Here is a 115,343-nt window from a genome sequence, read left to right on the forward strand (position 1 = left end):
GACGGGCGGTGTGTACAAGGCCCGGGAACGTATTCACCGCGGCATGCTGATCCGCGATTACTAGCGATTCCAGCTTCACGCAGTCGAGTTGCAGACTGCGATCCGAACTGAGAACAGATTTGTGGGATTGGCTAAACCTTGCGGTCTCGCAGCCCTTTGTTCTGTCCATTGTAGCACGTGTGTAGCCCAGGTCATAAGGGGCATGATGATTTGACGTCATCCCCACCTTCCTCCGGTTTGTCACCGGCAGTCACCTTAGAGTGCCCAACTGAATGCTGGCAACTAAGATCAAGGGTTGCGCTCGTTGCGGGACTTAACCCAACATCTCACGACACGAGCTGACGACAACCATGCACCACCTGTCACTCTGTCCCCGAAGGGAAAGCCCTATCTCTAGGGTTGTCAGAGGATGTCAAGACCTGGTAAGGTTCTTCGCGTTGCTTCGAATTAAACCACATGCTCCACCGCTTGTGCGGGCCCCCGTCAATTCCTTTGAGTTTCAGTCTTGCGACCGTACTCCCCAGGCGGAGTGCTTAATGCGTTAGCTGCAGCACTAAGGGGCGGAAACCCCCTAACACTTAGCACTCATCGTTTACGGCGTGGACTACCAGGGTATCTAATCCTGTTCGCTCCCCACGCTTTCGCTCCTCAGCGTCAGTTACAGACCAGAGAGTCGCCTTCGCCACTGGTGTTCCTCCACATCTCTACGCATTTCACCGCTACACGTGGAATTCCACTCTCCTCTTCTGCACTCAAGTTTCCCAGTTTCCAATGACCCTCCCCGGTTGAGCCGGGGGCTTTCACATCAGACTTAAGAAACCGCCTGCGAGCCCTTTACGCCCAATAATTCCGGACAACGCTTGCCACCTACGTATTACCGCGGCTGCTGGCACGTAGTTAGCCGTGGCTTTCTGGTTAGGTACCGTCAAGGTGCAAGCAGTTACTCTTGCACTTGTTCTTCCCTAACAACAGAGCTTTACGATCCGAAAACCTTCATCACTCACGCGGCGTTGCTCCGTCAGACTTTCGTCCATTGCGGAAGATTCCCTACTGCTGCCTCCCGTAGGAGTCTGGGCCGTGTCTCAGTCCCAGTGTGGCCGATCACCCTCTCAGGTCGGCTACGCATCGTCGCCTTGGTGAGCCGTTACCTCACCAACTAGCTAATGCGCCGCGGGTCCATCTGTAAGTGACAGCCGAAACCGTCTTTCATCCTTGAACCATGCGGTTCAAGGAACTATCCGGTATTAGCTCCGGTTTCCCGGAGTTATCCCAGTCTTACAGGCAGGTTACCCACGTGTTACTCACCCGTCCGCCGCTAACATCCGGGAGCAAGCTCCCTTCTGTCCGCTCGACTTGCATGTATTAGGCACGCCGCCAGCGTTCGTCCTGAGCCAGGATCAAACTCTCCGAAAAAGTACAAAACCGAAGTTTTGTTTTTCGTCAGCGTTTGACTGACTACCTATGATGTATCATAGGATTTTTTTATAAAAACTCGAATTAACAGGTACGTTTTGTCTTGTTTAGTTTTCAAAGATCATCTTCGTTATCGCTCAGAGGCGACTTTCTTAATATAACATTTGAGCATCGTGTGCGTCAAGTGTTTTTCTGAATTTCTTTTTGTCCGCTTTTCTTTAAAAGCAACTCAGTTGCTCATTAGCGACGTTTAATAATATACCATCATAATATTCATACGTCAATATCTTTTTTAACAAAATATCCTCGATGATAGATTTTTTGCCCCTTCGTCTCAATTGGCTCTACTAGCACAATTCCTTTTTCCACAAAGAAATCAATCATCACACTAAGATCAGGCGTGAAATGTTTGAGATCAGGATGTGCAAGAAGCTCGCCAAACAGCCAAATATCCTGCTGTTCCATGACATGACGCAAATGAGCCGCACCAATTTCTGCTTTTGAATGAATCAAGAAATCATTCGCTAGGAATAAAAGTTCTAACCGTTTATGAAGACTTTCGTGGCTTTCAATCAACTCTGAATAAAGTTTATATACTTCCGGTTCCATATGACGTACTTGGTTCCAAACGGTCACTTCTGGGTGGAAGCCTTTATCAATCACTTCAATACGCGCCAGATGATGCAGGGCATGCACAATGGAATTATATGCATCGAGGAATTGATTTGATTCAAAAAATGCTTTTCCTTCTATATATCTGCGAATGAGCTTGCCATATTCTAAACCAATTTTGAGCTTACGGTTAGAAAACGGGAATGTACTCAGTTCATCAATCAAGTTGAAAATATATTCATTTCGATCAAACAGGACTTTTCCGTTTAAAATCCAATCAATAATCCGCCTGTTGGTACCTAAGGTAATCCATTCCTTCAACTGATCATCTGTGACAACATTTAAAGAAGCTGTCTGGTGATCGGATTCATAGTGCTTAATAAATAACGGTTCTTCCGCATCCTTTACGATGACTAGAAGCGCTGCATCAAAGTTATCTGTCTCAGAAGATACTTTATGTCTTCTTTCTACTATAATCACAGCTAATGTATCTGGATGACTTGCTCTCTCTTGATAAATAGGACGGAGAAGATTTTCCATAGTGATTCCTCCAATACTCGGGTGTAAGGTTCTTCTCTAATGCTATGTATTTCTCCTCATAGAATCAAAATTCCTTCAATACATGAAAAAAGATCGTTGAATCATTATAAGCAATTTATTCACAAAACTCTATAACTAATTCAAACAGAAAGGTAAAATGTGCTATATTGGAGATAAGGGGGACTAGGGATGGCGAAATACTCCAGTAAGATTAATAAAATCAGAACATTTGCACTTAGTTTGGTTTTTGTTGGTTTTTTGATCATGTATATCGGTGTGTTCTTCAAGGAATCGGTCTGGCTGTCGACCTTCTTTATGCTACTCGGCGTGTTATCGATTGGATTGAGTACAGCCGTTTACTTTTGGATCGGTATGCTTTCTACGAAGGCAGTCCGTGTCGTATGTCCAGGCTGTGAGAAGGAAACAAAAGTGCTTGGGCGGGTGGACATGTGCATGCATTGCAGAGAGCCACTTACACTCGATCCAGCATTAGAAGGAAAAGAGTTTGATGAATCCTACAATCGAAAAAAGTCATAAAAATAAGCTGACCATTCAACTGGTCAGCTTTTTCATTAATGATTTTCTTTTTTTGCACATTCTTGACAAGTGCCATAGATCTCCAAGCGATGATGACTTACTGTAAAACCTGTCACATGGGATGCAAGCTGTTCTACTTCATCAAGGCCAGGATAGTGAAAGTCAACAATCTTTCCGCAGTTTTCACAAATCGCATGGTAATGGTCAGATGTCGCAAAATCAAATCGGCTTGAGGAATCCCCATACGTTAATTCTTTTACTAATCCAGATTCCCGGAAGACTCGTAAATTGTTGTAAACCGTTGCTACACTCATATTAGGAAATTTCCCTTCAAGTGCCTTATATATATCGTCCGCGGTTGGGTGTGTCATAGAATTTACGAGAAACTCCAAGATGGCATGGCGCTGCGGAGTAATTCGAACACCGGTTTCTTTTAGAGCGTCTAAAGCATCTTTTAGTTCGTGAGCAGCCATTTCATCATGCACCTCTCTTTTCAAAAATATTCTTATATTATAATCTTTATAAATAGTGTACCCCCAGAGCCGAAACTTTGTCAATTACAATCCTCTTTTTTACCTATTCTTCTATACAAAAAAGACCGGCACGACTGCCGATCTCATCTCGTCAACATATTAAGCGTGAGCTTTCAGTTCCTCAAGCGCTTCTTCTACATGATCTTTCACCTTTACTTTACGCCACTCTTTCACAAGCTTTCCTTCTTTATTAATAAGAAACGTTGAGCGTTCAATTCCCATGTATTCCTTACCAAAGTTCTTTTTCAGCTTCCATACACCGAAAGCTTCAGACAATTTTTGTTCGTCATCTACAAGAAGCAGGAAAGGTAAGTCATGTTTTTCTTTAAACTTTTGGTGCTTGTCTTGACCGTCTGGGCTTACGCCGATAATCACAGCATCTAATTCCGCAAAGCTTTGATGGCGGTCACGAAAATCACAGGCTTCCGTTGTGCAGCCCGGCGTCATATCTTTTGGATAAAAATAAAGGACAATGTGTTTCCCTTTAAAATCAGAGAGCTTTACTTTCTCTCCATTATCACCAAGTAATTCAATATCAGGTACTTGCTGCCCCACTTCGATTGTCATGATACAATCCCTCCAACCTATTTTTTCATTAGCCTATCCAATTTCGAGAAGATATTCAACTAAGGACGCTTGCATCGGCATGTTAAAATAATGATAGACGACGTGATACGTTGAGATAGGAGGCTATTTATGAAATTCACCGAATCAGAAAAATTACATCAAGAGGCGCTGGAGCATATTGTTGGAGGGGTTAACAGCCCATCTCGTTCATATAAAGCAGTGGGCGGCGGGTCACCTGTTGCAATGGAAAAAGGCGAAGGCGCTTATTTTTGGGATGTTGACGGAAACCGTTATATCGACTATTTAGCAGCATACGGCCCAATTATTACGGGACATGCTCATCCTCATATTACAAAAGCCATCACGAAAGCAGCCGAGACGGGTGTCCTTTACGGAACACCAACGAAGCATGAAGTCACTTTTGCTAAGATGCTGAAGGAAGCGATGCCTGCTTTGGACAAAGTTCGTTTTGTCAATTCAGGTACAGAAGCTGTGATGACGACAATCCGTGTCGCTCGCGCTTATACAGGCAGAACAAAGATCATTAAGTTTGCCGGATGTTACCACGGCCATTCTGATCTTGTGCTAGTTGCGGCCGGCTCTGGACCTTCCACTTTAGGAACACCAGATTCAGCGGGCGTGCCTAAAAGTATTGCTAATGAAGTCATTACCGTTCCATTCAACGATATAGACAGCTACAAAGAAGCATTAGACCGCTGGGGTGATGAAGTAGCAGCTGTTCTTGTTGAGCCAATTGTCGGGAACTTTGGCATCGTAGAGCCTAAAGACGGTTTCCTGCAGCAGGTTAATGACCTGACTCATGAAAAAGGGGCTCTAGTCATCTATGATGAAGTCATTACAGCTTTCCGCTTTATGTATGGTGGTGCACAGGACTTGCTTCAAGTAAAACCTGACCTCACTGCATTAGGTAAAATTATCGGCGGCGGTCTTCCAATCGGCGCTTACGGCGGCAAAAAAGAAATTATGGAGCAAGTCGCCCCGCTTGGACCAGCCTACCAAGCTGGTACGATGGCAGGTAATCCCGCCTCCATCCTTTCTGGTATTGCATGCTTGGAAGTGTTAAAAGAAGACGGGGTGTACGAACGTCTTGATCAGCTCGGGGCCATGTTAGAAGAGGGAATTTTAGCCCACGCAAAAAAACATCAAGTAGATATTACAGTGAATCGTTTAAAAGGTGCTCTCACCATTTATTTTACAAAAGAAACGATTGTGAACTACGAGCAGGCTGAAAATACGGATGGTGAAATGTTCGCCCGTTTCTTTAAATTCATGCTCGCACAAGGTATTAACCTCGCGCCTTCTAAATATGAAGCATGGTTCTTAACCATTGCACATACTGAAAATGATATTTCTGAAACGCTCAAAGCAGTAGATCATGCGTTTGAACAACTGAAACAATCATAATGAGGAGAAAAACAGACGTAAATTCATGCGTCTGTTTTTTTATTTACCAGCTCTTGATTGTCAAAAGCGAGTGAATCTGTTACATTTTTTCTCAATACCTTCTTTTGATGTTTTCATGAACTTTCAAAAATCACTTGAATATTTCGGAAGACCGCTGTATATTACTTAGTTGTTTCATCAAAATATTTATGATATATGACAAGTGGTCATCTATTATCGAAAAGAAAGGAATGCAGGGACAAAACCAATGAAACTTGGAGCCCGTATTTTAAAAACTGGTATTGCCATTGTACTCGCGCTTTACCTGGCAACATGGCTTGGGTTGCCGACACCCGTCTTCGCGGGAATTGCAGCTGTATTTGCTATCCAGCCATCTATTTATCGATCATTTTTAACGATTGTTGATCAAGTGCAAGCCAATATTATTGGAGCAGCACTTGCCATTACGTTCGGTCTGCTTTTTGGCACAGGACCAGTCATCATCGGCTTAACTGCCGTCATGGTCATTGCAATTAATTTAAAGCTGAAGATTGAACACACGATTCCGATTGCACTCGTAACCGTCATCGCGATTTTAGAAAGTGCAGGGGATCATTTCCTTTCCTTTGCCTTAATTCGAACAGCAACTGTGGTGTTAGGCGTACTTTCTTCATTTTTAGTGAATTTGATTTTCCTGCCGCCAAAGTATGAAACAAAGCTTGTTCATCACATTATGGAAAATACGGAGGAGATTTTAAAATGGATCCGTCTAAGCTCCAGACAGTCAACTGATCATTCCACTTTAAAGGATGACATCGATCAAATAAAAGAACGTATGATCAAATTAGATCACATTTACTTGTTATACAAAGAAGAACGAAGCTATTTAAAGAAAACGACCTATGTCAAATCTAGAAAGCTTGTTTTATTCAGACAGGCAATCATGACGTCTAATCGAGCACTGTACTTGCTGAAAAAGCTTCATAAGTTAGAAAATGAAATTCATTTGATGCCAGAGCATTTCAGAGAGAGCTTAACAGATGAGATTGATTATTTGCTTTATTGGCATGAACGTACCTTGATGAAGTTTGTTGGAAAAATGAAACCGCAGGACGATGATTTTCAGAATGAATGCTCTCTTCGTCTTGAAGCATTAACGAAATCATTTATTCAGCACCAGCAAAATCAAGAAAACGACTTGCTGGATTACAATATGCTGAATGTGATGTCGAGTATTATTGAATACCGTGATGAATTGGAGCATCTAGATACTTTGATTACAAGCTTCCAAACATATCACCCAAAAGATAGTGAGATTGAGACAGAAGAAAAAGAAGCTTAAATAGAAAAGCCCGATTCTAAGAATCGGGCTTATTTTATTTTCTTCATTTTAGGATCAAGGGTGTCTCTTAATCCATCTCCCATCAAGTTAAAGCCAAGAACCGTCAGCATGATCGCAATCCCCGGGAAAAATAAAGTCCATGGCGCTTGTACGAGATAAGGTCTCGCATCTGCAAGCATTTTCCCCCACTCTGGGCTTGGCGCTTGTGCACCTAATCCTAAAAACCCCAAGGCGGCCGCTTCGATAATGGCTGTACCAATCGCAAGCGTTGCCTGAACGATCACCGGCACCATACTATTTGGTAGAATGTGTCGAAGAACAATACGGCGGTGTGACATCCCGACTGCCTTTGCTGCTAAAACATATTCTTCTTGCTTAATGCTCAGCACCTTTGAACGAACGAGCCGGCCAAATGTGGGGACGTTAATAATCGCTATGGCAATAAGGGCATTTTGTAAGGAAGGGCCTAAGATGGAAACGATCGCAATCGCTAATAGAATGCTAGGAAAAGCGAGTAAAATATCAAATAGTCTTGAGATGACAGCATCCAGTAATCTACCGCCGTAACCTGCCATCAATCCAAGCAATGTCCCTAAAATAACCGACCCGAGAACGGAGAAGAAACCCACCCATAATGAAATCCGAGCTCCATGCACGACTCTAGAAAATATGTCTCTCCCGAAATCATCCGTACCAAACCAATGCGCAGCTGAAGGGGCACTAAATCGTTCGCCTAGCGACTGCTCGTTGATTCCATAAGGAGCAATGAGCGGTGCAAAGATTGCTAGGATCAGAAATAAAAAGACAATCACAGTGCCAATGACCGCCAGCTTGTGCTGAAAGAACAGTTTCATCGATTCAAGAATCAGTGATTGAGAGCGTTCTTCCTTTTGTTTAGGTGCTTGAAGCTCTTTTTGCGCTTCCATGTCGTCACTCTCCCTTCTCTAGTATTTAATCCTCGGATCAATGACTGCATACAAGATATCCACAATGAAATTGATCAGCACAAATATGAGCGCAACAACAAGAATGCCAGTTTGAATAACAGGATAATCACGATAGCTAATTGCATCGTAAATATACCGCCCAATTCCCGGCCAAGCAAAGATCGTTTCTGTTAAAATGGCTCCGCCTAGCAAGAGACCTGTTTGAAGACCAATAATCGTTAAAATCGGAATGAGCGCATTTTTCAGCCCATGCTGATAAATGATGAAAAATGAACGTACCCCTTTTGCTTTTGCTGTTCGAATAAAATCTGAATGAAGAACTTCCAGCATACTTGCCCTCGTAATCCTTGCAATAATCGCAGCAGGAATCGTTGCGAGAGCGGTACTTGGTAAAATTAAATGCTTGATGCTGTCAAAGAATTGATCAAATCGTCCTTGCAAAAGCGTGTCCAGCGTATGAATATAGGTGATCGACTCTACCGGATTTCTTACGTTTTCTCGTCCTGTAGTCGGCAAAATACCTAATTCAATCGAGAATAGCCACTGTCCCATTAAGCCTAACCAGAAAATCGGCATGGACACCCCAATGAGCGCAATAAACATGGCCACATAATCAAAGAAAGAATGTTTAAACCACGCACTAATGATTCCGGCATTCACACCGACAATAATCGCCAGCAACATAGCGAAGAAAGTCAATTCTAATGTAGCGAATAAGTAAGGCTTCATTTCCTGGGCAATAGCCGCTCCTGTTCGTATGGAAGTCCCTAGATCACCTTTTAAAAGACCCAGCATGTAGTGGCCATATTGTACGTACCACGGCTGGTCTAAACCGAGCTGAATCGTCAATTGCTCTACCGCTTCCTTCGTTGCCCGCTGTCCTAAGATGACCTGCGCCGGATTTCCAGGGATAAACCGAATAATAGAAAATACAACTAAGGTCATTCCGATCAGTACTGGAATGAGCATTCCTGCTCGCTTCATACAATAAGCAAACAAACAGCTTTCACCGCCTTTTCATTGTTTGGATAAGGGAGATCGAACGATCTCCCTTATTTGCTTATTCGAAATATACGTCAGTCAATGCTTCGGAACCAGTCGGATGCGGCTGGTAGCCTTTTAAATCTTTAGATGCGGCAAGCATTGGAATTGAATGGACTAATGGGATCCAAGGCGCTTCATCATGAATGATTTCTTGAGCTTCTTGATATAATTCATTTCGCTTCTTTTGATCTGTATCGGTCTGCGCTTCAATGAGGATGTCATGCATTTTATCGTTTTGGAAGAATGTATAGTTGTTACCGCCAATACTGTCTTTATCTAATAATGTATAGATGAAATTATCAGGATCGCCATTGTCCCCTGTCCATCCTAATAAGAACACATCTGCTTCGCCTTTACTTGCTTTATCTAAATAAGTCGCCCAATCATATGTGACGATTTCGGCTTTGACACCAACTTTTTCAAAGTTTGACTGAATGACTTCAGCTACCTTCATCCCGTCTGGCATATATGGACGCGGCACAGGCATTGCCCAAAGCTTGATGCGAAAACCGTCAGGGAAGCCTGCCTCTTTCAATAGTTCTTTTGCTTTTTCCGGATCATATGGATATGGCTCAATCTCGTCATTGTAGCCTTCTAATGACGGAGGAAGTGGATTTTTTGCTGGTTCAGCAAGTCCTCCATAAAACGACTCGATGATTGATTCTTTATCAACTGCATAATTGAGTGCCTGACGAACCAACTTGTTATCAAGCGGCTTTCTAGTCACTGTCAGCCCGATATAACCTACGTTCATGGATGGTCTTTCAATCAGCTGGAGCGCTTTGTCTGTTTTAATGCCATCTAAATCGGACGGATTGACGCCATCCATTAAGTCGATTTCGCCTGTTTTAAGCGCATTTAAACGAGCAGAGTTTTCAGGAATAGAGCGGAAGATGATTTGTTTCAGTTTTGGTTTATCTTTTTGCCAGTAATCTTCGTTCTTTTCTAAGACAATACGGTCGTTTTGCTTCCATTCTTTAAACTTAAATGGTCCTGTGCCCACTGGGTTTTCTCTAAATGAATCACCGCTTTTTTCAACTGCTGCAGGACTAGCGATACCAAATGGTGACATGGCGATGTTTTTCAGAAATGTTGCTTGCGGGCGTTTGAGTTGAAATTCAATTTCATGCTCTCCTTTGACGATGATGTCTTTAATGACATGCCCTTTATCTTTTTTATAGCCGCCAAACATGCCGTAGTAAGGAAATTTTTCGGCATCTCCATTCATCCAGCGGTCAAAGTTGAATTTCACTGCTTCTGCATTAAAATCTGTGCCATCGTGAAATTTCACACCTTCTCTTAAGTAGAACGTGTACGATTTTCCGTCCTTTGCAACATCCCATTCTGTTGCGAGGCCCTGATGGATGGTCGTGTCTTTTTCACCGTAATTCAAAAGCTTTTCAAACATATTCTCTGTGACCTTGAAGGTTTCGCCTTCTGTTGTTGTAATCGGATCAAGTGACGTAGAGTCCCCTCCTCTGCCAAATACGAGAGTGTCTTTTGTGGCTTTTTCTTCTGATGTTGATGAAGATGAACAGCCCCCTAAAAATAACGCAAGTGCCAGCACAAAAATGAAACTACTGAATAACCATGTCTTCTTCATTGTGTTCCTCCTTTTGATATAAATAGCACGCAGCTGCATGACCTGTTTCCTCCTCATACAAAGGCGGAACAGCTTGCAAGCATTGCGCCCACCTTTTTGGACATCTTTTATAGAAAGGACAGCCATCTTCTGACACCAGGGTGGATTCTTCCGCTGACACATCCTGCGTTTCCAGCACGTGATCCATATGTGGAATGGATTTCAGAAGAAGCGATGTATAAGGATGAAGCGGATTGTGAAATACGTCCTCCGCAGGACCCATTTCTACAATACGGCCAGCGTACATCACTGCAATTCGGTCGCTCATATACTTGACAACGCCTAGATCGTGAGAAATAAACAAGTACGTCAGAGAAAGCGTCTTTTGCAATTCGAGCATTAAATTCAATATTTGTGCTTGAACCGATACATCTAAAGCGGAAACTGGCTCATCGGCAATCACAAGACTTGGATGAGTAATGAGCGCCCTAGCAATTCCAATACGCTGCCTCTGACCGCCGCTGAATTGGTGCGCATAACGGTCTCCATAGGATGGGTCAAACCCAACAATGTGCAGCATCTCTTTTACCCGCTTTTGTCTTTCTGCTTTTGTTCCATGTTTATGAACAATGAGCGGTTCTTCTAAAATGTCTTTGATTTTCATTCGTGGATTTAGGGATGCGTATGGATCTTGGAAAATCATTTGAATGTCTTTTCTGAAGGAACGCATGTCTCGTTCTTTCAGAAGCGTCACTTCTTTTCCTTTCATTTGGATTGAGCCAGAAGTCGGTTCGATTAATCTCATTAAGCTTTTGCCAAGGGTTGATTTCCCGCAGCCAGATTCGCCCACAATGCCGAGCGTCTCCCCTTCTTTCACGTGAAAGGACACTTGATTTAAAGCCAAAGTCGTCTGTTTGTGTTTAGAAAAAAATGCCGATGTGTCATAACGCTTCGTCAGTTGATTCACTTGCAACAGTGGGTGATTCAGTGTCTTCTCCTCCTTCCATTAGAAAACATGCGACGCGGTGATTGTGTGAAATGGATTGTAAAGATGGGTCTTTTTCAAGACATTGCGTCATTTGATATGGACAGCGTGGTGCAAATTGACAGCCGGACCGAATAGCTCCTGGCTTAGGTACATGACCCGCAATAGACATGAGTTTTTCTTTTTTCTCTTTAAATGATGGAACAGAGGCGAAAAGACCTTTCGTGTAGGGATGGAGAGGTTTTTGGAAAATACGGTCAACGGTTCCTTCTTCTACGATTCGACCGGCATACATAATCATGACACGCTGGCATATTTGCCGCACGACGCCTAAATCATGAGTAATAAATAAAATAGCGGTGTCCATCTCTTCATTTAACTTTTTGAGCAAACGAAGAATTTGTGCTTGGATGGTGACATCAAGTGCAGTCGTTGGTTCATCTGCAATCATGAGCTTTGGGTGACACAGCATCGCCATCGCAATCATCACACGCTGACGCATGCCGCCCGATAGTTCATGTGGATATTTTTTGAGTAATGACGCTGCTTGTTTCAGGCCAACCGTTTGAAGCAAATCTACCGCCTTCACTTTTGCTTCTTTTTGGTTGATAGTCTGATGTGTGAAAAGGGCTTCTGTCATTTGCTTGCCGATGGTCATGAGTGGATTGAGAGAAGTCATGGGTTCCTGGAAAATCATTGAGATGTCATTCCCTCTGACCCCTCGCCATTGTTTCTCCGACAGTGACAGCAGGTTTTGACCTTCAAATTGTATGTGACCTGTTGTTTCTGTTTGGTGATTCAGCCCCATTAAAGACATCGATGTGATGCTTTTCCCGCAGCCAGATTCACCCACAATACCTAAGGTTTCTCCTTTTTGAATAGAGAATGAGATGTCATGGACGATCGGCACTCTCTGCTTTTTTTGCTGAAAAGCAATAGACAGCTGTTTGACATCTAGCAATACTTTTTGTTCTTTCACTTCTTCACCACCCCGTCATACTTTTTAAAATTGTATTGAGACAAGCTGGGAAATATGTCATGTTTTTGACAAGCATAAAAAAGCCTATCCGCTAGAATCGGATAGGCTTCTACTAATTTAATGTTTGAATGGTAAATAGATGGCGATAGTGGCTGTCTCGGTTCATTAATTCCTCATGTGTTCCTTTTTCCACAATCTCGCCTTGTTCCATGACCACAATGAGGTCTGCATGTGTGATCGTTGATAAACGGTGCGCAACAATAAAAGTTGTGCGATCTTTTGCCAGCTTTTGCATCGCTTCTTGAATGTAATGTTCACTTTCTAAATCAAGTGCAGACGTCGCCTCGTCTAAAATAAGAAGCGGTGGATTTTTAAGAAATACCCTCGCAATTGAAATTCGTTGTTTTTGACCGCCTGATAGCTTTACGCCACGTTCTCCTACCTTTGTGTCATATCCTTCAGGAAGAGACATGATGAACTCATGGGCATTAGCCGCTTTGGCCGCCGACACAATTTTCTCAAAGGATGCTTCTGGGTCTCCCACAGCGATATTTTCTTTAATGGTGTCACTGAATAAGAATGTATCTTGGAGCACCATCCCGACTTGATTCCGCAGGCTTCTTGCCTTGTACTCTTTAATATCAATGCCATCAATTTCGAGTGATCCGCTTGTGACATCATAAAATCTTGGAATTAAGCTGACGAGTGTCGACTTCCCTCCGCCGCTCATTCCTACAAGTGCAACGGTTTGACCTTTTTCTACTTTCAAGGAGATATTGTGTAAAATCTCTTCCTGTGTATGTTCGTAACGGAACGACACATCTTTAAATTCTACCTCACCTTTTAAGTGATTGGCTTCTTTTGCATTCGGCTTGTCTGTTACTTCATACGGTTCATCAATAAACTCAAAAATACGATCCATTGAGGCTACTGACTGAGTTAAAGTCGTCGATGAGTTAATGAGACGACGAATCGGGTTGTACATCCGGTCAATGTAGCCGACAAAGGCAATCATTGTCCCAATTGAAAGCGACCCGTTAATGACGGTATAGCCAGCAAAAGCAATAATGAGCAGCGGCGCAATGTCTGTGATCGTATTGACGACGGCGAATGTTTTGGCATTCCAATTCGTATGATTGATCGCTTTGTTTAAGAAATTTTTATTTTCATCGTGAAAATTCTCTTGTTCGTATTCTTCAATCGCAAAGCTGCGAATGACAGGCATTCCTTGTACTCGCTCATGCAGGTGCCCTTGTACCTCAGCGAGTGCCTGCGACCGCTCTTTTGTCAGCTTGCGAAGCCGTCCGTAAAAATACTTCACTGCTAACGCATACAGCGGAAAAATAATGACAGACACAATGGTGAGTTTAAGATCCAGTGTACACATAATGGCTATCACAATCAGGACGGTCATCAAATCAAGCCAAATGTTCATAAGCCCTGTGATGACAAATTCCTTTGTTTGCTCCACATCGTTGATGACCCTTGAAATAATTTCCCCTGTTCTCGTGTTGGCGTAATAACGAAGGCTCAACTTTTGAATGTGCGAGAAAAGCTTTTCCCGAATATCAAATAATACTTTACTGCCTGTCCACTGTGCATAGTATTGTCTGTAGTACTCAACAGGCGGTCTCATCACTAAAAATAATACAAGCATGATTCCCATAATAATAAAGAGAGTGGATGTTTTTTCTTCAGCCGATCCAGAGCCTTGAATCACATCATCTATGACATACTTTAAAAGCAGAGGCAATATTAAGGGAATCGAGAACTTAATCATTCCGATCACCATTGTCAATGCAATCTGTTTTTTATACGGTGTTACAAAAGCCATGTAACGTTTTATGACCCCCATGTAAATCTCCTTCCCAATCTATCAGTGCCTCTTATCCGTACGCAGTCAAAAACCTGTTGGCTTTGAAAAGCCAAACAGGTTTTAGCTGCTGTTACTTATTTTGTATAACGCAAAAAACGTTCATACCACATATCCACAAATTCTGGAGCAAACGGTCCCTTCCGCTGGTGAATCCAATGCAGTAATGTATTTAGATGCTCTCGTAAGATACTATCGATTTCTTTTGGATAATTCATCTGCCTCTTATGATCTGCATATTCATCCTCATCCAAAATATTATACGTCATGTCCGGAAAGACTTTGACATCTAAGTCGTAATCAATATACTTAATCGCCTCTTCATCTGTCGCAAAAGGAGAGCTGATGTTGCAGTAATAATACACCCCATCATCTCGAAGCATCCCAATGACATTAAACCATTGTTTTGCATGAAAATAGCAAATAGCCGGTTCTCTTGTCATCCATGTTCGGCCATCGGATTCAGTCACCATTGTTCGATCGTTTGCACCAATGATACACAATTCCGTTGCTTTCAGAATGGTGGTTTCATTCCAAATCCTGTGGATCAAGCCATTATGTTTATAGCTTTGAATTTGGATGGTTTCTCCTTCCTTGGGATAGCCCATATTTTCTCCCCTACTTTCTATAACAAACAAACCTAACAGTCCAAAGACCTAATTTCCCAACTAAACATGTCTCTATTATATTATACCGTTACATCATTAAAAAATGAAATGAAAAAGCCATTCAACCCAATTGAACGGCACACTCTTTTACATCACGGTTGAGCTCTTCTCCATTTGTTTATACGAATTGATGACTTGTTCAGTCTGTTTTGTAAATAGTGTTTGGACTTTTTGCAGTTCTTCTCGTTTCTGTTTGATTTGATCATGAAGCTTATGCCGCTCTTCCTTTTTTTCACCTTGCAGCAATCGTTTTTCTGTCTCTAAGTACAGATCAAGTTCTCCTTGTACATCGAGCAGCTGATCCATAAGCTGCATTTGTTCTTTGACAAGCTGGTCGAAATCAGACATCTAACTCCTCCCTTTCATTCGTATCGACTTTTTGTATCTATACCATTTCTTGAAAGAAGGAAGAAGTCCTTTGACTGTTTATGTAGAGGTTTTACAGGTTTTGTCGGATGGTGGGGAGAGGCAAAAAGAAAAGCACTTCATTCGTAGATGAAGTGCTTCCCTTTGTTTCAGTGATTAGCTGTTTTGTTGTTTGTTTTGCTCAGCTTTTTGGTTGTATTTTTTTACGTGCTGTGCGTCAGTCTCGCTAGCAAATTCAGTGCCATATTGACCGCCTTGTGCAGCAGCTTGGTTTTGTTTTTTCACTTGTTGTGCGTTTGTTTTGTTTTGTTGTTTATCCATCATTATCACCTCCACGCACATTAATTTGTGCAGAAGGTGTACATCTTATTCATGATTTTTTTAAACAAGCAAAGAACGTCCGCCATCGACGATAATCGTCTGTCCTCTAATCATATCTGCTTTGCCTGATACAAGGAATTCTACACTGTCGACCATGTCTTTAATTTCCACCATACGGCCTGCTGGTGTATTTTTCTTAGCATCTTCTAATAACTCTTCACGATTTGGGAAGTGCTTGAGTGCATCTGTATCGATGGCGCCGCCTGATACGGCATTTACGACGATATTTTTTTGTGACAGCTCAACGGATAGATAGCGTGTCAAAGCTTCTAGTGCTGCTTTAGATACACCGACCACCGTGTAGTTTTCAAGGTAGCGGATGGAGCCTAGTGAGCTAATGCTGACGATATGTCCGCCGCCGTTTTTCTCCATTAATTTGGCTGCTTCTTGTCCGCAAAATAACAAGGCTTTCGCATTGATATTCATGGTCCAGTCCCAATGATTTTCTTCAAGATCCATGATTGGGCGCTGAACGCCAGATGCCGCATTGTTCACAAATACGTCTAAACGGCCAAACGTTTCGTCAATTTGCTGGAACATGTCTTTGATTTTCTCTGGCTGACCAACGTTGGCTTTGACAACTAATGTTTTAACACCCATTGCTTCAATTTCTTCAGCTGTTTCAAGTGCTGCTTTTTTGCTTCTTGCATAGTTAATGACAATGTCATATCCTTTTTCAGCCAGGCGAAGGGCTACTTCTTTCCCGACACCTCTACTGCTGCCTGTAATTAGTGCACATTTACGCTTGTTCATTATGGTTCATCTCCTGATTTGAATAGTTTTCGTCCATTCGCTTCACACTAATAGGAAAGTTCCTATTAGGAGGTTATATTCATGTATGTCGGACGCGATTTAAGCCAGCTTGGCATGATGTCAAAGGATCAATGGAAAGATACTGAGCTTGCTTTTTTTCATCATGCTTTCCAACAAATTTTACCTTATTTAAACGAAGAAGGGCAATCTAAGTATCGAGAAATCATTTCTGAAATTGAAAACCGCGGGGGTCTGCACCGAAATGAAGCCGATTATACCCATGGTACAACGGTTAAATATGATTAGGCTGTTCAAGTGCCATCTTCCATATTTTTTGATGTGAGACTGGCAAAGCATATGCCTCAAATTCTTCTGTTGTGACTTTTTTCAGCATCGTGTCATCAGATACAGAGGTCACACGTCCAAAGAAAACAGAAATATTCCAGATGAGGTGGGTAAATACATGTTGAATGGTGCCTTCTAAATCACCAAGTTCTGCTTGTACACCCGCTTCCTCTTTTAAGAAATCAATCAGCTGCTCTTTTTCCGTTTTTCTTCCCTTCATTGTTTCCATGTTTGGGAACTCCCATAAATTCGCAAGCAGACCTGTACTTGGACGCTTATGAATATAGAGGTGGCCTGCATCGTCAAATAATACCGCTGCTGCCATTGATTTCGCAGTCGGCTTTTTCTTCTTACTTTTCACCGGCAACTCATGCTGAATGCCTTCCTCAAGTGCCGAGCAATGCATGTTTACAGGACAAATGAGGCATGCAGGAGAGGTTGGGGTGCAAATAAGTGCACCTAGCTCCATTAGCCCTTGATTGAATTCTGACGGCTTTTCCCGGGAAATGAGCTGATCAACCGCAAATTCGAAAATGTTTCTCGTTTTTGGTTTTGCAATATCATCCCATATGGACAAGATACGGGAAATGACCCTCATCACGTTGCCGTCTACCGCAGGGTATGGCTTGTTATAGGCGATACTCAACACTGCGCCGCTCGTATACGGGCCTACACCTTTCAGTTTTGAAAATTGTTCTTTCGTATCAGGGACAACGCCCCCGTAGGATTCATAGACTTCTTTCACAGCTGCCTGTAAATTACGCACTCGTGAGTAGTAGCCAAGACCTTCCCATGCTTTCATGACCTTTTCTTCATCAGCTAAAGCAAGATCCTTCACCGTCGGGAATTGCTCCATAAACCGATTGAAGTACGGAATGACCGTATCCACTCTCGTTTGCTGGAGCATCACTTCTGATACCCAGACGCGATATGGATCTTGATTTTCACGCCATGGAAGTGTTCGTTGTTCTTTTTCATACCAATCGATTAAATCATGCTGAAAGCCCGCAATATCTTTGCGGTCCAGCTTTTCTTGAAAGTCTTTCATCTCTATACTCCTTCTTATCGAACCGAGAGCTAACGTTCTGAAAAGAACCTTATTTGTTGTATACTGTTTGTAGATACGTTAACATGTTACATTAAATCGGGATAAAGCAAAAGTGATTTTGCACATAGTCTTGATGAGAGACGTATACTTTTTATGATTGTTCCTAAGCATGATAACTAGGAGGTAATCAATTGGACACTGGTACTCATGTAGTAATGGGCATTTCTCTTGGGGGACTTGCGCTTTTAGATCCAGCCGTCAGCGCAGATCCACACATGGCACACGCCGTGATGATCGCGACCATCGCCGGCTCCCAAGCACCAGACATTGATACTGTGCTAAAACTAAAAAATAATGCAGTTTATATAAGAAATCACCGGGGATTTACTCATTCCATTCCGGCTGTACTGTTTTGGTCATTGCTAATTCCGGCTGTGATTTTCCCATTTGTGCCGGGGGCGAATTTACTTCACCTCTGGCTATGGACACTATTAGCCGTTGTGCTTCATGTGTTTGTCGATATTTTCAATGCTTACGGCACGCAGGCCATTCGTCCATTTTCAAAGAAATGGGTAGCGCTTGGGATCATTAACACGTTTGATCCGTTTATCTTTTTTACACATCTTGTCGCCATTGTCGTATGGGCGATTGGCGGGCATCCCGGCTATACGTTCATTACGCTGTATGCCGTGATTTTCTGTTACTATATCGTCAGGGTCATCATGCAGCTTCAGATTAAACGTCAGCTTCGTGAACGATTCGATGAGATTGAGGAAATAATCATTTCGCCTACAATGAAGTTTAGACAATGGCGTATTGCTGTGAAATGTAAATCCTCTTTCCATGTTGGACGCAGTATGAATGGTGAGATCATCATTTTAGACACCTTTAACCGTGTGCCGGTCCCTGATACTGAGATTATGAAAATTGCCAAACAGGATGAAAACATTTCAGCCTTTCTCTCCTTCTCCCCTGTCTACCGGTGGGAAGTAGATAAATACAAGGATCATTATGAGGTACGGTTTATTGATTTGCGCTACCGCAGCAAAGGTCACTATCCTTTTGTTGCAATCTGCCATATCGACATGGACCACCAAATCAAAAATTCCTATACCGGTTGGATTTTCAGTGAAGAAAAACTGCAAAAAAAATTAAGACTCGGCTCTGTGTGAGCGAGTCTTTTTTTGTTGTGTAGGGCTTGAATTATTCATATGTGTAGATTTTGAACTGGATAGTACTTGAATTTGTATAAAACGCAGAAACTGTGATCTATGCACTCATGGAGAGTGCGACAAAATACAATGTGCTTGCGAGCCTTGTCATCGCTATTTCAATCCACGCACTCATGTAGAGTGCGACACATCAACTCCCTCACAAGCTACACAACCGAGAAATTTCAATCCACGCACTCATGTAGAGTGCGACTGCGATTTCTGCCCTAATTATAACATTTTTAGGTAATGATAGCCAAAACCCTCAATTTTCTATATGGAATTTTGTTTTCACCTCTAAATAATATACATTTTTTCTCATTTTTGTCGAATAAAAAGGTGCGAATGTCCCAGGAATTTTATGTTCACCTCACATTCGCACCGAATCTTTCTTAATCCTATTTTAAAAAAACTATTACTGATGATAATCATACTTATTTCGCTGTTTCATCAACAGCTTTGAATTCATTAATAAAAAGGCTGAGACAGAGTTATGTTTTTCACACCTATATCAAGCGCAATTGTCAATATATCTTTCAAGCTACCTTCTGATAAGAATTTTACTCCTCATACTCATATAGAGTGCGATTTGAAAAAAACATCAAGCTGAACCATCGGCTAATTTCAACCCACGCACTCATATAGAGTGCGACAACAAGAGTCACATAAACAATATTCACCACGCCATATTTCAATCCACGCACTCATGTAGAGTGCGACATGTATATGTCGATGATCGAGAAGTATCGTTTAATATTTCAATCCACGCACTCATGTAGAGTGCGACTGCGATTTTCGCCCTAATTATAACATTTTTTAGGGAATGATCGTCAAAACCCTTAAGTTTCTATATAGAACTTTGTTTTCACTACTAAAAAATATACATTTTTTCTCATTTTTGTCGAATGAAACGGTGCGAATGTTCCAGGGATTTTATGTTCACCTCACATTCGCACCGACTTTTTCTAGTCTGAAATCTATTTGAATCTTGATAATCATATTTATTATTTGAGCAACAACTTTGAATTTAATTAAATACATGACTACTGAGAGGCAGAGTTATGTATTTCGCAATTATTAATCTACACACTCATGTAAAGTGCGACGCCATTGAAATACCAGAACATAGAGAATCAATATTTCAATCCACGCACGCATGTAAAGTGCGACCAGTATCTAGAACAATTGGCTATTATGTTTGTAATTTCAATCCACGCACTCATATAGAGTGCGACAAGTTCAAAACACTTTCTAAATGCGTTTTTCTAAATTCAATCCACGCACTCATATAGAGTGCGACTGCGATTTTCGCCCTAATTATAACATTTTTTAGGGAATGATCATCAAAACCTTCAAGTTTCTATATAGAATTTTGTTTTCCCCTCCAAACAATATACATTTTTTCTTATTTTTGTCGAATGAATAGGTGCGAATGTTCCAAGGATTTTATGTTCACCTCACATTCGCACCGACTTTTTCTTAGTATGAAATCTATTGAAACTTGTTAATCATACTTATTTATATTTCAGCAACAATTGAATTCAATTAGATTCATGACTACTGAGGCAGGAGGCAGAGTTATGTTTTCGCAATTATTAATCCACTCACGTAGAGTGCGACCTATTTTGACCAAAAAAGTCAGCGACGCTTCAGATTTCAACCCACTCACTCATGTAGAGTGCGACCTCGCCTGGTTTTCACCTGATTGCAAGCATTTTTCATTTCAATCCACGCACTCATGTAGAGTGCGACGTAACTTTGAAAATTATGTAAGTCTTATTGATCATATTTCAATCCACACACTCATATAGAGTGCGACTGCGATTTTCGCCCTAATTATAACATTTTTTAGGGAATAATCGTCAAAACCCTTAAGTTTCTATATAGGAATTAAGTTTTCACCCCTAAAAGATATACATTTTTTCTCATTTTTGTCGAATGAACAGGTGCGAATGTTCCATGGATTTTATGTTCACCTCACATTCGCACTTAGTCTTAGATGACGTCGTCCATTTTAAGTCTTCCATAACCTGCATTTGTTTTAGCACCGATTCCTTCGTGTTCTAAAGCGCCTAGTAAGATGGTTTTGGCGAGTTCGAGCCATTCCGCATCTTCTGATAGATTCTTTTTTGTTTTCAATAGAAGTTGAAAGCGGCTGTTGACCACCGTTAAGAAATGAATCGGTGTTGGTGAGTCATCGTCTCGAGGGGCTGGAACACTTCCCCCTTTGTTCATCTTATCTAGCTTGACGCTGTTGTAGTCTGAATGATGTGGTGTCATCACATCCACTTTGAATGCTTCTCCTACCGTCTCAGGCATCATGAGCGCATCATGAAATTCGATGATGCCAGCACGTTCGTTTGTTCCAAACAATGTGTTGTAATCACTACCACCTTGTTTTAGTTCTGGAAAGTTTTCACCTAATACAGAGTGGGCATAATGAGAGGCTACGCCTTTTAAAGCGGTTCCTGGTAAATAAGGAACGCCGTATACCGGGTGTAATAATAATCCCGTTTCAAGTACACCCTCTCCTCCATGTCCAATGACTAACGGTGATATGGATTTGACTAGGCATGTGGGGTTCGTGTCAGTATAATATCGCTCCACAAATTTTTCATACAACAAGTGATTGTATTTTTCCCACTGTTCTTGATGTAAACTAATCACATTTTCATAAAATGACTGCTTCTTCGAACTGTCGTTTATGATGTTCGACAATGTGGAACCATCAATCTCCCATTTGCTTTTGTTTAAGGTTAATGACAGATTCATTGGATGTCCTCCACATTTTCCGCCCCTTGTTCCACCTTTAAAATAGATTCCGCATATCTTTTGAACCAAACAGATGCACTTAAAGCTTGTCTTGATTTGATTAAGTAATCTCGATTGGAAGCTGACCAATCTCCTTGTATATCTAGTGTTTCTTTTATATCCTGAACGAATTGTTGATAAGCATTTCCTTTTTTTGATTTTGCTTCAAAAAATGTAATAGTGATCCTTAATCCATTTGTTAAGATCATTGAGGCGAATCTGTGACAGAGTTGTCCATATTGATTTGAGAAATTCTCCTCATTCGTTTTGGCATTCATCACATGTTGATACGCTTTCTCAGCATAATGATGCTGAATGAGTTTCATGATCTCTCCCCTCCTGTCATACGCCAGGATACTCTTCCTTTACCTACGTTTGTGTTTCCGCCTAATTGAAGATGCATCTGTTTTTCTAGTTGATTTAAAAGTTGATGTCTAACAGATAAATCATTGCTTCCATCGACACGATCACACCACATGAGCCCATAAAATATGGCTTCTGCTGGTACATACTCTTCATACCAGAGAGCACCTTTACTAACTGTTTGGGTTTCATGATCAATTCTAATACGAGGTGTCACTTCAGAATTCATAGTGACAATGTATTGAAAAACGTCATCACTTACAATCACAAATCGTTCTATCCAAAGAGTTTGTGATTGTTTATCGTCGAATAAAAGTTTGGCCATCTTTTTAGCAAAATCGGTTAGTTGTTGAGATTTTTTCGCAGTCCCTTGGAATTCACCTAGATATAATTCGTCATTCTCTACTAATTTAGAATTCATGGTGACTAGTGTGCTTGATTCTTCTATGAGATCAGGGATATTCAGTGATACGCCTAATGCTTTTGCATCGCGGGCTAATCTTTTCAATATGAGTGGACTTGCCACATATCCAAATGTACCGTATCTACTCGCCACCGGGAATGAAAATAACCGGCCATCTGTCATGACGACTGCTCCTGCGCTTCCATCTTGATCTCCTTGTGTACCAAATACTTGTTGTACGAATGTGTCTTGTCCTTTCGCGCGATAATGTTCACGCTGCACACCTTTGATACTGCTTCCAGGTATAATCGGCCATTCTGTGACTTTTTCTCGTTGAATGGGCATATCAATCACGCCAACTCCTTCACCCGCTCCAATATGAAGGGGGGATAAACAATGTATCCAAAACCAACGGCTTGCTTCCATCATCTCACTCCTCTTATTCATTCGGCTTCCATGTTCCCCAAAGTGCTAACCCGCAGCCATCTTCACGATCAAACGCTTCTTTGCGCCGGTTACGATCGGATACTGATTGAAGCCACATTTTTTCGGCCAATTCTGCTGGATCTCCTTCTTCTACTGTAAAGAAGTAAACACTACCCGCGGGGACTAAGCGGCGTATTGCTTTTTCACGCCCTTTGTCTTTATTTGCTAAACTCCATCCAGAGATTGGCTGCCAATGTGGAACAGAGGCCCAAACCAATTTGAGTCGTACATTTGTATCAAATAGTGGTTTTGACATGAGCTGTTCATCCAGCCATCCGGGCTGCCACCCTTTACTGAAATAAGCGGGTGTCGCCAATATCATGCGAACATACGGCTTGTTTTTGAGCGATTCTTTAATAGCATCCGGACATGTCCAATCTTGTTGGTATACATGTGGCCGGTCTTCTATATGAGCCAGCCGCCGTTCACCACCGATTGGGTGAATCCCTGAGAAAGGCTTTAATTCTTCTGACTCTTCAGTAGATAAATCTATTCCTGCCTCCAGTTTAAAGTCATCTGGGAATAAGAGCGATTCAGTTGAAAATAGATGCTGATCTTTTGCCTTTTTACTGCCAGTTTCCACCTCAATTTGTGTTCGTTCCTGACGCTGTAATGCTGGAATAAATGCAGGTGGTGCATCATTTTTGAACGAATGATTTTCCTTCTGCATGTATTGATATTCAGTCAAGGCTTCCTTCACCTGACTCTCATTCACTGCGTCTGTCAGCCAGTTCACCATCCACTTTAGTGATACAAAAGCAGGCGGCGATTTCATTTTTTTACGAGCACCAGCTCCAATTGGTGGCCATAATGCCTCACTAAAACGGCCTGTTTTTCCTGTACCAAAAAAACCCTGTCCTTCCGACATCATTGGCTTCGGTCTCACTTGATACATGCCATACTCATCATCGAATAACTCAAGGTCATGAGGCATTGGAACATATAAATGATCATGCCAGCGATATAAAGGACCTCGCACAAGAGATTTCGCATAATAAGAAAGTGGCGTGGTGTGTTTGATTGATTGTCGTTTCTTCGCTAGAGCTGTACGAAGTGTTCCTGCGACCACACTTGGCGGAACATCGTTTAGTGAACGCGCCCGTATACCCGGTACACTTTGAAATGGGCGTGCATCACGAATAAGCAGCGGATCAAGCGGTTGAATGTGAAACCATCTTTCAGGCATGTCCACTTACCTCCTCTAGTTGAAGAGCAATGATCATACATTCAGCGATTGTATGTAATTCTTCTAATGTATTCTTCTTCGGTATATACTTCGTAATCAATTGTTCGATCCACTCTTTCGTTTCTTGCTCTGTTTTTGCTTCCGTTTTCTTTTTGAATGCAAGACGTCTTATCTCTAGTGGAATGAGTTCATCTAAAATTGCTGGCTGTTTTTTAAATGAAGACTGTTCGTATGTTTGATACAACTCTCGTAAGCCATATGCAAAGCCAGATGTGAAATAAGACTGTTTTAACCACGTCGTCATCTCTTGGATAGAGGCCACTGGATCTATTTGAAATGAGACTGAGATATTCATTGTGTCTCCTCCGCCTCGCTTTTGGAAATGAATCGCTAATGAATTTCGCTCTTGTTTTGCATATTGTTCAGCCTGGCGTGCCATACTTCTTACTTCTTCAAGAGGCTCAAGCATATGGACGATGGCGATGCCAATTGAAATCGAAGGAGGTGTCTCACTATGTTGATGAGCCTTCATCGTTGAAACAAATTCTCTTTGTAATTTCCCAGCTGCTTCTAAGCATTTGTGAACCGGTACATAAGCCATGACATCATCTCCACCGCCGTAGATCAATGTACCTTCACATTCGGAAATAATCCCACGAGCCTTTGAAGCAAAAGTTGAGAGTGTTTTAGAAAATGCAATATGGCTTTCTACATGCTGTATATTTCGTAGTTGGCTGCCCATCTTATCTCCATCCGCCATGAGAAAGGCATAGTAAGGTGAAGGTGCTGGTGGTTTAACCGGCTGGCCATGATGCTTGCTGTATTCACCTTTGAAATATTTTTCAAGCAGCTGTGTGATATCATTTTTAGCTTCTGTTCGTGTGGTCCCGACAAGTCCACGTTGTTCAAGATAATCTTCTATTCTTCTATCATAAAAAAGCGATGCCTCACTCAAATCAATAGAGGCTACTGTTAGATTCATATTCTCAAGATACATTTCTACATCTTTCACATATTGAGTGGCAGCTTTCTTCATCTGTTCATTTTCTTCCAACATGTTTTGATAGGGAACAAAAGCTTTATCGCAGACTGATGGAAATGTCTTGCTCGGATGCTTATGTAAGGACAATCGTTTGATCACTGAAATCGCATCTAATGATTCATGTTCACCAATTCCCCATTTTGCTAATTGCGCCACTTGCTGTGGTGTTTTTTGCTTTTGGAAAACTGATTCCCGGCCACCATCAAGTGATGATTTTGGTTCACCGAATAACGCCCCTGGCTCATTTTGTTTAAAATCTCTTAAAGTCTTCCGTGCCGCCATTAAACCTTCGACTTCTTGAAGAGCCAAATGATATGGACTTGCGGACGCATTTGCCGCTTCCTCTTGAGTTTGCATCTCAGTCCACACAGCATAAAATTCTATTAAATCATCTACTTGTCGATTCCATGTGCCTATTTGAATATAAGGATCCACAATCCCTCTTACGAAGTCTGCGTATTCCTTCCATTTGTTATATATTGCTTTTTTTACTTGTCTTGCAACGGATGAAGGTTGTTCGTGTGAGATTTCCCCCAATATTTTATTTGGTGCGTTGTTTGGTTCTGCAGAGGATTCGTTGAACACAGGGAAAATAAGCGTTCCACCCAGTTCTTGAAATTTCTTCGCACCTGCTTTACTTAATTCAGATAGAAGAAAAGAGCCAAACCATAAATCACGCGTCCGCCTTGCTTGCGCAATAAATTCTTGAACAGGCCCTATCGAAAATAGCATTAATGTTTGTTTTTGTAATTCTTCTGACAAAATGTTCGCACCTCCTTGCTATGTAAAAAAGCTTGAATCGCCGATGAGTGCGTACGGCCACTCTCGTCTTGTAATGGGTTATTTGAGTAGGTGGCTGTTGGGTAGATACTTTGTTCATCTGTCACATCGGGCAAAGGATTTCTGTCCCCTAAAAGCGATAAAGCTTCGATCTTTGGTTGCTGCAACACCATCACCATGCCCACTGATTCCTCTTGATTAATAGCCAATGGTTTTAAGATGAGTGGTGAAGCCAAGCGATCCTTTCCTTTAGGTAGGAGCGTTACAGGATCTGGATCTTTCCCACTATCTTTAGGAGCAAATCGGAACTGAATAGGCAAACCAAATTGAGCTCTAGGAAATGCTTGATATTTAAATGGTTTCTCTTTTGGATAAGGGATGTGATGACCTGATTTAGCCTTACCTGTTAACAGACGAATAGTATCTGCTTCCGGCCAGCAACTTCTTCCCCTTTTTTTGTACGGGTTTGATCTTCTTCGAAATGTTTCATATGTCTGAATGACGGATTGCCAGCATGAGATCATAGATGATGGAAATGCCTGTACTTTGAATTCACGACTAAGCGTCGGCCATTCTCGACTTGATGCTGGCATTTGGATGTCATATTCTAAAAGCTTTTGCTCAAACCATTTTTCCAATTGGCTTTTTGTCCTCTTGTTGTATGGTGAAAATTGCTTGCAATATAAACTGCCACACCCACGTCTCGTTCTTGACCCAAGTCCACCGAAGTTGATCCAAGCCCATAATGCTGCTTCAACTTCTTTTTTGATTAACTCAAAATCGGTTGTTTTTTTAGATAACCGGATATTTAAAGAAAATTGCGCCTTCATGAGGTATGGTGTTTCATCTTTCATATTTGAAAGAACATACCGTGGAAAAGGATGATTTTTCTTTTTAAAAAATACTTTTGAATTTCTTTTCACTTCGTCTTTTTCATAATGCGTTATCACTTGAATCTGGCTCGCTCGTTCTGTATGACCAAATATTTCGGCTTCTCTTTTAGATAATTCATTCGCATTTTTGCAGACAGCTCCTCGAGTTGCACGCCACCAGAAACGAAGATGTCCACGAATCGCACTTTCACGAATCGGTCTGTCTTGATCAATTGAGTTTGATTGGGGTCCTCCCCCAAACATTGGCGTAACTAAATGAATAGTGAGCGGCTCTTTAAAAAGTCTTTGGTCTTCATGAATTTTCGTGTCAATCGCATGTTTCACATCATGCCAATTCGTTTTGGGTTTACTAGATTCCCTTGTCATGTCGCTCTCCTTTCTTCACTTTGTTATCTGTTTCTGAAACAGCTTGGCATATGCATAGTGAGGGAAAAACATGGGATTGTTGATGAGCATTAGCAATTGATTTAATTGGAAGTTTAGCGTTAACAGCTCATTGTGATCAATACGTAATTCACTGAGTTTGTTCGAAATCACTTTGTCTTTACTATCATCTTCATTATTTTCAATATTTTCTTTCTTTTCTTCATCCTCTTGTTCCTTAGATCTTTCTGGATCATAACAATTTAATTCATTAGCCCACCATACTAGGCGTTCACCTTCATTAGGAGCTCTTAAATGAAATACACTCTTTTGTTTCATAAGTATAAAGTCAAATGCTTTGTCTAATTTTTCAAACATCCCTGAAGATGAGTTTGCTGTTTGCCTTTTTAAATTACTTGCTAAAATTAAAATAGGACGTGTTCGTTTCTGTGTATCATTTTCAACCATGACAACCCCTTGGGCGGCCATCCTAGCTATTCCTTTTGTTTTCGGTACTAATTTTTTTATATTGTCAGACCAAACTTCTAATTTATCAACATCGAAATTTGAACTTTTACATTCAATAGCAACCGCAACCGCCTCAATCGGTATAAACTTCAACGAATTGTGTTGGAACACATACGGCGTATACTGCTCATCAAAAACGGCAATATCGACTTCGTTAGAATGATTTCCTTCTGAGTCAATAATGATGACACCTTGTGCTAATGAATATTTTTTAGGAATGATTTTCCGAAAAAACTCCATCCACATCACTTCTCTAGAATCCCCTGTCAGCCCACCATGATTAGAAGCAAAGTCGACTTCTTCGGATATCATGCTGTTTAATCTTTGATAATTCTCTAAGATCAGCTGCTCCACTTTACCGGTTCGCTCCGTTTCACCCAAACCAATTCCTCCTTCACCACATTACGAATGGATAAAATTTGAATCTAAATGACTACTTTTCATTTCGACTTATTTTGAGATTTTTTAAGGTGTATTTAGGAAAAAGAAGAAGAAAAAAACATGACTGCAAGGAGTCATGTTTTCACTATACAAACGAACAGTCTATTTTAATGGCTTTTGTATTTGAAAGAGGATGTTGTAAGAAGATAGTCTTTTAGGTGGCCATACCCATACCCGTTTAAGACATAATCATTTAAAATCGCTCACTCGTGTAGAGTGCGACAATGAATCCGAAAACACTCTTTGTCGGATCAAGATTTCAATCCACGCACTCATGTAGAGTGCGACAGGAGGAAACGGAAAATGCCAAAACCTGAACAGATATTTCAATCCACGCACTCATGTAGAGTGCGACCTTTCAAACGAGGATATCCGTTTCTATAATCCAATTTCAATCCACGCACTCATATAGAGTGCGATCTAAACAAGTTGCACAATTATCCAAAGACGCAGCTATTTCAATCCACGCACTCATATAGAGTGCGACTGCGATTTCTGCCCTAATTGTAACATTTTTTAGGAAATGATAGGCACAATCCACAACTTTCAATAAAGAATTTTGTTTTCCCCTTTATAAAATATACATTTTTTCTCAATTTTGTCGAATAAAAAGGTGCGAATGTCCCGGGGATTTGATGTTCACCTGACATTCGCACCATCAGTTCCTCTTACATCTTCGTCATATATTCCACAATAAACTCCCAAAAGCCAGGTCCTTCTTGGTAAATCAGCCGGTCTACTTTTTCGATGAGTTTGATATAGAGTTCTTGTTCGAGGTCTTCTCTTTCTTGATATGCCGTGTTTTGTAGTTTCTTTTTGATCATGGGTGTGAAGGTTTCAATGAGTTCTTCCATTTCTCCATTGGTCATTTTGTCTTCTTGCACGGACATCTCCCCCTGTTTCTTCTTTTAGTTTGTTGAGTGCTTTTTTGTGGATGTTTGAGATGTTTTGTCTCGTTTCGCCTAGCCGGTCGGCTATTTCTTTCATTGTTTGACCTTCAACATAAATATGGGTTAAAACCATTTTTTGTTTGTCTGTGAGCTGCTGATAGGCCTTGTACAATCTTGGGTCTTGCAGGTGCTCCCCTAAGTCTTGCTGGTTAAAGAGCACAGCTTCATACGTATCTGTTTGAACAGGGTCTTTCACTTCTTGCGTATCAGGATGATCGAGTATGAGCGGAAAACGTTGCTGCTTTTTTTTCACTCGTTTGTCAAAGTCGACTGAAAAGATGCGGATCATTGTGGAAATATACTTGATGATGCGGATTTTTTGATAAAACTGCTTGAACTCGGAATCTAGTTTTTTCGCATTTTCTTCGTTTGGCTCTTCCATGACTTGCCGGAGCAACTGCTGGTTTTTAGGATTGCTTAAAAACTGCTGAATGAGCGGGTGGTCAACGATTTCCTTCCATTTTGCTTTCAATAACAGCCGATAATCCATGTGCATCCTCCCCTTTGTTCTCTCTACTTGCATTAAGTGGACAAAAGTTAAAAAAAGTAAACTTTGTGAAACGGGTCTAATGGTTCATTTTCTCCCCTTTTGATTTCCTATTTCTTCTTTCATACCACTTATAGAGAAGACGAGCATCCGCTGGGAGGTGAGACAAATGGAGACCTTTTTTTCGGAGGAATGGCTGAAGCAGCTCGGTCAGGCTGGATTTCCTGCTATTTTAACGATTTATTTGCTGACACGTTTTGAACGAAAGTTTGATGAATTAAGCAAACTCATCCAACAATTGGTCGCTGTTCAAAAAAATGATGAATCAGATTGACATCTTCTTGATTCGTTTCACCTTATGAAAACGAGGGCGAAATGAAAGGCCTTTTGTCACCTCACACAATACGATGTTGAAAGGGGATTTTATCATGAGTGAAAAGCAAAATGGTGTACCGCAGCCGATTCGAGGAGAAAAAGGAGCAACGGTCAAAATTCCACGTAATCTCGAGCGAGACAGACAAAACCTAGATATGCTCACGCCACCAGAAACCGATCATGGAACGGTTCCCAACATGAAATATTCTTTTTCTGATACGCACAACCGTTTAGAAAAAGGCGGTTACGCAAGAGAAGTCACGGTACGTGAACTGCCAATCTCTAAAAGTCTTGCCTCTGTGAACATGCGGCTAAAACCTGGTGCGATTCGCGAGCTGCACTGGCATAAGGAAGCGGAATGGGCGTACATGATTTATGGGGAAGCCCGAATTACATCGGTTGATGCAGAGGGGCGCAATTTTACAGAGGATGTGACCGAGGGTGATTTATGGTACTTCCCTTCAGGCTTGCCGCACTCTATTCAAGCACTTGAACCGGGAGCGGAATTCTTGCTTGTGTTTGATGATGGGTCTTTCTCTGAAAATAGTACGTTCCAAGTGACTGATTGGCTTGCCCATACCCCAGAGGAAGTCGTTCTCCAAAACTTTGGAATGACAAAGGAGCAATTTGAGAAGCTGCCAGAGAAAGAGAAGTATATTTTCCAAAAAGGAATTCCTGGTTCCCTTGAATGTGACAAGGTTAACACAGAGCAAGGAGAAGTCCCGAACTCCTTTAAATATGAGCTGTTAAAGCAAGAGCCGATTACGTCAAGCGGCGGACAAGTGTGGATTGCGGATTCTACCAACTTCAAAGCGTCTAAAACGATTGCATCCGCTCTTGTGAAAGTTGATCCAGGTGCCATTCGTGAGCTGCACTGGCATCCAAATACGGATGAATGGCAATATTTCATTTCTGGAAAAGCTCGAATGACGGTCTTTGCTTCTGATGGACATGCGAGAACCTTCAACTATCAGGCGGGAGACGTTGGCTATGTGCCATTTGCGATGGGGCATTATGTAGAAAATACAGGTGACGAACCGCTCTATTTCTTAGAAATCTTTAAGAGCGATCATTATGCAGACATTTCACTCAATCAGTGGCTTGCGGTCACACCGAAACAGCTTGTTTTGGATCATTTAGATCAAGGCGAAGATTTCTTAAAACTGCTTGATACAGAAAAACACCCTGTCATCGCTGCCCCTAAAAAAGAGGATTAATTCCACCTTCCTGCAAAAAGGCTGTCCTTTTTGCAGGTATCTTCATGTAAAGGAGTGTTGTTTACCCATGCAACAATCTGTTCACGCTTTATGGCAAGGGCTGAAATGGCTCATGGCGCTATCAGCTGTCTGTTACATATTTTTGTTGTTTTGTGTGCTGTTCTTTCATTTGACCGGTGCTTTTTACCAATCGATTTTATCGCTGCTACTGTTTATGGGCATCTATGTTGTACTTGGGATCTCTTTTGAACATCTGGAACACGTGCTCATGCGGTTTGTTCGTAAGTGTCGGTCCAAAAAACGATCTATCGTTTTCTATGCCGTTTTATTTCACCTTTTGTTTATTTGGGGTGCTGTCTATGTATCAGACGAATTGGTTGACGGCATTTTGCTGACTACTTCTGAAGAAATTCTCTTTGCGCTAAGTCTTTGGTTATTTCATTTTTTGTTTGATTATGCGTCGTTTTCGTTTGATAAGGAAGCTTCGTGAGGCGCTATCGTCTTTCTGTAGAGAGCGCTTGTTTGACCTGCTCCATATGATGGAGATCATGTTTAATCAAACCTTGAAAATAACTTGATAACGTCAGCTCGGTTTGACCGATCAAAAAGGATGTATTCCAGCGAGATGTTTCGATTTTCTTCATTTCTTGAAGCAATTTTGTTCTAACAGCAATAAATCGCCCGATCGTCTCGCTTCTCTCTTCCTTTCTTGCTCTTTCGGCTGACTGCCGGTTCATTTCATGCACATCAGGTGCCTGAGGTAACGCTTTATTGTTCCAAAATTCCTTTAGGCGATCGTGTAAAATAAATTCATCCCATGGAACGAAATGTGCGATGATCTCAGCAATGCTCCACTTTCCATCAGCGATGGCGCTACGCCATTCTTCTTCTGTTACTTCCGTTAGTGACTGCACCCATTCAAGGGTGTGTTCATAGTGTTTTATCACGGTGTCTTTGTTCATGTTTTGTTATCCCCTTTATGTTTTTAAAAGAAGTTGATCAAAAATTGGTTAGTTTCATTCTTGCTAAATCATTTATAACATATTATCATATACTTTAATTACCAAATGAAAAGGGGGAATTGTGATACGCTGTCCTATATGAAAAAGCTTATTTTTTTGCGCCAAAATAAACCGACCGGTCTGTTTATAAAAAGGGAGGAAAAATGATGAATTCTCAAAATGTGATCATTATCGGCAGTGGTGTAGCAGGATTGGCTACTGCTTTATTTTTAAAAAAGGCTGGAATGGAAAGTACGATTTATGAAAGCAGGTCAGATGAAGAATTAGAAACAGGAGCAGGTTTTTTACTGTCTCCGAATGGGGTAAAGATTTTGGATGGAATCGGGTGTAAAAATGAAGTGATAGCAAATGCAACAGTGATAAAGAAGATCCAGCAAATAAACAGTGAAAATGAAGTAGAAGCGATCTTTCACAATTATAGTGAAAAATATTATGATGCCCCTTTACTGAACGTCATGAGAGACCAAATCATCAAATCACTTTTAAAAGAAGTTCACCGTCAAGGAATAGAAGTGAAGTACAACAAAAAGTTAATCTCAATCAAACAGCAGCCTCATTCCGTTCAGGTTCTTTTTGAAGATGAAACTGAGATAACAGGTGATATCGTAATAGGAGCAGATGGAACTTTTTCTAAAACAAGAGAGGCTATTGCGTTTAATGCTAAATTAGACTATAGCGGTTTTTGGGGACTACAAGGAGTATCGTTTGTGAAGGATTTTGTATTGGATGAGGCAACAAGTTATTTTTACAATGACGGAAACTTTCAATTCATTTTTGGGAAAGCGCATCCAACAAATAAAATGAATATTTTATGGCAAGCTTTCTCTCAGTGTCCTGAGAAGTTACCTACAAAACATTTTGAGAAAGCCAATAAAGAAACCATCCGACAGTTATTATATAAACAAATGGAACATTGGAACATTCCTAAACACCTTTCTGACATCATCGATCATACAAACATGTTCTTTCCAAGAAGTATCTATGAAATAAAGGATTTTCCTGTGTGGTCAAAAGGACGTGTTGTTCTTGTAGGTGATGCGGTACATACGGCGAACCCTTTTGTTGGTCAAGGAGCATCGTATAGTCTAGAAGATGCCATGCTCATAGCAAAGATGCTAAGGGATCATGAGTATCGAGATGCGTTCTATTATTATGAAAAGGATCGAAGAAAGAGGACAGAAGAATTGAATGCGCTATTTCAGCACATGAGTATTCAAAACGATATTGATAAAAAAATGAACGAATACACGATTGAATGGGATGAAGAAACTTACGTATGAGATGAAAGATAAAAAAAACACCACTTATGCTGAAAAGTGGTGTTTCTTGTGTTTTCTCCGTGCATATAAAATCGCAACGATCAAACTGACGAGTGAAATCAATGCGAGAATTCTGATATAAGGTGGATAGTAGGTGAGCACGATCTCGTTTTTGCCTTTTTCTATTGGAAAACCGATAAACGCATAATTGGCTTGTTCAATATCGGTTTGATGGCCGTTCACAGTGAGCTCCCAGCCTTTTTCATATGGAACAGGCAGAATCATATAATCATCGCCGCGCTTGTTCTCATAAGAAATCGTAAAGCGGTTATTTTTAAGTTTCACCTGCTGGCTGCCATCATCCTGTTTTTCTTTATCATATGCCCGCGCAAGGGTGCGGTAAGGCTCATGATACAGCTTTAATTGACTCAGCTCATACGTCCCTTTTGGAACTCGTATGGAAAGGATTTTTTCCGCAGGGACTCGGATCGTCACGTCATTAACGCCTGTTTTGTAGATAGACGTATTGCTTTTGCGTGATGTGACGTAGTCATCTACAGATAACTGAAACCCTTCATTACGGTCGGTCCGCTTCACATAAAAGCTCACATACACATCCCCCACGCGAGCGATATCATCTGGAAGGGTGATATTCAGCCCGCCCGTTTTCCCGTATACATCAAGCACGCCATTTTCGTATACCGCTTGTTCAGTATGAATGTTTGTATCCTTTATTCGATCAGGCGATTGGTCGATTTCAGCATTTCCTTTTTTGTTTAAGATCACACCTTGCAACATCGCATGTTCTTTATCAAGTGCTGACGCATGCTCTAGTGACTTTTCTGAATAGACGGTACTCGTTGTTCTTGCAAATGGGAGCGGGCGTGTATTTTCATACACTTCATAATGTTCGCTTTCCAATATGGGCTTAAAATAAACCGGCGGTGAGAAAGACATCGATTTGTCTCTCATATAATACTTCCCGTAGGTCAGACTGTATAAATTCGCCCTGTCCCCCATTGTTGCATACCGGCTGACACTTTCCCGTCCCATATCAATTTGCAGGTCATTCCAGTAGAAATGGAGCAGATGCTGATTCAATATACTTGAATACGCACTCATGCCTTGAAAGCCTTCAAATAACGGGGTGTTGTTGCGCACGCCGTTCATCCAATCAATCCGGGCAAGCGGATCTTCTTTTGAGCGGCTTTGAATCTGCTGAATGAGCTTCATTTGCTCATGTCCAGCATACGCCTCACTATTCAGATACGTATCTGATACGCTCTTAATATTGCTTCTTTCAAATAAGTAGCCCTGCTGATACACGCCTGCTGTCAGTAAGCTCACAACGATGAGCACAGCTGACAAGAGATGAAGGTGCAGACGTTTCCCCGCATGTATCGAGAGGAAGAACAAGCTGATCACAAGCAGTCCTATTCCGGTAAATACAACAACATCCATATTTCCCTTTGCTCGTTCTGAAAGGGCGACTGCGAGAAGGAATACAATCCAAGCGCCTAAAACCGCACGTTTTTTCCACTTCCACTCCATTTGCGAGAAATGCTTGATGGTGATGGCTACGACTGCTCCGACTGTAAAAGCAAGAATATATTCAAATCTGTACTGCGGTGCAGAAAAACCATTAAACACGCTCGCCATCTTTGGACTGTAGTGAAAAATGATCAGCAGAACACTGATCGATGTGAACATGAAAAACCATCTGTTCCGGTATAGCGGAACGAGAAACAGACAAATCAGAAAGATGACCGGCAATAAATACACCCTGCTTGTAAACAGCAGATGATCATGCAGCGCAAACCAAGGAATTGCCTGTTCATACGGCGGTCTTACATTATTGAGAAAGCCGTAAACAGACGGGATAAAAAAGGCAGCACTGATCCCAAACGATAACAACGTAGAGATCGCAAGTGTCCAGAACACCTTCCAGCCTCGCTCCTCGCTTTGAAGCTTCATCATATATCTGAAGACGAGATAAATGGCTAAAAAGATAAAGTGAATGTAAGCAAAGTAAAAATTGTTGATCAGCATGAGACTGCAAGCCGCAATAAACCATGCCGGCTTGCCTGTTTTAAAAATCCGTTCAACCCCGAGCACAAGCAGCGGAAGCCACATCATGCTGTCGGTGAAAAACTCCCAAAACGTTTGATGCCGAAAGTACACAATAGACAGTCCGTAAATACCGGCACCTGTCAGCGCCCCCAGCCTATGTTGCACAATCGAAAGAAGCACACGATATGCGATGAACAGAATGACTGTCAGCTTGATCACACTCAGCCAAATAACAGCATTTGCCCAAAAGTGAATGTCTGTTGACTGTACAAGGTGAAGCGCATTTAACAGCCAGACAACAGCGACTGTGACCATAAAGACCATCGACGTTGTAAAATAATAACCTAATTGCGTATATGTACCGCCGCCTAGACCAAATTGATAGGAATAAAAGAAGTTTCCTTTGACGTATTCGTCATACAGCAGCTTTTTAAACGGGAGCATTTGCGAAATGCCATCTCCATCTCCCGTCATATATCGGCCTTGCGTATATTCATATAAGAAAAAGGAGTGTCCTAATAAAGCAAGAATGAGGCACATTCCAATGAGTATCCATCTACGTTTCATCATCTAAATCCTTTCTCCAAAAGATCCACTGTTCATTGAAACAAAACAACCCAGCAAGCGATTCGTGCTTGCCGGTTATTTGACTCCACGTTATTTAAATAACTGCGTTAACACTCGGTCTTGTTCTTTTGAGCTTGTCTCTTGTTCCATGACATTTGATTCTTGAATTAAGTAATGCGGCCTCTTTTTCGTTTCATAGTAAATCCGGCCAATGTATTCTCCGATCACACCTAGACTCAAGAGCTGGACACCACCGAGGAAAAGCACAGCTGAGATTAAAGTGAAATAACCCGGTACCATGATGCCCGTTCTGACGATTTGAATAAAGGTCGCCACGATGTAAATCAAAGAGAGAAATAAGATCAAAATACCCGTATAAAAACAAATACGCAGCGGGCGGTTGTTAAAGGAAATGACACCATCAATCCCGTAGTTAAATAATTTCTTCAGTGACCATTTTGTATCACCGTGCTGTCTTTCCACATTTTCATAATAGATGACCTTTTCTTCAAAGCCAATCCAGCAAAAAAGGCCTTTTGAAAAACGATTTCCCTCTTTCAGCTGAAGCAATGCGTCGATCGCTTGACGGGAAATTAAGCGGAAATCTCCTACACCATCACGCAAGTCCACTTCGACCACCTTGTTCATCACTTTATAATACATCGATGATAGGTAAGAACGAAGCTTGCTGTCCCCTTTACGGTTTCGTTTAGCAATGACTTGATGATAACCTTCTTCGTAGCCTCTAACAAAATCCTGAATCAAATACGTTGGGTGCTGCAGGTCGGCGTCCATAATGATCGCAGCTTCCCCTTTTGCATGCTCAAGACCTGCTAAAATTGCAGCTTCTTTCCCAAAGTTACGAGAAAAGGAAATGTATTTGACTTTTGCACTTTTGTGAGAGAGCTCTCTCATGTATTGAAGCGTATTGTCTTTGCTTCCATCATTCACAAAGATGATTTCAAAGTCATAATGAAAATCGCGAAACTCTTCCTCGAGTGCCTCAAAGATTCGTCTGATGTTTTCACCTTCATTGTAAGAAGGAATTATAACAGAGAGCAGTTCCCGTTCCATATCGCACCTTCTCTTCACTTTTTTCACATAGTCTGTTATGTTCATTATTCCTTTTTTGTCAGAAAACGAAACCCTTTTTTATTATCCATAAATTTCATGTATCCTTAATCGTTACATTATATCAGAGTTTTATTTCCAGTGATTTTCACCAACATGAATTTAATGTAATTTTAAGTTTATCCATTGTAAAAAGCCTGTAATTTTGATCACAGACTGGGTATTGTTTCATAAAATTGTTTGGTCAATTATATATTTTCCTGTTTATTGAAAAAGATGAGTGGAAGTGAAAAGGGCAACCCTTTTAATGCAGCAGCCCTTTGTCGTTTTGTTGCAGATGCTCATTTGCCTTCGATTGTTTATTTTGAAATAAATGCAGCTGAGCGCCGTAGCTTTCGATCCATTCTCGGACAATCCGTTCAGTCGTTTCTTGTCCTTTATACTTGCGGCCAGCCTTTGCATAGGTTGTTTCAAAATCACTCCAAAGGAGCTCTACCCATGTACGTGCTTCTTCATATGTGAGCATATTGTTTTTTTCCATTAGTTGTTCGGTTAATCGCTCAAAATATTGTTCCATACTGGTTCCTCCTTCATCTAGCAGAAAGTGCCTTTTTAAAAAAATCTCTTTTTTCATATACTACCCTTACGTCTTCAAAAGACGCAAATGATTTGTATTGTTTGGAGGGAATCAGTATGCGTAATAAAGCAAAGGGCTTTCCAAATCAAGTGAATCACAAGTTTGAAGGCGAACCAGGGGCCACAGATGCTTATGCGTCTAAAAGGCCGAACGGTGAGACGAATACACGTCCACAGGAACGTATGAGGGCATCAGGGAAACGCTAATTTTTCCAAAGGGAGTGCTTGAGATATGAGTTCAAATGGGAAATCGTATATGGAAGACTTTGTTCAATTAAGAACAACCGCTTACCCTCAACCATGGGCGAATGCTAAACATTCTGCCTCTCAGGTCAACGGAGAAACGCAGCAAACGCAGCACGACATCGTACTTCAGAACAACGTCCGTAAACAACGTTCGAAGTAAAGAAAAGGACTGATCTCTAACGATCAGTCCTTCAGATTGTTGACAAAGGGCTAAAATGAACTTGATTTTAGCCCTTTGTCTTCTTTTCAGCGTGATAGAAAACCTTTGCAGTCTAGGAAGGACGAGTACTGGCGCGGAGCGAATTTGACATTCGTGAGCACCAGCACGCAGGACTGACAAAGAATGCGAGGGTTTGTCTACACGCTGAAGGACTGATCTCTAGGGATCAGTCCTTTTGCGTAAGCATTGAAATCGGCAGGGCATCTTCTTTATTTGGCGCTGATACTCTGTAGCCCCAAGCAAAAACACCATTTAAATACTCCACATAAAACTGCTCGTCTGTATCTTTGATGTGATAAGTCGTTTTGGTCTGAATAGCAGCTGGATCTAATAAATAGGCTTTCGCCATGTCAATTTTCCGCTCCAACACGGCATATTCATTCACAATGCCTAGCTGCTCAGCCTTTCTTGCTTTTTCAGAAAGAGCGGCAATCTCCTGCTTTAATTCGTATTCTGTCATTTCACTATAGCGTTTTTCCATCTGTCATTCCCCTTTGTCTAAAACGTGATCAATTGTATCAAGATCAAATCCTTTTCGGTATAGGAATTGCTTCACTTTCATTTTTTTCTCAAATGATCCGTCATAACCTACCTTGCGTTTTGCCTTCTCAAGCATATAGTGAAGGGCTTCTTCTTCCTTTTCCTCTTCTTGTCCATCATAGGCTTCTTGAAGGGCTTTATCAATGATATCAAATGAAAATCCTTTTCGCTGAAGCTGCAATTTGATACGCTGTTCAATTTCTTTTGCGGACCGGTTTTTCTCTTTCTTAACCAGCTTTAGCACTTGTTTCACTGCTTCCTCTAGCTGCAAATCATTCGGATATTGCGATAGTGCTTGTTCGATGGTGTCATCGTCTATGCCTTTCAGCTTTAACTCTTTTTTTAGCACTGACGGGCCTTTGCTATTCGTTTTTCGGTGGGTGCTTACATACGCTTCTGCAAATTCAAGATCATTTACATACTTATAATGTTTTAATTTGTGTATAATTTCACTAATAGCAGGTGCTGGTATGTCTTTTTTCGTCAAATAATCGGTGACTTCTTTCACTGATCTCATCCGATACGATAAATAATCGACGGCCTGCTGAAATCCTTTTTTTACTGCATCACCGAATTGAATCTCTATGATATCGGCTTCGTCCAGCTCTTTTCCCTTTTTCAAATCATGCTGGACGAGCACATCTAGATCAACGCTAAAAGCGTACTTTTCATCAAGAAAGATGTTCACGCGTTCTGTATTGTTTTTCTGAGCAGAGATTTTCGTAATATAGGGCATCCTGTGATCACTCCTTTTTTCAAACAGTCAGGATGTTTCTTCTGATTCAAAATCGTGAAAGATATAGGTATGTATATGAGAGGAGAAGATGTCAATTGAATATCGCCATTACCGGAGGAACCGGGTTTATCGGGCATCATGTCACAAAGGTGCTCGCAGCTGAAGGACATCATCTATATATTTTAACAAGAAATCCAAAGGAATCCGAACAAAATCATTTACATTACGTGCAGTGGCTGACAGATGGTGCTAAGCCTGAACATGAATTGCCTGCGATTGATGTATGGATTAACCTTGCTGGAAAATCCATTTTCACACGCTGGACGGACAAAGCAAAAAAAGGCATTCTCTCCAGCCGTCTTCAATCCACGCAAGAAGTGAGACGCATTATAGAAGCGCAGGAATCGAAACCATCTGTGCTCATTCAAGCAAGTGCTGTCGGTATCTACGGCACTTCCAAGACAGAAGACTTTACGGAGGAGGCCCCTCCAGCCGATACAGACTTTTTAAGTCATACATCTAAACTTTGGGAAGCTGAAGGGCAAAAAATTGAGGCGCTCGGTATTCGCACGGTTTATACACGCTTTGGGGTAGTGCTAGGAGAAAAAGGCACACTTCCTCTTATGACCTTGCCATACAAGCTGTTTGCCGGTGGAACGATTGGCTCTGGCTCGCAATGGGTATCTTGGGTTCACGTGGAGGATGTAGCACATCTCATTGCGTATGCCATTCAACATGAACACATATCAGGTCCACTCAATGTCACATCTCCAAATCCTGTTCAAATGAAGCAGCTGGGACAAACTATTGCATCTACCCTTCATCGCCCTCACTGGCTGAAGGTGCCGTCCTTTGTCATCAAAACCGCACTTGGCGACATGTCATTGCTTGTATTAGAAGGTCAACGTGCTCTGCCGAAAAAGGCACTGCTGTCTTCTTATGAATTTTTACACCCTGAGCTAAAAGAAGCGATTTTGCATTCAGAGGAATAAATTTTGTCAAAAACACCCATCCTATTAAAAATGAGATGAGGGGGCGATTTTGATGAAGAAAAAAGAACACCAGCCGACTTCAAAACTGAAGAAAACCCAAGAAGTTCTGTATCAGCAGGAATTCAAAAAAGCGGAAAGAGCAGCAGAAAAAAGAAACAAATAAAACGGATATTCCTCTTTTACAAGCACATAACTAAAGTGATCTTGTAAAGGAGGGAAAAGCTTTGAAAAAAGACCAACACAAAAAATCCAACCATCAGCTTGCGGCACAAGAGACGGATGGCGAATATGTTGAATTTTCCAAAGAACTTGCAGATCCGAATGACGTAAAAGCGATGGCACGTATGAAAGCAGCCGATCAGCGTGCCAAAAAACAATAAGTAAAAAAAACAGACCCTATTAAAAGGTCTGTTTTTATTTGATTTCAGTTAGCAGGCTTGATGCCTTCTGACGTGACTTTTCCTCAGGCACCTCTTCTGGATAACCGATGTGAAGAATCGCGGCAAAGCGTTCGTTTTCCTTTAATCCCATATCCTGTTGAAACCCTTTGTCGTATAAGATACGGCCGCTCTTCCATACCATACCGATTCCTTGATCCCAAGCCAGCAGCTGGAAGTTTTGAATGAGCGCACTCACAGCGGCAAAATCATCATTTCTCACAACTGGATTTTCGTCTTCTTTTAGAACAACAAGTAAAAGTGCTGGTACTTTAGAAAAATAATCTCTGTACTGATTAATCTTTTCTTCTTTTGCGTCTGGATTGTTGCGTTTAAAGAAGGCAATAAACCGCTCAACAAATCCCTCTTTTGCTTCATCCGTCACTGCATATAAAAAACGCCAAGGTTCCGTGATTTTATGATTGGGTGCATAGACTGCGTCCTCTAATAATGGCTGAAGCTGCTCAATGCTCACCGGCGTTTCTTTGAATTTTCGAATCGATCGTCTATATCTGACAGCGTCTCGAACCGTTAACGCTTCTGTTTGTTGTTTTGCTTCTGGCATATATGTCATCCTTTCAATCAACCTTAATTGAAATTGATTCTCATTCACATTATAAACATGATCATGTGCTGTTTGCAAATAAGACCTCACCTCTCTGCTAAAAAGTTGTTTGACTTTTTCAAGTAATGTTACAATCATATTACGTTTTAAACAAATTTTGAGAAAAAAGCCAAGATGATGAAATGATTTCAGGTATTTCCACTTTGTCTCATGCGGCTATTTTTTCAAAAAGCTTTCAACCCATGATTGGAAGGGAGGCTTCTGGATTGAATGAAAATCAATATTGGGCAAATCATCAAACTCTATCGTTATAAACAAAATATGACCCAATCGGAGTTGGCAGAAGGAATTTGTTCTGTCTCTCATTTAAGTAAAATTGAAAATGGCTCAAAAGAGGCCAATCAAGATACGATCAATCTTTTGCTTGAACGGCTTGGAATTAGTCAAGAAACGCTGTCGCAAAAGGCGCGTCATCTGTTGTCATTACTCGATGAGTTTCAGATGAACATGTATTTCTATGCGCTCGATCAAGCAGAGCAAAATGCAGAAATGATCATTCATCACGAGGAACAGTTCTTTTCGCTAGATTTAGGGATTCAGTATCATTTGTCCTTATTTCAATTTTATTTATTAACAGAAAAACAGCAGCTTGCCTTAAAAACGCACCGCGTGCTTAAGAAGTTTGAAAAAACCTTTATTGACACAGAAAAAGAAACGTTTGAATATCTAGATGGCATCCACCAGATTAAAATCGGTCAGCTCGAAGAAGGATTGAAAAGACTTGAAAGCTGCTTTTCTTACGCTTCTGTTGAACAGAGCGACCTGTATTATCACTATGCAAAAGCACTTGGAGCCATGGGGCATCTCGGTGATGCGCTTGAGGCCACACATCAAGCAATGGATTTGTATAGACAAAAAAATAATTTCAAGCGGGTCATTCATTGTACACTCATTCATGGGGTCATCTCACTGGAATTAAAGGCCTTTCAAACAGCTAAAAGATATTTAAAAGAAGTGATTTTACACACATCGCTTCACCCTGATGCTTATATTAAGATGACAGCTTATTTTTATTACGGGGTTCTCTTAAAACGCCAAGGCGATTTCTCATCCGCTGTGCCTTATTTACTAGATTCACTCAATTATTTTAATCAAGAACAGATAGAAGATCGTTACTGTGAAACGCTTTATGAAATCGCGACATTGTATGCGGAATATGATCGCAAAAAGGCGCTTCCATATATACACGAGCTGCTCAAACAGCCTCGTATTCAACCAAACTGTTTATATATGATTAAAATCTATAAATTGATGATTGAAGAGAATCCTCATGATTTGAAAACTTATTTAGTAGAAGCAGCGATTCCTTACTTTGAACACAATCAGCTCCACAATGAGTACTTGTTTGCTCTTAGAACCTTGCTTTCCTATGCGGCTTCTGAGCTTGATAAGCGTGCATATATGTCTTACACAACGAAGCTGCTTGATCACTTAGCATCATATATCCCGTATTATAAAAAAGCATGACCTTCTGCCGATCGAAGGTCATGCTTTTTCTATGATTAGATGGTCTTTTGTTGATCTGTATCGGGACGGGTGACTTGTTCGACAGAATGAATGTACCGTTTTCTCGCAAAATAATCGTAAGCATGCTGCCCAAAGCCAAGCCAAATGCTGAGTACAATGAATGGGACCGTTCCCCATAATGCAGGGATGTGACAAGCCATTCTCAGCCACGTATAAATCCCTGAGTTTTTTTGATTTTTCGCTAAGGAAATAGACACGATTCGTTTCTCTGCCTTCTCTTCACTAATTTTATTCAGTCTCAGCAGCTGTGAGTTTCTAAATGATTCAAAGTGAATTCGATTTTTCCAATCGAGTGATTTCAACAGGTCAATTGCTTTTGCACATGAAGGACTTTGTCCGTCATAAAACACAAGCAGTCTGAGTGATTTGATGGAACGCTGTTCTCTTTTCTTTGATTCAGCGAGCTTCTTTTTTTCTTGATCGAGATAGATGATTTTTTTCATAAATTGATCGCCAGCCCTTTTCCTTCATTTATTTTTTTTAGTTCGTTCAAAGGAGATTACAACTAGATTACTATAGTTGCTGGGCCTCTTGTATTGGGAAAAAGCCATCCGACGTGCGTTATATGAGCCTTTAGATAAGGGCAAAATAGCTGATTTCATGGCATATATGAGGTTTTTCAACTAAAAGTGGTTGGGAAAATCGTGATGCTTTGCGGTTTTCTGCGGTATTTGATAGAATTCTGCGGTTTTTCTACATCTTTATGCGGTGTTTTGTAGGTAAAACGCAAAAACAAGATAAAAAAAGACTACTTCCCATTGCGGCGAAGTAGTCTTTTGGTTTATATTTTTGACAAAACTTCTACTATTTCTTTCTCAATATCTTTCCATAAGTAACGATCTGTCGTATAGTGATGTGCGGCTTCTTTCGCAAACACTTTAAATGCTTCCTCAAAATCGGGTGCATCTTTATCCGGCTTTTTCTCGTCGACAAAGCGCTGAGCTTCTGCTGAGCGAGGTCCCCATTTCCCCACTTCTTTCCCTTCCTGATCAATGATGACGATAATCGGAATCGATCTTGCGGTCCCGTTCGTTAAATACTGATCCATCAGGTCTAGGTGCTCGTCCCGAATGAAATAGCGCGCATCAATCAGTGCTTCATTTGCAATACGCATGAAAATAGGTACATTGACCATCGCATCTCCGCACCAATCTGCTGTAATCACAAGCGCTCTGAGCTTTTTCTTTTGAAGTTTTTGAAGCAGCTCTTTTTCCTTTTGATGAATTGCGTACTGGTTATACACCGTGAGTAAGTTTTCACGGTTTTTCTCCATGTTGTGTACATATGTACGTTCAGCTAATCCCTTTGTAAACCATTCATTTAGTGTCATGTGAACATCCCCCTTACCCTTCAACTTTACCACTTTTGCTATTCTTTTGTCTAAAAAAACCTTCACCTAGTGAAAGGTAAAGGTTCTTTGGACTTATGGACGCCGTTTTCGATTTGGGTCCATTCCTATCAGCTTAGTGACGAGCACCATTGTGACAGGCAGTGATGTATTCTTTTTATACGCTAAATATTTTCCGCGCCATTCTGGTTTATATTTCTGTTTAAACGACCGTAAGCCGCTGAAACTATACATATATCTGACGTTATTGAAGATGACACTCGCCAAACGTTCTGTCAGAAAGGACTGATGGAACGTGCCAACATTCGATAATGGCGCCATTCCCATGTTAAAGGATGTGTAGCCTTTTTCTTTCGCCCATTGAAACAGGTGGATAAAGAGTGCATCCATCATCCCGTTCGGTGCATCATGCATATGACGCATGAGGTCGATGGATATCTCTCCTTTTTGATACATCGGCATTAAGGACACAAAAGATATGATCTGCCCTTGTTCATCCTTTAAAATCGCAATCGGTGCTTTTTGAAGGTAGTCTTCATTGAAATAGCCTAATGAAAATCCTTTTTCTTTTTTCTTGCCCAGCCAGCTGTCAGAGATTTGTTTTAAGGTTGAGATCAATTCCTCTGAAAAGGGCGGCTCCAGCATTTCAAACGTATAGCCTTCTCGTTCAAATTTATTTGCGACAGCCCGTAAGTTTGATTTTTTCTTTCCTGACAAAGAGAACGTTTCTAAATCGACCATGGCTTCTTCCCCAAGCTTAAAGAAGTGAAAACCTAGGTCATGATAAAGCGCCATTCCTTCACGTTCTACTTGATAAAAAGCGACACGATAGCCTGCTTTTTCTGTCTGCTCCAAAAATTCTTCCAGTACAAGCGGATAAGAGGCTCTACGCCCAGAAGGATCTCCAAGCACAATTACGCAACGGCCAATCCGGCCAAACTGAAGCATCGCCTCCCCATCACTTGAGAAAAACAATTTTTTGTCTCCCAAAAAACCTAGATGACTAAGAGCATTTCCTCCCTTTTCTTCGAGAAAAGTTTTTAATTTTTCTTCATCGGCTTCTTCACCGATTGGAACTGCTTTTTTATTAAAAATCAATTTGCTAATGAAAAAGAAAAGAGGAACGCCAATTAAAGCAATCATACTGGTCATCGTGATATGCCGTTCATTATGAACCAAATAGTCCTTGCTTAGGAAATGACCAATTTTCATCCAAATGAAGTTCCCAATGACATTATAGTTAAACAACACGAGTAAATATCCGGCGGCGGCGGCCACAAACTGATTCAAAGAATAAGGGGCCTGCTGCTTCACAAATTGATTTCGAAGCGAGAAAAATACCACCATGATGACCGGCAATATAAAGATCAAACTCAGGTTAAACCCTTTTAGTAAAGTAAACACAAAGCCGCCTGCTAGGGCAATCATTGTCAATAGATAAGACCGTTTCGTTCTTTTATACACTTCAATGGACAAAATCATTAAAATGATCCCGAACATTAAAGAAAGACCATTAAATCCTGATAACAAAAAGCGTGGAATGGTTGTAATCACACCTAAACGATCAACAGGAAGCACAACGGAAGCCATAATGAGCAAACCGCTTCCAAACGTTAAAATGGACAAAGATCCGTACAATAAACGGATGAGCAGAGCTCGGTGCAAAACAATTAAGACGTTTGTTGTTTCAATAGCAGGCGCCATTCTCGGATTGCCTTCAAGACGCCTGAGTGTTGTTCCAGTTAAATCGTATGCCGCTAGACAAAGTCCAAGAATAAACGGGAAAATGGAGTAAACGAAGCGGTACAATACAAGCGCTGTCAGTACCATCTCTTTATCAAACCCAATGTATTGCATACTGAGTAAAAAGATCAGATCAAACGAACCAAATCCGCCCGGAACCATACTGATTAAACCGCCGATTGACGCAATCGCAAAGACGCCTAATACAATACGGACATCAACGTTCATCCCCATAGAGACAACAGCCATGTACATGACAAGACCAGCTGCCAGCCACTCTAAAAACGATGCACCAATATAAGCATAGATCGGGTGCTTCAGTCCGTTTTCACCGCTCTCAATCGAGCTTTTTCGAATGGACGCCATGATGATGTAAATGGGCACAATACAAGCAAAAATAATGACAAATGCCCATAACCACGGCTCCTGACTAATAATACTTTCAACAGGCAGGACCCTAACTAAAATCAAATCACTGAAAATAGATAAGCCCAGCAGAACAGAGGATGTTAAAAGGGCAATGCCTTTCAACAGTTTTTTCGTATCTGTTATGTATTCCTTGTATAGAAGCGTTCTAAGCCCTGCTCCTGATAAACCACCGAAACCAAGCACACTATTAAAGGAGTTGGCGATCCAAGAAATTCGGATCGTTTTCCAGCCGCTGATAGGCATATTAAGGCTTTTTCTTAAAATAAAATCATATAAGGACATGGATAAAACAGCGACAAGTCCAAGAAAGACAAGAATAAACAAGTCCATTCGATTCAAGCTGTCAATAATATAAAACGTCTTTTTAATGGAAAGGCCGCTCAGCTCCTGCTTGGCGACAAAAATTAAGACAAGGATGATCACGATCGGAAAGAGCATTTTTAAGATCGTCATACCCGTTTTTTTGTTCCACATGTTTTTCCCAACTTTCTAAGTTGCTTCATTAATTTCAACTGACCATTATTATACAACAAATACCACTTAATTCATGCAGTTTAACATTCAAAAGCTTCATGATACTTTCAATTAGAAGTAAAAATCAGTAATATAAAGAAAAGAGCCGCTTAAAGGAAGTGAACAAGCGTGGAATATAATATTCATGACACCACCGTACTAAAAGAGGAAATCCTATCTCCTGAGGAAAAAAAGACATGGGTGCTGTATATGAAAGTACTCACTGCTGCAGGACTTGGAGATGTTTCTGAATGGATGAAGCTGGATATGAGTATGCCTCAAATGAAGGTGCTCATGCTGCTCAATAACCATGGCTCTCTTAAGGTGTCCGAAATTGCTGAAAAAATGGGGGCTTCTTTGTCCAATATGACAGGGCTGCTTGATCGGTTAGAACAATCGAACTTTGTGGAACGAAAGCATTCTGAGCGTGACCGTCGAATTATTGTCGTAGAATTGACAGAGGAAGCGAAAAATATTTTCAGAAGTATTTATCAAAAAGGGCATGAAAAAATTAAAAATTCCCTGCAACGGCTCAATGATGAAGAAAAAGAAAAAGTCAATGAAGGTCTAGCTATTTTAGAAAAAGCACTTCGTCCTGAACGTGGCTAAAAAAGGAAAAAAGACGGTCACTTGAGGTCCGTCTTTTTTAATTCTTCTTTTCCTTGTTTATCTGGGGTGAAAAGATATTGACGAATGACTTCCCGGTCATCCCACAGGAGATAACCTAAACCGATAATGAGAAAAATGATGCTGATCCACGTACCGCCTGGGAGTATATCTTCCAGCTCCTCGATCGTTCTTACTGTGCTTACATTTCCACCATAGCGAATCTCAAACAAAACGTATTTCGCTATATAAAACAATGCCGCCGTGCAGATAAACATAGCGCCGACAATTCTTCTACTAGACATGTGTTGACTCCTTTACTTCCACTGATTTCTTTTGATTAATTCCGTGATATGGGTGAGATGATGCTGTGAATGCCAGACGTACATTCCTGTTGCATCATATAAGGACACCGTTTTTTGATCGGCTGGATGGTAATACGCAGCGTTGAAATCTTCCTCTGTCATCTCGCGAAGTAATGTGACCCACCTGCGATGCAGACTGCTGATTAATGGCAGTGATAGACTGATAGGCGCCTTGCTGTCAGGAAGTGAAGCAAATGCTTCCTGATCATATGGACGTATGTGCGGTGTTTCTTCTGTTAGCGCAAGTTTAAATCGCAAGTAGGCGTTCAGATGGCTGTCCGCTACGTGGTGAATGAGCTGACGAACGGTCCATCCTCCTGGCCGATATGGGGTATCCAGCTGATCATTTGTCAATGGGACAACTGCCTCTTCATACTTTTGAGGAATGAGTGCCAGCTCATCAATCCATGCCTCCAGCTGCTTTTTCGTTTGTTGGTCCACCGGTTCATATAAGCCAATCGGATATTGTAATGATGTCATCTGCTGCCCCTCCTTAAAATCCTTCTAGAACAAATTTACCTATCATCTTCCCTTGCTCAAGTGTTTGATGTGCCTGCTTCAAATTGGCGGCATTGATGGGGCTGAGCACCTTTGTTAATGTATGTTTTAACTTCTTCTCTTCAAATAATGTACTCGCTTCTTTTAAAAGCTCGTGCTGCTTCATCATATCCGAGGTTTTGTACATCGGCCGTGTGAACATGAATTCCCATACAAATGCAGCACTTTTATTTTTGAGTAATTGAATGTCTAAATGGTGCTGATTTTCAACAATGGTACAGATCGTCCCTTGAGGTTTAATCGCTTCTGCCATCCCTTTGAAATGGCCATCTGTATCATTTAAGCATAAAATGTAATCCACTTCGCCAATCCCTTTTTCCTGAAGCTGCGCTAAGAGCGGCTGGTGATGGTCAATGATATGATCAGCCCCTAATGAGAGACACCATTCATTTGTTTCAGGTCTTGATGCAGTGGCGATCACAGTCGCCTTTGCTAATTTGGCGAGTTGAATGGCGATAGAGCCCACTCCGCCTGCTCCACCGATGATCAGCAAGGTCGAGCCTTCGGCATTCCGCTTCATATGCATTCGGTCAAATAGCGCTTCATATGCCGTAATTGTTGTAAGAGGCATGGCAGCTGCTTCGGCAAAAGAGAGATTTGCAGGCTTTTTCGCCACAATTCTCTCATCCACAAGCTGGTATTCACTATTTGAGCCTTGTCGCGTGATATCTCCTGCGTAATAGACGTGGTCACCCGGCTGAAACAACGTACACGCTTGGCCCACTTCCACCACCGTACCGCTTGCATCGTAGCCAAGAATTTTCAGTTCTTCTTCCTTCTGATTCTTCGGTGACCTCACTTTTGTATCCACTGGATTCACCGACACAGCCTCTACCTTCACCAAAATATCCCTGCCAGCTGCTTTGGGCTTTGCCACCTCCTGATCGATCAAGCTCTGTTCATGCTCAATTGGCAAATACTCAAATAATCCAACTGCTTTCACTCGCTCGCACTCCCTTTCTCCATGCTTCTTTTCCACATTTTATCATACATTTCTGATGCTGATGGATCAGTCAGCAAGCGATTGCATATTTAGGATTTCTTCAAAGCCCTTCGTTCCCTCACGATGTAAGAAGGACGAGCCTTTTGTAAAGAGAGGACATAGGTGAACCAGCCGCTCGATTTAAAAAAGTACTGAACATAATAAAACTGAATGTGCTGCAAGAAAACGACGATGAACAGAAAAATTGTGAATAATAATGTCACAATGTCTCCCTGCATCCATCCACTGATCAATACCATCACAAAACCGAGCATCATGAGCTGTTCGAGCCTCTGCATGATCTGGACAACGAGATGTCCCCGTTTGGTTAGGTCACCTGATTGACGCTTTCGAATGTTTCTTGATTTATAAAACCATACGATACTTGTCACTAAATGATGAATGATAAAAAGAGCGATCATGACCATAAGTAAAGGAGTTGATTTAAAAAGATCTTTTATAATGAATGGGATCACCAAAAAATAAAATGCGGTAAATGCGTGTCTACCTGATAAGAGAAATAGTTGTTTTTCTATGTATCGCTGCATGTGTCTCACCTCTATATGTAGTACGTCTCATTTGTCATAAGGTTCCTTCTGCCTATCAAAAAAGGATGCCCTGAAAAAGGCATCCTTCATGAATCAAGCTTAAAATGCAGCACTCAGTACGACAGGGCCTTGCGGAAGCTTGTTATCCTTTTTTGGTTCAAGGGTGACAGCCACAGTATCCCATGATTCGTTTGCTTCTTTTTCAGATAACGCATAGGTGACGGTGCCCTCCCCTTTGCTATCTGTTTTAAAGGCACCGGCCGGAACAGGCTGATCTCCTTTAATGAGCCATACTTGATAAACGGCCGATGAATCAAGCTGGCCTTTTAATCCGTCTGCACTCACTACAAGCTCTTTTTTGCCGTGATGCTCAATCACTGAAAAAGCACCCGTTGTTTTTGCCGATTCGGCAGATGCCAGTGATTTTGTCGCAACAACTTTGACAGGTTGTTCTGCTTGATCTGTTCCATTTGTTAAGAAGTACACGTTCCCAGCTGCAGAAATGAGAAGTAGTGCGGCAACGAGAGGCAAAAGCCATTGATTTTTCTTCTTCATTGGCGGTTTCGTCTCATTTGCATCACGAACTATTTTGAGATCTTGAGGCGGGTTCGATTTTGCAGCGATTGTTGTCTCTCGTATCTCTTCTGCAAATACTCTTGATAAAATGCGGTCTTTCATCCCTGCCGGAGGCGTTTCGTCCTCTGCTAGAAACGGAATATCAGACATGAGCGATGTCAGTTCTTCAAGCTCTTCTTTGCAAGCCGAGCAATGTTTGATGTGTTCTTCAAATTGCGTCTTTTCTTCTCCTTGTAAATGCCCGTTAAAGTAATCAATGACTTGATGTTTACACTGAGTCATGCCTCTTCCTCCTTTCCTCCGCGAGACAGTTTCGTTCGTAAATGCTTCAATGACAATCGAACTCTTCCCTTCACCGTTCCAATAGGGATGCCTAGTTTTTCCGCAATGCTCTTTTGTGTCATTCCTTTAAAATAGACATCTTCGATGATGGTTTGCTGTTCTTTCGACAATGTTGATACTGCTTCACGTATGATTTGTTTTTCTTCGTTCCATTCTACTTCTTTTGACACATCTTCTTGATGGTCTGCCAAGTATTCAATATGCTCATCTTCAAGAGCTGTTTCATTTCGGTGTTTCCTTAATAGATCGATTGCCGTGTTTCGTGACATCATAAATAACCATGAGGAAAATTTCCCTTTATCTGTATTGTATTCTCCTATGCCGCGCCAAAGCTTGATAAAGACTTCTTGAAGCACTTCCTCCGCCAGCTCACGGTTTCCAGTCATTTTATAAATAAACGAATATAACACACGTTCATAGCGATCGTACAATAATTCAAGCGAGGGCTTATGTCGATCATGTTTGATCTTGTGATACAGCTCAAAATCCTTCAGTGTGTCCATGGTCATCTCCTTCCTTTTTCATGAGAAAGAGCATTATGCATTCATCATGAAATCTTCACGTATGGCTCATCTCTCAAATTGCTGAGATAAGCCTCCTTTGTACTTTACTCTTTTTTCAAGGAGAAAAAAAGAGCGCTGAAAAAGGAAATGTGTTCCTCATGAGAATGTACTGACTAAACGGATGGATTGACCATTTGGATCACTCGCCTCAAGGAAAGTCAAGAATCCATGTGTTTCATTCACTGTTCAGTTGATTTTAGCAAACTCTCATTAGTCTCTCAATTTACATCAGGTAGAACGCATCCTTTCATCATGTCATAATAGAACGAAACAGGAGAACTGGAGTGTCCGAAAATGATTGTAACGATTGTTCTTTTTTTATTAGCTGGTCTGGCTGAAATAGGTGGCGGTTATCTTGTCTGGCTGTGGCTGCGTGAAGCAAAACCCGTCAGCTATGGAATCGCAGGTAGCCTCATCTTGGTCGCTTACGGCGTCATCCCTACATTCCAGCAGTTCCCGACCTTTGGGCGGGTTTATGCGGCCTATGGCGGTGTTTTTGTCGTTCTCGCTGTGTTTTGGGGCTGGTGGGTCGATCGCAAAACCCCTGATTTCTATGACTGGATGGGTGCTTTGATCTGTTTAGCTGGTGTCAGTGTGATGTTATTTGCCCCCCGCAGTTAATGGTCGGATGATGATCTCACGCTAAAAAGCCGGCAATATGCCGGCTTTTCCTCTTTTACATTCTAAACTGTGTTTCATACAAACGCCGGTACATCCCGTCCATTTCCAGCAGGTCTTCATGCCTGCCTTGCTCCTTGATGCCCTCTTTTGTTAAAACCACAATCCGGTCAGCATGCTGGATGGTCGCTAGGCGATGCGCAATAATAAACGTGGTTCGTCCTTCAGATAGTTCTTCAAGTGAGCCCTGAATAAAGGATTCTGTCTCCGTATCCAGAGAAGATGTGGCTTCATCTAAAATAAAAATTGGCGGATTTTTAAGGAAAATACGTGCAATGGAGATACGCTGTTTTTGTCCGCCAGATAACATCATTCCGCGTTCACCGATGATCGTATCAAGCCCATTTGGCAAGCTATTTACAAGATCCTTCAGTTGGGCTTTCTCCACTGCCTGCCACACTTCTTCATCAGATGCATCGAGTTTTCCGTATAAAATGTTTTCTCGAATGGTCCCATGGAATAAATAAATATCTTGCTGGACGACACCAATTTGTCTCCGCAGCGAAGGCAGTGTCATCTTTCTTGTCTCTATGCCATCAATTGTAATGGTACCCTCCTGCCATTCGTAAAAACGTGGCAGCAAACTGCAAAGCGTCGATTTCCCAGCACCAGAGGGACCTACGACCGCAATGGTCTCTCCTTGTTTCACCTCAAGATTGATGTCATGAAGAACCGGTTTGTCTGATTCATATTGAAAAGACACATGCTCAAAAACGATATCCCCTTTTAACTGATCAACTTCAATGGCATCATCCGCATCCTTTTCATCTGGCGATTGATCGATGAGTGATGCAAATCGTTTAAAGCCCGCTGCACCTTTTGGATACATTTCAATGACTGCATTGATTTGTTGAATGGGTCCTAAGAAGATGCCTGTTAATAGTACAAATGACACAAATTCCCCATACGTCATATTTTTTTGCAGCACAAACCATGCGCCGCATACAAGGCCAAACACTGTCACACTCTTAATAAGAAAATGACTGACAGCGGTATGCACAGCCATCATTTGATATGTGGTTAGCTTTGTCTTTCTAAATTGCTCGTTATGTTCAATAAATCGGTCCATTTCATGTGATTCATTTCCGAATGCTTTCACAACCCGTATGCCACTAATATTGTTTTCCACACGTGAATGGAATTGACCAATACTCGAGAACATTTTATCAAAAGCAGCAGACATTTTTTTCGTAAAGTAGACGGATAATCCGATCAAGAATGGAACGACAATAAATGTGAGAACTGCCAGCTGCCAATTAATCGACAGCATCAAGCCAAAGGCACCCGTGAGTGTCATGATCGCGATAAATAAATCCTCCGGACCATGATGCGCAATTTCACCAATATCCATTAAATCATTTGTCATACGAGACACGAGTTTTCCCGTTTTCTTTTTGTCAAAGAAGCGAAAGGACATTCTTTGTACATGAGAAAATAGCTGATTCCTCATATCCGTTTCTATATTAATGCCTAACTTGTGCCCAAAATAGGTCACGACATAATGCATCGTAGAACTGATCACGTATAAAACGAGGAGCAGAATGCCCCAAAACCAAATGGCATCCCAATCACCATTTGGCAGCAAATCGTCCATCACTTTACTGATGGCAAGGGGAAAGGATAATTCGAGTAAGGCTGCCAGTACCGCACAGGAAAAATCTAATATAAACAGCCCCATATATGGTTTGTAGTATGAGAAGAAACGCTTTAACAATTGACAGACCTCCTACCGATCAGACATTTCTGTCAATATGTCAGCAAACTCTTCCGCTTGATTGGCTACTGCAATCGGATCGTAAGGCCAGAAGAACTCTGTATCCATTTGATAGGTCTGCTCTTTTTTGACAGATTCTAGACTCTTCCAAATAGAATTGTTTTTATCAAATGTTCCGCCGTTGCTTTCATCAATGAAAATGTAATCTCCTGCATATTCAGGAAGGGTTTCATACGAAATGACTTCATACCCTGTCTTACTTTTTAAAATCGTATCTCTGACCTGTTTTGGCGGGTTTACCTGTAATTGCTGATATAATGCCTGCCCGCCTCGATAAATTCCGTTACCATATACATAGACATCATTTTTAAAAGCGCCCATGATCGAGACCGTTTCATTCTCTTTTAAAGCAGACTTCACTTTTTTCCTAGCAGCCTCGATTCGTTGATCGAAGGCGGTGAGGAATGCTTTTCCTTCCTCTTCTTTATTTAAAATTTTTGCCAGCGTCTTCAATTCTTCATGTGCATCTTTGAAAGAACCGTAAGGATACACGATGGTAGGCGCTATTTTTTTGTACACATCATAGACTTTTTCATCCTGTACTGCCGTGATAATCAGGTCAGGCTTTAAGCTAAGTGCTTTTTCAGCTGAACGCTCGTCACTGATGTCCTCTATTCCTTTTATCTTGTCCTTTAAGTGTACGTTCTTTAAATCCTGCGTGGTCGATCCAACAGGCTGAACGTCAAGTGCAATCACACTCCCTAAATATCCATCTACGAGAATTCGTTTAGGTTCAGCTGGAATCTCTATCTTTCCTTTCACTGTTTCAACCGTTTTCGTTTCTTGCTTTGATTCTGCTGTTTTGGCTTGTTCTTTATTGCCACAAGCCGTCAATATCATTAGAAGAATGACAGCACATATCCAATACGTCTTTTTCATCTCCATATTCCTCCTTCATTTTCGCCACTACAAATGAGAATAGTTATCAATTACTAGTCTCATGTATTCTATCAACCTCACCTGTCGTGGTCTATGGAGGATTCTCGCAACTTATATATGGACAATTGTTGGATAGGCTGAGTGTGTCAATTGAGAGACAAACCGGTCTATCAAAAGAAGTGCACGCTCTCCTTCATCAAATCGAAACTCCTCCAGTTTTACTGGATAAAAGGTACCATTTTTCACAGCCGATAATTGACGAAGAACATCACTTTCTTCCATTCGCTTGTCCATTTGCTTATACCACCCATATTGGTCAGAGACAATAAAAAACATATGATCCGCCTCGTATTCTCCAAGTCTCTCTAAAGGAATGACTGTATGTTGATTAGGAAGAAGAACTTCTTCTAAAATGGCTTTTGGAGGTTTTAAGCCAAGCGTTTCGTAAAGATAGAAGGCCCCTCTTGCCTCATAGGACCACATATACACTTTGTCATGTCCTCTCATTTCATAGATTGCAACGGTCTCGCCTTTTTCTCTAAAGGAAGACAGGGTGTTTCTTGCCTGTTGACTATGCTGTTCAAATCGCTTCACCCAATCGTTTGCCTCATTTTCTCTTCCTAAAAGGCGTCCTATAGACAGTACCTCTGGTACAGCATGATGACCGACGTATGGCAGAACAAGAACTGGTGCGATTTGCTCCAACCGCTTGATCAATGCAGGTTTTGAATAATAATAGTTAGGGACGATGATGACATCTAATTGAAGTGATTTAAAGACGTCATCAGGCGTATGTTCATTTATGACGAGCGAACCGGCCAGTTGTTCTTTCAATATATCTGAATGGAGATAGGTTTCTTCGTCAATACAAACAGGCTCAATGCCTATTGCAACCAATGACCCGACAAATTGAAAAGCAGCAATACGCTCTGGTCTTCGGTTCATTCGAAACTGACTGGGCGTTCTCCCTGTTTTTTGACGGAACTTCCTGCTGAAATATAAACTGTCTGCATACCCGACTTGCCGTGCTATGATTTGAATTTGATCGTCTGTTTGCAGAAGACGTTTTTTGGCTTCGTCTATTCGAATTTGTGCAATGTATTCTGTCACACTCATTCCCATACTTTGTTTGAAAAAGGTAGAAAAGTAACTCTCATGAAACCCCATCTTATGAGCTAAGTCTTTTCTTGTTAGTTTTTGATCATAATGCTCAGCCATATACTGCAAGATCATGTTAATCGAATAATGCACTTTTTCGTTGTATGGCTTGGATTGTTTGCGGAAAATGAACATGATTTCTTCCAGCCATTTCGCCTGTTCTTGTATGATTTGGCTCGTCTGTATTTGTTTGATGTAAGAAAAAAGAACGGCAGAGCCTTTCACCACTTCCCCGTTATCAGGGAGATTATCGTGATTCACCTTATAGACCAATTCATTTTGTGCATCTTGTGCCAGAGTGAATTGGTCAAATGTGACAGTATAGATCACCACTTGCTCGCTGGATAAAGATTGAACCATGACATCTATTCCTGAGCGGATTAACACACTGTCTTTGGCGTTTAGCTCATATCGAATTCCTTCCATGTCAAGTCTCACCGCACCGTCCGTAGTCAAGAACATCAGTGAAGATGTTTGCCATGAGTCTGTTTGTTTCACAGAAAGAGATCGTTTACTGCTTTCTTTCATGCGAAGAATTGTATGAGTATAGGCGGTCATTTCCTCTTTCTCCTTCCATATAAAAAAGTGCTAAAATAAACCATTTTAGCACTTCAATGTCTGACTGAATGGTGATTATCGCGCTCCAGCCGTTTGTAATTCTTTGTTTTTCTCTTTAAAGCGTTCATTATGTGAAGACACGTACGCTACTTTTTCTGCTTCTGGTTCGATGTATAGCTTTGCGCTATTGAGTGCATTGACTCCATCAACAAACGTACCGGCAATTAAACGCACTTTACTTTTATGTGTGCATAAGTCGCCAACTGCATAGACGCCAGGTAAATTGGTTTCCATCTTTTCATTGACCTCGATGAGTCCCCACTCACCTTGCTTGAGTCCCCATTCTGATAGAACGCTTAAATCGCCTTTCATGCCATGGTTGACGATGACAGCATCGGTTTCGATTCGTTCGATGTCGCCTGTTTCTAAGTGCTGAATGGTGACGGCTTCAATTTTGTCACCTTGACCATGAAGCTCTGTGAGTTCATGCGGTGTGAGAATGCGAGCACTAGATGCTTTCATGTTGGCGACGTTTTTTTCATGTCCGCCAAACATATCACGACGATGCACAACGGTCACACTTTCAGCAATTGGAACGAGGGCATTTGCCCAATCAACAGCTGAATCTCCGCCTCCAGAGATGACCACCCGCTTCCCTGCAAACGTCTTTAGCTCCTGTACGGTGTAATAAAGATTTGTTACTTCATAACGGTCTGCATGCTCGATTTCAAGTTTTCGCTGAACTGGTATTCCGTGACCCATGGCTAAGATGAGGGTCTTTGTCAAATGACGATCACCATTTTCAGCCGTCAGCAGGATATGACCATTCTCATCCCGCTCGAATTGCGTGATTTTTTGATTCAACGCAATCTCTGGTTCAAATGTTTTCGCCTGCGTTTCTAGCTGCTGAATCAGCTGTTCACCTCTTGTTGGTGGCAAACCACCCACATCCCATATGACTTTTTCAGGATAGAGGAGGATTTTTCCGCCAAGGCTTTCGTTATACTCCAGTACCTTCGTCTTTAAATCCCGCATCCCACTATAAAAGGCAGTGTACATTCCTGCTGGACCGCCGCCAATAATGGTGACGTCAAACAATTCAAGCTGATCTGTCATTTGAGTCCCTCCGTTTTTTCATTGAATGATCTATTTATCGTTGATATTGATTCTCATTATCATATGTATCTATTGTAGTCTACTCTAGCGAAGGGAATCAATAGCTTTCTGCAAAAAAAGAACAGGACGAGCGCTTTCTCGTCCTGTCATCCATCACACAATCGTTAATCCAAGGTCCTTTAATTCCAGCGAAACAAGTCTTGCAATCGCATCTGCTCCTTCTTTTGTAAAGTGCGTGCGATCCTCTATGCCTGTTGACAGCATAAAGTAAGAAGTCGTTTTCTCTATGCCGGAAATTTGATAAAACTGAAGGCTTGCCGTATTTAAATCTACAAGAAGGACTTCTTCTTCATCAGCTAGTTCTTTCATCGCGGCACAGTAATCAGGGAAATCATTGATATATTCTCCGTCTTTTTCATGAAAGCGGCCGACTGGCGTTAATAAAAGCGGTGTAGCTCCTTTCGCTCTTGCTCCGTGAATATATTGAGACAAATAGCTTTTATACGTTGTGAAAGGATCTGTATGCCGTTCGGGCTTCTCCGTTGAAGCATCATTGTGCCCCATTTGTGTAAACAGCCAGTCCCCAGGCTGAATGTCAGCCAATATTTTATCAAGCCGTCCTTCTTCAATGAATGTTTTTGAGCTTCTTCCACCGATTGCGCGGTTGTCGACGCTCACACCCTGCGCTGTGTAGCGATGTAAAAACTCTCCCCATCCTCCTTGAACAGGACGATCTGGGTAAGATGAAACGGTTGAATCACCAGCTAAATAGATGGTTGTCATGTTCATACGCCCCCTTTTTCATATAGCCACTCTAATAAGCGATGCGGACATCCAAGTGGCTGCTGAAAAGATATGAAACAATCAGCATCGCTACTTCATTCATTCTCTTTTGAATGATCAAAACCCTGCTTACCGGTAGATGTGAATACGTTAAATATGCGGCGGAAGTTCTACTTTTGTCTCAACGGCTTGCTTTAACGCCTGAAGCATATAGCCAATTCCTTTATATGGAGCCAGCGGATAAATCGCTGGCTGATGAGGAAGTAATAACGGATCGATCACCTTTCGATATTTCTTTCCACCTAGTATCACTAATTCATCATATGCAGTGAGATGTTTTTCATGAAATTGCTGACTTAGTGCTTCTCTTGTTATCTGATCAGTATGCGGTGTACCAAAAGCCACATCATAATTTTCATGAATAATATCATCTGCCTTTAAGAATCCATGCTTCGCTGAAATGATTAGGTAGTCTGAAAAGAACGTTCGGGCATAGCTTTTCGTACGCTGATGCAGCGGACTTAAATAAACGAGGTTCGCCGGCTGGCTCCCTGCCTCTGGATGGACGTCCCATATTTTCTTCGCCCCACATGGAATGATACAAACTCGCTTCACTTGATTTTCTCCTTCCTTCGTTGATACATCCGATACAACATACAACCTAGCGCTGTGCCAAGTGTATTTAAGAGAATATCATCAATATCGCTGCTTCTTGTAATCATACCAGATTGCGAGAATATCCATTGAAGCACTTCAATTATTGTTGACAAGAAAAAGCCAGCAAGAATTGCCTTTTGCAAGCGCAAGGTTCGGAATGCTTGATAAAGAAAAAAACCAAGTGGCACAAATAACAAAATGTTCCCTGCCAAATTTAAAAAAACAAGATTGGGATAGCCATGATGATAGGCATGGAGATTTTGATAAATGGACTGCAAAGGCATGAGGTTGACACTCACCTGATCCCTTGGTGCGGAAAAACGATTAGGAAAGACCGTCAAATATAATAAAACATTTGTATACATAAACAGACAGGCAAGAACGATTTCAGTTCGTAAATAGATAAATCGTTTTTGTTTTTTCGCCTGTCTGTATCTCATATGTAAATAGAGCGGGACGAGCAAGAGAAAATAAGTCATGGAAAACATCGCACTGAATGTCATACAGAGAGCTGCCCCTTTCTCACATCATGCTTGACCATATTTACAGCTTATTCAGGCCTGCCCGCATCTATTCATCACTTATTCTCCTATTCAATGACGAGAAACCCATATTGACAAATCGTCATTTTTCCGCTAAAATGACTGATATTCAGTCATTTTAAGGTCGGTGATCCTGTGTCAAAACGAGAAAAAATTATGCTTGCTGCCATTGACGCGTTTAAAGAAAAAGGAATCGAAAAGACGACCATTTCGGATATTGTGAAAGCAGCAGGAGTAGCGCAAGGAACGTTTTATTTATATTTTCCTTCAAAGCTTTCCGTCATGCCTGCCATCGCTGAACATCTGATTGCACAGATGGTACCTGCCATTGAAAAGGAACTCACTCAGCATGCAGATGTCCTCGATCAAGCAGATGCGCTTGTTGAATTCATTTTCGCTTTTACAAGGCAATACCGTGATGTCCTTGCCCTGACCTACTCAGGCTTAGCTGCCACCGAGCATCTAAAGGAATGGGAAGATATTTATGAGCCGATTTACAAATGGGTCGCTGCTTTTTTAGAAAAAGCTAAGCGGGACAAAAGAGTACGTGCGAACTTGAACTGTCAATATGCTGCGAAATTCATTATCGGTTTACTTGAATCGTCTGCTGAGCAAATGTACTTATTTACAGAAACAGATACAGAAGAGGTTCTGATTCAAAAGCAAGAGGTCAAGCAATTCCTTCTTTACGCACTCGGCATAGAGACACCTTAACTTAGTACAGCACTTGCTGTACGCTCTTTTTTGGCTTCAAAATGACGAATCGTCAGTTTTCAGTTTTAGGAGGAAATACAATGAAAAAAAGCTGGATGTATGTTGCACTCACATGTTTATTTGAATTACTTTGGGTGTTTGGTTTAAATAGAGCTGATGCTGTGTGGGAGTGGGCGATCATTATCTGCCTGATCCCGGTTGATTTTTATTTTTTAATGAAAGCTTGCGAGAAGCTGCCGACTGGGACTGTGTACGCCGTGTTTGCCGGAGTTGGAACGATTGGTACGTCTTTGATGGATTATGCGCTGTTCGGCGGTTCATTTTCATTAGAAAAGCTTTTATTTATGGGCATTTTAATTCTCGGAATTATTGGACTGAAAGTGTCTGATGGAGATGCACATGAGCAGAAAGGAGAAGCGGTATAAATGGGCTGGTTTTTTGTACTGTTGGCCTCTGCCTGCGAAATTGGCGGAACCATTGGTCTCAATATGTTCAGTAAGAAAAAGCAACTCACGACAGGCATTTTATTTGTCGGCGGATTTGCCTTATCCTTTTTGTTTTTGTACGCCTCGTTCTCTTCCGTTCAAGTCTCCGTTGCCTATACGGTTTGGATTGGACTTGGAACAGCGGGTTCTGTCTTGTTTAATATGATTCTATTTAAAGAGCCGAAAAACATGATTCGTATCCTCAGCTTGCTGCTGATTGTGATTGGTGTGGTTGGGCTGAAGTTGTTTGCGTAATAGAAAAAGCAATGGAATAGATTGTCCATTGCTTTTTAAGTTAATTTTTATACTTTTCTTGGTACGCTTTAAATTGTTCTTCGTATTTTTTCAACTTTTCCCCATCGACTTTTGAATTTAATTTCGGTTTCCGCTTTCCAATTACCATTACATCTTTATCTACAATAGGACTTGATAAAAAGATGTATGGTGCAAAACGATCACACTTCGTATTTGGAAGGGTTACGGATAATCTAGCGTATTCTTCTGTCGGGAATTGGTTTGAAATGTCAAGTTCCTTGAGTCCCTCTAATGCCGATATTGGTTCTAAAGACTCGTCCTTCACTTTTATATTTGATAAGCACAGATATTTTAAATTCTTAAGGTATCTTAAAGGTTGTAGAGTATTTAAATTTAATGTATTCCAAATCCCGCCTGACAATTGCAACCATTCTAAACCAGTGTTTTTTTGCAAAGGGGCTATGTCATTCAACTTTGAAAAATCTGTTAAGTATAAAGATTTTAAAAAAGTGTTTTTTGATAGATCCCATAAACTTTGTGCCTTTGTATTCCATTCAAGTGCCAATACCTCAACATCTTGAAGAGAACTGATGATTGATAAATCTTCTACTCTCAGTTCACGCATATAGAGCATTTTGGGATTAACTAAGCTCAAGATCGTATTGAATTCCTTTTGGCTCACTTTGTAAATCCACAATTTCGTGAGGTTAGAAAAAGAGTTCAACCTTTCAATATTTTTTGTTTTTCCTGTGATTAACAACTCGGTGGCATTTTCATCTACATCGGCTAAATCATGAACAACTTCTGGTTGGGCATCATGACGAAAAATATAATCAGGGTCTTCTTTGAGCATTCTTTTACCTCCACACCTACGAATGATGGATATCTAAATGAATTTTATCAGAAGTTTGGAGTCAAAATATTATTCTTTCCGATTTATAAAATCTTTATCATCTAAAATATGGAGCAACAACATATCAACGATTTTCACTATACTCCATATATTCTGCACAGGTCTTGACGATAGCTCGTACTCTTTCATATAAACAAATAAAAGAACTCCAATTCATATACGAATTAGAGTCCTCATTATATGACTAATACAATTTTCCCACGTTAAAACCGTACCCGTTAATTAAAGACCTTCCTTTTTTATTTCTTATTTAATGTGGATCATGCTGCTCTAGCAAGAGATCCATTGCGTAAATCGATTCGCCTTTTTCATCCAATAAAAAGTACACAATCAAAGGCTCTCCAAAGGACTCTGTCTGCTGCGTGAACAAAACACAGGTGAATTTTTCAATACCTATCGGAATCTTTCTTCTTAATAAAGGATGAAGAATAGGCGAAGTCCGAATTGTATCTATATCCACATCCCAACGTTCGTTTTTTAAAGTGGGATAATGCTCTACTAACAGTTGGTGTAACATGTCGGTCGTGAACGCTGCTTTTCCAGCATACCCATCATCTATTATGTTGGTGTTATACATCCGACGGTTGCTTATCCTTTGAAGCATTGATTCGTATTCCTTTTAAGACAAATCGTTTCTGGCCATCAAGAGTACAAGTGATCAATGTCAGTTCATTTTTCCCGCGATCCTTTAGTACATCAACATCCGTCGGTTCAATCGTAGCTGAGCTGACAATTTTGTATTCGTATGTTTCTGCTTGATGATGTAAGACGACTTTTTCTCCTTTAGGCACCTCTGGCAGCTGCCGGAAAAGCCGGTCGCCTCTATACCCTCTATGGCCTGCAATCGTGAAATTTCCTTCACCTGGCATTTGATGAGATTTGATTTGAGTCAGTGCAATCCCTAAATTTTCTTTTGTTGTAACAGGAAGCACTTTTTCGTTTAAATCAATTGACGGGATCTCAAGCTCCATCGTATCTCGCAGGTCTTCTTCTGACACTGTTAAATGTGGAATAGAAGAAAGGGCATCACTGTCATTTTCTTCAATCATTTTCAATGCCTGTTCCATGGCTGCTGTCTCCTGAGAAGTTCGCCACTCATATAGAAAAGGAACGGAGATGAGCATTAGTCCCGCGACCACCAAAAAGCTGCCTAATAAGGTTCTTTTTTTCATCAATACACTCGTTCCTTCCTTTTACTGAATGGTTCTTCTTCTGACTACAAGAAGAACAGTTCCAGACACTACTAGTAAAATCCCTGCATACATCAAATAACGTAGCCATTCTTCTCCAGTCTTTGGCAATTCACCGTTTGAGTCATGAGGCGGATGTTGATCCCCTTGATCTGAGGCTGGAGGATTCGTGTGGTCCCCTTCATTCTTCATTGGAGCATTTTTTACAATCAATGTCTTGATCTCCACTTCGCCCATTTGAATTGTAAAAGCGAGTGGTTTTTTTAACGCTACATAACCATTTGGAGCTTTCGTCTCTGTGAGTGTATAATCACCAGGTTTAAGCCCTTTAACAATGGCTTCTCCGTCTTTTCCTGTTGTCACAGATTTTATCGTTTTCCCAGCTTTTGTACGAATGTCAAAGGCTGCACCTTTTAAGGTTCTATCTGTCTGCTGGTCTACCTTTATGATACGCAGACTTCCTAAAATCAAGTGATTCTTCGCTGTTAATTGAAGAGGCTTCTGCTGATTTTTCTCAATCGTAAACCGGATCGGCTGATCATCTAATTCATAGCCGTGAGGCGCTTTCGTTTCAACGAATTGATATTCTCCCGGTTTTAGATCGTTGATGTGAAGCTTTCCTTTTTGATCCGTTACAAGTGATTTCTTCAACGTTTTCCCGTCTTTACTCTGAAGAGCAAACTCTGCGTTTTCCAGCGTGTGTCCTTCAGCATCCACTTTGGTCAGTTCCACTGCTCCCGGCGTCAGTTTGTTGATCTTTTCTAGTTTTGCTGGTTTGTCTTGACCTAAACGAATCGTAAATGAGACAGGTGTCTGATCCAATTCATAGCCGGCAATGCTTGCTGTTTCGACAAATTGGTAGGTTCCTGGCTTCAGTTGATCGACTGTCAGTTGACCGTTTTTGTCTGTCTTTAAGTCTTTCTTCACACGCTGACCGTGCGCATCAATCAGGTCAAAGGTCACGCCAGCGAGCAATTGACCATCCTCCCCTTTTTTCTCAAGCTTTACAGCACTTGTCGTCCGAATATTTTCTTTTGTCACTTTCACCAGTTGATTTGGATTGAAATCAATCTTGAAGTCTACTGGTTCTGCATCAAGTTGATGTCCAAAAGGAGCCTTCGTTTCAACCAATTGGTAAGCGCCTGGTTTCAAATCGTTGACAGTGATGATGCCTTTTTCGTTGGTTGTTAAACCTGACATCAATTCTTTACCATCGTCATTGAAAAGTGTAAATTCTGCGTCTTTCAATCTTTCTTTTTCTTCCCCTATTTTTGTGAGTTCTACAGAGCCTTTCTTGAGCTGATTGATGGCTTCCACTTGAATCAATTCTTTTTGACCTAATTCAACTTCAAAGACAAGTGGTTTCGTACTCAATTCATAGCCTTCAAGACTCTTTCTTTCAACAAATTGATAGGTTCCTGGTTTTAGACCTGTGAAGGTAATCTTTCCATCCTGATTGGTTGTAATCCCTTCTCCTCCTGCCACTATCTTTCCTTTGGCATCAGATAGATCAAAGACAACCCCTTCTAATGATTTCCCATCTTCACCTTTTTTGTGTAACAGCACTCCACCAGTTGTGCGGCTATTTTCTTTTGTCACACTGACCAGCTTCTCAGGGTTAAATGGCATAGCAAAAGTGACAGGTGTTTCGTCAAGCTCATGACCGAATGGCGCCTTCGTTTCAACAAACTGATAGGTTCCAGGTTTCAGATCGTTGACGATGATCTTCCCGTTCTCATCTGTGACGAGACCTGTTTTTATCTCTTTTCCATTTGCATCTACAAGCTTGAATTCTGCTCCTTCAAGCGCTTCATTCTTTTCACCAAGTTTCGTGAGCTGGACAGCTCCAGTTTTGAGATCATTGATCACTTTGATCTCTGCCGGTTTTTTTTGTGCGATTTCGATGGTAAACGGATAAGGTTTATTTTTCTTTTGGTAACCATCAATACTCTCTGTCTCCACAAGCTGATATTTGCCCGGTTTGAGGTGATCGACCAAAAGCTTCCCATCTTCATCTGTTGTCAAATCTTTACGCACGACTTTGTCATTTTGATCCAAGACTTCAAATCGAACACCTTGAAGCTTCTTGCCATCTTCCCCTTCTTTTATCACTTCTAGTGCACTTGTTTCGTAGAGGTTCTTTTGTGAAATGATGACTGGTTCCTTTGGATCAAGTGGTACTTCAAATTGGATTGGCGTTTCATCTAATACATAACCATCGGGTGCTTTTGTTTCAATGAGCTGGTACGTACCCGGCCTTAGTTCGTTGATCGTGATCTTGCCATCTTCTCCTGTGACAAGCGCATCATTTAGCTCATGTCCGTCTTGATCTAAGAGCTTGAACTGTGCACCTTCTAGTCTCTCTCCGCCTTCACCTATTTTGCTCAATTCTGCAGAGCCTTTGATGATGTCATTTACTGCGGTGACAACCGTTGTTTCTGTTTGATTTTCTTTAATGGTGAACGGCCATTTTTGCTGATTTAATTGATAGCCTTTCGGTGCGTTTGTCTCAACAAAATAATAGGAACCTGGCTCAAGATGTTTGAAAAGGATTTCTCCTTTTTCGTCCGTTTTCAAATCGGTTTGGACGGTATCTCCAGATTCATTTTTCAGTTCAAATTCTGCATTTTCTAATGCCGCACCCGTTTCTTTATCTTTTTTCGTGAGCTTGACATGCTGACGAATTTCTTGGTTTTGCACCGTCATGCTATTTCCTGTTTTCGTTTGATCTCCTGATTCGTAAGGCTGATCAATCGTGACATTGATCGGTTCCTTCGTTTTCAAATAACCATCTGGTGCTTTCTCTTCTGTCACGATATAGTCACCATACAGAAGACGATCAAATCGAAGAGCTCCTTCTTCATCTGTTGTCTTTGTTCCAATGACGATACCGCTCGCAGCATCTGTCAGTGAAAAGCTTGCTCCTTTTAGCGCTTTTCCACTACTCGCATCTACCTTATGAATGGTTAAAGCGCCAATCGCTCCTGTGCCATCTCCCATGCCAGCGGTACGTTTGACCACAATTGAGGCTTCGGATTCCTTTTTGATTTCTTTTACATTTTCACCTCTAAACGTTACTTCGTTTTGAAGTGTACTTCCCACCTTATCTAAAATGAGAGATTGGTATTCTAAAATATAGGGTCTCGTGATTTCTTCTTTAAATTTGATTTGAAAAGAATCTGGATCGAATTCAAGGTCTAGTTCATAATCCTTCCCTTTTTCCAGCTCTTCCTTTTTGGTCACTTGCCCCTTTTCATCTATTGTTGTCGAATACAGATGAAATGAGTTTTCTATTATGGCTTGGTTACTGCTCGGATGGTCTATAATCGTCGCATCTTGGACTGTTGATTGACCAAAGTTGATATTCAGTTTCCAATCAATGACTTTCCCTTGTTGATTTCCTGATTTGCTCGTGTATTTCCCTCCATTTGGAATAGACACCACAGCATTCACATCTGATTCTTTCGTCTTTCCATCATAAAGGGTCGCTTTATTTTCGTAGGTTTTCTGTACTAAATCCATTCCTTCAACACTTGTTTGATACGTGATTTTGTATGGGGAGTCAATGGCATGTTTGAAAATGACTTCGAAGCCTGATTCTCCCTTTTCATTTTCAAGGAATTTGATGTCATAATGTTCTTTCGCTAATACTTCTTTTTCTTCCGCACCATTTTCCCCGCCTTGTAAATCAAGCGAGTAGACGATAATTGAATCTTTAAGCAAACGCTGATTTCCTTGAATGAAATCCTCGATTTTCGCCTCTTCTAGATGTTTCAAATTATAGTTCACACCAATATTCCATGTGATCTCTTTTTTCTTTGCATCATATGTTCCGTTCTTGAATCCATTTGACTGCGTGTATGTGTCAGGCGTAAAGACAGATTGATTTTCCTTCGTCAAATCCTTGCCATCTTCATTTATCCATTCAAGTTTTACATGGTTACGCAGGTTCTTTTGATCTTTATCTGCTCTTTTCTCATAATCAAAAGACGTTGTATATGTGATGGTATGTTCTGTCTTGATTTCTTTCGTAAATTGAATATCAAATCCATTTGCATGTTCAACGATTTGATAATCTGTGCCTTCTTCAAGCACTGTATTACCTGTCGTCACTTTTAAACTATCTTTTTGCAGCGTCAATCCTTCGTTTGTGAACGTATCTTTTAATATCACGTTGTTCATGGTTTGTTGATCTTTGTTAAAGGTGATATGCCATGGAATGGTCTTGTTCTTGTAATTCGGTGTTCCGTGGTTTTTCGTTAGGATTTGCTGATCGATTCTTTGCTTCGCTTGTTTGCTCTCTTTGCCAGCTGTCACAGTATTGATAATCTCTTCAGCTTCGAAAATTCGATCAGTTGCTTTTGTTTGATATGTGATGAGATAAGCCGATTGAATTTCTTGATTGAATTGCAAGGTAAACCCGTTTTGTTCATCCTTTTTTTGAGGTTGAACCACGTAATTTTCAAATGCTTTTGTTCCTGCTTCGTTGCCGTTCTGATCAATTGTGACTTCTTTGACTTGAATTGAGTCAGATATTAGCGCCTGTGTACCGTTAAAGAAGTCTTCTATCAAAGCATCCTTTTGAGCCAGCTTTTTTTCGTTATAGTTATACCGAATTTCCCAAGTAATCGTTTGTGTGACTGGATCGTAGTGGGCGGCTTTTTTATTTAAAGGACTGCCTCTTGTCACATTCACTGTTCCTTCTGCTGAACTAATCACTTTATCAGCAGAAACAAGGGACGCTTTATTACGAAACGCAGACTGATCTTGATTCGTAATGTCCGTTTCATACATTAAACGGTAAGCGAGATGCACGTCATCTTTAAATTCAATCGTGAAATCTTGACCATCTGCTGTTTGGCCGATTGTGTAGTGGTTTTCGTCAAGCAGCTGTCCAAGCGATGTTTCACCATTTAGCTTTGTATCTACACGATAAAGCTTGATTGAATCTTTTTTTAACGCTTGACCTTCTTGAATCGGATCTAACAGTTTCGCTTGTTTCACATCATCTAAGTCCATATTAAAATCGACTGTCCATTGAATGGTTTCAGCATTGTAAGATCGATTGGGTTCTCCCTTTTTAGAGACATTTGGACCATTTGGAATGTATTGAATCGGGATCGATATCGTATCTTTGCCTTCAATCGGGGTAATCACCACTTCTTTTTCTTCAGTGATCACTGTTTTTTTATCTAATTGTGTCCATACTTGAAGTGTTCCTTGGATATTTGAATATTGTTTAATAAAATCTGTGAACTCGATGGAGGCATTTCCGCTTTCATCTACAGAAAAATAACCGATGGTCGATTGATTAAATTTCATCTCGAGACGATCGATTTTTTCATAAATGACTAATTCCTCTGGAACCTTGAAATGGAATTCATCGCCGCCATTATAGTTATGACCATTCGGGATGGCCCACTTATAGTTAATGGAAATCAGTGAGTTGATATCAGGCCTTTCTACTGAATTTCCTTCTTGATCTTCAAATATCAATTGCGCATCAGTGAGAAGATTTTCTTGGATCGTCATTTGTTTTGAGACACTTTGCAATCCTACACGTTTAGACACGTTCACTTTGTTTTTTAGTAACTCATCTTCATCGCTTTGTGTCTTTTGAACATTTTCTTGATTGTTAGCAGCTTTGTCTTTCTCCGATGAGGTTGAATTATCTTTTGAAAGATTTCCTTCACGCTCGTTTTGCTTTGTTTTCTCTTTTTTCTCAGCTATACTGGTGACGTCAATATCTATAGATCCTTCTAAATTCGGATCAAGCTCAATATCCTCATTGAATGTGACCGTCACTTCATTTTGTTTCGAAACGGTATACTCACCAACAGGTATGTCATCGACAGTAATGAGTTCTTTCTGCTCCTTCTCTACCTGAATGACTGAAGGAAGAGAGAGAATATAAGGATATTGCTTTTTGAGATCAATTCCTTTAATAGACCAATGCACAATGGCCTTTCTAACTTGCTGATCTTCTATGCTTGATAACTTGTTTCCTTCGCTATCAGCAAACTCAATATTCCCATAAATATTCTCTTGAATGTCTTTAGCTTGTGCCCCTGCTAAAGGCAAGATTCCTAATATAATAGACTGTATGACTAACATGGTCATCAGTGCCACCGACAATATTCTTTTCAATACATCCACCCTTTTCTACAATTATTTTTCAACAACGATTAAAAAATCATTTGTATACTGTCTGATCAATCACTCCGCTTCTGATCAAATTTTTCTAAAAATTGCACCTTAAGACCCAATGAATAAAATGAGTTGATGAATCATGAGTTTGAAAGGTCATCATGAGTAGTAGATATAGTAGCTGGATAGGGGTCTATAGCAATGGGGAATAGTGAGAGGGAACATGAAAAGAAGACATGTGAATTTTTCTATTTATACTGGAACGAACAACAAATGATTAGTACATGCATATATAAGCATGTATTCACATATAGAACGTTCATATAAAACAAGCATGACTCATATGGTATGTATGGTGAGATAGTTCAGCATCATATAGATCGCATTCCTTCTACTCCCTTCCATATGGTAATCAAAAAGCCGATGCTTTTTATTCTTACATTTACCGTTTAAGCAGCAAAAAAATAAACAAAATGATCCATTTTTATAGGATTCATGGCATACTTATCACCTTTTAAAAGAAAAATATGGAGAATCAGCGAATAACATTTGTTTTCGTCTAATTTTTTTCTCTTTTATCGTCAAAAGTGAAGACAAAACGATTTAGGCAAAACATTACAATCATTTCATGCCTATTTTGAGCTCAAATGTTCTTCATCTGAACTTCATAATATATAGAGGCAAGTCAAAGGAAGGAGTTAGTTGTTTGATGGAGCTCATTGATAATAAATCAAAGAGATGGATAAACATTTTAAAATTGCTTGTATCCAAAAATAAGTGGTGGAGCCTTCAAGAGATATCGAATGAAAATATCGGCTCGGTTCGTGCGATTCAAAGCGATTTAGAACAAATGAAATCGTTCCAAACAGAAAATGGAGAGCCGTTAATCCACATAAAGCCAAGACAAGGCATTTCCATTTGTTATACCGAGACAATTCGAGTGGACTACTATATTAAAGAAATTTTAAAAGATACGATTGAAATCCGATTGATTGACGGCATTTTTTTCGAAGAAAACAGATCTTTCTATGAATGGATGGACACGCTGAATATCAGTAGATCCACACTGTATAACACGATTCATAAAATCAACTCGATCCTTACATCCTATGACATTGAGTTACGTCCAGATAGTATGCAGTTTCATGGGAATGAGAAGGAGATTCGCCAATTCTTTGTTGAATTTTTATTTGAAGTGTATGGAAGCCGGCTTTGGCCATTTGATGATATTCAAAAACAAGACGCAGTTCATTTATTACAAGAACTATTTCAGGTGCTCGAAGTCAATGTACCAGATGTCGCGATAGATAAATACTGCCTGTGGCTCGGCGTTTCCATTCACCGAATGCGAAAAGGTTTTACAATCAGCCGTAAATATACATACTCAATGACTGAAGAAAAACAAACCTCTACAGCTAAAGGAATCTATGATCAAATTAGAAGATGGGAAGAGCACATCTGCCGAATGGCCAAAGACGTATTTGATGTGACGCTGGATCATCATGAATTTGTCTTTTTGCTATTGATCGAACCAGCTATTGGGCACTTTAAATCAATTGAAACTGTCGAAGAAAAATTGACGTTCTTTCAGTCGCATACACCACGCCTCTATGATGCCATTCATTCATTTATCACCCAGTTGGAGTCGATTTTTCATCAAGAAATAGCAAATCGTAAGGTGATGACACTCGTTCTTCTCCAATATTATGTGTATTCCAATGAAATTACCGTGAGAGATGGATTCCTTTTCAAAAAGAAATCGAGCTATTTATCAGAGGTGAAAAAACAGTTTCCCTACTTCTATTCGAGGATTAGTCATATCATCCAAGAGTTAAAAACAGACGATATCCTTGCTTCTTTTGTGAAAAATGAACGGGAATTGATTCGTATCATTACATCTTCCTGGAGAGGGCTTGTTCATTTGGAGATGGAACGGAGAAACGTGCTGAACATTTTTGTTATTTCAACATTAGGTTATTATCATAGTTTGTTTATTGCTGATTTAATTAAATTAAGCGTGCCTCCTCTCATTCACATTTTCACAAGTCCAGAAAATTCGTTAAATGATGTCACGATGGATCAACTTGGGGTTGATATGATTGTGACCGATACTGAGCTTCCTCTTCAATTCAGTCGATCTACGCTGCTGATCAGCTCTTTTCCAACAAAAAAAGAATTGGACAACTTACACCGAAGATTGGTTGATATGACAAACTAATGTTCATCATAAAAAAAGCTGCTGAGACATTCTCAAGCAGCTTTTTGGTTCTGTATTAATGAAGCACGATTTGTTCATTCATCAAATCAATGGCGTAGAGCGATTGCCCATATTCATCTAATAGAAGGTATACTTTGAGCGGGGCAGTGGTTTGATCTGTTTGCTGCGTGAATAGGACACAAGTGAATTTTTCAATCCCTTCTGGCAGCTTGCTTTTCAGAAAAGGATGAAGAATAGGAGAGATTCGAAGGGTATCAACATCTTTCAGCCAAAGCTCATCTTGTAACGCAGGATAATGGTCAACCAAAAACTGACGAAACACTTCCAATGTACTCAAGGTAGATATCCTCACTTTCTTCTAACTTGGCTTCAAACTCACCTAAAAACAAACGGAACCAACTCATCATATGATCTCGGTACACGTATTTTCGCATACGGCTTGAGACATGATCACTCACTTTTTAGACATGAACTGTAGATCAACTGTACTGTAACGAATGTTCAATATGTATAACGTTTCCTATGTCATCTCATTGACTCCACCACGAATTCAAACAATGGACCTATGATCATATTCTTACCTGTTTTCTTTCGTGATGAAACGACAACTTCCTGCTACAATATTCCATTTTTCTGCAAAAAAGAGGGAGATGGGACAAAAAAAGAACAGCACTGACTGTTCTTTCAATAGCGTAAAGTGCCAATTCAAATATCCTGTAAAGGAATGACTTCCCCGCTCACTGCATCCACTCCATCATGACAATCTAGTTTTCCACATAAGACATACTGCTTTTCTGTAAAATCATATACATAGATGGGGGTCAGCTCTAACCGATTTTTTAATTTTTCGAAGGCTTCTTGTTTTGTCATGGTGATTTTACCAGGGGGTTGGAGTTCATCCAACATGCCACACTCCTTAAACATTTCTTTTCTATCTATGTAATTAACGGCTTCAAATGTAAGGGCATCAATGAATATCAAGATTTTATCTGTAAGCAAGCTTCTCTCTTGTCTATTTGCTTTTACTGTTGCATGAATGTAATGATCACGATGAAGAGAAATGCAAACCCATTTTCCGGTGTCGTTAGGATATTCCTGACTCAACAAGTTTTGAACTGCTTTCAAACACTTATCTTTTTCTTCCTCTGTTATGGGCGTTGTATCTGGTGAGGGTTCAATTGAAAAGGCTTGATCATCTGAGATGTCTTCTTGGATATTTAATTCCTTTCTTACAAAAGGTTCAGTTATTGGTTCATCCCATTTGATGATTTGGTTGATATTGAGACATTGATGTTCCTGTATCGTACCTTCAAACGGGAGGATTCCGGTTCCATCATTCTTCACATACACTTCTTCTAACGCATAAATTGGACGAATTTTATTCTGATCAAAGGAAGGCCATTCGATTCGTTGCACTTGCTGAAGGGCTAAGCTTTCAATCTTCTCAATGAGCAGCGTATATTTTTCAGCCCTGTGCTTTTTTATTGAGACAAATGGGCCGTGATGAACAAAGTAAATGAGTTGTCCATGTTCATCCCATTTCACATCAATCATGCCCGAAGGGGTCACTGGTACACCAGCAATTTTTTCTTCAAAAATAAGCTCCCCTTTTTCCTCCTTATGCAAGTGAAAGTGCTCTCCATATATCAACCCTGTTTCTTGTTCAATCCATTTGATGGCGTCATTCTGGCCGCTATTAAAGCATACACCCTCCTTTGCATATGTTTTACCCATGACAAAAACAGCACTCTCAACCTTTCCTGTATTCAAATTCACTTCTATCACGGCTGTGCCATCCGGGTTTAAATCTTCGTCCACAGGTTCCGTTTCATGTGGAGGAAACCATTCCATACACAATTTATAAATTGTTTCATTAAACATATTCACATTTCGGTAATACTCGTAGTTTTTTAAACGATAATCATCTAAGCCGAACTTCTTTCTTGTATCATCTATTAGATGCTGTAGAGTTTCATTCATTTGTTTCACCTCAATCTGTTAAGTGATTATCTTATGGAAGGACGAAAATAATGATAAAGCCGAATAGGATGATAGCTGATAAAAGGCCTAAAACCAAACCCATCATATTTGATTCCTTTGTATACCCTTTTAATTCGTGTTCCTCAGTAGATCGATCAATTTTTCTAAAGCGAAAAAGCATGCTTACATTCATAATAACTAGAAACATAGCCACTAAGAAAAATAGAAATGCAGGTTGTATTTCAAAGAATGGGTTCGTTACATCTCGGAAGCTAAATGACTGAAAAAACATCAGACCACTCAATACTACTCTCGAAATATTTTCTGTTCTCCGTTCTTTCTCCCACTCTTTTCCTAACTTCTCTTTTTCATAAATAGCTACCTGCTCAAAAATGGGAATGAAAGATTTTGTTGATTTCCTTTTAAAGAATCCTAAAATACTTTGAAAGAGCATAACAATTCCTAGACAAAAAAACAAATGAGTTAATTGAATATGTAAGATTTGAAAAAAGATTGAAAACGTCACGATCATGATGCCAGCTATTAAATTACATGTGACTAATTGGTTTGTTCTCATCTTTTTCAGTGCTACTTGTTCCATACAATACTCCTCTCCTTCTCTATTGGTTCTAATAAAAGCTCTATCTGTACTACGTTTTTATCGGAAAAATGTTTCAATATTTTTCCTTTCTATTGTGAATTTGGTTTTTCACACACGAAAAAAGTAAAGAGTAATTCCCTTTACTTTTTCGCTTGCCTCTATGGGTTTAGTCCTATTCTCAAACCGCTGAATTGACTGCTTACTCATTTTCATGAACTGTCTAATCAGTTCATATTAGTGTTTAAAAATTCCCCTTCACAATCGTTCTTTTGGCTTTCTTGACAATTCTGCTGGTTGCTTTTGTATCAGAATCTTTTAACCACTGTTCACACAGGTTTATGACCCAATTTGGTTGTGTTTTACTAGCGTCATTAAGCCAGTTTCCTACAGAATCTTGAACATATGTTGATGGATCAGATTTGAGCAAGTTTAGAATAGGCTGTGCCCTCATTGGCTCTTGTTTTAATGACTCAATATGCTTTGTCCACACACCTCTTGGGCGAATAGCTTCTACTGAGAATCGGCGAATATTTTCATCTTTACTTTTAGCCCATGCTGTTAAATGTTCTATACTTTGATCGAGCTGATCCGTTAGGCTTTCTCTCACTGACATCCACGCAATTTCTCGAACTCCAAAATGATGATCAGCTGCAAATGGCTGAATGTACGCCAATTTCTCTTCCAAAGTTGATAAACGTTGTTTGTTCATATAAGCAGCCCAACAGCGGACGCTATCAGATACATGGTGAGTAAATGCCTGTAGCACTTCCGCTTGTTTTTCCCCATTCTCTTTCTGTAGCCATTCATCTAACAATTGACCGATAAGACGAATTGCTTTCATTCCAGACTCAGCCTTTTGTTGAGTGATCTTAGATGTTAAACCGTCTAAATGATGGTCTAAACCAACGGATGGCAAAACATGACGTAATAACGTCATATGATTGACAGCCAGCCATTCAGTTAAATTCACACTCTCTATTTTTCCCTGATTCAAAAGGAACAAGACGTCATGAGGGATATCAGTCCCCTTTCGAGCACCTTTTCGATTGATGATCTCCTCGCTTATTTGCATTTATTTTCTCTCCTCGTCTAGTGGTGCTTTTGTTTGATATTCATCGTTTTTAAAAGAAATATATGAATGCCTTCAATCTTTGGATATTGCCCCCTATTGTATCAAATAAACAACTTTACTGGTGCATTCTTCAAACCAAAAAGGAACTACCCGAAATAAGTAGTCCCTTCCATACAAAATTGAATTTAAGTTACCTTCCTTGCTCGATCACCTTCAAACTCTTCTGCTGAGAGATTCTGTCAAACGCCACCATCAAGATGGTCATGAGTAAAGCGAGAAGAACCGTTCCAGCACTGATCCAGCTCAGGTGCAATATAGATGTCCTGCTCAATACAATCCCCCCTAACCCCGAGCCTAAAGCAAATCCGAATTGAATAAATGATGTATTGACACTTAATGCGATATCAGGAGATTTCGGAACAAGGGTTACAAGATATAGCTGCTGAGCTGGTGATGTACTCCATGTTGCGATCATCCATATCATGATAACAGCCACCATGACCACGAGATTCCCTGTGACAAATGCTAGTAGCATGAGCATCATGATTTGCAAGATGATGCCAGAAAAAATCGTGAAGATGGGTCCTTTTTTATCTGCTGCCATCCCTCCAAGGCTTGATCCTAAAAAGCTGCATATTCCCGCTAGTAACAAAATGCCACTGATTTCTGTGATGCTTAGGTTGGCTGACTTTTGCAGGAAGGGCGTTAAATAGGTAAATAACGTGGAATATCCCCCTACATAGAATAACGTGACTGCCACTGCAAGTAATATACGCTTGTCTTTTAAAATCGATAATTGCATACGAAGCGTCACCGGCTCTTGTTCTTTCATAGAAGGGATCCGCCTATACACCACAATCAGCGGAATAAGCGTGATCACTCCAATGGCTGCGAATAATGCTTTCCATCCGATCATACTGCTTAGAAATGTCCCGATTGGAACGCCTAAAACCAAGGAGCTGCTTAATCCCATTAAAATGATGCCAATCGCTGTTCCTCTTTTTTCCCGTTCTACAAGACGAGTTGCAACCGCCATCGCCACTACAATCGCCGTTCCCCCACTGATTCCTTGTAAAACTCTTGTGATCATGACCATTTCAAACGAATGGCTGATACTTGTGATGAAGTTACTTAAAATAAAAATGATCAGCATCCATGTTAATATTTTTCTGCGGTCCATATTGATGGTTAGTGCGATGACAATCGGTGCACCGATTGCGGCCGAAAGTGCTAAAGATGTGACCAATAAGCCAGCAGTAGACGTTGTGACATGTAAATCATGTGCGACCATTTGAATAATGCCAGTAATGATGTATTCGATCGTTCCGATTAAAAAAGCTGCTAAAGCAAGTAAATAGACAACGGTTTTATTTTGCATCGTGACGTTTCTCCTTTGGGCCATGTTTACGATTTGATTTCATTTTTAATAGGAATTTGAATTTCAATGAGTCTGCCTTCTTCATTTTCTGACAATGGGTAATAGATTTCTCGGCCCGGCTGATCATCTTTCACGCGGTATCCGTTATGTTCAATCCATGTCGCCAGGTCAACACAAGCAGTTTGTGCGGATGGAGAATGGGAATGAAATAAGAGTGTTGCCATGGTGTCTTCTGCAGGTAACGTGCGAATTGTCATTCCCTGAGGAAGAGAGCACCTTAACGATTTGACGGAATACCCCACCTCAAATTCGAACTCACTTTCTTTCTCCAGTGATTCTCTCCATAGCACTACTTGTGGTCCCGAGATCGATTCTTGTTGATGTTTATGTAATAAATGATGAAACATTTGAAAGAATGAAGGGATTTCTTCAACAGTTCCGTTGGATTGAAAAGACATGATGCGTTTACTTTCAACAGATTTGATGATGATCTCCTGTTCTTTTTCAACACACCCCTCTCGTTTGATGAGGTGCATTCGCTCCTTAATACGGGCTAATTTCTGTTGTTCTCTCTCGATCAATTGCTGAATCTCACTCTCTTTCAAGAGAAACATGCCCTGAATTTGCTCTACTGAGATATCTTCACGAAGAAGCTGCCCCATTTGTTTTAACGTAAAGCCTAATTCCTTATAAAGAAAAATTCGATTGACCTCAAGTAGCTGCTCAGCTGAGTAATAACGGTATCCCGAATCTTGATCGATCTGCTGAGGCTTTAATAAATCAATTTGGTCATAATATCTTAAGGTTTTGACAGGCACTTTACTTAACATAGAAAAATCGCCGATCTTGAACATCCTGCATCTCCTCCGTTTTGTTGATCTGATCACAGTATAAACCTTTCAGTTAAGGGGAAGGTCAACATGAAGTTGATTAAATTTTTCAAAAGCACGAAAAAACCTAGATTTCTCTAAAATCTAGGTTTTGCTCATTATCCTACTATTTTTTCTAACAATCCCATCTCTTCAACAATCTTTATATCATCCATAAATCGTTGCAAACTTACTTTATGTTCTTTCTTTTGTAAATGTGTTGAATAACCTAAACATAGATTAAAAATACAATCTAACCTTTGTCCGACTCCACTATAAAAATAATTCGTCAATATTCCATTATTTTCACTTGCAAGAACCACAACTGTAGCGATCTCTAATACATATTCTATATCTTCTATAGAAATCGTTCGATCCTTTTTCTTAGCAGTCATGAATTCATGACTATGAATAGAACGAAGCCTACCTTCAAGTAAATTGAGTATAGACCTTTTATAGATGACATACACACTGTGAATATGATGTTTATCAGGACAATAGGGATCTTGTAAAATGAATTTTATACGTTCATCTTCTTTTTCCATTTTTATTGCATCAAAATCATATAATAAAATATGATCAATTTCTTCTATTTTCATAGGAGGAAACATGTGGGCTACATCTGTTTTGTTTTTCATTTGATCACCCCGAAAACTAGTCTCTCTTACTCCAAACGTTCCAATCTTTCAAGCCACTTGACAATAGTTCCTTTTGTAAAGACATCGAGTATGACACCATCGCAAAATCGTTCAGCTCTCAGAACCCCCATGATGAGAGCCAGTACACACTGCGCATTTACATTTGAGATGTCCACATTCTCCATATCGTTCGTTCCACCCTCAATGCCATTTTCTTTGAGGATCTCACTGTAGCGGGTAAGCTCCATTTCTTGATGTTGTTCTGCAAAGGTATAGACATCCTCGATAAAACGACGGACCGTTTCGGAATAATTCACAAAGGGCATCTGAATCGGGTGTTCTGCTGTTCCATCATTTTCTTGATCGATCACCCATTCTCCGATATGGTCCTCGTGAAGCATCGGTATGTATTTTGTTAGAATCTCGAATTGACTCATTCCATCCTCCTCTACCTCATTCATATGGTTTACTCTGATCGACACCTATGGATTAGTATATAAAAAAATCCGTAATTATCCTACCAGCTAGACACCAGTATTCAAATTACGGACAGTCTTTTATTTACTTCACTTTTTTTACAGTCTTACCATTGATACAACACACTCCACATGTGCCGTATGCGGGAACATATCCACTGGCTGCATGTATTCGATCTTGTAGTCTTTTGACATGTATTCGAGGTCTTTTGCTAGTGTAGATGGGTTGCAAGAGACGTAGACAAAGCGTTTTGGTTTGACTTGTTTAACGGTGTCTAGGAAAGTGCGTTCGCAGCCTGTTCTTGGCGGATCGACGACGATAACATCGGGACGGAAGCCTTCTTTGACCCATTTTGGCAGCCAGTGTTCGGCTGTGCCTGTCACATAAGTTGCGTTTTTCATGCCGTGTTTTTTGGCATTTTTCTTCGCGTCATCAATTGATTCTTTGATGACATCCATACCTCTTACTTCTTTTGTTCCATCTGAGAGCCACATTCCAATGGTTCCAACGCCGCAATACGCATCGACTACCTTTTCTTTGCCAGTCAGTTTGGCCGCTTTTTTCGCTTCGTCGTAAAGCTTTAATGTCTGCTTCGGATTCAATTGGAAGAAAGCCCGTGCACTCAATTCAAAGGAGACGTCTCCTAAAAATTCTTGGATGACCATGTTGCCAGCTAGGTGCGATGTTTTATGCCCAAAGATGACTGACGTTTTTTCGCCATTGATATTGTGCATAATAGACGTTACTTCTGGCAGACGTTTTTGAATGGCTTCGGCGATTTCTTTTTTCTTTGGAAACTCAGGCTTTGATGTGACAAGGACGACTTGGACTTCACCTGTTTCAAAGCCGACACGCACAACAATCGAGCGCACGTCGCCTTTTCTTGTCCGCTCGTTGTAGACAGATACGCCGAATTTCTCTAAAATTTTGCGGACGACGCCTGTTGTTTTGTTCGTTTTCGGATGCTGGACGATACATTCCTTGATCGGGACAAGTTTATGGGAATTCAGCCCATAAAGCCCTGCGATGATGTCGCCGCTATGTGATCTTCCGACTTGGAACTGACTTTTATTCCGGTAGTGCCATGGATCTTCCATACCGATTGTTGGTCTAATGTCGATCTTTTCAACCGACAGCTTTGTATGACGCTCCATTGATTGAATGACAATATCGCGTTTTTCCTTTAGCTGCTGCTCGTATGCCAAATGCTGAAGCTGACAGCCCCCACACTCTTCGTATACTGGGCACGGCGGTTTCACTCGATGTTCTGAGCGCTTGCGGACTTTCCTCACCGTACCTTCTGCATATTTCGCTTGAACATTCGTTGCTTCAACTACTACTTCCTCACCTGGAAGTGCACCTGGGACAAAGACCACTTGCTTTTTAAAATAACCGACCCCTTCCCCATTAATGCCAAGGCGTTTAATGGTAAGCGGGAACTGCTGCCCCTTTTGCAGAAGGGCTCCTTGCTGTTTTTCTTTCACGTTTATTCTCTCCGTTCTATTTAAACCTTTATCGGTTGTCCTCATTTTATTCCATCTGAATAGTATATCACGACTTGGACGAAGAGAGAAAATGCCTTTCAATTATTTATCTGTCTCTATACTTCTCCATAAATAAAGGGAGGCGTAGCTTAAATACGGTGCCCACTCCTTGCTTAAAACTGCCATCTCTTCTTTTGTTGGCTTTTCTGGCAGGTCAAAGTGACGTTTGATCGCATTTTGAATCCCGATATCTGCCATTGGAAAGAGATTTGGTCTTCCAAGTCCATTCATGAGGACATTTTGAACCGTCCAAGGTCCAATCCCTCTAATCGGAAGCAGACGTTCTTCAATTTCAATATCCGTTAAGTCGTGTAATTTTTCTAAATTCAGAGAGCCGCTCACTATTCGCTTTGAGACATCAATCACATATTCCGCTTTTCGCTGACTGAATTGCAGTTTTCTCAAATCATCGGTTTCAAGTGATGCAATGGTTTCCGGTAAAGGGTCAAACCAGACGCCGTCGATTTGCTCACCATACGTATGAACAAACCGTTTCGTCAGCTCATAAGCAAATGCAAGATTGAGCTGCTGATGAATGATGCATTTCATCAAGCAATGATATAGATGGAAATCCAGCATAAGCGGCGTTCCGATATGACGGTCAAAAATGGGCGCAAGATTTGTTTGAGCAAAATGGTCATGCACGGCGTGTAATTGATGCTCCATGCCAAATATCCGCTTCACCTCAGAAAGGATCGCTTCCTCCGGCCCGTTAGCCTGTATCCGGAACGAAGGTGCTTCTTTTGTTCCTGTCGCTTGAACGACTGCAATGTACGGTTTATGATTCAGCCTCATCGGTACTTTGATTTCTCTTTTATCCAGATCGACCGCCTTTAATGGATCGCTCGACAAACGTCTCAGCACTTGATCGAAGTGATAGGGCGGTTCAACCAATAGGTGTTTTTCCCACATGTTTTTCCTCTTCCTTTCTGCCAACACACGCAGATGTGATTGTTTCACTTTGCATGAATGATTCTCTATATTGAATACTTTTAAATATAAAGAGTACAAGAATTTATCAGTTATATCTTCCTTATTTATGGTCATTCTCCTTTTGGATAGATGAAAATTTTTAGTCGAATTCAGCTAAAATTCGACAGCAATCTTCAACATTTTAGGATCATTTTCCTTAAATTAGAAATAGAACCTATGGGTGATATCTTCTATTTCAAAAATATTTGTATAATTATGACATATCAAGGAGGTGAACAAAGGAATTAGCGGATTAGGCAATCATTTGTTTCATCTTGCAGGAACATATTTACCTCATTGATAACCGGCTTCACCTAGTTTCACGTTTTACTAAAAGAAGACCCAAAATTTAAAAACAAAGGAGATCCGACCAATGAAAAAAACAATTCTTTCTGTTGCCCTTGCCACTGCTGTTTCTTCGACACTACCAGTATTCGCTGACGCTGCTGAAAAAACATCATCAGCACCCGTCTCTACTACACTACAGCAAACTGTTTTAAACAAAGCTGCTGAAGGTAAAGCTGGAACGACAGCTAGTCCTAATGTTAACGTCAATTTCGATGTCCTTGGAATTGCCAATGCAATCATTAACGCAGTAAATGCAAATGCCAACCGTTCTGGATTCGTTAAAGGTGTAATGGAAAGCACATTCTATGCTGCTGGCGGCAGATATAACGTCATGGTCTTTAACCTAAGCCAAAACTATGAAGACCGCTTTAATGGCGTGAAAACTTTCGCTACTGCTAACCTTGGTAATGTTGTTTACGGTATTTGGGTTTTTGAAAGCGGTACTTTTAAAAACAACGGCGATGGCGGCTGGGATAACTGGGCATTTAGAGGCTGGTTTGACCGTCAAAATAAATTCGTTACGTTCCATCGTCCTTAATTCTCGCTTTATCCATCAATCATACACGCACATTGGACCGATCTCAGCGATGAGATCGGCTTTTTTATGGTGAAAACGTATAAGTTCACCGCCGGTGCTTCATGATATAATGCAAGTCTGGAGGGGTGCATATGCTGAAAAAACTTGCAGTGACAAAAAACGGCGACTTGATTGAACATGCAACATTGCAGCAGCTTTCAAGCCCCGATATTGCCTGGTATTGGATTGATTTTTATGCGCCAACGGAAAAGGAAGCAGCACTGTTAAAGGAATTTTTTCAGTTCCATCCGCTTGCGATTGAAGACTGCTTCCATTATTTACAGCGGCCGAAGCTTGATTTTTATGAAGGGTATTTATTTTTCGTCCTTCATGCCCTCAATCAAAAAACACTTCGATCTGAAGAAGTCGACCTGTTTGTTGGAGAAAACTATATCGTTACTTTTCATTTGAAGGAAGCACCCTACATTGATCGAGTCATTCGAAAGCTCAAAGGGTCTGATAAAGCACGAAAGAGCGGTCCAGAGCATATGGCTTATATGCTGATTGACCAGCTCGTCGATGATTATTTTCCTATTATTTATCAAATTGAGGACAGGCTCAATGAAATCGAGGATGAAGAAGGGCATAAAACGTATGGTACATTAATGAACGAAGTATTCGGTATTCGATCCGATTTGCTCAAACTACGCAGAACCATTATCCCGATGAGGGACCTCTTATATCGAATTGTGAACACGAATATGATGAAAAGCGATGCAAACCGGCAAGCATATTTTAATGATATTTATGATCATCTATTGAAACTAACAGAAATCGTTGAGTCAAACCGTGATATGACAGCCGATTTACGAGACAGCTATCAAACACTAAATTCCAATCGAATGAATGCCATCATGATGACACTGACCATTGTCTCGACGATTTTTATTCCACTGACCTTTATTGTTGGGGTGTATGGTATGAACTTTGATAACATGCCTGAATTACACTGGAAATATGGCTATTTTGGCGTACTGATTTTCATGGGTTTGCTTGTCTCAGGGATGCTTTTGTGGTTTAAACATAAAGGATGGTTTAGGATTTTTAAGTAGTTTTTTGAGAGAAGTGCTTGAAAGGGAGATACTATGGAAAACTGGATTCCACTGACAGACAAAGAACTAAAGTACGCATGGAAAACATTTGATCAAAAGTTTAAATTTAACCCAAGCATCTCTCGCTTTCCCGGTTTTCAAGCACCATCTCCTTACATCACATATGATATCTCTGCTTATTTCGAGGACCCTTCTCTCCTAAGTGCGGATGAAGACCTTGAAATGAAGGCACTGCTGTCTTTTCAGGAGAATATCACCGGAACCGACGAATATATGCAGGTACTTGATTGGCAGCACGAATGCTATTGGATCACACCATACGGCTCATTTGAAAAAGATGAATTTGAAGAATAGAGAGTTCCTGTGCTCCCAAATGGAGATGACTATTTCTTTTTATCGAAAGAGATGACCTGGGGTTTACTAGGACATCCTTGGGAGCAAAGCATCACGATTTTCGGTGAGGGCTTGATTGACTCCTTTACTCGTCATCGTCCCCTTTTGTTCCAGCGTAAAATAAGAGAAGGATAAGTCAAAAAGCTTGCAGATGTCTGCAAGCTTCGGATTGTTGACAAAGGGCTAAAATGAACTTAATTTTAGCCCTTTGTCTTCGTTTCAGCGTGATAGAAAACCTTTGCAGTCTAGGAAGGACGAGTACTGGCGCGGAGCGAATTTCACATTCGTGAGCACCAGCACACAGGACTGACAACGAATGCGAGGGTTTGGCTACACGCTGAAGCTTGCAGTGTCTGCAAGCTTTTTTCTATAGCTGAGGAAGATGCCATACTTTTTCAAGCATGAGATCGTCTAAGCTTTTAAAGGTATATCCTTGTTTTTTTAAAGCAGTGATGGCATCATCAAGTGCCTCGGCATTGTCCCTTGAGACGGTATGAAGTAAGTAAATGGCACCCGGATGCGCCTGTTTCATCATTTGATTGTACGCATACTGTTTTCCTTTTTGATGGTGGATATGCCAATCTACAAACGCTACTGACCAGAAAACGGTTTGGTAGCCAAGCTGTTTCGTTTCCTTTAGTACCCTTTCACTGAACACCCCGCGCGGTGGACGAAGGTAGAGGTTATCTTGTTTTCCTGTGATTTTGTATACCGCTTCATTGACACGATCTAGCTCTTCTTTGATTTCTTTCGTGCTCTTTGTTGTTAAATCTGGATGGTGATAGGAATGGTTGCCAATAATATGACCTTCCTCTGCCATACGTTTGACGAGCTTCGGCTGATCCTTTACGAAGTGCCCAGTCACAAAAAAGGTGCCCGGTACTTGATGTTTTTTCAGCACGTCCAAGATTTTGGGTGTGTACCCATTTTCATAGCCATTGTCGAATGTAAAATAAATCTCTTTCTTTTTCGTATTTCCTAAATAGAAAGCATCATATTTCTTTAAGAGTGTCGTCAGTTCCTTGCCGGCATCTGCTGGCTTGTGCTCTTTGCTTTTAGCAAATCCCCAATGAATCGGCTGATTAGACACGGCTTCTAAGTTTGAAAAAGGCATCGATACAAAAAGCGCACATAGACAGATCAGTATGCATTTTTTCATTTACGTCACTTCCCGGTTTTTCTTCTATTGTGCAGAATATACCGGGTACTCATACACTTTTTGACCTGCCAATTTAAAGAAAAAAGCCCGCATCAGCGCGAGCTATTCTTCCTTCCAATCGGTTTTAAACCGTTCATATTTCGCTTCCAGGTCGTCAATCATCTGGATGAGTCTGTCTATATCCTCAACGTCTGTGGATTCAGGATCTAATGAATCAATCACATTCATAAACATATCTAATCGGTTCTTTAAATAATCAACCTGCTGCTCTTTGCTGTCTGCTGCCTTGCCCATAGATACACTCCCTTTAGCATTTGTTTATAGCTTATCTTTTTTTCCTTTGTAAATCAATTGTGTCCCCTCTTGCGTATAACGGTGATGGGGCTTAAAATTAACTGTTGGCGGGTCTATGTTTGCCCGAATGAAAAGGAGATAGATACCATGAACCAAAAAACAGCACTTCGTCCGATTACACCTGCATTCGACCCTTGGGAAGCCTATCTCGATGTGCAGGATTACGGAGAAATGAAGCTGACAAATATTGAATTGACGACAACGACGTTGTGTAACATGAGATGTGAGCACTGTGCGGTTGGCTATACTTTGCAGCCAAAAGATCCGAATGCACTGCCACTCGATTTACTGCTTCGCCGTTTAGATGAAGTACCGCTCTTGCGTTCCCTTAGCATTACAGGCGGAGAGCCGATGCTGTCTCTGAAATCTGTACGGGAATATGTCGTTCCTTTATTAAAGTATGCCCATGAACGCGGCGTCCGTACCCAAATTAATTCGAATTTAACACTTGATTTGGCTCGATATGAAGAGATTATTCCATACTTGGATGTCCTACACATTTCACATAACTGGGGAACAGTCGAAGAGTTTGCTACGGTTGGTTTTGCAATGATGGACCGAAAGCCAACCTTTGAGCAGCGCGAGAAATTGTTTAACCGCATGATTGAGAATAGTCAAGCACTTGTGAAAGCGGGTGTAACCGTATCTGCTGAAACGATGCTGAATAAGCGTACGCTTCCTTATATTGAACACATCCATCGTCAAATCGTGGACGAGATGAAATGCCAGCGCCACGAAGTTCACCCGATGTATCCAAGTGATTTTGCGAGCGCCCTTGAATCATTGTCGCTTCCGCAAATGCGGGATGCGATTCATCAGCTGCTCGATGTTCGTGATGAGAACACATGGATGCTGTTTGGCACATTGCCATTTTATTCATGCAGCACAGATGAAGAAGACCAGCGCCTCTTGACTCGATTGCGTCAAGCGAAAAATGTGACAGTACGAAATGACCCTGATGGCCGTTCACGGTTGAATGTGAATATTTTTGATGGGAATATTATTGTGACAGACTTTGGCGATACACCGCCATTAGGAAATATTGAAACCGATACGTTGCAATCAGCTTATACACGCTGGATGAACACAAAATTGGCAAAAGAACTGAATTGTCATTGCCCAAGTGTGCAATGCCTTGGTCCGAATGTTCTTGTGAAAAACAGTTATTATCAAGATGTTGATTTTACTTCTCGTACAGCCAGGGGGTAACCGATAGATGGACGAAACATTTCTGACAGTGGTCAAGAACAAATACATTGAAATTCTCCTTGTTGGCCTCATTCTTTGGCTTGCCGTCTTTATGATCAACAAAGCGCTTCAGATTTTCTTTAAACGCACTGAATTCATTGAAGACAAGAAGAAAAAAACGATTGAGAGCTTGGTCAAATCGGTTTCAAAGTATACAGCTTCCATATGTTTTGTCTTATATGTGATTTCTCTATTCTTTCATGACTTTGGGAAGATTCTTGCGGGGGCTGGTGTTGCTGGAATCGTCATTGGTTTTGGCGCTCAGACCTTGATTCGTGATATTTTAGCCGGCATCTTCCTCATTTATGAAAGGCAAATTCATAAAGGTGACTATGTGACGGTCAATAATCTTTTTAACGGAACCATTGAAGAAATTGGTCTCCGGTCTTTGCAAATTAGAGAATGGAGCGGCAAGCTGTTAACCATTTCAAACGGAGACATTCGTCAAATCCAAAACTACAATATGCACTACATGCGTATCACAGAGTCAGTCTTGATCAGTGCAAACCAAAATCCTGACATTGCTTTCAAGGCGCTAGAAACAGCATGTGATCAGTTAAATCAAATGCATCATGATTTACTGAAAAAAGATGAATTCCAAAACGCCATTGAACCTTTTCAGGTTCATGGCATTATGGGGCTCAATAAATTAAATCGCGGGATTGAGATCACCGTAAAAGGAATGGTCGAGGATGAAAAATACTTCGAAGCCGTCCTCGCTGTGCGAAAAGAAATGATCACACAACTTCACCAGCATGATGTGAAATTGCTTGAGGATCTCGTCTATCCACAGCCTGCAAAATAACCTCATTTTTGATGGGGTTATTTTTTGATTGTTTTTAGTTAACCGGTTAATTATAATACTATATAGTTAACCAGCTAACTAAAAGAAAGGATGTTTATATTGAGAAAAACTGAAGCGATTTTTTTTATTAAGCAAATGTATCAAGAGGTGTTAATCCAATTAGATATAGAAAAGGTGGAGACTTATTTTTCTTCAGATTATCAGCAAGTCACTGATGGAAAGGTCTCTTCCCTTAATGAATTTAAAAAGCATCTCTCCACATTAAAAGTCATGACCAAACAGCTCGACATCCCTACCTTTCACGATATGTTGTTTGATGAAGAGACTCAGCAAGGGTGTTTTCGTTACACTGTACATGTTGAGCTGTCCACAGGAGACCACGGTCTAATAGATGTGATGGCGTTATTTACTTTATTAAATGGTAGAATCATTCGGTGTGATGAGCTGACTAGACCGCATGAGAAAAATAAGACGCTTGAACAACTTGGACATATCAGCTAAGGAATTCTTTTCTTTTCAGCCCTCTTACTTCTATCCTCTTGACTGATTCATGTATAATAGAAAGCAGATTGATTTCATGCAGCATGGGGACCCTCATACTGTGTATTTACTAATTGAAAGAGAGTGAATAAGATGGGTCGTAAATGGAACAACATTAAAGAAAAGAAAGCATCAAAGGATGCCAATACAAGTCGTATTTACGCAAAATTCGGGCGTGAAATCTATGTGGCTGCCAAGCAAGGTGAGCCAAATCCAGAATCAAACCAAGCACTTCGTTTTGTCCTAGAACGTGCAAAAACATATAGTGTCCCAAAACACATTGTGGACCGTGCGATTGAAAAAGCAAAAGGCGGTGCAGAAGAGAACTTCGATGAGCTGCGTTACGAAGGATTTGGTCCAAACGGATCTATGGTGATCGTTGATGCCCTGACCAATAACGTCAACCGCACAGCGTCTGATGTTCGTGCAGCATTTGGGAAAAACGGCGGAAATATGGGCGTCAGTGGATCTGTTGCTTACATGTTTGACCAAACAGCGGTGATCGGTGTCGAGGGGAAAAGCGAAGAAGAAACGCTTGAACTTTTAATGGAAGCAGACATTGATGTACGTGACATTATGGAAGAAGATGATACGGTGATCGTCTACGCTGAACCAGATCAATTCCATCAAGTTCAAGAAGCGTTCAAACAGGCAGGCGTAGAAGAATTTACTGTCGCTGAAATCACAATGCTGCCTCAAAACGAAGTGACATTAGATGATGAATCGAAAGCACAATTTGAAAAACTCATCGATGTATTAGAAGAGCTTGAAGACGTGCAGCAAGTTTATCATAATGTGGATTTAGGGGAATAATCAGCTAAGCCATCGTAGTTGTTGGATTCATTCAACTTCCGCGTTGGCTTTTTTATTGTCTAGGTAAGGTTTACGTTCTACTCAAGACCATGTAATATGAAGAAAGAGTCGTTTCCACAAATAACCAAGGAGCTGAGTTTCATTTTTAAAACATGGTGGTTTTCGTATTATGGCTTTATGATCCTCCCTTTTATTGGCCTATGCTTAATTTTCAACAATTTGACGATATTCACTAAAGTCTTTCTCTTTCTTTTCTTTGTATGGTTTTTATATAACGCCTTTGATTTTTACATTCATGAAATGAAAAAGAAAAACGATAGGACATCTTAATCAAAAAACAGTCATCTCCCCTTGGTAAGAGGAGATGACTGTTTTTAATTCATCCCTTGAAACCCAAACGTCAGGTGATCCTGAACAGGAATCCAAGCGCCGATTCCTTGTGAGGTCACATTTTTTACGACAAGTTTGCGTTTATTTCCCTTGAGCACAAGATACACTTCTCCGTAAGTAACCTTTCCTTTTTCGTTAATGGCTGGAGCGTATGCATGCAGGGATGCTGCTTTTTTCGGAGAGACGTGGTAGGACTGATCTCGCTTTGTTCCTGCACCAATCACTGTGTCGAAGGCGAGCGGAAGTTTTGTTTTTTGGATGGCTTTTTGCATCATCAATGTTTTCACATCTTCTGGGTTTGGTACTTTTGCTGTGAGCCCTCCACTTACTTTTACTTGTTGCTTTTGCACATATTTGCCGATGGCTGTTTTGTTTCCGCCTCTATTATCAATGTGATTCGTGTTCACTTTTTTGTATTCCCAATTGGCGACAGTTTCGTTTGAATCATAGCTGAGTGCCCATCTTCCAAGAAAAATCGTTGCCCTGTAGCCAACTGCTAGCGGTGTACCTGAGATACTGGATTCATTCAGCATTTTAATTAAATGTGTATTTTCAATTGGTACACTTGTTGTTTTAAATAATTCGGCCGTCAGCTCGCTCGGCTGTAGCAGCGGTTGATCTTGTGACGCATTTGGATACGTATTTTCCTTTGAGATACTGGCGACAGACGATGGCACCTTAAACGGCTTTGCTGCCTCGGCTGGAAAGCTGTATAGAAAACTTAAGGATAAGAGAACAACAAACATGATGCGGGGCATCTTTTTCATATCATCACTCTTTCTCATTCATTTTTCCATAGTATTTTCCCGAAAGACGTCCCTTATCCACAAAAGATTATAAAAGGAAAAATCCAATCGCCATAATAAAATAGGCAGCGAGCAATGTAGCACCTTCAAACCAGTTCGTATCCCCATCATTTGAAAGGATGACCGTTAGTAAAACAGAGGATGCCATGGCAATGAGCTCTGGTAATGAGAAGATCAGTGGCATTTGCTTTTCAAAAAACAGAGAGCTGATCACAAGGATCGGTGCGACCATCATGGCGACTTGAAGCGTGGAACCGAAAGCAATTTCGACCGCGACATCCATTTTGTTTTTATATGCCATGATGACGGCAGAAGCGTGTTCTGCTGCATTACCGACAATCGCAACAATGATGACCCCGATAAACAGCTCACTCCAGCCAAACTGTTCTCCGACCGTGTCAAATGTATGGACGAGCCGCTCTGAAATATACGCCACAGCAATTGTCGCAAGGAGTAAAATCGCCGTGGCAAATTTCCCCGACCACTCTGGTGTTTCTTCTTCCGTCGCTGCTTCCCCTTCCGCAATTTCCTGCTTGGCAACATAAACACCTCTGTGGCTGACCAGTTTGAAATAGAGTGCTGCGACATAAAGCAAAATCATCACAATGCTAATGCCGATACTTAAAACAAATTGACGCTCTTCTGCCATCCCTATGGAAAAGACTTCTGGAATGACAAATGCCACAATAATCGCAAACATAAGAAGCCCAGAGTTATGCCTTGCATCGTGTACATTGAACTCTTGTCGTTTAAATTTCAATCCGCCAACGAAAAAAGACAGTCCAGCCACAAGCAGTAAATTGCCGATCACTGAGCCAGTGAGTGAAGCAAGGACAATGGCGGTGAGTCCTTGTTTTAATGCAAAAAATGAAATGATTAATTCCACTGCATTTCCAAAAGTAGCGTTTAATAACCCACCAATTCTTGGTCCCGCTATAATGGCAAGACTCTCTGTCGCTCTTCCCATATAACTTGCAAGACCGATGATGGCGATACAATAGACGGCGAACATGACAGCCTGCGGGAAATGAAGAAAACTGCCAATTACAGATAATGGAACACCGATTGCGACAATCACAAGAAACAAACGATTCATACAGCCAATCTCCTTTACATCATATCTGACTGTTATTCTTTCGTGAGTGCCGGCATCATATACATTTAGATTCGTTCGTGTGAAAGGGTGATATCAATCGTTCCTTTCACGGATTGCACCATGGAGCAATGCTTCAACGCAAGTTTCATTACTTTTTCCAGCTGTTCATCAGAGGTGCTGATGCTTTCAAAGATCATATGTAAATGAATATGAGTGATTTTGTTTACAGTTCCTTCTCTTGTCGTTTCAGGTGTAATGGTCAGTCCTTGATAGGATATTCGTTTTTTCCGGCATACATGAATGACCATTTCTCCAAAACAGCCCGCAATAGCCGAGGTGAACAATTGATACGGCCTGTATCCCGCTTCTTTATTTCCCGAAATAGACAGCTGCCTTTGATCAGCATTTGCGACCCACCGATCATTTTCGTATATCAGCTTCATTCCTTTTCCACCTTTCTATTGAAACCCCTATGGTTCCATTGTACGATGAAAGCATGAACTTGTAAGGAGCTTCTTATGTCGAGAATTCATTTTATGATTTTAATTTTACTTGTATCCGTATCTGGTTTTTCGCAGGGAGCGTTACTGCCAGTTATTTCGATTATTTTCGAACATGCCGGCACTTCCCCGACGTTAAACGGACTGCATGCCACCGGCTTATATCTCGGCGTGCTGCTTGCGTCTCCTTTTATGGAAGCGCCGCTGCGCCGCTTCGGATTTAAACCATTGATCGTCATTGGGGGCGCTGCTGTCTTTTTAAGTTTGTTTAGCTTTGTCTTTATTGAATCTTATGTGGTCTGGTTCTTCTTGCGGCTGATGATCGGCATCGGTGATCATATGCTTCATTTCTCCACACAGACGTGGGTAACCTATGCCTCATCATCTAGAAATCGCGGGCGAAATATTTCATTGTATGGGTTATCCTTTGGACTCGGTTTTGCCGCTGGCCCTTTTTTAACACCACTCATTGAAATCAATCCATCCTTGCCGTTTATTGTGTCTGGTGCAGTTAGTTTGTGTATTTGGCTGCTTGTGTTTGTTTTAAAAAATACATATCCTGATACAGGTGAAATGCAGACGTCAGAGCAGACAAATAGTTTGAAGCGCTTCAAGAAGGCGTTTCAATTTGGCTGGGTAGCGTTTATGATGCCGTTTTGCTATGGCTTTTTAGAAACGACGCTCAATAGTAACTTCCCTGTGTATGCGCTGAGAAGCGGGGTGACGATAGATGCTGTTGCGTTTATTTTACCTGCGTTTGCGATTGGGAGTATTGTTTTTCAGCTTCCTCTCGGGATGCTGAGTGACCGTTTCGGCAGACGACGCATGATTTTAGTTGTGACACTCGTCGGTTCATTCTTTTTCCTTTTAGCAGGGATTTTCATTCAGTCCGTTTTGGCTGTTGCGATCTGTTTCTTTATCGCAGGTATGGCTGTAGGTTCGACCTTCTCACTTGGCATCAGTTATATGACGGACTTATTGCCAAAGCATCTGCTGCCTGCTGGGAATTTGATGTGCGGGATGGCGTTTAGTGCAGGAAGTATTCTCGGTCCGGTTCTTGGCGGATTCTTTGTGCAGACGTTCGAGGGCATGAATTTACTTTACCTTGTCAGCATTGTGATTTTATTTGTATTTTGTTGTGTTCGATTTGGGAAGACGCTAGCAGTGGTTGAAAGTAACTAAATGGAGGATCTATTTTGTTTACATTTAACATTTCAGATGACTTAAAATTGGCGTGTTTACAAGTAGCCGATACAGAGACATTATTTGCACTTATCCAGCAGAATAAAGATCACTTGGGAGAGTGGCTACCATGGGTGAATCACTGTCATCGCATAGAAGATGTTCAATCATTTATTCAATCTGCCCGCGCTGCCTATGCTGAAAAAAAAGATATAGAAGCGGGTATCGTATTAAACGATCAATTAATCGGTGTATTCCGCATGACGTTTCAGCATCGGATAGGCAATATTGGGTATTGGATTGGTGAAGATGCGCAAGGGCAAGGTATTGTGACCAAAACAGTGAAATGTATGACAGATGCCTTTGCTCCTGAAGTCGATGAATTTGAAATCTTTTGTCCTGTTGGGCATGTCAGAAGTGAACGTGTTGCGATGAAAGCAGGCTTTCAGCTCGATCCAAACTATCAGCCAAAGCCTGAAGCAACTTTTCTCCTGAAACGTTATATACGGAAATTGAATCATTAAAAACTCCCCTGCACCTATGCAGAGGAGTTTTTTCATCTAGTGATACCCATTTTGCCCATTCGCACTTCCGCTTGTTTTGTGCTTTGGCTGATGGCCTTTGTTTTGTTTTGTGTTGCTTCCGCCTTTTTTCGATTGTTTAGACATTCGTTATTCCCCCATCCGTCAAGATTGAACATGTTCGTTCTCCTTTAGGATGCCCGGTTTTCTTTACACCTTGCCTGGTACGATTTTACGCTTATGTAAAAGCGCATTGAGCTCGCCGCCGAGGATGATCATAATGCCGGTTAAATAAAACCAGATCATTAATATAATGATTCCCCCAATGCTTCCGTACATCGCACTATAGTTGGCAAATTCGCCTACATAAAATGAGAACAGCATGCTGACGAGAATCCAGCCAACAGAAGCGAATATGGCACCCGGCAGCACAAATTTCAATTTCAGCCTGATGTTAGGGGCAAAATAATATAGGGATGTAAAAACAATTAGTAAAATCAGTGGACTAATAATCCATCTCATGGCGGTCCAAATGGTGAGAAAGGCATCTGACTGCCCTACTAATTTGGCAACGAATAAGCCAAGCTCTTTTCCAAAGACAGGCAGCATCAAGGCAAAAATAATCGTAAGCACCATCGCAATGGTTAAGATAATCGATGTTAAACGTACGAGAATGAAGGAACGATTTTCCTCAACTTCGTAAGCGTGGTTAAATGCTCTGACCACCGCATTAATGCCGTTGGATGCAGACCAGAGTGCCGCAATAATCCCGAATGACAACAATCCGCCGTTACGGTTATTCAGCGTCTCTTCGGCAATGGATTCAATCATCGAAAGCGCTCCCTCTGGCGCATAACCAGAAATGACGCTTAGAACATCCTTTGATGTCAGCGGCAAATAACCAACAAGCGTCAGCACGAAGATGAGAAACGGAAATAATGAAAGCAAAAAGAAATACGCAAGTTCAGCTGATTTTGCCGGTCCTTCATGCAGCAAAAAGCGTCCAATTAACGCTTTAACAAAACCCATACGCCTCATCTCCAATGATCAATCTTTCTGTTTCTTTTGAAAGTGATCCTTTGTTTCTTCAATAATCTCTAATACCTTTGGTGTTGTTTCCTTTAACTGATTCACCTGTTCATTCAGAAAAGACAAATCATCTGAGACCGTTCTCATCAATTGCTTCGTTTCTTCCATTTTTTCTTTCACACAAGCAGACATCTTGCCAGGCTCCAGGCGGTATTCATCCAGCTTTTGCTGGCAGCCATTCCATTTTTCTTTCAGTGCAGTTCTTGTTGGACGATGAAATAATGTCAGCAATATGCCGCAGGCTGCGCCTATAACAGCTCCCCGAAGCACGATTTGTTTGTTCTCTTCCATCTCATCTGAACTCCTTTCAGTTAAAGGTGTTTCTCTTTTTTTACATACGTCAAAAAACGATCAATTCCTGTTTCAATTAAATCATGTACTTCCTCAAAGTTCCCAGTGTAATAAGGATCTGGCACATCGTCTCGATCGTCGTCTTCTACAAAGTCAAGAAGACGGCCAATAAAGTGATGTTTTCCATAGCCGGCTAAACTGCGGAGGGCGCCTACATTTTCAGCATCCATCGCAATGATATAGTCGTATGTGGTGATATCCTTATCCATGATTTGTCTTGCCGTCATTCCTTCATAGCTGATGCCCTTTTCATCAAGCAGCTTTCGTGTTCCTTCATGCGGAGGACTGCCTTGATGCCAGCCGCCAATGCCTGCTGAATCAATCACAAAGTGTTCACTCAGCCCTTCGTCTTCGACTCGTTTTCTAAACATCGCCTCTGTCATCGGTGACCTGCAAATATTGCCGAGGCACACAAATAATACATGAATCATCCTTCATTCTCCTCCTATCTTTTCCCTAAGAGTCCCTTTTGAAAACCTTTTCTCTATCATATCAAGCCCTTTTTCTTTTGGAAACTTTGCAAGAAAAACTCCCATCGGCATTGACAAAATACACAAAAAAAGGAGAAACTTTAGGAGAATTACACAAACAAAGGGGGACATTAGATGGGAATCATTGAGCAATTTGTCACGACGATGAACAATTTTTTGTGGGGGCCTCCCCTATTAATTTTAATTGTTGGTACTGGAATTTACCTCACCTTTCGGATCCTCTTCATTCAAATTAGATTACTTCCTTATTCTTTAAAGCTCGCTTTTTCAAAACAAGACAAAACATCAGAGGGAGATATCTCCCATTTCCAAGCATTAATGACGGCTCTTGCTGCAACTGTCGGTACTGGGAATATCGTCGGTGTTGCCTCTGCTGTCATTGCAGGTGGTCCTGGTGCAGTATTTTGGATGTGGTTTGCTGCATTTTTCGGGATGGCCACCAAGTTTGCAGAAGCTGTTCTGGCTGTAAAATACAGGGTCAAAAACGAAAAAGGCGAAATGTCTGGCGGACCTATGTATTATTTAGAGCATGGCTTAAAACAGAAATGGCTAGGGGTGCTATTTGCTGTTTTCGGTGCCAGTGCTGCCTTTGGGATCGGCAACCTGGTACAGTCTAATTCCATCTCAGGCGTCATGAATTCTACTTTTCAAATTCCAACATGGGTAACAGGTATCATCATTACTGCCTTTACGGCACTCGTGATTTTAGGCGGAATTAAAAGTATCGGCCGAGTGACATCTATTTTTGTACCAGTCATGGCTTTATTTTACGTCATTTGCGGGCTCATCATTCTTGTCATGAATGCTGATCTTGTTCCTGGCGCAGTCAGTCTTATTTTCTCAGATGCCTTTACAGGTCAAGCAGTAGCAGGTGGTGCAATTGGAACCGTTATTCGCTGGGGTGTCGCACGAGGAGTCTTTTCCAATGAAGCAGGTCTTGGATCAGCACCAATTGCTGCTGCAGCTGCGAAAACGGATATGCCTGCCCGTCAAGCTCTCGTCTCTATGACGCAAGTGTTTATTGACACCATCATTGTTTGTTCTATCACTGGCATTACGATTGTCATGGCAGATATGTATTTAACAGAAAAAAGTGATGCGCTGACTTCGTTATCCTTTGCTCACTTCCTCGGTCCAGCTGGCTCAACCATTGTGGCAATCGGGCTGCTCCTGTTCGCCTATTCAACCATCATTGGCTGGTCCTATTATGGAGAGAAATGCTTTACATATTTGGCGAAGGATTCGTACGTCATGTATTATCGCATCGTGTTTGTGATAGCTGTCTTTTTCGGTGCCGTGTTTAAGAATGACTTCGTCTGGGGCGTAGCAGATATGCTCAATGGACTGATGGCCATTCCAAACTTAATTGGCCTCATCGGTTTATCAGGTGTTGTGGTGTTTGAATCCAAACGAATCATTGATAAGATCAAAGAGGAGAAAAAGGAAAAAAACATTTCAGTGTCGTCATAATAGCCCTTTTATTCTTTTGCTTTTCTGTTAAAATAGACATATTATTCGACACATGCAGGAAAGGACGTGCCGCCCTTGTCACAGCAAAAAGCGGCTGAAGTCAATCAGCTGATTGAAGACATTTCGCAAAAGCTCAATATGCTGAATATTGGAGTCATCAAAGCCGAAGACTTCAGTCCAGATAAGTATGAAGATATTGAATTTCTTCACCAAATGGTGATGAAAAAATCTTCATTCAGCCCAAGTGAAATGCAAGCCATTGCAAGCGAGCTGAAAAGCTTAAGAAAATAATCGTGCACCTGATACTGAATTGCGGTTGACGCCGCTTTCTTACATCCATGCACAGAAAAAGCCAGCACCTCGCAAGGTGCTGGCTTTGTTTATCCTGTCAAAACGACTTATTTTGCGAGCAGTTTTAATGATTCACGGTTAAATGCTGGAATGTCATCAGGTGTACGGCTTGTGACAAGCTGATCCTGACAAACGACAACTTCTTCATCTTTGAATTTGGCGCCTGCGTTTTCCATATCTACTTGAATGGATGTATAGCCGGTCGCGCCTCTTCCTTCCAGCGTCTTCGCTGTAATAAGCAATTGCGGTCCATGACAGATCGCAAATACTGGTTTTTTCTCGTCCATAAAGGCTTTTGTGAATTGCACGTAGCGATCATCCGCACGCAGAATGTCTGGTGAGAAGCCGCCAGGAATCAGAAGTGCATCGAAGTCTTCTGGTTTCACGTTATCGATAGACGCATCGACTCTTACTTCTGCCTCTCCTTGCTTTCCTTTCACTGTTTTTCCTTTTTCGTTTTCAATGACTGTGATCTCATGGCCTGCGTCTTTAAAGGCTTTTGCAGGCTCGGTGAATTCAACATCCTCAAAGTAATCTGTTAAGACAACTGCAATTTTCTTACCCATGTAGAAACCCTCCTGCTTGATTATCGTTTACACTACACACTATACCCCCACCAATTGAAATCAAACATCCTATCCCTATGAGAAAACCCCCTTTCAGAAAAATAAGCATTTAGACTCATTCACATTCCCTTAACAAGGTAATTCGTATGATTTATGTTATCTTTACAATAATCTGCAAAAAATAACTACAAAAGTTAACGAAACATTTCTACAATAGGTATTGTGGTCAAAAAAATTAGAAAGGCGGAGATCAGGTGAAGAAGCAAGCACATAGGTCTAAACGAAGGAAAAACCTGTCTATTCTGCTCACTTCCATTATGTTGATTAGTCTCATTCTCCCAGCAGTACCTACTCATGCAGAAACAGAAAGCGGCAGCGCCGTAAAGGTCAGTATCTTAGCCACAACGGATGTTCATGCGAACATGATGAATTACGATTATTACAGCGACAAAGAAACAAATGAATTCGGTTTGGCAAAAACAGCCGAGCTGATTGACAAGCACCGTTCACAAAATCCTAATACACTCCTTGTTGATAACGGAGACCTGATTCAAGGAACCCCTCTTGGAGAATACGTTTATAAAAATGAAAAAGACAGCATCATCAATCAAACAAAGGTTCACCCCATTATTCATACACTCAACAAATTAAAATATGATGCAGGTACACTCGGCAATCATGAATTTAACTACGGTTTATCTTTTCTTGACGGTACCATTGCGGGCGCCAACTTCCCGATTGTCAATGCGAACGTCAAAAAGTTAAACGGAGAACACCGATTTACTCCTTATGTCATTCAGGATAAAACCTTTAAAGATGCAAACGGAGCCTCCCAAACTGTGAAAGTCGGTTACATAGGATTCGTACCACCACAAATTATGACGTGGGATAAGAAACATTTAGATGGACAAGTTCAAGTGCAAGATATTGTGGAGTCTGCCAATGAAACCATTCCAGAAATGAAAGCAAAAGGCGCAGATGTCATCGTCGCTCTTGCTCATACAGGAATTGAAAAAACAGCTTCACCTAAAGGATCAGAAAATATGATCTTTGACCTTGCCACAAAAACAAAAGGCATTGATGCGATTGTGTCTGGCCACCAGCATGGCACATTCCCAAGCGCTGAATATAGCGGCGTCGACAAATTTGATGTCGCAAAGGGAACCATTAATGGCATTCCTGTCGTCATGTCAAAAAACTGGGGAAGCTACCTCGGGGTCATTGATTTAACGCTAGAACCAGACGGAAGCAACTGGAAAGTCACAGATGGAACAGGCAAAATCGAATCCGTTGCCGGGGTGACATCTCAAAACAGTACAGTGAAAAATGCCATTCAAACAACTCACCAAAACACCCTAGATTATGTCAGAAAGCCAGTTGGAAAAACAGAAGCAGACATTAACAGCTTTTTCGCTCAAGTGATGGATGACCCTTCCATTCAAATCGTGACAGATGCCCAGAAATGGTATGCACAAGAAAAAATGAAAGATACTTCGTACAAAAACTTGCCGATACTCTCTGCAGGTGCGCCATTTAAAGCCGGCGGACGCAACGGTGTGAACTATTATACAAATATCGCAAAAGGTGATTTAGCGATTAAAAACATCGGCGATCTCTATCTTTACGATAACACCGTACAGATTGTAAAACTAAAAGGCAGTGAAGTAAAAGACTGGCTTGAAATGTCTGCAGGTCAGTTTAACCAAATCAAACCAAATACTTCAAATGAACAGCCTATTTTAAACGAAGAATACCGCTCATATAATTTTGATGTGATCGATGGTGTGACGTACCAAGTAGATGTCACACAGCCTGCTAAATACAGCACAACGGGCACACTTGTTAACGCTAGTGCGAACCGCATCAAAAACTTGTCTTACAACGGAAAACCCGTTTCTGACAATCAAGAATTTTTAGTCGTGACAAACAACTACCGTGCATCTGGCGGCGGAGGCTTCCCGCACCTCACACAAGATAAAGTCGTGCTTGCCTCAGCAGATGAGAACCGCCAAGTGCTGATGGATTATATTATTGAACAAAAAACCATCAACCCAAGCGCAGATCAAAACTGGTCCATTGCACCGATCAAAGGCGCAACCGTCACTTTTGAATCTTCTCTTTTAGCCAAACCGTTCGCAGAGAAATCAAGCAGCGTCGACTTTATTCGGAATGCCAGCACAGACGGACTTGGCGTGTACAAGCTAGCGTTTAAAGATGATGGTACAACAGAACCACCTGCAACAGACAATTGGCATTTAACGGTGATGCATACAAACGATACACATGCCCATCTGGATGATGCAGCAAGACGCGCAACCAAGATCAAAGAAGTTCGCGCCCAAAGCGAAAACAATATTTTATTAGACGCTGGAGATGTCTTCTCTGGTGATCTCTATTTCACAAAATGGCAAGGACTTGCCGATCTGAAACTGATGAACTTAATGAAATACGATGCCATGACGTTTGGGAATCATGAATTTGACAAAGGTCCATCTGTCCTTCGTCAATTCCTGACAGGTGACGCATCCAGTGTAGATGCTAAAAACCGTCATCAATTTGAAAAACCGAACTTCCCGATCGTGTCATCAAACGTGAATGTCTCTAAGGAAAAACAGTTAAGCGACTTAGTGAAAAAACCAGCAACATTTAAAGCTGGTGAGAAAAAAGAAGCTGGCATTTACCCTTACATTCTGCTTGATATAAATGGTGAAAAGGTCGCTGTATTCGGTCTAACCACTGAAGACACAGCCATTACATCCAGCAGTGGTCCAAACATTCAATTTCAAGATGCATACAAAAAAGCAAAAGAAACAGTCAAAACCATTCAAACTGAAGAAAAAATCAATAAAATTATTGCGCTCACACATATTGGCTATAACCGTGATCTAGAACTGGCTCAAAAAGTAGATGGCATTGATCTCATCATTGGTGGTCACACCCACACCCTTGTTGAAAAATTAAAAGTCATCAATAAAAAAGAACCAACGATTGTTGCACAAGTAAAAGACTACGGACAATTTTTAGGAAAAGTAGACGTGGCCTTTGACAAAAAAGGCGTCGTACAGCCAAAAGAATCTACTTTTGACCTCATCACGATCGACGACTCTGTGAAAGAAGATGCGGACGCAAAAGCGATTCTTGATCAGTACAAGGCAGATATCCAAGATTTAAAAACCGAAAAAGTCGGGACGTCAGATGTCTTCTTAGATGGACAGCGTGAACACGTCCGTGCAAAGGAAACGAACCTTGGAAACTTTATTGCAGATGGCATGTTAAAGAAAGCACAAGAATCTGCTGGGGCTGACCTTGCCATTACAAACGGCGGCGGTATTCGAGGCAGCATTGAAAAAGGAGATATCACATTAGGGGATATTTTAACTGTGATGCCTTTTGGAAACACACTATATGTCGCAGATTTAAAAGGCAGTCAAATTAAAAAAGCGCTTGAACAAGGTCTTTCAGGCATTGAAGAAGGCGGAGGCGCATTCCCTCATGTAGCCGGTATTGAATATACGTTTACACTGAGTAAACCAGCTGGCAGCAGACTGATTGATGTCAAATTGAAAGATCAAAAGGGCAATCTGACTGACATTGATGATCAGAAAACATACCGCGTGGCGACTAACGCATTCGTCGGCACAGGCGGTGATGGCTACAGCGTCTTTACAGAAGCGTCTCATGGTGAAGACTTAGGCTATGTTGACTATGAAATCTTCAAAGAACAAATTGAACAGGCAGACGGTCATATCTCTCCAGTCATCGACCATCGAGTGAAAGAAGTATTCCTTCCTCGCTTGAAAGGAAAAGGCGCCTATGACATTCAAGATGATGAGAAATTCCAAACGTATGTGCAGCATACGAACAAAGCATTGCTCTATTTAGACAAAGCAACCGAAGCGAAAAAGGTTCAATTGTCTCTATCAAAAGGGCAAATAGCTGAACTGAAGAAACGAGAGCAAGATCCAAACGTCACTATCTATCATGACAAAGTCGGTCTAGCATTACCGCTCTCCAATTTATCAGAGCAACAAACAGATATATCAATGGCAAAAACAAATAAAGTGAAAAACGCATTAACCGACACATACGATTTCCAAATCAAACAAGATCAGAAAAATGTCTCTACCTTTAAAGATCCCGTCACACTGTTCTTTACATTAGACGCGCCTGAAAAAGCGAAGAAACCAGGTGTCTATTATGTCGATCGTGAGAAAAACCGCTATGCCAAAACAAGTAACGGTTCATTCGAAAACGGGATTGTCTCAGGTAAAACGGAGCACTTTAGTGAATACACCGTACTCAATCAAAGTGAAGCGGCTGGAACAGCTCCAGACCAAACTGGCGGAGACGGTGGAACTTCTGCTCCAGGCGGTTCGGATCCAAGTCAGGATGGAAGCGGCATGCCAGGCGGCACACTGCCGAATACTGCAACAATGATGTATACAGCGGTATTAATTGGCTTGCTCATGCTCGCCTCAGGCGGTATCCTTTATTACTACCAGCGCAAGCGCACACGAGACAAAGTATCATCTTAATAGAATAGGACAGAACTTCGGCTCTGTCCTTTTTTGCATCTCACTTTCAATCTTGGGATAAATACATCCAATTACGGTCATCAAATTCTTTCACATCATCTGACCCAATATGACGCAGCATTCTATTAAAGAACGTGATATCATCTTCATCATCAACGGCATATAAATCCTTTTGAACATATTCTCTCGTAATGAAATTCGTTAAGTTCGTGTTATTCACAAATTCAGCAAAGTACGATTTCACAAGGGTTAAATCTTCTTCATTTAATGTTTCATCACTGATAATTGAAATATGAAATACATTTAAAATCGCTTGAATGTCTTCTTCATCCATATAACATAACGGCTCTAATTTTCTATCTTCTTCCGTAAACGGTTTTCGCGTGTCTTCAATGATGACATAACATAAAATCCTGTGATCTTTCATCACGCTAAAAATTTCCAAATCTCGTAATTTGAGTGGTCTATTCAGTCTGATCATTTTTTTCCTCCTGAGATGTTGCTCTCGTTATTGTTTAATCCCTTGTTTCCCTACAACCTGAAATAGACAGAGCCTCGGCCCTGTCTACTTCTCTCTTCTAGCAAAATCCACGAATCTGAAACGATCTAGCCGGTGGCGGCTTTCTGTGTATTGGAATAGACTCGTATCCTCCAAGAACACATAATTTTTCACCACCACCACATGATCAAACCCGTTCAAATCGAGATACCTCTCATCTTCTTCAGTACATGGCTCGACCACAAATTCCTTTTGTGCGTAACTAATCGAGACCCCAAGTTCTCCTTCAATATACTCATAGATCGATCCTTCACAAATGTCCTTAGACAAGAACGGTACATGTTTTTGCAAGAAGTAATCTTTGTCTAAAATGACTTCTTCTCCGCTAATATTGCGAGAGCGAATGACTTCCCAAACGTCCTCCTGCCCACTGATTTTCAGCTGAGACTGAATATACTGATCTGGCTTGATTAAACCGAACTCATGAACCGTTGTTACCGTCTTTCGCCCAAGCGTTTGGGAAAGCTCTTTAAAGCTGACAAGACCCGAAACTGGGAACTGCATTTTCTCCCGGTTCAGCAATACTGAGCCTTTCCCACGAATTTTTTGGATATAGCCATTTTGCACAAGGATGTTTAATGCCTTTCTCACCGTCTCACGGGATGTGTCATACATGACAGATAGCTCATGTTCTGATGGGAGGATGCCTTTATCCTGCCATTCACCTTGTTCAATTCGTCTAGCGAGCTGATCATAAATCACTCGAAACTTATTCTCTTTCATTTTCCCTCCGCCCCATTTACTAGCGTTTGGTTAAATGATAAACGATTGACTCATATGGACGCAACGTAAATCCCTTGATATCTGCCGGCACATCCTCATAATTGGACAGCAAGACTTGCCCTTCCATTTCATTGACATCCTTTGCAAGCTCATCTGGAAGTGTAAAGTCCGTCTCGCCTGCATAAAAATGGTTGATCACGAGAATCTTCTCATCTTTGCCTTCTCGGACATATGCAAACACCTTTGGATCATCTGAAAGCAGTAAAGTAAAGCTCCCATAGGTGATTACATCAAGTTCTTTGCGAAGTCTACAAAGGGCTTGATAATGATAAAAAATCGACGTCTCATCTTTTAAGGCAGCTTCTACTGAAATGCCGTTTTGAGCTGGTTCAATCCAAGGCGTACCTTTTGAGAACCCCACATTTTTTTCCGACGTCCATTGCATAGGTGTCCTTGCGTTATCTCTTGATTTGACCTGTAAAATCGCCAAAGCTTCTTCCTTTGTTTTCCCTTTTTCAAGCATGGCTTCGTACATATTCAGTGATTCGATATCGCGGTATGACGAAATGTCCTCAAAACGAGGATTCTTCATCCCAATTTCTTCACCTTGATAAATATAAGGAGTGCCTTGCATCAAATGAATGGTGGTCGCCAGCATCTTCGCTGATTGCTGATGGTACGTGCCATCATCACCGTATCTAGACACGATGCGTGGCTGATCATGGTTGCACCAAAAGAGTGCGTTCCAGCCGCCGCCCTCATGCATTTTCGTCTGCCATTCTGACAGAATTGATTTCAACTCTAGAAAATCAAATGGCGCAATGGCCCACTTTTCACCGTTAGGATAGTCAACTTTTAAATGATGAAAATTAAACGTCATATCCAGCTCCTGCCGATCAGGTCTTGTATACCGAATGCAGTCTGCAATATTCGTTGAAGACATTTCCCCCACGGTCATGCTATCGTATTTCGAAAACACTTCCTGGTTCATTTCATGCAAGAATTCATGAATTCTCGGCCCATCTGTATAGTACATACGCCCGTCACCTTGCACTGATTGCCCAGCATCATCTAAAAAGCGTTGATCCTTTGAAATGTTATTGATGACATCCAGTCTGAATCCATCGATCCCTTTTTCAAACCAAAAGTGCATGATGTCATATACTTTCCTGCGCACTTCATCATGTTCCCAATTGAGGTCTGCCTGGGTAACATCATATAAATGAAGATAATAGTCACCTGTCGCTTCATCTAATTCCCACGCTGGCCCGCCAAACTTTGACTGCCAGTCATTCGGAGGAGAGCCGTCCGCTTTCGGCTCCTTCCAAATATAATAGTCTCGATACGGGTTTTCCTTCGACTCTCGGGAGGCTTGAAACCACTCATGGAAAATAGATGTATGGTTCACAGCGAGATCCATGATGACACGAATCCCTCGTTCATGTGCTTCTTTCAGCATGTGCTCAAAATCGGCCATTGTACCGTACATGTCATGGATTTTTGTATAATCACTAATATCATAACCGTTGTCATGCTGTGGTGACTCATACATAGGAGTCAGCCAAATACAATCCGCCCCTAGCTCTTTAATATAGTCGAGCTTTTTCGTCACACCATTGATATCACCTGTACCAGAGCCTGTTGTGTCTAAAAAGCTCTTCGGATAGATTTGATAGACCACGGCTTTTTTCCACCACGGTTCGTTTGTTTGTTGATTCAATTTCCTTCACCACCACTAGTTAAGTTCTTGTGATACATCCTTCTTCTTAAGTTTTGCATATAAAAGGGTACCAATGAATGGGACGATCAGCACAATCACCATTCCGATGGCAAATGCCCCCCAATATTTCGGAATGATCGAGAAGATTCCTGGAATGCCTCCAACGCCGACTGAACTTGCCAGTACCCCTTGTGAGGCAATAAACATACCAGCTATCCCTGAACTGATCAGGGCAAAAATAAACGGGAATCTATAGCGCAAGTTCACCCCAAACATCGCCGGTTCAGTAATCCCCAAGTAAGCAGAAATACTTGATGTCAGCGAGAGCCCTTTTTGCTTTTCATCTTTTAAGACAAACATCATCGCAAGTGCCGCTGATCCTTGAGCAATATTAGATAGTGCGAGCATTGGCCATAGGAACGTGCCGTGCAGTTTTGAGTTAATCAGCTGAATATCGACAGCTAGGAACGTATGGTGCATGCCTGTAATGACTAACGCTGCATATAATCCACCATATAAAAGGCCGCCAAGTGCTGCGAATTGCTGGAATACAGTGACGAGTCCAGATGTTAATACGTTTCCGATCGCAAATGTAACGGGACCAATGACGATAAATGATAAAAATCCAATGAGTAGTAATGTAATTGGTGCAACAACTAACAACTGAATACTTTCAGGTGTCCGCTTTGTAATAAATAATTCGAGCTTTGCGAGTAAATAGGAGGCGACAAGTATCGGAAGAACCTGCCCTTGGTAACCTACCTTTTGTACTTCAAGTTCAAACAAATTCCAGACAGGAATGTCACCTGTCTTTTCCGCCGCTCCATATCCCCACGCATTCAACAGATCTGGATGTACAAGCATCAGTCCAAGGACCATCCCTAAAAGTGGATTACCTCCAAACCGCTTGACAGCCGACCAGCCGATTAATGCTGGCAAAAAGGTAAAGGCAGTACCTGCAATCAAGTTGATCATATTTGCTAAATCCGCCCATGCCGGATACACATCCACAATGGATTTTTGATCAAAGAAAATATCAGGAGCTGTTAAAATATTATTAATCCCCATCAATAAACCGGCTGTCACGATAGCTGGAAGGATTGGAATGAAGATATCTGCAAGCGTTTTCACCGCACGCTGAAGTGGGTTTAATTTCTGATCAGAGGCACGCTTGACGTCCTCTTTTGTCGCTTCGCCGATTCCCGTCTGTTTGACCATTTCGGCATAAACCCGATTCACCACTCCTTGACCAATGACCACTTGGTATTGGCCATTCGCTGAGAAAGATCCCTTCACTTCATCAATTTGTTCTAGTGCTTTCTCATCCACCTTACCTTCATCTTTTAGCACAAAACGAAGTCTTGTCACACAATGTGTGGCTTGATCAATGTTTTCTTTGCCGCCAATGGCTTTCACAATCTGATCTGCCGCTGCCTGATAATCAGCCATGCTATCCCCTCCGAGATCGTTTTTTTATAAGAAAAAAGAATCAAAACTTGTATATACATGTTCACTTCATATTTTATATTTGTATATACATGTAGTCAATAAGAAAATGTAGCGCTTTCATAAAAAAAGCTCCCTCAATGTGCTCAAAGAGGCAGCGTGTCATCATCTTTTTTTATGCTCCGTTAGTTTTTCGTAGACCCTATTCTTATAAAAGGAGGAGGCTGGTCGAGCAAACGTTTGGCGCTTGGATGTGAGTTCATCAAGGCGTTTTTGTTTTTCCTCACATACGAGAGAGAGTTTTTTTCTTTCTTCTCCATCTATACTCGTTTTCAGTAACTCTTTAACCGTCATTAGTTCTTTTTTCAAAGCTGTTTCTTCCCCGGCAAAGCCAGCATTTTTCATGATTCGATAGCCCATCCTCAGCTCTTCTGGTACATGAGCAGCATCATCCTTTGGCAGAGGTTTCCCAAAGCCTGATAGTCCTTCAAAAGCTCCATGGTCCATCGCCTTTTTGATCCGTTCTTCTGACAATCTCTGCGCAAAATCCATGACACGTCTCCTTTCAGATCGTCTGATATTTTGGTTAAGCATAGCAAAAAAGCTGACTCTCTCACAAGAGCCAGCTTTCTCGTTATTTTTTGTCGATTTTAAAAGTAGATACCATTTGTGCCAAGTCCTCTGACATGTCAGAGAGCTGTTCAATCGCACTTGAAATTTGCTGCATGCCAGCACTTTGTTGTTCTGTTGCTGCCGCTACTTCTTGAGAGCTTGCCGCATGTTCTTCTGACACGACCGAAATTTGTTCAATCGATGTAGAAATTGTTTGATAAGCGCGTTCTACCTGCTTAATAGATTGAAGCAAATTGTTCGTTCTGCTTGCAAATTGAGACACTCCATCATAAATACCAGCGAAGTTCTGCGAGGTGCCTTTCATTTGCTCACGGCCTTCTTCCACTGCTTTACTGCTTTCCTCCACGCTTTCAAGGACACGCTGACTATTTTCCTGTGTGCCAATGACTAAGTCTGAGACCGTTTTAGCTGCATCAGCTGACTGTTCAGCTAACTTACGGACTTCATCAGCCACAACAGCAAATCCTTTTCCTTCTTCTCCTACACGTGCGGCTTCAATAGAAGCATTCAGTGCAAGCAGATTCGTTTGCGCTGAAATGTCCGTAATAATGGAGATGACACTTTCAATTTCTGTTGAATGTGATTGCAATTCTTCTGCCGCCTGCTTTGAGCTTGTCATCATGTCGTGTAACATGTTGAGATGTTCAAGCACATGCTGCACCAATTTTTGACCAGATTCTGACTGCTCTTGTACTTCTGATGAAACAGATTTCATTTCATCCACTTCTTTTGTCACGCCTTCGATTTGAGTATCAATTTCCGCAACAGATGTTGTGCAGTCTGTAATGTTTGCGACTGAATCATTGATTCCTTCACTCATATTCGTCATCGCTTCTGACACTTGTTGTGCACTTTGACTAGATTCCGTTGTCACTGTGCGAAGCTGTGAAGACATTTTCGACACTTCACTTGATGAGTTTGAGATCTTTCCAATAAGCTCTTTGATCCGTCCCTGCATTTTCTGGAAGGAAGCCGCTAATTGACCGATCTCATCTTTACTTTGAACTTCTACCATGCCAGTTAAATCACCATCTGCAATTCGATCTGCTGATTCCATTAATGAACGTGCTGGTTTTGCAATTCTTCTTCCCATGAAGAATGAGAAGAGTAATCCACCGATGAGCACAATCGCAGATGCTACTGTAATATAAATTGTCAGCTTTTTCGTTGTTGCTGGAACAACAGACGCATCTAAGTCAATTCCTAAAATCCCCGTGAGTTCACCGCCTGAATCTTTAATTGGTAAAAAGACGGATTTATGAGTCCCATACGAATCAACGTAAATGTCACTTTTGACCATTTTATCTTCAGAAAGAGCTTGTTTCATTTCATCTGAAAAGACATAATCTTGATCAAAATCATTGTCTTCCCCTGTTAGTACGATGATTCTTTCTTTGCCGCCCTTATTTGATAACACGTATAAGTTCTCAAGCGTATGATCTTCTTTCAGTTCTGTGAATTTCTTTTTGATCTCCACATAAATAGGATCATCCTTCCCGCTAATGCTAAGGACATTTCCATCCATATTATCGATTTCTTTTTTCGCTGTATCAATATCTGTTGTTAATCGATAATCAAATTGCTTTAATAATTGGGAAGATAAATCCTGGCTAACTAAATAAAATGTTAGAACGAATAATGCAACGGTTGCGAGTAATGTTACGACAACGACTGACATGATTTTGGAGGATATCGTAAGTCCCCCAAACTTCCTTTGTTTCGCCATTTTTTTCTACATCTCCACTCTCAATTTTAATTTAAGCCTCTACACTTTCAAATTGTCCACAAACAGATGCAATGACATCTTTTAAATAAGATACGATATGAGGGATATGCTCCGGTAACGTATAAGGTGAAATCACAAAAAATTTACTCACACTTAGATAGAATTCTTGACCTTCTTTGGCATTGACTTGTAAAAACTTCGTTGTATCGCCAAAGAACATTTCGTCTCTTTTCTCTCCAAGCTTTTCAAAGAGGATTTTGTTCAAATCATTGTTGCGCTCAATTTCCATAGCAGTTGCTTCACCAGAAACTTCTTCCTTAAAACGAGGAGAGCCGTCTAGGTAAATTCTAAACAATGTAGCCATTCCGACATTGTCATCATTGACGACTTCTGCTTGTGGAATTTCCTGACGAAGTGCTTCTCTAAATGCAAGGTTCACCTCTAAAAATTGACCGAGCAAGCGCTGGTATCCTTCAATTCCAAACGTTAGCAGCACACTTAGCATGCTGATGGAGCTTCCCATTCTTGAGCATTCCAGTGTATAACCGGTATGGTATTCCCCGTAGCCTCTATGTCCAACGTATGGTGTTTCTTGTTCTTCTAGGTCCAAGCGCTTTAAGTCAGCAGCGTTTTTCACCAAGAATAAACTAGATGTGTACGGTGTTTGGCCGAGCTTTTGAAAGTCAAAGCACATCGTGTCAGCAAGAGAAAGATGCTGGAATTTCGCTTTGATTTCTTTTAGCATACGAAGAACACCGTCTGAGAATTGCAGCGGGTTTTCAGATACATCATACTCATTAAAGAAAGCAAAGAATCCACCAAGCGCCGAATCCGCATGAATATGCGGCACCTTGAGACCATACTCCTCAGCAATGGCTTCTGCCGTTTCACGTACCCCTTTTACATCATCAATTGCAATGGCATCTGTTGTTCCGGTTGTTGCCACAATATAAACGGGAATTCCGCCATTTTGGGCAACACGTTCCATTTGACAACGCAAATCTTCCATATCCATCGAATGATCTTTATTCGTCTTAATTCTGATTAAGTTGTCTGTGCCAAGCCCTGTTGCTTCCATTGACTTAAATAAGCTGTAATGTGCTGCATCAGAACAAAACGCATAAAGATTTTGCGGGACACCTTTTCGTAATGACTCCGGTGCAACTTTCGAAATTGCTAAACGAAGCCCCGAGAAAATAGCCCCTTGACCTCCCCATGTTGTGTAGCCCCCGCTCACATTTGGATCATATCCGATGAGCTTAGACATCATTGAGACCACTCTGACCTCAGCTTCTGCGCCTGCTGGTCCATACACATCCCATAGGTTGTTTCCGTTAACCAGCATAGCCGTCAGCATGCCTAGAATTCCTGGTGTACTTGCCATTGGCAAAATGTTCGTGAAGAAATACTTCGTGTGGTATGGATGATTATGTAAAAGCTTCAGTAATTCTTCATTCACAAGTTCCGCTTGTTGTCCGTTCATCGGAATTTGACTTGTTTCAGTGAGCTTTTTGTAAAAGTCCTCCTCACGATTCTTTTCACCTTTTAGGTGAGCACGGTTCGGATCCTTCAGGTCATCGACCCCTGAAATGATCTGTTCCATTAATTTAATGAGTTCTTTCCGCTCTTCTGCATTTCCGTCCTCACTCGGAAACCAGTTCTGAACGAGGTTCTGTGCTCGTACAGTCATATACTATCAATCCTTTCAATGGAAGATTTCCTGTCACTGTCTATATCGACCCCGTTTCAAAAGTTTATAGTGTCGAACTGTTCGCTTAAGTATATTTAGATAATTTGTTCGCTCGTCAAAACGAATAAAACCCTTACACTGCACATCAAAACCTTTATGTTTATGAAGCAATAAAATATATCAATATATTTTCATGAAGGAATTATTATCCAGTGATTTCATCCATTCATTCCCTCATTTTTTTTACTTAACCTGCATAAACATTAATAAACACTGGAAATTCACCTAAAAGCACCATTGTAGGAATCAAATTAATTCTTTAGACTTGTGTCTTTTTACCTGTTTTATTGATATAGCAACAGGAAAATACCAGAATTTTCTGTCAATAATAGGATGGATTTCATAAAAAGTTTTTCGAAGATCGAACATTTCCGATGTCTTCCCATTTTTAGCGCGGACAGGCTGCTTTACCGGCTCACCGGTTATGACTTTTCTATTTGTGCATTTCATGGTATATTCTAATGGTTCGTTTTCTTTCGTTCCGCCTCTTCCGTTTAACGGAGAAAAGGAGTGTTTAAATGAAAACATTTATTCAAAAAAGAGGCCTCGGCTTCTTTGTGATTGCAGCCATCTTGTTATGGCTCAAGACGTATACAGCTTATTTAATCGAATTTAAACTTGGTATATCAAATGTGCTTCAGCATATTTTGCTTTTTGTGAATCCTATTAGCTCCAGCTTGTTCTTTCTTGGCTTTGCTTTATTGTTCAAGAAAAAATGGCAGCCTGCCGCTATCATTGTGATTCACTTTTTCATGTCTTTTTTACTTTACGCAAACATCGTGTACTATCGATTCTTCAATGACTTTATCACGCTGCCTACAGTGATGCAGGCAGGAACGAATGGCGGACAATTAGGTGATAGTGCATTTTCACTCATGCGTTGGACTGATATGTTTTATTTTCTCGATACCATCATCTTGATCGTACTCGCAGTCCGCATGAAAAGACAGCAGCAAACAAGTACAGCGACTGTACCTGTTCAAAAAACAAAATCGTTTAGACTCGTTCTTGTGTCCTCTGTTCTGATTTTTATTGTCAACTTAATCGCAGCAGAAATTGATCGCCCAGAGCTTTTATCAAGATCGTTCGACCGCAATTATTTAGTCAAATACTTGGGTGCTTATAATTTTACGGTGTTTGATGCCATTCAAAATGTGAAATCAAACAGCCAGCGTGCCCTGGCAAATTCAAGTGACGTAACAGATGTAGAGAATTATCTAAAGGCGAACAGCGCTGATCCTAACCCAGCTTATTACGGGAAAGCGAAAGGCATGAACGTCATTACGATTTCTCTTGAATCACTGCAAAACTTTGTCATTGATTACAAGGTGAATGGAAAAGAGGTCACTCCTTTCCTAAATTCATTAGCCCATGACAACAAAACGTTTTATTTTGACAATTTCTTCCATCAAACAGGGCAAGGAAAGACATCTGATGCGGAATTTATGATGGATACGGGGCTTTTCCCATTATCACAAGGCTCTGTGTTTATTAACAAAGCTCAAAACACATATCAGGCACTTCCTGGCATTTTGAAAAAGGACCAATACACGTCCGCAGAATTCCACGGGAATACGAAAACGTTCTGGAACCGAAATGAAATGTTTAAGTCCTTTGGATATGACAGATTTTACGATTCTGAGTACTACGATATGAATGAACAAGATACGAAGAACTATGGATTGAAAGACAAACCGTTCTTCAAAGAATCCATGCCAATGCTTGAAAATCTGAAACAGCCGTTTTATTCAAAATTCATTACGCTGTCAAACCACTTCCCATTTGGTATGGATGAAGGTGATACTGATTTTGAACCTGGCGACTTCGGAGACTCCGTCGTTGATAACTACTTCCAATCTGCTCATTATTTAGATGAAGCCATTGAACAGTTCTTTAATGACTTGAAGACATCTGGTCTCTATGACAATACCGTCGTCATTATGTACGGTGACCATTACGGCATTTCAGAAAACCATAATGAAGCGATGGAAAAAGTGACTGGCGAAAAAATTGGAGACTATGAAAATGCCCAGCTTATGCGTGTGCCGCTCTTTATCCATGTGCCAGGCGTAAAAGGCGGACAGATTCATAAATACTCTGGTGAAGTCGATGTTGCGCCTACTCTTCTCCACCTGCTCGGAGATGATACGAAGAACTATTTAATGTCTGGTTCTGATATCTTATCGAAGAACTTTAAAGAGCTTGTGCCATTTAGAAATGGAGACTTCGTGTCTAAGGACTACACGAAAGTAGGCAACAACTATTACAGCAACAAAACAGGTGAAAAAATCGAGCCGACTGAAAAGGCATCACAAGAAAACGAAACGGTGAAAAAGATGCTAGAGACATCTGATAAGATTGTCACGGAAGATTTACTCCGTTTCTACAAACCTAAAGGCTTTACACCAATTGAACGCAATGATTATGACTACACAAAGAAAGTACAGGATGAAAAAGATTCCTCTTCCGCCAAAGATGAATCCAGCTCGTCTTCCAAATAACTTTTTCATTTAAGGCCCCAGCCGATCCAAGATCAGCTGGGGCTTTTTACGTTTGATCCACATGGCACCGGGTATAGTTGAAGAAGGAGGGATTGATTAATCATGAAAAAAACAGCAGCTTTTGTCGTGACCGCTTCACTCGCTTCTTCCACCTTATTCGGTTTTAGCCCGGCGATTTCAGCGCACGCCCTGACCCAAACGCAGGCAGAACAGTCCATTCCTCAAGGGCCGAAAGCAGCGCTAAACAGCATTTATCAGCTAGCACATCAAGGACAAATGCCATACTATGCAGAAGGACTCAAAATAGGGGTTCAAACAAAAAAAGACGTTCGGCATAAACTAGGACAGCCTTATCCAGAAACCGGTCAAAGCGGCTTTGATTTGTATCATGCTGAGATGGGCAACCCTGGATTTGCTTTTCACTATGACAAAAAAGGCAAGATTAACGAAATCCGTTATTTTGGAACAAATGTAGAAAAAGAAACGAATATCGGAGGAATGACTCCTTCCCTATTAAAGAAACAGCTTGGATCAGCAGATTCAGTCAGCACCATCCCGCAAACAAAAGAGAAAAAATACGTTTATCAGACCGGTGATTATGAGCTCGAATTTATCGTCGGACATGATCCAGATATCAGTCAGCACGAGCTGACTGTGGTGCATATTAACCTCATCAAAGCCGGTTCCTAAATAAAAAGCATCCTGAATTTTTGCTCAGGATGCTTTTCTTTATTATGATGCCACTTCTAAATGCGGCTTTCTTTTCAGTTTTCGCTTAAGGATTGGACCTGCTACATAATCAAGACCAAATTTTCCGGCATTTCCTTTCGCTGCTATGATAAAGACGGCGATCAGAAGAAGAAGCGGGTTAACAGAGACGGTTCCAGCTAGTAAGAAAGAGACATTCATCACGCTTCCAAAAAAGGCTGCCGTTGTTGTGAACAATCCAACAATTAGTCCTAGACCAACTAAGATTTCTCCCCACATGACCATGACACTGAAGAGTCCGGCATTTGGCAACGCGACATTTTCTAAAAACCAAACATAGAACGGATAAACAAGATGTCCATCTTTCACAACAGGTTCAGCTATGGCAAATTGCAAATATCCTGATGCATCGAATCCGCCTGTTAGTTTTCCAATACCAGATGTCAGCCAAGTCCATCCGATATAAAGTCTTGCTGCCAAAAGGATAACCGCTGCCCATACATTCGTTTGTAAGAATTTTGTAAACATGATGATGCCTCCTTTTAAATTATGTGAAATATTTCACATTTTCTTTATGATCTTATTATACTATGTAAATATCATTTGTGATCCCTTTCACATATATATTCACAAATTGTTCATGAATATCTAGTCGAGGTAAACTTTTCCCTTGCTATTTCCGTCTAAGTTATTTCAGACAGTAAAAAGGGGTTACATTTTGTATGAAAACATTATTTCATTTTGCTTATTTACAGGCTATTTCATGTCTATTCCCCGTCATGATCTTTACAGCGCTTGCCCTATCAAAGATCGTGTCTATTCCTTTTCTTCCTCGATATGATGTTATTCTTCTGCTTTGCCTTATCGCACAGCTCCTCATGCTGATGCTGCGGCTTGAGACACTGACAGAGTTGAAGGTTATTTGTCTCTTTCATGTGATTGGAATAGGCTTAGAAATCTACAAAGTACATATGGGTTCATGGTCCTATCCTGAAGAAGCTTATACGAAAATTTTTGGGGTTCCGCTCTATAGCGGCTTTATGTATGCCAGTGTGGCAAGCTATATTTATCAGGCACTGACTCGGCTTCGCGTGAAGGTGAATGCGTGGCCTCACCCGTATCTTTCGATTGGGATCAGTTTATGTATTTACCTCAATTTCTTTACTCATCACTGGATTTATGATCTACGCTGGTGGCTGACATTACTCCTAGTGGTTGTGTTTCGAAAAACAACCGTGTCCTTTCAGGTCGGTTCATCGACCTTTCGCATGCCGCTTGTTATCTCGTTTTTACTGATTGGCTTTTTTATTTGGGTGGCCGAAAATGTCACGACCTTTTTAGGAGCATGGCAATATCCAAATCAGCA

112 protein-coding genes, 1 rRNA gene and 2 pseudogenes (2 of these 115 running past the window's edge) are annotated in these 115,343 nt (G+C 41.0%); 36 read left to right on the forward strand and 79 right to left on the reverse strand.

Annotated elements, in window-relative coordinates:
• Positions 1 to 1,413: ribosomal RNA gene (locus MHH23_RS16790) — 16S ribosomal RNA — on the reverse strand (it extends 136 nt beyond the left edge of the window).
• 273 nt (positions 1,414 to 1,686) lie between these two features.
• Positions 1,687 to 2,565 carry a nucleotidyltransferase-like protein gene (locus tag MHH23_RS16795; protein WP_025206981.1) on the reverse strand — a complete coding sequence of 293 codons (879 nt, stop codon included), beginning with the start codon at positions 2,563 to 2,565 and terminating at the stop codon, positions 1,687 to 1,689.
• A gap of 189 nt (positions 2,566 to 2,754) precedes the next feature.
• Here MHH23_RS16795 and MHH23_RS16800 point away from each other — a divergent pair, with 189 nt between their 5' ends.
• On the forward strand, positions 2,755 to 3,102 hold the full coding sequence (locus MHH23_RS16800; protein ID WP_007496750.1) for a YgzB family protein: 348 nt from the start codon (positions 2,755 to 2,757) through the stop codon (positions 3,100 to 3,102).
• 35 nt (positions 3,103 to 3,137) lie between these two features.
• Here MHH23_RS16800 and perR read toward each other — a convergent pair whose 3' ends face one another.
• Both perR and bcp read right to left on the reverse strand, forming a co-directional pair.
• Positions 3,138 to 3,575, reverse strand: a complete 438-nt coding sequence (gene perR, locus MHH23_RS16805; RefSeq protein WP_003217782.1) for a peroxide-responsive transcriptional repressor PerR — start codon at positions 3,573 to 3,575, stop codon at positions 3,138 to 3,140.
• Positions 3,576 to 3,734: 159 nt separating this feature from the next.
• On the reverse strand, positions 3,735 to 4,202 hold the full coding sequence (bcp, locus tag MHH23_RS16810; protein ID WP_007496746.1) for a thioredoxin-dependent thiol peroxidase: 468 nt from the start codon (positions 4,200 to 4,202) through the stop codon (positions 3,735 to 3,737).
• A 129-nt stretch (positions 4,203 to 4,331) separates the two neighbouring features.
• Here bcp and MHH23_RS16815 point away from each other — a divergent pair, with 129 nt between their 5' ends.
• Complete coding sequence (locus MHH23_RS16815; protein ID WP_008341922.1) at positions 4,332 to 5,627, forward strand: glutamate-1-semialdehyde 2,1-aminomutase; 1,296 nt, start codon at positions 4,332 to 4,334, stop codon at positions 5,625 to 5,627.
• Positions 5,628 to 5,874: 247 nt separating this feature from the next.
• On the forward strand, positions 5,875 to 6,948 hold the full coding sequence (locus MHH23_RS16820) for an FUSC family protein (protein ID WP_025206980.1): 1,074 nt from the start codon (positions 5,875 to 5,877) through the stop codon (positions 6,946 to 6,948).
• A gap of 29 nt (positions 6,949 to 6,977) precedes the next feature.
• Here the strand turns inward: MHH23_RS16820 and MHH23_RS16825 are convergent, their stop codons facing one another.
• The 10 genes and pseudogenes from MHH23_RS16825 to fabL form a co-directional block, all read right to left on the reverse strand.
• Entirely contained in the window at positions 6,978 to 7,874 is an 897-nt protein-coding gene (locus MHH23_RS16825; protein WP_007496739.1) for an ABC transporter permease, read from the reverse strand.
• Positions 7,875 to 7,892: 18 nt separating this feature from the next.
• Positions 7,893 to 8,894: an ABC transporter permease gene (locus MHH23_RS16830; protein WP_007496737.1), complete on the reverse strand. Its 1,002-nt coding sequence runs from the start codon at positions 8,892 to 8,894 to the stop codon at positions 7,893 to 7,895.
• Positions 8,895 to 8,955: 61 nt separating this feature from the next.
• Positions 8,956 to 10,542 (reverse strand): ABC transporter substrate-binding protein, encoded by a 1,587-nt coding sequence (locus MHH23_RS16835; protein WP_163116224.1) that lies wholly within the window; start codon positions 10,540 to 10,542, stop codon positions 8,956 to 8,958.
• On the reverse strand, positions 10,517 to 11,494 hold the full coding sequence (locus tag MHH23_RS16840; protein WP_084231714.1) for an ABC transporter ATP-binding protein: 978 nt from the start codon (positions 11,492 to 11,494) through the stop codon (positions 10,517 to 10,519). Before MHH23_RS16840 ends, MHH23_RS16835 begins: the two co-directional genes overlap by 26 nt.
• On the reverse strand, positions 11,463 to 12,485 hold the full coding sequence (locus MHH23_RS16845; protein ID WP_340959874.1) for an ABC transporter ATP-binding protein: 1,023 nt from the start codon (positions 12,483 to 12,485) through the stop codon (positions 11,463 to 11,465). The genes MHH23_RS16840 and MHH23_RS16845 overlap by 32 nt, the downstream gene beginning before the upstream one ends.
• A 112-nt stretch (positions 12,486 to 12,597) precedes the next feature.
• The gene (locus tag MHH23_RS16850) at positions 12,598 to 14,340 is read right to left on the reverse strand and encodes an ABC transporter ATP-binding protein (RefSeq protein ID WP_340959875.1); all 1,743 of its coding nucleotides are present in this window, start codon (positions 14,338 to 14,340) and stop codon (positions 12,598 to 12,600) included.
• A gap of 95 nt (positions 14,341 to 14,435) precedes the next feature.
• The gene (gene ntdP / locus MHH23_RS16855) at positions 14,436 to 14,966 is read right to left on the reverse strand and encodes a nucleoside tri-diphosphate phosphatase (RefSeq protein ID WP_008341956.1); all 531 of its coding nucleotides are present in this window, start codon (positions 14,964 to 14,966) and stop codon (positions 14,436 to 14,438) included.
• Between the two features lie 147 nt (positions 14,967 to 15,113).
• Complete coding sequence (locus MHH23_RS16860) at positions 15,114 to 15,374, reverse strand: YgaB family protein (protein WP_039167929.1); 261 nt, start codon at positions 15,372 to 15,374, stop codon at positions 15,114 to 15,116.
• Between the two features lie 174 nt (positions 15,375 to 15,548).
• Positions 15,549 to 15,698, reverse strand: a pseudogene (locus MHH23_RS16865) (gamma-type small acid-soluble spore protein); the annotation flags it as partial.
• Between the two features lie 75 nt (positions 15,699 to 15,773).
• Positions 15,774 to 16,526 (reverse strand): enoyl-[acyl-carrier-protein] reductase FabL, encoded by a 753-nt coding sequence (fabL, locus tag MHH23_RS16870; protein ID WP_007496726.1) that lies wholly within the window; start codon positions 16,524 to 16,526, stop codon positions 15,774 to 15,776.
• A gap of 81 nt (positions 16,527 to 16,607) precedes the next feature.
• Between fabL and MHH23_RS16875 the strand changes: the two genes are divergently transcribed.
• Positions 16,608 to 16,832 (forward strand): hypothetical protein, encoded by a 225-nt coding sequence (locus tag MHH23_RS16875; protein WP_008341962.1) that lies wholly within the window; start codon positions 16,608 to 16,610, stop codon positions 16,830 to 16,832.
• On the opposite strand, the gene mutY is transcribed toward MHH23_RS16875, so the two are convergent.
• A complete protein-coding gene (gene mutY, locus MHH23_RS16880; protein ID WP_340959877.1) occupies positions 16,819 to 17,919 on the reverse strand; it encodes an A/G-specific adenine glycosylase in 1,101 nt (366 codons plus the stop codon). The genes MHH23_RS16875 and mutY overlap by 14 nt on opposite strands.
• A 191-nt stretch (positions 17,920 to 18,110) precedes the next feature.
• Here mutY and MHH23_RS16885 point away from each other — a divergent pair, with 191 nt between their 5' ends.
• Positions 18,111 to 19,091, forward strand: a complete 981-nt coding sequence (locus tag MHH23_RS16885) for a metal-dependent hydrolase (protein ID WP_039167934.1) — start codon at positions 18,111 to 18,113, stop codon at positions 19,089 to 19,091.
• A 2,034-nt stretch (positions 19,092 to 21,125) separates the two neighbouring features.
• Here the strand turns inward: MHH23_RS16885 and cmr6 are convergent.
• From cmr6 to MHH23_RS16930, 9 genes are all read right to left on the reverse strand, one after another.
• A complete protein-coding gene (cmr6, locus tag MHH23_RS16890) occupies positions 21,126 to 21,902 on the reverse strand; it encodes a type III-B CRISPR module RAMP protein Cmr6 (RefSeq protein ID WP_340959880.1) in 777 nt (258 codons plus the stop codon).
• Entirely contained in the window at positions 21,899 to 22,267 is a 369-nt protein-coding gene (gene cmr5 / locus MHH23_RS16895; RefSeq protein WP_340959881.1) for a type III-B CRISPR module-associated protein Cmr5, read from the reverse strand. The genes cmr6 and cmr5 overlap by 4 nt, the downstream gene beginning before the upstream one ends.
• Positions 22,264 to 23,133: a type III-B CRISPR module RAMP protein Cmr4 gene (gene cmr4 / locus MHH23_RS16900; protein WP_340959882.1), complete on the reverse strand. Its 870-nt coding sequence runs from the start codon at positions 23,131 to 23,133 to the stop codon at positions 22,264 to 22,266. The genes cmr5 and cmr4 overlap by 4 nt, the downstream gene beginning before the upstream one ends.
• 13 nt (positions 23,134 to 23,146) lie before the next feature.
• Entirely contained in the window at positions 23,147 to 24,379 is a 1,233-nt protein-coding gene (gene cmr3 / locus MHH23_RS16905) for a type III-B CRISPR module-associated protein Cmr3 (RefSeq protein ID WP_340959883.1), read from the reverse strand.
• Complete coding sequence (cas10, locus tag MHH23_RS16910) at positions 24,372 to 26,183, reverse strand: type III-B CRISPR-associated protein Cas10/Cmr2 (protein WP_340959885.1); 1,812 nt, start codon at positions 26,181 to 26,183, stop codon at positions 24,372 to 24,374. The genes cmr3 and cas10 overlap by 8 nt, the downstream gene beginning before the upstream one ends.
• A complete protein-coding gene (gene cmr1, locus MHH23_RS16915; protein ID WP_340959887.1) occupies positions 26,153 to 27,460 on the reverse strand; it encodes a type III-B CRISPR module RAMP protein Cmr1 in 1,308 nt (435 codons plus the stop codon). Before cmr1 ends, cas10 begins: the two co-directional genes overlap by 31 nt.
• 15 nt (positions 27,461 to 27,475) lie before the next feature.
• A complete protein-coding gene (locus MHH23_RS16920; RefSeq protein ID WP_340959889.1) occupies positions 27,476 to 28,366 on the reverse strand; it encodes a DUF6602 domain-containing protein in 891 nt (296 codons plus the stop codon).
• Between the two features lie 728 nt (positions 28,367 to 29,094).
• Positions 29,095 to 29,295 (reverse strand): sigma-O factor regulator RsoA, encoded by a 201-nt coding sequence (rsoA, locus tag MHH23_RS16925; RefSeq protein ID WP_340959890.1) that lies wholly within the window; start codon positions 29,293 to 29,295, stop codon positions 29,095 to 29,097.
• The gene (locus MHH23_RS16930) at positions 29,264 to 29,866 is read right to left on the reverse strand and encodes a sigma-70 family RNA polymerase sigma factor (RefSeq protein WP_047947015.1); all 603 of its coding nucleotides are present in this window, start codon (positions 29,864 to 29,866) and stop codon (positions 29,264 to 29,266) included. The genes rsoA and MHH23_RS16930 overlap by 32 nt, the downstream gene beginning before the upstream one ends.
• A gap of 166 nt (positions 29,867 to 30,032) precedes the next feature.
• On the opposite strand from MHH23_RS16930, the gene MHH23_RS16935 reads away from it, so the two are divergent.
• The 3 genes from MHH23_RS16935 (at position 30,033) to MHH23_RS16945 (ending at position 31,945) form a co-directional block, all read left to right on the forward strand.
• Positions 30,033 to 30,197, forward strand: coding sequence for a YvrJ family protein (locus MHH23_RS16935; RefSeq protein WP_144668606.1), 165 nt, complete (start codon positions 30,033 to 30,035; stop codon positions 30,195 to 30,197).
• Positions 30,198 to 30,291: 94 nt separating this feature from the next.
• Positions 30,292 to 31,455, forward strand: coding sequence for an oxalate decarboxylase family bicupin (locus MHH23_RS16940; protein WP_340959891.1), 1,164 nt, complete (start codon positions 30,292 to 30,294; stop codon positions 31,453 to 31,455).
• 67 nt (positions 31,456 to 31,522) lie between these two features.
• Complete coding sequence (locus MHH23_RS16945; protein WP_096881151.1) at positions 31,523 to 31,945, forward strand: regulatory YrvL family protein; 423 nt, start codon at positions 31,523 to 31,525, stop codon at positions 31,943 to 31,945.
• Between the two features lie 4 nt (positions 31,946 to 31,949).
• Here MHH23_RS16945 and MHH23_RS16950 read toward each other — a convergent pair whose 3' ends face one another.
• On the reverse strand, positions 31,950 to 32,417 hold the full coding sequence (locus tag MHH23_RS16950; protein ID WP_096881150.1) for a DinB family protein: 468 nt from the start codon (positions 32,415 to 32,417) through the stop codon (positions 31,950 to 31,952).
• A 206-nt stretch (positions 32,418 to 32,623) separates the two neighbouring features.
• Here MHH23_RS16950 and MHH23_RS16955 point away from each other — a divergent pair, with 206 nt between their 5' ends.
• Positions 32,624 to 33,757, forward strand: coding sequence for an FAD-dependent oxidoreductase (locus MHH23_RS16955; RefSeq protein ID WP_116307665.1), 1,134 nt, complete (start codon positions 32,624 to 32,626; stop codon positions 33,755 to 33,757).
• Positions 33,758 to 33,781: 24 nt separating this feature from the next.
• On the opposite strand, the gene MHH23_RS16960 is transcribed toward MHH23_RS16955, so the two are convergent.
• The 3 genes from MHH23_RS16960 to MHH23_RS16970 form a co-directional block, all read right to left on the reverse strand.
• Positions 33,782 to 36,376, reverse strand: coding sequence for a YfhO family protein (locus tag MHH23_RS16960; protein WP_116307663.1), 2,595 nt, complete (start codon positions 36,374 to 36,376; stop codon positions 33,782 to 33,784).
• A gap of 87 nt (positions 36,377 to 36,463) precedes the next feature.
• The gene (locus MHH23_RS16965; protein WP_008341983.1) at positions 36,464 to 37,447 is read right to left on the reverse strand and encodes a glycosyltransferase family 2 protein; all 984 of its coding nucleotides are present in this window, start codon (positions 37,445 to 37,447) and stop codon (positions 36,464 to 36,466) included.
• 301 nt (positions 37,448 to 37,748) lie between these two features.
• Positions 37,749 to 38,021, reverse strand: coding sequence for a YfhJ family protein (locus MHH23_RS16970; RefSeq protein WP_017366871.1), 273 nt, complete (start codon positions 38,019 to 38,021; stop codon positions 37,749 to 37,751).
• 116 nt (positions 38,022 to 38,137) lie between these two features.
• On the opposite strand from MHH23_RS16970, the gene MHH23_RS16975 reads away from it, so the two are divergent.
• Together MHH23_RS16975 and MHH23_RS16980 are read left to right on the forward strand one after the other, a co-directional pair.
• The gene (locus MHH23_RS16975; protein ID WP_003217849.1) at positions 38,138 to 38,287 is read left to right on the forward strand and encodes a small, acid-soluble spore protein K; all 150 of its coding nucleotides are present in this window, start codon (positions 38,138 to 38,140) and stop codon (positions 38,285 to 38,287) included.
• A 25-nt stretch (positions 38,288 to 38,312) separates the two neighbouring features.
• On the forward strand, positions 38,313 to 38,486 hold the full coding sequence (locus tag MHH23_RS16980; protein WP_003217811.1) for a YpzG family protein: 174 nt from the start codon (positions 38,313 to 38,315) through the stop codon (positions 38,484 to 38,486).
• 226 nt (positions 38,487 to 38,712) lie between these two features.
• Here the strand turns inward: MHH23_RS16980 and MHH23_RS16985 are convergent, their stop codons facing one another.
• Both MHH23_RS16985 and recX read right to left on the reverse strand, forming a co-directional pair.
• The gene (locus MHH23_RS16985) at positions 38,713 to 39,027 is read right to left on the reverse strand and encodes a YfhH family protein (RefSeq protein ID WP_008341991.1); all 315 of its coding nucleotides are present in this window, start codon (positions 39,025 to 39,027) and stop codon (positions 38,713 to 38,715) included.
• 3 nt (positions 39,028 to 39,030) lie between these two features.
• A complete protein-coding gene (recX, locus tag MHH23_RS16990; RefSeq protein ID WP_017358838.1) occupies positions 39,031 to 39,822 on the reverse strand; it encodes a recombination regulator RecX in 792 nt (263 codons plus the stop codon).
• A 95-nt stretch (positions 39,823 to 39,917) separates the two neighbouring features.
• Here recX and MHH23_RS16995 point away from each other — a divergent pair, with 95 nt between their 5' ends.
• The 3 genes from MHH23_RS16995 to MHH23_RS17005 all read left to right on the forward strand — a co-directional run bounded on the left by MHH23_RS16995 (position 39,918) and on the right by MHH23_RS17005 (position 41,194).
• Complete coding sequence (locus MHH23_RS16995; protein ID WP_116307661.1) at positions 39,918 to 40,814, forward strand: TIGR01777 family oxidoreductase; 897 nt, start codon at positions 39,918 to 39,920, stop codon at positions 40,812 to 40,814.
• A gap of 52 nt (positions 40,815 to 40,866) precedes the next feature.
• Positions 40,867 to 40,977: a YfhE family protein gene (locus MHH23_RS17000; protein WP_017358836.1), complete on the forward strand. Its 111-nt coding sequence runs from the start codon at positions 40,867 to 40,869 to the stop codon at positions 40,975 to 40,977.
• A gap of 61 nt (positions 40,978 to 41,038) precedes the next feature.
• Positions 41,039 to 41,194: a YfhD family protein gene (locus tag MHH23_RS17005; protein ID WP_008341997.1), complete on the forward strand. Its 156-nt coding sequence runs from the start codon at positions 41,039 to 41,041 to the stop codon at positions 41,192 to 41,194.
• Between the two features lie 34 nt (positions 41,195 to 41,228).
• On the opposite strand, the gene MHH23_RS17010 is transcribed toward MHH23_RS17005, so the two are convergent.
• Positions 41,229 to 41,816, reverse strand: coding sequence for a nitroreductase family protein (locus MHH23_RS17010; RefSeq protein ID WP_236551962.1), 588 nt, complete (start codon positions 41,814 to 41,816; stop codon positions 41,229 to 41,231).
• Between the two features lie 270 nt (positions 41,817 to 42,086).
• Between MHH23_RS17010 and MHH23_RS17015 the strand changes: the two genes are divergently transcribed.
• Positions 42,087 to 43,343: a transcriptional regulator gene (locus tag MHH23_RS17015; protein WP_008341668.1), complete on the forward strand. Its 1,257-nt coding sequence runs from the start codon at positions 42,087 to 42,089 to the stop codon at positions 43,341 to 43,343.
• A 35-nt stretch (positions 43,344 to 43,378) separates the two neighbouring features.
• Here MHH23_RS17015 and MHH23_RS17020 read toward each other — a convergent pair whose 3' ends face one another.
• The 3 genes from MHH23_RS17020 to mprF form a co-directional block, all read right to left on the reverse strand.
• A complete protein-coding gene (locus MHH23_RS17020; protein WP_024720282.1) occupies positions 43,379 to 43,846 on the reverse strand; it encodes a thiol-disulfide oxidoreductase DCC family protein in 468 nt (155 codons plus the stop codon).
• Between the two features lie 338 nt (positions 43,847 to 44,184).
• Positions 44,185 to 44,733 (reverse strand): thioredoxin family protein, encoded by a 549-nt coding sequence (locus MHH23_RS17025; protein ID WP_340959895.1) that lies wholly within the window; start codon positions 44,731 to 44,733, stop codon positions 44,185 to 44,187.
• 93 nt (positions 44,734 to 44,826) lie between these two features.
• A complete protein-coding gene (mprF, locus tag MHH23_RS17030) occupies positions 44,827 to 47,397 on the reverse strand; it encodes a bifunctional lysylphosphatidylglycerol flippase/synthetase MprF (protein ID WP_135010420.1) in 2,571 nt (856 codons plus the stop codon).
• Between the two features lie 168 nt (positions 47,398 to 47,565).
• Between mprF and MHH23_RS17035 the strand changes: the two genes are divergently transcribed.
• A complete protein-coding gene (locus tag MHH23_RS17035) occupies positions 47,566 to 48,045 on the forward strand; it encodes a MarR family transcriptional regulator (RefSeq protein WP_008341672.1) in 480 nt (159 codons plus the stop codon).
• A 17-nt stretch (positions 48,046 to 48,062) separates the two neighbouring features.
• On the opposite strand, the gene MHH23_RS17040 is transcribed toward MHH23_RS17035, so the two are convergent.
• The 6 genes from MHH23_RS17040 to MHH23_RS17065 all read right to left on the reverse strand — a co-directional run bounded on the left by MHH23_RS17040 (position 48,063) and on the right by MHH23_RS17065 (position 51,916).
• On the reverse strand, positions 48,063 to 48,347 hold the full coding sequence (locus MHH23_RS17040) for a hypothetical protein (RefSeq protein WP_024720280.1): 285 nt from the start codon (positions 48,345 to 48,347) through the stop codon (positions 48,063 to 48,065).
• Between the two features lie 12 nt (positions 48,348 to 48,359).
• A complete protein-coding gene (locus MHH23_RS17045; RefSeq protein ID WP_340959898.1) occupies positions 48,360 to 48,887 on the reverse strand; it encodes a YfiT family bacillithiol transferase in 528 nt (175 codons plus the stop codon).
• 13 nt (positions 48,888 to 48,900) lie between these two features.
• Entirely contained in the window at positions 48,901 to 49,908 is a 1,008-nt protein-coding gene (locus MHH23_RS17050; RefSeq protein ID WP_340959900.1) for a zinc-binding alcohol dehydrogenase family protein, read from the reverse strand.
• 89 nt (positions 49,909 to 49,997) lie between these two features.
• Entirely contained in the window at positions 49,998 to 50,495 is a 498-nt protein-coding gene (locus tag MHH23_RS17055; protein ID WP_024720278.1) for a hypothetical protein, read from the reverse strand.
• Between the two features lie 99 nt (positions 50,496 to 50,594).
• Positions 50,595 to 51,353: an anti-sigma factor gene (locus MHH23_RS17060; protein WP_340959901.1), complete on the reverse strand. Its 759-nt coding sequence runs from the start codon at positions 51,351 to 51,353 to the stop codon at positions 50,595 to 50,597.
• A complete protein-coding gene (locus tag MHH23_RS17065) occupies positions 51,350 to 51,916 on the reverse strand; it encodes an RNA polymerase sigma factor (RefSeq protein WP_017358828.1) in 567 nt (188 codons plus the stop codon). Before MHH23_RS17065 ends, MHH23_RS17060 begins: the two co-directional genes overlap by 4 nt.
• A 354-nt stretch (positions 51,917 to 52,270) precedes the next feature.
• On the opposite strand from MHH23_RS17065, the gene MHH23_RS17070 reads away from it, so the two are divergent.
• Positions 52,271 to 52,597, forward strand: a complete 327-nt coding sequence (locus MHH23_RS17070) for a YnfA family protein (protein WP_017358827.1) — start codon at positions 52,271 to 52,273, stop codon at positions 52,595 to 52,597.
• Positions 52,598 to 52,652: 55 nt separating this feature from the next.
• Here MHH23_RS17070 and MHH23_RS17075 read toward each other — a convergent pair whose 3' ends face one another.
• From MHH23_RS17075 to MHH23_RS17105, 7 genes are all read right to left on the reverse strand, one after another.
• Complete coding sequence (locus MHH23_RS17075) at positions 52,653 to 54,368, reverse strand: ABC transporter ATP-binding protein (protein ID WP_041090731.1); 1,716 nt, start codon at positions 54,366 to 54,368, stop codon at positions 52,653 to 52,655.
• Between the two features lie 12 nt (positions 54,369 to 54,380).
• A complete protein-coding gene (locus tag MHH23_RS17080) occupies positions 54,381 to 55,307 on the reverse strand; it encodes an ABC transporter substrate-binding protein (RefSeq protein WP_340959902.1) in 927 nt (308 codons plus the stop codon).
• 111 nt (positions 55,308 to 55,418) lie between these two features.
• Entirely contained in the window at positions 55,419 to 57,023 is a 1,605-nt protein-coding gene (locus MHH23_RS17085; protein ID WP_340959903.1) for an AraC family transcriptional regulator, read from the reverse strand.
• A gap of 75 nt (positions 57,024 to 57,098) precedes the next feature.
• Positions 57,099 to 58,139, reverse strand: coding sequence for an NAD(P)/FAD-dependent oxidoreductase (locus MHH23_RS17090; protein WP_024720272.1), 1,041 nt, complete (start codon positions 58,137 to 58,139; stop codon positions 57,099 to 57,101).
• A 153-nt stretch (positions 58,140 to 58,292) separates the two neighbouring features.
• Positions 58,293 to 58,922, reverse strand: a complete 630-nt coding sequence (locus MHH23_RS17095) for a rhamnogalacturonan acetylesterase (RefSeq protein ID WP_039167979.1) — start codon at positions 58,920 to 58,922, stop codon at positions 58,293 to 58,295.
• Positions 58,923 to 59,072: 150 nt separating this feature from the next.
• Positions 59,073 to 59,537: a DUF6884 domain-containing protein gene (locus tag MHH23_RS17100; protein WP_340959905.1), complete on the reverse strand. Its 465-nt coding sequence runs from the start codon at positions 59,535 to 59,537 to the stop codon at positions 59,073 to 59,075.
• Positions 59,534 to 60,082: a VanZ family protein gene (locus MHH23_RS17105; RefSeq protein ID WP_256689105.1), complete on the reverse strand. Its 549-nt coding sequence runs from the start codon at positions 60,080 to 60,082 to the stop codon at positions 59,534 to 59,536. The genes MHH23_RS17100 and MHH23_RS17105 overlap by 4 nt, the downstream gene beginning before the upstream one ends.
• Positions 60,083 to 60,256: 174 nt before the next feature.
• On the opposite strand from MHH23_RS17105, the gene MHH23_RS17110 reads away from it, so the two are divergent.
• The 3 genes from MHH23_RS17110 to MHH23_RS17120 all read left to right on the forward strand — a co-directional run bounded on the left by MHH23_RS17110 (position 60,257) and on the right by MHH23_RS17120 (position 61,575).
• Positions 60,257 to 60,835, forward strand: coding sequence for a TetR family transcriptional regulator (locus tag MHH23_RS17110; RefSeq protein ID WP_340959906.1), 579 nt, complete (start codon positions 60,257 to 60,259; stop codon positions 60,833 to 60,835).
• Between the two features lie 80 nt (positions 60,836 to 60,915).
• Entirely contained in the window at positions 60,916 to 61,260 is a 345-nt protein-coding gene (locus MHH23_RS17115; RefSeq protein WP_003217798.1) for a DMT family transporter, read from the forward strand.
• Positions 61,261 to 61,575, forward strand: a complete 315-nt coding sequence (locus MHH23_RS17120) for a DMT family transporter (protein ID WP_007496650.1) — start codon at positions 61,261 to 61,263, stop codon at positions 61,573 to 61,575.
• 40 nt (positions 61,576 to 61,615) lie between these two features.
• Here MHH23_RS17120 and MHH23_RS17125 read toward each other — a convergent pair whose 3' ends face one another.
• The 4 genes from MHH23_RS17125 to MHH23_RS17140 form a co-directional block, all read right to left on the reverse strand.
• On the reverse strand, positions 61,616 to 62,428 hold the full coding sequence (locus MHH23_RS17125; protein ID WP_340959907.1) for a leucine-rich repeat domain-containing protein: 813 nt from the start codon (positions 62,426 to 62,428) through the stop codon (positions 61,616 to 61,618).
• A 310-nt stretch (positions 62,429 to 62,738) separates the two neighbouring features.
• A complete protein-coding gene (locus tag MHH23_RS17130) occupies positions 62,739 to 63,065 on the reverse strand; it encodes a hypothetical protein (protein WP_024720266.1) in 327 nt (108 codons plus the stop codon).
• Positions 63,058 to 63,660 carry a class D sortase gene (locus tag MHH23_RS17135; RefSeq protein ID WP_041506702.1) on the reverse strand — a complete coding sequence of 201 codons (603 nt, stop codon included), beginning with the start codon at positions 63,658 to 63,660 and terminating at the stop codon, positions 63,058 to 63,060. The genes MHH23_RS17130 and MHH23_RS17135 overlap by 8 nt, the downstream gene beginning before the upstream one ends.
• 21 nt (positions 63,661 to 63,681) lie before the next feature.
• On the reverse strand, positions 63,682 to 69,798 hold the full coding sequence (locus tag MHH23_RS17140) for a SpaA isopeptide-forming pilin-related protein (RefSeq protein ID WP_340959908.1): 6,117 nt from the start codon (positions 69,796 to 69,798) through the stop codon (positions 63,682 to 63,684).
• 736 nt (positions 69,799 to 70,534) lie between these two features.
• On the opposite strand from MHH23_RS17140, the gene MHH23_RS17145 reads away from it, so the two are divergent.
• A complete protein-coding gene (locus MHH23_RS17145) occupies positions 70,535 to 72,043 on the forward strand; it encodes a helix-turn-helix domain-containing protein (protein WP_340959909.1) in 1,509 nt (502 codons plus the stop codon).
• A 55-nt stretch (positions 72,044 to 72,098) separates the two neighbouring features.
• Here MHH23_RS17145 and MHH23_RS17150 read toward each other — a convergent pair whose 3' ends face one another.
• The 10 genes from MHH23_RS17150 to MHH23_RS17195 form a co-directional block, all read right to left on the reverse strand.
• Positions 72,099 to 72,380 (reverse strand): hypothetical protein, encoded by a 282-nt coding sequence (locus MHH23_RS17150; protein ID WP_024720262.1) that lies wholly within the window; start codon positions 72,378 to 72,380, stop codon positions 72,099 to 72,101.
• Between the two features lie 368 nt (positions 72,381 to 72,748).
• Complete coding sequence (locus tag MHH23_RS17155) at positions 72,749 to 74,023, reverse strand: hypothetical protein (RefSeq protein WP_340959912.1); 1,275 nt, start codon at positions 74,021 to 74,023, stop codon at positions 72,749 to 72,751.
• Positions 74,024 to 74,054: 31 nt separating this feature from the next.
• Positions 74,055 to 74,624 carry a hypothetical protein gene (locus tag MHH23_RS17160; protein WP_335364445.1) on the reverse strand — a complete coding sequence of 190 codons (570 nt, stop codon included), beginning with the start codon at positions 74,622 to 74,624 and terminating at the stop codon, positions 74,055 to 74,057.
• A 241-nt stretch (positions 74,625 to 74,865) separates the two neighbouring features.
• Positions 74,866 to 75,696, reverse strand: a complete 831-nt coding sequence (locus MHH23_RS17165; protein WP_340959915.1) for a DNA alkylation repair protein — start codon at positions 75,694 to 75,696, stop codon at positions 74,866 to 74,868.
• Between the two features lie 190 nt (positions 75,697 to 75,886).
• On the reverse strand, positions 75,887 to 77,074 hold the full coding sequence (locus MHH23_RS17170; RefSeq protein WP_335364447.1) for an MFS transporter: 1,188 nt from the start codon (positions 77,072 to 77,074) through the stop codon (positions 75,887 to 75,889).
• A 26-nt stretch (positions 77,075 to 77,100) separates the two neighbouring features.
• Positions 77,101 to 77,928 carry a MerR family transcriptional regulator gene (locus tag MHH23_RS17175; protein WP_340959916.1) on the reverse strand — a complete coding sequence of 276 codons (828 nt, stop codon included), beginning with the start codon at positions 77,926 to 77,928 and terminating at the stop codon, positions 77,101 to 77,103.
• Positions 77,929 to 78,062: 134 nt separating this feature from the next.
• Entirely contained in the window at positions 78,063 to 78,581 is a 519-nt protein-coding gene (locus MHH23_RS17180) for a hypothetical protein (RefSeq protein ID WP_340959917.1), read from the reverse strand.
• 26 nt (positions 78,582 to 78,607) lie between these two features.
• Entirely contained in the window at positions 78,608 to 79,018 is a 411-nt protein-coding gene (locus MHH23_RS17185; RefSeq protein WP_268431492.1) for a DUF6508 domain-containing protein, read from the reverse strand.
• 138 nt (positions 79,019 to 79,156) lie between these two features.
• Positions 79,157 to 80,542 (reverse strand): 23S rRNA (uracil(1939)-C(5))-methyltransferase RlmD, encoded by a 1,386-nt coding sequence (gene rlmD, locus MHH23_RS17190; RefSeq protein ID WP_411801873.1) that lies wholly within the window; start codon positions 80,540 to 80,542, stop codon positions 79,157 to 79,159.
• Between the two features lie 102 nt (positions 80,543 to 80,644).
• Positions 80,645 to 81,514, reverse strand: a complete 870-nt coding sequence (locus MHH23_RS17195; RefSeq protein WP_335350765.1) for a DNA-3-methyladenine glycosylase family protein — start codon at positions 81,512 to 81,514, stop codon at positions 80,645 to 80,647.
• 433 nt (positions 81,515 to 81,947) lie between these two features.
• Here MHH23_RS17195 and MHH23_RS17200 point away from each other — a divergent pair, with 433 nt between their 5' ends.
• The 3 genes and pseudogenes from MHH23_RS17200 (at position 81,948) to MHH23_RS17210 (ending at position 84,079) form a co-directional block, all read left to right on the forward strand.
• Positions 81,948 to 82,460 (forward strand): hypothetical protein, encoded by a 513-nt coding sequence (locus MHH23_RS17200; protein ID WP_017366836.1) that lies wholly within the window; start codon positions 81,948 to 81,950, stop codon positions 82,458 to 82,460.
• 131 nt (positions 82,461 to 82,591) lie between these two features.
• A complete protein-coding gene (gene corA, locus MHH23_RS17205) occupies positions 82,592 to 83,551 on the forward strand; it encodes a magnesium/cobalt transporter CorA (protein ID WP_041506595.1) in 960 nt (319 codons plus the stop codon).
• Positions 83,552 to 83,584: 33 nt separating this feature from the next.
• Positions 83,585 to 84,079 (forward strand): annotated as a pseudogene (locus MHH23_RS17210) (DUF2716 domain-containing protein).
• A 232-nt stretch (positions 84,080 to 84,311) separates the two neighbouring features.
• Here MHH23_RS17210 and pdaA read toward each other — a convergent pair.
• Positions 84,312 to 85,103 (reverse strand): delta-lactam-biosynthetic de-N-acetylase, encoded by a 792-nt coding sequence (gene pdaA, locus MHH23_RS17215; RefSeq protein ID WP_039168013.1) that lies wholly within the window; start codon positions 85,101 to 85,103, stop codon positions 84,312 to 84,314.
• Between the two features lie 102 nt (positions 85,104 to 85,205).
• Positions 85,206 to 85,397: an SE1561 family protein gene (locus tag MHH23_RS17220; protein WP_003218031.1), complete on the reverse strand. Its 192-nt coding sequence runs from the start codon at positions 85,395 to 85,397 to the stop codon at positions 85,206 to 85,208.
• Positions 85,398 to 85,544: 147 nt separating this feature from the next.
• Between MHH23_RS17220 and yfkAB the strand changes: the two genes are divergently transcribed.
• The 4 genes from yfkAB to MHH23_RS17240 all read left to right on the forward strand — a co-directional run bounded on the left by yfkAB (position 85,545) and on the right by MHH23_RS17240 (position 88,863).
• Positions 85,545 to 86,666, forward strand: coding sequence for a radical SAM/CxCxxxxC motif protein YfkAB (gene yfkAB, locus MHH23_RS17225; RefSeq protein WP_017358799.1), 1,122 nt, complete (start codon positions 85,545 to 85,547; stop codon positions 86,664 to 86,666).
• 7 nt (positions 86,667 to 86,673) lie between these two features.
• Positions 86,674 to 87,510, forward strand: coding sequence for a mechanosensitive ion channel family protein (locus MHH23_RS17230; protein WP_159159460.1), 837 nt, complete (start codon positions 86,674 to 86,676; stop codon positions 87,508 to 87,510).
• Between the two features lie 90 nt (positions 87,511 to 87,600).
• Positions 87,601 to 88,011, forward strand: coding sequence for a nuclear transport factor 2 family protein (locus tag MHH23_RS17235; RefSeq protein ID WP_340959921.1), 411 nt, complete (start codon positions 87,601 to 87,603; stop codon positions 88,009 to 88,011).
• 132 nt (positions 88,012 to 88,143) lie between these two features.
• Complete coding sequence (locus MHH23_RS17240; protein WP_007496614.1) at positions 88,144 to 88,863, forward strand: YebC/PmpR family DNA-binding transcriptional regulator; 720 nt, start codon at positions 88,144 to 88,146, stop codon at positions 88,861 to 88,863.
• Positions 88,864 to 89,237: 374 nt separating this feature from the next.
• Here the strand turns inward: MHH23_RS17240 and MHH23_RS17245 are convergent, their stop codons facing one another.
• The 3 genes from MHH23_RS17245 to MHH23_RS17255 form a co-directional block, all read right to left on the reverse strand.
• Complete coding sequence (locus MHH23_RS17245; protein WP_017358796.1) at positions 89,238 to 90,020, reverse strand: YfkD famly protein; 783 nt, start codon at positions 90,018 to 90,020, stop codon at positions 89,238 to 89,240.
• A 67-nt stretch (positions 90,021 to 90,087) separates the two neighbouring features.
• Complete coding sequence (gene cax / locus MHH23_RS17250; protein ID WP_340959923.1) at positions 90,088 to 91,155, reverse strand: calcium/proton exchanger; 1,068 nt, start codon at positions 91,153 to 91,155, stop codon at positions 90,088 to 90,090.
• A gap of 65 nt (positions 91,156 to 91,220) precedes the next feature.
• The gene (locus MHH23_RS17255; protein ID WP_024720244.1) at positions 91,221 to 91,598 is read right to left on the reverse strand and encodes an OsmC family protein; all 378 of its coding nucleotides are present in this window, start codon (positions 91,596 to 91,598) and stop codon (positions 91,221 to 91,223) included.
• Between the two features lie 75 nt (positions 91,599 to 91,673).
• On the opposite strand from MHH23_RS17255, the gene MHH23_RS17260 reads away from it, so the two are divergent.
• Together MHH23_RS17260 and MHH23_RS17265 are read left to right on the forward strand one after the other, a co-directional pair.
• Positions 91,674 to 92,837, forward strand: coding sequence for an MFS transporter (locus MHH23_RS17260; protein WP_008341750.1), 1,164 nt, complete (start codon positions 91,674 to 91,676; stop codon positions 92,835 to 92,837).
• Positions 92,838 to 92,851: 14 nt separating this feature from the next.
• Positions 92,852 to 93,361: a GNAT family N-acetyltransferase gene (locus MHH23_RS17265; protein ID WP_138278252.1), complete on the forward strand. Its 510-nt coding sequence runs from the start codon at positions 92,852 to 92,854 to the stop codon at positions 93,359 to 93,361.
• A 207-nt stretch (positions 93,362 to 93,568) separates the two neighbouring features.
• Here MHH23_RS17265 and MHH23_RS17270 read toward each other — a convergent pair whose 3' ends face one another.
• The 3 genes from MHH23_RS17270 to MHH23_RS17280 are packed head-to-tail and all read right to left on the reverse strand — an operon-like array spanning position 93,569 to position 95,229.
• Positions 93,569 to 94,387, reverse strand: a complete 819-nt coding sequence (locus MHH23_RS17270) for a YihY/virulence factor BrkB family protein (RefSeq protein WP_008341753.1) — start codon at positions 94,385 to 94,387, stop codon at positions 93,569 to 93,571.
• An 18-nt stretch (positions 94,388 to 94,405) separates the two neighbouring features.
• Positions 94,406 to 94,738: a hypothetical protein gene (locus MHH23_RS17275; RefSeq protein ID WP_096881130.1), complete on the reverse strand. Its 333-nt coding sequence runs from the start codon at positions 94,736 to 94,738 to the stop codon at positions 94,406 to 94,408.
• Between the two features lie 20 nt (positions 94,739 to 94,758).
• Positions 94,759 to 95,229, reverse strand: coding sequence for a low molecular weight protein-tyrosine-phosphatase (locus tag MHH23_RS17280; protein ID WP_138278250.1), 471 nt, complete (start codon positions 95,227 to 95,229; stop codon positions 94,759 to 94,761).
• 174 nt (positions 95,230 to 95,403) lie between these two features.
• Here MHH23_RS17280 and MHH23_RS17285 point away from each other — a divergent pair, with 174 nt between their 5' ends.
• Complete coding sequence (locus MHH23_RS17285; protein WP_039168032.1) at positions 95,404 to 96,759, forward strand: alanine/glycine:cation symporter family protein; 1,356 nt, start codon at positions 95,404 to 95,406, stop codon at positions 96,757 to 96,759.
• A 75-nt stretch (positions 96,760 to 96,834) separates the two neighbouring features.
• On the forward strand, positions 96,835 to 97,050 hold the full coding sequence (locus tag MHH23_RS17290) for a DUF1128 domain-containing protein (protein WP_008341757.1): 216 nt from the start codon (positions 96,835 to 96,837) through the stop codon (positions 97,048 to 97,050).
• Between the two features lie 107 nt (positions 97,051 to 97,157).
• Here MHH23_RS17290 and MHH23_RS17295 read toward each other — a convergent pair whose 3' ends face one another.
• Positions 97,158 to 97,676, reverse strand: coding sequence for a type 1 glutamine amidotransferase domain-containing protein (locus MHH23_RS17295; protein ID WP_007496591.1), 519 nt, complete (start codon positions 97,674 to 97,676; stop codon positions 97,158 to 97,160).
• Between the two features lie 254 nt (positions 97,677 to 97,930).
• Between MHH23_RS17295 and MHH23_RS17300 the strand changes: the two genes are divergently transcribed.
• Positions 97,931 to 102,211: a multifunctional 2',3'-cyclic-nucleotide 2'-phosphodiesterase/3'-nucleotidase/5'-nucleotidase gene (locus MHH23_RS17300; protein ID WP_340959925.1), complete on the forward strand. Its 4,281-nt coding sequence runs from the start codon at positions 97,931 to 97,933 to the stop codon at positions 102,209 to 102,211.
• A 46-nt stretch (positions 102,212 to 102,257) separates the two neighbouring features.
• Here the strand turns inward: MHH23_RS17300 and MHH23_RS17305 are convergent, their stop codons facing one another.
• The 8 genes from MHH23_RS17305 to MHH23_RS17340 all read right to left on the reverse strand — a co-directional run bounded on the left by MHH23_RS17305 (position 102,258) and on the right by MHH23_RS17340 (position 111,296).
• On the reverse strand, positions 102,258 to 102,692 hold the full coding sequence (locus tag MHH23_RS17305) for a terpene synthase (protein WP_163116607.1): 435 nt from the start codon (positions 102,690 to 102,692) through the stop codon (positions 102,258 to 102,260).
• Positions 102,693 to 102,776: 84 nt separating this feature from the next.
• A complete protein-coding gene (treR, locus tag MHH23_RS17310) occupies positions 102,777 to 103,493 on the reverse strand; it encodes a trehalose operon repressor (RefSeq protein ID WP_017358787.1) in 717 nt (238 codons plus the stop codon).
• A gap of 19 nt (positions 103,494 to 103,512) precedes the next feature.
• Positions 103,513 to 105,213, reverse strand: a complete 1,701-nt coding sequence (treC, locus tag MHH23_RS17315; protein ID WP_286068317.1) for an alpha,alpha-phosphotrehalase — start codon at positions 105,211 to 105,213, stop codon at positions 103,513 to 103,515.
• A 15-nt stretch (positions 105,214 to 105,228) separates the two neighbouring features.
• Positions 105,229 to 106,662, reverse strand: a complete 1,434-nt coding sequence (treP, locus tag MHH23_RS17320; RefSeq protein WP_251211123.1) for a PTS system trehalose-specific EIIBC component — start codon at positions 106,660 to 106,662, stop codon at positions 105,229 to 105,231.
• 162 nt (positions 106,663 to 106,824) lie between these two features.
• A complete protein-coding gene (locus MHH23_RS17325; RefSeq protein WP_035391356.1) occupies positions 106,825 to 107,211 on the reverse strand; it encodes a DnaJ family domain-containing protein in 387 nt (128 codons plus the stop codon).
• An 82-nt stretch (positions 107,212 to 107,293) separates the two neighbouring features.
• Entirely contained in the window at positions 107,294 to 109,018 is a 1,725-nt protein-coding gene (locus tag MHH23_RS17330; RefSeq protein WP_024720238.1) for a methyl-accepting chemotaxis protein, read from the reverse strand.
• Positions 109,019 to 109,049: 31 nt separating this feature from the next.
• The gene (locus MHH23_RS17335; RefSeq protein ID WP_008341763.1) at positions 109,050 to 110,708 is read right to left on the reverse strand and encodes a pyridoxal phosphate-dependent decarboxylase family protein; all 1,659 of its coding nucleotides are present in this window, start codon (positions 110,706 to 110,708) and stop codon (positions 109,050 to 109,052) included.
• Positions 110,709 to 111,014: 306 nt separating this feature from the next.
• Positions 111,015 to 111,296 carry a hypothetical protein gene (locus MHH23_RS17340; protein WP_268431498.1) on the reverse strand — a complete coding sequence of 94 codons (282 nt, stop codon included), beginning with the start codon at positions 111,294 to 111,296 and terminating at the stop codon, positions 111,015 to 111,017.
• Here MHH23_RS17340 and MHH23_RS17345 point away from each other — a divergent pair.
• Entirely contained in the window at positions 111,287 to 113,269 is a 1,983-nt protein-coding gene (locus MHH23_RS17345; protein ID WP_135010355.1) for an LTA synthase family protein, read from the forward strand. The genes MHH23_RS17340 and MHH23_RS17345 overlap by 10 nt on opposite strands.
• 102 nt (positions 113,270 to 113,371) lie before the next feature.
• On the forward strand, positions 113,372 to 113,959 hold the full coding sequence (locus MHH23_RS17350; RefSeq protein ID WP_060780873.1) for a YjgB family protein: 588 nt from the start codon (positions 113,372 to 113,374) through the stop codon (positions 113,957 to 113,959).
• Between the two features lie 42 nt (positions 113,960 to 114,001).
• Here MHH23_RS17350 and MHH23_RS17355 read toward each other — a convergent pair whose 3' ends face one another.
• Positions 114,002 to 114,505 carry a DoxX family protein gene (locus tag MHH23_RS17355; RefSeq protein ID WP_058336532.1) on the reverse strand — a complete coding sequence of 168 codons (504 nt, stop codon included), beginning with the start codon at positions 114,503 to 114,505 and terminating at the stop codon, positions 114,002 to 114,004.
• A gap of 194 nt (positions 114,506 to 114,699) precedes the next feature.
• On the opposite strand from MHH23_RS17355, the gene MHH23_RS17360 reads away from it, so the two are divergent.
• Positions 114,700 to 115,343 carry the 5' portion of a DUF817 domain-containing protein gene (locus MHH23_RS17360; protein ID WP_138278235.1) on the forward strand. The gene runs 115 nt beyond the window's last position, so the window shows 644 of its 759 coding nt (coding positions 1-644); its start codon is at positions 114,700 to 114,702; the stop codon falls past the right edge of the window.

Source organism: Bacillus sp. FSL K6-3458 (assembly GCF_038005045.1).
GTDB lineage: Bacteria > Bacillota > Bacilli > Bacillales > Bacillaceae > Bacillus > Bacillus altitudinis.

Coding starts and splice junctions, on each gene's coding strand:
- MHH23_RS17160 (WP_335364445.1), bottom strand. CDS start 74,624: ATGGAACAAGTAGCACTGAAAAAGATGAGAACAAACCAATTAGTCACA.
- MHH23_RS17040 (WP_024720280.1), bottom strand. CDS start 48,347: ATGTCTAGTAGAAGAATTGTCGGCGCTATGTTTATCTGCACGGCGGCA.
- MHH23_RS17245 (WP_017358796.1), bottom strand. CDS start 90,020: ATGAAAAAGATGCCCCGCATCATGTTTGTTGTTCTCTTATCCTTAAGT.
- yfkAB (WP_017358799.1), top strand. CDS start 85,545: ATGAACCAAAAAACAGCACTTCGTCCGATTACACCTGCATTCGACCCT.
- MHH23_RS17230 (WP_159159460.1), top strand. CDS start 86,674: ATGGACGAAACATTTCTGACAGTGGTCAAGAACAAATACATTGAAATT.
- MHH23_RS16950 (WP_096881150.1), bottom strand. CDS start 32,417: ATGAACAAAGACACCGTGATAAAACACTATGAACACACCCTTGAATGG.
- MHH23_RS17060 (WP_340959901.1), bottom strand. CDS start 51,353: ATGACTCAGTGTAAACATCAAGTCATTGATTACTTTAACGGGCATTTA.
- mprF (WP_135010420.1), bottom strand. CDS start 47,397: ATGTGGAACAAAAAAACGGGTATGACGATCTTAAAAATGCTCTTTCCG.
- MHH23_RS17045 (WP_340959898.1), bottom strand. CDS start 48,887: ATGACATCATTACAATATCCGATTGGCTTATATGAACCGGTGGACCAA.
- MHH23_RS17140 (WP_340959908.1), bottom strand. CDS start 69,798: ATGACCATGTTAGTCATACAGTCTATTATATTAGGAATCTTGCCTTTA.
- MHH23_RS17130 (WP_024720266.1), bottom strand. CDS start 63,065: ATGTATAACACCAACATAATAGATGATGGGTATGCTGGAAAAGCAGCG.
- MHH23_RS16960 (WP_116307663.1), bottom strand. CDS start 36,376: ATGATGAAACGTAGATGGATACTCATTGGAATGTGCCTCATTCTTGCT.
- MHH23_RS17235 (WP_340959921.1), top strand. CDS start 87,601: ATGTTTATATTGAGAAAAACTGAAGCGATTTTTTTTATTAAGCAAATG.
- MHH23_RS17330 (WP_024720238.1), bottom strand. CDS start 109,018: ATGGCGAAACAAAGGAAGTTTGGGGGACTTACGATATCCTCCAAAATC.
- MHH23_RS17015 (WP_008341668.1), top strand. CDS start 42,087: ATGAAAATCAATATTGGGCAAATCATCAAACTCTATCGTTATAAACAA.
- bcp (WP_007496746.1), bottom strand. CDS start 4,202: ATGACAATCGAAGTGGGGCAGCAAGTACCTGATATTGAATTACTTGGT.
- MHH23_RS17120 (WP_007496650.1), top strand. CDS start 61,261: ATGGGCTGGTTTTTTGTACTGTTGGCCTCTGCCTGCGAAATTGGCGGA.
- MHH23_RS17000 (WP_017358836.1), top strand. CDS start 40,867: ATGAAGAAAAAAGAACACCAGCCGACTTCAAAACTGAAGAAAACCCAA.
- MHH23_RS17125 (WP_340959907.1), bottom strand. CDS start 62,428: ATGCTCAAAGAAGACCCTGATTATATTTTTCGTCATGATGCCCAACCA.
- MHH23_RS17025 (WP_340959895.1), bottom strand. CDS start 44,733: ATGACACTAAATGAATGGTTTACAAAGGGATTAGCTGAACGTACATAT.
- MHH23_RS17135 (WP_041506702.1), bottom strand. CDS start 63,660: ATGAAAAAAAGAACCTTATTAGGCAGCTTTTTGGTGGTCGCGGGACTA.
- MHH23_RS16940 (WP_340959891.1), top strand. CDS start 30,292: ATGAGTGAAAAGCAAAATGGTGTACCGCAGCCGATTCGAGGAGAAAAA.
- cmr4 (WP_340959882.1), bottom strand. CDS start 23,133: ATGGAAGCAAGCCGTTGGTTTTGGATACATTGTTTATCCCCCCTTCAT.
- MHH23_RS17105 (WP_256689105.1), bottom strand. CDS start 60,082: ATGACATTCAGTGCGATGTTTTCCATGACTTATTTTCTCTTGCTCGTC.
- MHH23_RS17240 (WP_007496614.1), top strand. CDS start 88,144: ATGGGTCGTAAATGGAACAACATTAAAGAAAAGAAAGCATCAAAGGAT.
- MHH23_RS17335 (WP_008341763.1), bottom strand. CDS start 110,708: ATGACTGTACGAGCACAGAACCTCGTTCAGAACTGGTTTCCGAGTGAG.
- MHH23_RS17305 (WP_163116607.1), bottom strand. CDS start 102,692: ATGATCAGACTGAATAGACCACTCAAATTACGAGATTTGGAAATTTTT.
- MHH23_RS17340 (WP_268431498.1), bottom strand. CDS start 111,296: ATGTTTTCATTTAAACACTCCTTTTCTCCGTTAAACGGAAGAGGCGGA.
- MHH23_RS16980 (WP_003217811.1), top strand. CDS start 38,313: ATGAGTTCAAATGGGAAATCGTATATGGAAGACTTTGTTCAATTAAGA.
- MHH23_RS17170 (WP_335364447.1), bottom strand. CDS start 77,074: ATGCAAAATAAAACCGTTGTCTATTTACTTGCTTTAGCAGCTTTTTTA.
- MHH23_RS17165 (WP_340959915.1), bottom strand. CDS start 75,696: ATGCAAATAAGCGAGGAGATCATCAATCGAAAAGGTGCTCGAAAGGGG.
- MHH23_RS17145 (WP_340959909.1), top strand. CDS start 70,535: ATGGAGCTCATTGATAATAAATCAAAGAGATGGATAAACATTTTAAAA.
- cmr5 (WP_340959881.1), bottom strand. CDS start 22,267: ATGAAACTCATTCAGCATCATTATGCTGAGAAAGCGTATCAACATGTG.
- MHH23_RS17070 (WP_017358827.1), top strand. CDS start 52,271: ATGATTGTAACGATTGTTCTTTTTTTATTAGCTGGTCTGGCTGAAATA.
- recX (WP_017358838.1), bottom strand. CDS start 39,822: ATGCCCTATATTACGAAAATCTCTGCTCAGAAAAACAATACAGAACGC.
- MHH23_RS17285 (WP_039168032.1), top strand. CDS start 95,404: ATGGGAATCATTGAGCAATTTGTCACGACGATGAACAATTTTTTGTGG.
- MHH23_RS17255 (WP_024720244.1), bottom strand. CDS start 91,598: ATGAAGCTGATATACGAAAATGATCGGTGGGTCGCAAATGCTGATCAA.
- corA (WP_041506595.1), top strand. CDS start 82,592: ATGCTGAAAAAACTTGCAGTGACAAAAAACGGCGACTTGATTGAACAT.
- MHH23_RS16800 (WP_007496750.1), top strand. CDS start 2,755: ATGGCGAAATACTCCAGTAAGATTAATAAAATCAGAACATTTGCACTT.
- MHH23_RS17275 (WP_096881130.1), bottom strand. CDS start 94,738: ATGGAAGAGAACAAACAAATCGTGCTTCGGGGAGCTGTTATAGGCGCA.
- MHH23_RS16875 (WP_008341962.1), top strand. CDS start 16,608: ATGTATGTCGGACGCGATTTAAGCCAGCTTGGCATGATGTCAAAGGAT.
- MHH23_RS17295 (WP_007496591.1), bottom strand. CDS start 97,676: ATGGGTAAGAAAATTGCAGTTGTCTTAACAGATTACTTTGAGGATGTT.
- fabL (WP_007496726.1), bottom strand. CDS start 16,526: ATGAACAAGCGTAAATGTGCACTAATTACAGGCAGCAGTAGAGGTGTC.
- cax (WP_340959923.1), bottom strand. CDS start 91,155: ATGAATCGTTTGTTTCTTGTGATTGTCGCAATCGGTGTTCCATTATCT.
- MHH23_RS17020 (WP_024720282.1), bottom strand. CDS start 43,846: ATGAAAAAAATCATCTATCTCGATCAAGAAAAAAAGAAGCTCGCTGAA.
- MHH23_RS17270 (WP_008341753.1), bottom strand. CDS start 94,387: ATGGGTTTTGTTAAAGCGTTAATTGGACGCTTTTTGCTGCATGAAGGA.
- MHH23_RS16955 (WP_116307665.1), top strand. CDS start 32,624: ATGAATTCTCAAAATGTGATCATTATCGGCAGTGGTGTAGCAGGATTG.
- MHH23_RS16965 (WP_008341983.1), bottom strand. CDS start 37,447: ATGGAACGGGAACTGCTCTCTGTTATAATTCCTTCTTACAATGAAGGT.
- MHH23_RS17180 (WP_340959917.1), bottom strand. CDS start 78,581: ATGAAAAACAAAACAGATGTAGCCCACATGTTTCCTCCTATGAAAATA.
- MHH23_RS17185 (WP_268431492.1), bottom strand. CDS start 79,018: ATGAGTCAATTCGAGATTCTAACAAAATACATACCGATGCTTCACGAG.
- pdaA (WP_039168013.1), bottom strand. CDS start 85,103: ATGAAAAAATGCATACTGATCTGTCTATGTGCGCTTTTTGTATCGATG.
- rsoA (WP_340959890.1), bottom strand. CDS start 29,295: ATGACCAATGGAGAAATGGAAGAACTCATTGAAACCTTCACACCCATG.
- MHH23_RS16820 (WP_025206980.1), top strand. CDS start 5,875: ATGAAACTTGGAGCCCGTATTTTAAAAACTGGTATTGCCATTGTACTC.
- MHH23_RS17090 (WP_024720272.1), bottom strand. CDS start 58,139: ATGACAGATCAGCTTGAATTGTTTGACGTCACCATTATTGGCGGCGGT.
- MHH23_RS17260 (WP_008341750.1), top strand. CDS start 91,674: ATGTCGAGAATTCATTTTATGATTTTAATTTTACTTGTATCCGTATCT.
- perR (WP_003217782.1), bottom strand. CDS start 3,575: ATGGCTGCTCACGAACTAAAAGATGCTTTAGACGCTCTAAAAGAAACC.
- MHH23_RS17010 (WP_236551962.1), bottom strand. CDS start 41,816: ATGCCAGAAGCAAAACAACAAACAGAAGCGTTAACGGTTCGAGACGCT.
- MHH23_RS17175 (WP_340959916.1), bottom strand. CDS start 77,928: ATGTTCAAGATCGGCGATTTTTCTATGTTAAGTAAAGTGCCTGTCAAA.
- MHH23_RS16970 (WP_017366871.1), bottom strand. CDS start 38,021: ATGGAACAATATTTTGAGCGATTAACCGAACAACTAATGGAAAAAAAC.
- MHH23_RS17065 (WP_017358828.1), bottom strand. CDS start 51,916: ATGGACACACTGAAGGATTTTGAGCTGTATCACAAGATCAAACATGAT.
- MHH23_RS17350 (WP_060780873.1), top strand. CDS start 113,372: ATGAAAAAAACAGCAGCTTTTGTCGTGACCGCTTCACTCGCTTCTTCC.
- MHH23_RS17200 (WP_017366836.1), top strand. CDS start 81,948: ATGAAAAAAACAATTCTTTCTGTTGCCCTTGCCACTGCTGTTTCTTCG.
- MHH23_RS17055 (WP_024720278.1), bottom strand. CDS start 50,495: ATGCAGCGATACATAGAAAAACAACTATTTCTCTTATCAGGTAGACAC.
- mutY (WP_340959877.1), bottom strand. CDS start 17,919: ATGAAAGACTTTCAAGAAAAGCTGGACCGCAAAGATATTGCGGGCTTT.
- MHH23_RS17280 (WP_138278250.1), bottom strand. CDS start 95,229: ATGATTCATGTATTATTTGTGTGCCTCGGCAATATTTGCAGGTCACCG.
- ntdP (WP_008341956.1), bottom strand. CDS start 14,966: ATGGGCTATCCCAAGGAAGGAGAAACCATCCAAATTCAAAGCTATAAA.
- MHH23_RS17195 (WP_335350765.1), bottom strand. CDS start 81,514: ATGTGGGAAAAACACCTATTGGTTGAACCGCCCTATCACTTCGATCAA.
- MHH23_RS16850 (WP_340959875.1), bottom strand. CDS start 14,340: ATGGGGGTCATAAAACGTTACATGGCTTTTGTAACACCGTATAAAAAA.
- MHH23_RS17080 (WP_340959902.1), bottom strand. CDS start 55,307: ATGAAAAAGACGTATTGGATATGTGCTGTCATTCTTCTAATGATATTG.
- MHH23_RS16835 (WP_163116224.1), bottom strand. CDS start 10,542: ATGAAGAAGACATGGTTATTCAGTAGTTTCATTTTTGTGCTGGCACTT.
- cmr3 (WP_340959883.1), bottom strand. CDS start 24,379: ATGCCTGAAAGATGGTTTCACATTCAACCGCTTGATCCGCTGCTTATT.
- MHH23_RS16935 (WP_144668606.1), top strand. CDS start 30,033: ATGGAGACCTTTTTTTCGGAGGAATGGCTGAAGCAGCTCGGTCAGGCT.
- MHH23_RS16975 (WP_003217849.1), top strand. CDS start 38,138: ATGCGTAATAAAGCAAAGGGCTTTCCAAATCAAGTGAATCACAAGTTT.
- MHH23_RS17115 (WP_003217798.1), top strand. CDS start 60,916: ATGAAAAAAAGCTGGATGTATGTTGCACTCACATGTTTATTTGAATTA.
- MHH23_RS17095 (WP_039167979.1), bottom strand. CDS start 58,922: ATGACAACCATCTATTTAGCTGGTGATTCAACCGTTTCATCTTACCCA.
- MHH23_RS17155 (WP_340959912.1), bottom strand. CDS start 74,023: ATGAATGAAACTCTACAGCATCTAATAGATGATACAAGAAAGAAGTTC.
- MHH23_RS16825 (WP_007496739.1), bottom strand. CDS start 7,874: ATGGAAGCGCAAAAAGAGCTTCAAGCACCTAAACAAAAGGAAGAACGC.
- MHH23_RS16945 (WP_096881151.1), top strand. CDS start 31,523: ATGCAACAATCTGTTCACGCTTTATGGCAAGGGCTGAAATGGCTCATG.
- MHH23_RS16985 (WP_008341991.1), bottom strand. CDS start 39,027: ATGGAAAAACGCTATAGTGAAATGACAGAATACGAATTAAAGCAGGAG.
- treR (WP_017358787.1), bottom strand. CDS start 103,493: ATGAAAGAGAATAAGTTTCGAGTGATTTATGATCAGCTCGCTAGACGA.
- cmr6 (WP_340959880.1), bottom strand. CDS start 21,902: ATGAATCTGTCATTAACCTTAAACAAAAGCAAATGGGAGATTGATGGT.
- MHH23_RS17355 (WP_058336532.1), bottom strand. CDS start 114,505: ATGTTTACAAAATTCTTACAAACGAATGTATGGGCAGCGGTTATCCTT.
- MHH23_RS16860 (WP_039167929.1), bottom strand. CDS start 15,374: ATGTCTGATTTCGACCAGCTTGTCAAAGAACAAATGCAGCTTATGGAT.
- MHH23_RS16795 (WP_025206981.1), bottom strand. CDS start 2,565: ATGGAAAATCTTCTCCGTCCTATTTATCAAGAGAGAGCAAGTCATCCA.
- MHH23_RS17325 (WP_035391356.1), bottom strand. CDS start 107,211: ATGGATTTTGCGCAGAGATTGTCAGAAGAACGGATCAAAAAGGCGATG.
- cmr1 (WP_340959887.1), bottom strand. CDS start 27,460: ATGACAAGGGAATCTAGTAAACCCAAAACGAATTGGCATGATGTGAAA.
- MHH23_RS17345 (WP_135010355.1), top strand. CDS start 111,287: ATGAAAACATTTATTCAAAAAAGAGGCCTCGGCTTCTTTGTGATTGCA.
- MHH23_RS17085 (WP_340959903.1), bottom strand. CDS start 57,023: ATGACCGCCTATACTCATACAATTCTTCGCATGAAAGAAAGCAGTAAA.
- MHH23_RS16815 (WP_008341922.1), top strand. CDS start 4,332: ATGAAATTCACCGAATCAGAAAAATTACATCAAGAGGCGCTGGAGCAT.
- treP (WP_251211123.1), bottom strand. CDS start 106,662: ATGGCTGATTATCAGGCAGCGGCAGATCAGATTGTGAAAGCCATTGGC.
- MHH23_RS17220 (WP_003218031.1), bottom strand. CDS start 85,397: ATGGGCAAGGCAGCAGACAGCAAAGAGCAGCAGGTTGATTATTTAAAG.
- MHH23_RS16930 (WP_047947015.1), bottom strand. CDS start 29,866: ATGGATTATCGGCTGTTATTGAAAGCAAAATGGAAGGAAATCGTTGAC.